This is a genomic window from Curtobacterium sp. ZW137, assembly GCF_003762905.1.
Taxonomy (GTDB): domain Bacteria; phylum Actinomycetota; class Actinomycetes; order Actinomycetales; family Microbacteriaceae; genus Curtobacterium.
Genome location: NZ_RJKS01000004.1, coordinates 506,426 through 608,594, shown reverse-complemented (window position 1 = coordinate 608,594; position 102,169 = coordinate 506,426). Strand labels below are relative to the sequence as shown.

The window sequence follows — 102,169 nt, the reverse complement described above, 5'->3', positions numbered from 1 at the left end:
CGGACCGGCCTCGCCGTGACGGGGATCGTCCGTCGTACAACTCCGACCGGCCCCGCCGTGACGGCGACCGTCCGTCGTACAACTCCGACCGGCCCCGCCGCGACGGCGACCGTCCGTCGTACAACTCCGACCGGCCTCGCCGTGACGGGGATCGTCCGTCGTACAACTCCGACCGGCCCCGCCGTGACGGCGACCGTCCGTCGTACAACTCCGACCGGCCCCGCCGTGACGGCGACCGTCCGTCGTACAACTCCGACCGGCCCCGCCGTGACGGGGATCGTCCGTCGTACAACTCCGACCGGCCCCGCCGTGATGGTGACCGTCCGTCGTACAACTCGGACCGGCCTCGCCGTGATGGTGACCGTCCCTTCCGCGGGGGCAACGACCGCCCGCGGCGTGACGGAGATCGTCCGTCGTACAACTCCGACCGGCCTCGCCGCGACGGGGACCGTCCCGAGCGTGGCTCGTTCAGCACCCGCGGCGGCGGCGACGAGCGTCGGCGCTTCGGCGACGGCAACCGCGGCCCGGGCGCCCGCTTCGGCGAGGCAGCACGTGACGACTTCGAGGACCGCGACCCCTACGGCACCAAGTCGATCCGCCCGCGTCACGAGGACCCGGAGATCCCCGAGGAGGTGCAGGCCCGCGACCTGCACCCGCAGGCCCGCGCCGAGCTCAAGACCCTCAGCAAGGACAACGCGGACTGGGTGGCGAAGCACCTCGTCACCGCCGCGCTGCTGGTGGACGAGGACCCCGAGCTCGCGAACCAGCACGCGCTGAGCGCAGCCCGCCGCGCCGGTCGCGTCGCGGTGGTCCGGGAGACCGCGGCGATCACGGCCTACCGGCTCGGCGACTTCAGCACCGCGCTCCGTGAACTCCGCACCTACCGGCGGATCTCGGGCCGCAACGACCAGCTGCCGATGATGGTGGACTGCGAGCGCGGGCTCGGCCGGCCGGAGCGTGCCCTGGAGCTCGGCCGCTCGGTGGACCGTGCAGCGCTCGAGCCCGGCGTCCAGGTGGAACTCGCGATCGCGATGTCCGGTGCCCGCCTCGACCTCGGGAACCCCACAGCTGCCCTCGGCGAGCTGGAGATTCCACAGCTCGACCCGTCGACGGCCTACAGCTGGTCCCCGGCGCTCTACAGTGCTTACGCGGCCACGCTCGAGGAGCTCGGCCGCCAGGACGAGGCCGACGAGTGGTGGGCCCGTGTCGACCGTGCTGCAGAGGCCCTCGCCGAAGCAGCTGACGAGGACTCTTGGGAGACGATTGATGTGGTCGAGGAAGCGTTCGAAGTCGAAGGACTCGACGACGAACCAGCAGACGACGAGCTCGACGAGCCCGCAGGCGACGAGCTCGACGAGCGCGCAGACGACGAGCTCGACGAGCCCGCAGCCGACGAGTCCGGCGAACCCGACCAGCTCGAGCCCCTCGGCGACGTCGACGAGCCCGGCGACGACGACCTCGGCGAGATCGACGAAGACAACCCCCGGGACGTCGACGGCTCCGCAGCCGACTGACACCCCGCGTCCACCGACGGACGGCGTCGACGTGGTCCTCACCGACCTCGACGGCGTCGTCTACCGCGGCCGCAACGCGATCCCGCACGCGGTCGAAGCGCTGACCCGCGCCTCGCTCACCGCCCGTGTCGGCTACATCACGAACAACGCGTCGCGGCGCCCGTCCGACGTGGCTGAGCACCTCGAGCGCTACGGCCTCGAAGTGAGCCCGGACGACGTCGTGACGAGCTCCCAGGCGGGCGTGCGGCTCCTCGCGACGCTCGTGCCGGCGGGCTCCACGATCCTGGTGATCGGCGGCATCGGCCTGACGAGCATCGTCGAGCAGGCCGGCTTCACGGTGACGTCGAGCGCGGAAGACGCTCCGGCAGCGGTGATCCAGGGCTTCTCCCCGGACCTCGGGTGGCAGCAGCTCGCCGAGGCGTCCTTCGCCCTCGCCGATCCCGCGGTGCCGTGGGTCGCGACGAACATGGACTGGTCGATCCCGGTCGAGCGCGGGATCGCCCCGGGCAACGGCACGCTGGTCGCCGCCGTGCACCAGGCCGTCGGCCGGATGCCGGTCGTCGCCGGGAAGCCCGAGCGCCCGATCTTCGACGCGGCCCTCGCCCGCTTCGGCGGCGAGCGTCCGCTGTTCATCGGCGACCGGCTCGACACCGACATCAAGGGCGCGAACGACGCCGGGATCCCGAGCGTCCTCGTGCTCACAGGCATCGACAAGGCCAAGCAGGTCCTCGCGGCCGACGAGCGCTCGCGTCCCACGTTCGTGCTGGAAGACCTCCGCGGTCTGTCCGAGCCCTACCCGGTGACCCATCGGCACGACGGCGACGACGGCACCCGCTTCGTGACCGTCGGCGACGCCACGGTCCGCATGCGTGCCCACGTGATCCGGGTGGAGCGTGCCGGCGACGACCCGATGAACCTGCTCCGTGCTGGCGCGACCGCCATCTGGGACTCCGGCCTGGCCATCTACGGTCTCGACGTCGACCCCCAGCTCTACGGCGGCGAGTAGCGTGACGGACGTGCCGACCGACCCCCAGCAGCAGCAGCCCGCGGCGCCGCATGACGTCGACGGCAGTGACGTCGCCCGGCGCGCACACGACGCCGAAGCGCTCCCGCTGACGGATCGTGCCGATGTGTTCTCGGGTCTGCACGACGAACTCCGCACCCGACTCGAGAGCGGCGGCACGGCGAGTGCCTGACGACCTCCAGACCGGGACGACACCGGTCGAGGTCGCCCCGGCGCGCCTCGACGCCGCCGTCGCGTCCCGCGGACTCGCGAAGTCCCGCACCGCTGCCGCGAAGCTGATCGCCGCCGGCCGTGTCAGCGTGGACGGTGCACCGGTCACCAAGTCCTCGACGCCGGTGGGCCCGGACGCCGAGATCGTGGTGGACGCCGGTGACGAGTGGGTCTCCCGCGCCGCGCTGAAGCTCGTCGGCGCGCTCGACTCCTTCGACATCGACCCGAGCGGCCTCGTCGCGCTGGACGTGGGCGCCAGCACGGGCGGGTTCACGCAGGTGCTCCTCGCGCGCGGCGCTCGTCGCGTGGTCGCGCTCGACGTCGGGCACGGCCAGCTCGACCCGGTCGTGGCACTCGACGAGCGTGTCGCCGTTGTGGAGGGGGTGAACGCCCGGAACCTGACGGCCGCGGACTACCTGGCGCTCGACCCCGCCGCCGCGGACACCGCACTCGTGGTGGGGGACCTGTCGTTCATCAGCCTCCGGATCGTCCTGCCCGCCCTGGTCGAGGCCGTTCCGGCGGATGACTTCGTGCTGCTCGTGAAGCCGCAGTTCGAAGTCGGCCGGGGTGGTGTGCGCGAGGGCATCGTCCGTGACGCCGGACTGCGGAACGACGCCCTCATGAACGTGCTCTGGGCGGCATGGGACCTCGGCCTCGGGACCGCCGGCCTCGTGGCCTCCCCGATCATCGGGACCCACGGCAACCACGAGTACCTCGCGCGTCTCCAGCGGGGCGCAGGGTCCAATCCGACAGAATGGATCGGACGCGCGACCGAACTGGCGGAAGGGGCTCCATGAGCGACGAACGGCACATCCTGCTCGTCTCGCACACGGGCCGACGGGACTCGATCGACGCTGCGGTCGAGGTCTGCGACATCCTGCACGCGGCCGGCCTGACGCCCGTGATGCCCTTCGACGAGTACGCGGACATCCGACGTGCCGAAGCGACCGTCGGTCAGGTCGACATCCTCGGCGTCGACGTGCAGCGCGACGACCTCGAGATCGTCATCGTCCTCGGGGGCGACGGCACCATCCTCCGTGCGGCGGAGCTCGTCCGCGGCACCCGCGCGCCCATCGTCGGCGTGAACCTCGGGCACGTGGGCTTCCTCGCCGAGAGCGAGCGCGACGGCCTGTCCGAGACCGTCGAGCGCGCGCTCTCCGGTGACTACCACGTCGAGGAACGCGTGGCGCTGCAGGTCGACGTCGTCGTCGGCCAGGAGATCGTCTACTCGTCCTGGGCGCTGAACGAGGCGACCATCGAGAAGGCCTCCCGTGAACGCATGCTCGAGGTCGTGACCGAGGTCGACGGGCGTCCGCTCTCGTCGTTCGGCTGCGACGGCGTCGTGATCTCGACACCGACCGGCTCGACGGCGTACTCGTTCTCCGGCGGCGGCCCCATCGTCTGGCCGGACGTCGATGCACTCATCATGGTGCCCCTCAGCGCCCATGCGCTCTTCTCGAAGCCGATCGTGGTCGGGCCCGACTGCGTCCTCGCCGTCGAGGTGCTCCGGCGGACGAGCGGCGTCGGCGTCCTCTGGTGCGACGGCCGCCGGACCCACGACCTGCCGCCGGGGGCGCGCATCGAGGTCAGCCGCTCACCGGAACCCGTCCGGGTTGCCCGACTCAAGGACGCCCCGTTCACCGACCGGCTCGTGGCGAAGTTCCAGCTGCCCGTCGCGGGATGGCGCGGCCCGCAGCACGACGACGACCACGGGAGCAGCCTGTGATCGAGGAGATCTCGATCTCGGACCTCGGCGTGATCGGCGACGCTACCCTCGAGCTCGGGCCGGGCTTCACGGTCGTCACCGGTGAGACCGGGGCCGGCAAGACGATGATCGTCACCGCGCTCGGGCTCCTGCTCGGTGCGCGCGCCGATGCCGGTTCGGTCCGCCGCGGTGCCTCGAGCGCCGTGGTCGAAGGACGCTGGGTCGTCCCGGACCACGCGGCGGTCGCCGAACGCGTCGAGGATGCCGGCGGCACCGTCGAGGACGGCGAACTCATCCTCACCCGCACGGTCTCCGCCGAGGGCCGCAGTCGTGCCACGGTCGGCGGCCGGAGCGCTCCGGTCGCGGTGCTCGGCGAACTCGCGGACCAGCTCGTCACGGTGCACGGACAGTCGGACCAGATCCGCCTGACCTCGTCGACCGCCCAGCGCGCCGCGCTCGACGGATTCGGTGCCGCGGCGGTCGAGAAGGCCCTGAGCCGCTACGTCGCGGCGTACGACACGTGGCAGGCACACGCGGGTGAACTCGAGACGCTGACCCGGGACCGCGACGACCGTCTGGCCGAAGCCGAACGACTCCGCGCCGCATCGGACGAGATCGAAGCCGCAGCACCCCAGCCCGGCGAGGACGCCGAGCTCCAGGAACGCGCGGACCGGCTCGGGAACCTCGAGGAACTCCGCCTCTCCGCCAGCCTCGCGCACGAGGCGATCTCCTCCGAGTCCCTCGACGGCACCGACGTCATCGGCCTGGTCGAAGCAGCACGCCGGGCGATCGAGCGCGTCGCCGCGGCGGACAGCACGCTGCAGCCCGTGCTGGAGCAGCTGACCGAGCTCGGGATCCAGGCGAGCGAGGCCTCGGCGAGCCTGTCGAGCTACCTCGGCTCGCTCGAACCCGAAGCCGGCCACGACCTCGAACTCATCAACGAGCGCCGTGCGGTGCTCTCCGGTCTGGCACGGAAGTACGGCGAGACCGTCGACGACGTCATCGCCTTCGGGCAGCGGGCGAGCGACCGGCTGCTGGAACTCGACGGCGACGACGACCGCATCGTGGCGCTGCAGGACGCCGTCGCGCAGGACGAGGTCGCGCTCGAGCAGGCGGCGACCGCGCTGACCGCGGCACGCACGAAGGCCGCCGGCGACCTCGCGAAGCGTGTCACGACGGAACTGAAGACCCTGGCGATGGCCGGCGCGACCCTCGTGGTCGAGGTCACCGACGCCGGCGAGTACCGCCGGCACGGCCGTGACCAGGTCGCGATCCTGCTGCAGCCGCACTCCGGCACCGACCCGCGTCCGATCGGCAAGGGGGCGTCCGGCGGTGAGCTCTCCCGCGTGATGCTCGCGATCGAGGTCGTGATGGCCGGATCGACCACCGTCCCCACGTTCGTGTTCGACGAGGTGGACGCCGGTGTCGGCGGCGCGGCGGCGATCGAGATCGGCCGACGCCTCGCGAAGCTCGCCGAGCGCACCCAGGTCATCGTCGTGACGCACCTGGCGCAGGTCGCAGCGTTCGCGACGAACCACCTCAACGTCGTGAAGGACGCCAGCGGTGCCGTCACCTCGTCGAGCGTCCGTCGCCTCGAAGGGGACGACCGCCTCCAGGAGATGGCGCGCCTGCTCTCCGGCCTCGGCGACAGCGCCAGTGGCATGGAGCACGCTCGCGAGCTGCTCGAGGTCGCAGCCCAGTCCGCCTGACCGGCCACGGGCCGGGCGGACACGCGCACGGCGAACGCGGGTCGCGCCTCCCGGCAGTTCTGACGTACGATGGAATCCCGTGGCGGACACTCTCAGCAGCGGTACCCAGGCAAGCAACCCGACCCCGAAGGTGACGAAGCAGATCTTCGTGACCGGCGGGGTCGTCTCGTCTCTCGGCAAGGGCCTGACGGCAGCCAGCCTCGGCAACCTCCTCACGGCTCGCGGCCTCAAGGTCGTCATGCAGAAGCTCGACCCGTACCTCAACGTGGACCCGGGCACCATGAACCCGTTCCAGCACGGCGAGGTCTTCGTGACCGACGACGGTGCGGAGACGGACCTCGACATCGGGCACTACGAGCGCTTCCTCGACATCAACCTGTCGCAGTCGGCGAACGTGACGACCGGGCAGGTGTACTCGACGGTCATCGCCAAGGAACGTCGCGGCGAGTACCTCGGCGACACCGTGCAGGTCATCCCGCACATCACCGACGAGATCAAGCGCCGGATGCGCGAGCAGGCGGAGAACGACCCGCAGCCCGACGTCATCATCACCGAGGTCGGCGGCACGGTCGGCGACATCGAGTCCCAGCCGTTCATCGAGTCGGCCCGCCAGGTGCGTCACGAGCTCGGCCGCAACAACGTGTTCTTCGTGCACGTGTCGCTCGTGCCGTTCATGAACGCCTCCGGCGAGCAGAAGACGAAGCCGACGCAGCACTCCGTCGCAGCGCTCCGCTCGATCGGCATCCAGCCGGACGCGCTCGTGCTCCGCAGTGACCGCCCGGTGTCCGACGCGAACAAGCGCAAGATCGCGCTGATGTGCGACGTGGACGAGGACGCCGTGGTGAACGCCGTGGACGTCCCCTCGATCTACGACCTGCCGACGCTCCTCAACACGCAGGGGCTCGACCGCGTGATCGTCGACGCGCTGCACCTCGAGGCGAACGAGGTCGACTGGACCTCGTGGAACCCGGTGCTCCGCGCCGTGCACGAGCCGAAGAAGGACGTCACGATCGCCCTGGTCGGCAAGTACATCGACCTGCCGGACGCGTACCTGTCCGTCACGGAGGCGCTCCGGGCCGGCGGCTTCGCCCACAACGCGAAGGTCACGCTGAAGTGGGTCGTCTCCGACGACTGCACCACGCCCGAGGGAGCGGCCAAGCAGCTCGGCGACGTCGACGGCATCTGCATCCCCGGTGGCTTCGGCGTCCGCGGGATCGAGGGCAAGCTCGGCGCGCTGAAGTTCGCCCGCGAGAACCACATCCCGACGCTCGGCCTGTGCCTCGGCCTGCAGTGCATGGTCATCGAGTACGCCCGCCACGAAGCCGGCCTGGCCGACGCGTCCAGCTCCGAGTTCGACCCGGAGACCCCGACCCCGGTCATCGCCACGATGGCGGAGCAGGTGGACATCATCGCCGGTGGCGACCTCGGCGGCACGATGCGCCTCGGCCTCTACCCGGCGCACTTCACCGAGGGCTCGCTCGCAGCGGACCTGTACGGCGCGCCCGAGGCCTCGGAGCGTCACCGTCACCGCTACGAGGTGAACAACAAGTACCGCCAGCAGATCGCGGACGCCGGCCTGGTGTTCTCGGGCACCTCGCCCGACGGCACCCTGGTCGAGTACGTCGAGCTGGACCGTGCGGAGCACCCGTTCTACATCGGCACGCAGGCGCACCCGGAGCTGCGCTCGCGTCCGAACAACGCGCACCCGCTGTTCGCGGGCCTCGTCGAGGCCGCGATCGCGCGCAACGAGGCGACGCGCCTGTTCGACCCGGAGTCGGAGACGGAGTCGGTCGACGTCGCGTAGTCGCGTCCCGGCCACGTCCTGACGGGAGGCCCGGTGCTGTTCCGGCACCGGGCCTCCCGTCGTTCGGTGGTGGCCTCCACGGCGGGCGCTGGTTGGATGGGGTGGTGACTGACGAACCCATCGCTGATGTGACCGCTTCCTACGACGTGACGTCGTCCGACCTCGTGTACGAGGGCGCCGTCTGGAACATCCGCCGCGACACCGTCGCGTACGGCGACGGCAGCATGGTGCGGGAGTACGTCGACCACACCGGTGCGGTGGCGGTCTACGCCGAGGACGACGAGGGCCGCGTGCTCGTCATCCAGCAGTACCGCCACCCCGTGCACCTGCGCGACTGGGAGCTGCCCGCCGGGCTCCTCGACATCGACGGCGAGGACGAGGTCGTCGCCGCGAAGCGCGAGCTCGCGGAAGAGGCGGACGTCGAAGCCGAGCAGTGGGAGCCGCTCGTGCGGTACAACACCTCGTCGGGTGGCAGCGACGAGTTCATCCAGATCTACCGTGCCCATGGTGTCCGGGCGACCGACTCGGCGTTCGAGCGGTCGGATGAAGAGGCCGACATCGTGAAGCGCTGGGTGCCCCGGTCGGAGATCGTCGCCGGGATCCTCGAGGGGCGGCTGCACAACTCCGCGCTCCTGGTCGCGGCGCTCGCCGTGGAGGCGCTCGAGCGGCGCTAGCCTCGTCGGGTGATCCCCCTCGACCGTGCCGCCGAGACGTACCTGCGGCACATCGCGATCGAGCGCGGGCTGTCCGACCACACGCTGGCGGCGTACCGGCGGGACCTCGCGACGTTCACCACGTGGATCGCCACGCAGCCGACGGTCGACTCGTCCGGCGCGGACCGGGCCGGCGGCGCAGCCGTCGTGGGCGACGTCGGGCGTCTCGCCCGTGCCGACCTCGCCGGGTTCGTGGAGCACCTCGCGACGCGGGACGCACCGCTCGCCCCGCGCTCGATCGCGCGGATGCTCAGCTCCGTGCGATCCTTCACCACGTTCGCCGCGGGGGAGGGCTGGCTGCCGCTCGACCCCGGCGCGTCCGTCCGACCGCCGAAGGCGCCGATGCGGCTGCCGAAGGCGATCTCCGTCGAGGACATGGAGCGGCTGCTGCAGGCCGTGGACGGCGACGACCCGGTGCAGCTCCGGGACCGGGCGCTCCTCGAACTGCTCTACGCCACCGGTGCCCGGATCTCCGAGGCCGTCGGGCTCTCCGTGGACGACGTGACGACGCTCGCCGCCGTGGACGAGGACTCCGACGAGGACACCGACGTCTCCGTGGTGCGGGTCACCGGCAAGGGCAACAAGCAGCGGATCGTGCCGCTCGGCAGCTACGCGCGGGCCGCCGTGGACGCGTACCTGGTGCGGGCGCGGCCGCTGTTCGCAGCGCGGGGGCACGCGACGCCGGCGCTCTTCCTCGGGGCGCGGGGCGCTCGGCTCTCCCGGCAGAGCGCGTGGCTCGTGATCCAGGCGGCCGCAGCTGCCGCGGACCTGACCGAGCACGTGTCGCCGCACACCTTCCGGCACTCCTTCGCGACGCACCTGCTCGAGGGCGGGGCGGACGTGCGGGTCGTGCAGGAGCTGCTCGGGCACGCGAGCGTCGCGACGACGCAGATCTACACGCTGGTGACGGCGGACATGCTGCGGGACGTGTACCAGACGTCGCACCCGCGGGCGCGGCGCTGACGCGGGCTCCGTCAGGCAGGGCGCGTCAGTCGCCGTCAACGCCGCCGAGACCTCCGCCTGCGGCGCACGAGCGCCTGTCCCGCGAACAGACCGAGCAGGATCCCGAGCATCGCGAGCCCGAGCGCCCTCATGCCTGAATCGGTCGTGCCCGCTGCGGCGACGACCGCGAGCGCGACGAACCACGCGAGGAACGGCGTGCTCGCGAGCAGTGTGCCGACCCCCCGGCTGGCCCTGGCGGAGGCGACTCCGAACACGATGCCGGCGGCCGCGCTCAGGACGAGGACCACACCCACCGTCCTAGCACTTCGGGAACGTCGGCCACCACGTCCCGACGAACGGTGGCAAACCGGCCACGTGGATCTTGATGCACTTGCCGCCAGCCAGCTGCGCCGCGCTGAACGCTGCGAGCGCACCGCAGGCGATGGTGAGCGCGCGCAGTGCGGGAACCGGGGACTTGGAGAAGACGGCGGCACAACTGCCGACCGTCCCCACCGCCGCGGCGCTCTCGCTCCGGTTGAGCGTGGCCGTCCAGTAGCCGGGGAAGACCGTGAAGGTGGGATCCGCGATCACCGGGAACGCTGTGCTCGAATCGACTTCGACGTGTTGTGTCAACACGTTCCCCGACGCCGAGTAGCTCGTCGGCAACCGACGGCCGTTCGCGTCGACCGCCCAGGGGCGCGCGAGGCCGGCCAGGAGGTCCCCGTCCGCCTCCGCGACACTGACCCGTCCGTCCGGAAGCACGGAGAGCTCGGTACCTTCTTCGAAGGTCCAGGCGGGCGCGGCCGTCTGCGCCGATGTCATCACCGCGGACAGCCGGGTCGTCGTGTCGTCCAGCTGATCGCTCGCGTACAGCGGCGCGGTCCCTGCCGGTGCGGTGCCGACCTCGCCCATGGTCACGCTCGATCCGTTCACCGACACCTTCTCGCCGTCGCGGACGACGCTGCCCCCGTCTGCGACAACGTCATCGACCAGTCCGAGCGCGTCTTCGGCGGCTGCAACGGCTCGCAGGGCCTCCGCATCCGAGAGCTCCCCGCGAGCCTGCGCTGGCGTCGCCACGAGCATCGATGCGAACAGACCAAGGGTCGCAGCGGCCACCAAGGGCAGGCGAGCGGTGTGGACATGTGCCTTCATCAGAGTTCCTCCCCGTCAGCACCGTTGCTGATCGAGCCCACCTTGACGGACTCTTCCCTTCGCTGCAACATCAGATGTTGCATATCCACCCTGGGGTCAGACGAGGTGGAGGTACTCGTTCAGGGCGACCAGGCCCGTCGCCAGGGCGACGACGAACGCCGAAGCGGCGAGACTCCGAGCGAGCACGCGCCAGCGGCCCGTCGCCCCCGGGCGCACCATGCCGATCGCGCCCATCACGATCGCCAGCACGCTGAAGACACCGAACGGGTCCAGCACGAGGGACGCCCCCGCGAGCAGGACCGCGGACACCGCGAACGCACAGAGCCGCCGGGAGGTGCTCGCCCCGTACGCCCACGTCCGGCTCTCGACCGACTGGGTCCGCACCGAGAAGGAGGGCCCGGTCGGGGTCACCACGATGGGCATCACCGGCTCGGTCGGGCGTGTGGGGAGCACCCGCGTCGCATCGCCCCAGGCGCGTCCGTCCCACCAGCGGAGACGACCGGCGTCCCGGGGGTCCGGGAACCAACCGGCGGCCGGCAGCGTCACGGGAACTCCTGAGAACGGGGGATGGTGCCCTCCGACGGTACGGGGAGGACACCATCTGCCCCAGTCCCAGGCCGGGTGTCAGCAGGAAGGGGGACCGGGCACCTAGGCGCGTGCGGGCGCGGCGTCCACCTCGTGCATCACGTCGGCGACGGCCGCGAGGAGCCGGGCGTTGAAGTCGACCCCGAGCTGGTTCGGCACGGTGACGAGCACGGTGTCGGCAGCGCGGACCGCGGCGTCGGCGGCGAGCTCGGTGACGAGGTCCTCGGGCGAGCCGATGTACGAGCGGCCGAAGCGCGCCAGTCCGCCGTCGAGGTAGCCGACCTGGTCGTTGCCCTCGACCTGCGCCCGGACCCCGAAGTAGTGCCGGGACTCGTCGTCGATGATCGGGATGATGCTCCGGGACACGGACACCCGCGGTTCACGATCCCAGCCCGACTCGGCCCAGGTCGTCCGGAAGCGCTCGATCTGCTCCGCCTGGAGCTCGTCGAACGGCACGCCGGTGTCCTCGGTGAGGAGCGTCGACGACATCAGGTTCATGCCCTGCTCCGCGGTCCACTCGGCGGTGGCCCGGGTGCCGGCACCCCACCAGATGCGGTCGGAGAGACCGTCGGACAGCGGGAAGACCGGCAGCGATCCGACGGCGCCGGTCATCTGCGGGTTCGCGTTCGCCATCGGCTCGCCCGCGATCGCACGGCGGAACACGCTGGTGTGCGCACGGGCGAGGTCGGCGCCGTTCGGGTCCGACGCGTCCGGGACGTACCCGAACTGCTGGTAACCAGCCTGGGCGGTCTCGGGTGACCCACGCGAGACACCGAGCTGCAGTCGGCCGCCGGAGATGAGGTCCGTGGCCGCGGCCTCCTCGGCCATGTACAGCGGGTTCTCGTAGCGCATGTCGATCACGCCGGTGCCGATCTCGATGCGGCTGGTCCGGGCGGCGATCGCCGAGAGCAGCGGGAACGGTGCGGCCTGCTGCGGGGCGAAGTGGTGCACGCGGAAGTAGGCGCCGTCGACGCCGGCTTCCTCCGCCGCGACGGCGAGGTCGATCGCCTGGACGAGGGCCTCGCGGCCGCTGCGCACCTTCGATCCGGGGACGTCACGCCAGTGCCCGAAGGACAGGAACCCGATCTTGGTCATGTCCATGCGAACGCATCCGAGGTGGTGTCCATTCCGCCGGACTACGGTCGGCGGCATGGAGGATCCCCGCGACGCACTCACGACCGAGCGCGCGCGTGCCGAGAAGCTCCTCGCGGACGTCGAGCGCAGCATGCGGGACGTCAGCGATGCCCGGGACGGCGCGAACACCGACGACGAGCACGACCCCGAGGGCGCGACCCTCGCGTGGGAGCGCGGGTCGCTGGGTGCGGTGCGTGACGACGCACGCCGACGGATCGACCAGGTCGACGCCGCGCTCGCGCGGCTCGACTCCGGCACCTACGGGATCTGCACCGTTGGCGGCGAACCGATCCCCGATGCCCGACTGGCCGTGGTCCCGTGGGCCGCGACGTGCGTCGTCCACGCATGACGAGCCTCCCGTCCGCCGTGTGGTGACCCGCTGCTGACGGGAGGCCCGGTGCCGGTCCGCGGGGAAGCGACACCGAGCGGGCGGTTGCGCTGCGCATCCGTGGGGGCGGTGTCGCGAACGTCGCGGCACCCACCGCGTCAGCGGCTTCTGCGCCGCTGATTCCCAGCCGCGCGCCCTAGCGTTCCGGGCATGGAGCGAGAGCCGAACGACCGCACCGCGATCACCGCGGACGGCGAGCGGCGCGTCCGGTTCCGGTGGTTCCACGACATGCGCTCCTGGATCCACGCCCGACCGCACGTGCACCTGTTCTGGAAGGTGCTGGTCGGCATCGTCGGCGGGCTCGTCGTGATCATCGGGCTGATCCTCGTGCCGCTGCCCGGGCCCGGGTGGCTCGTGGTGTTCATCGGGCTGACGATCCTGGCGAGCGAGTTCCACTTCTTCCACCGGATCATCACGTGGCTCAGGGCCCAGCTGCACCGCTTCTGGGACTGGGCGAAGGCGCACGGGCCGCAGTGGCTCCGGAACGCGGCCGACCGGGGCAAGGCCGACGTCGACGCGGCACACGCCGATGCCCGTCGGAGCATGCGGCGCCCGGCCCGTCCCGGCCACTAGCGCGGGCGGGGCTCGCGCGGCGCAGCGCGGCGCGGCTAGTCCGCGGCGGCGGCGCTCGTGCGGATCGAGCCGGTGGCGGTGCGCTCGAGGACCTCGGACGCCTGCTCCTCGACCGCGGCGGCGTCCCGCGACACGAGCTGCAGCACGAGGGCGACGACCGCGGCGACGACGATGAAGGCGCCGTACCCGGCGAGTACCGGCACGAGGCCGACCGTCGGTTCGAGCAGCCCGCCGATCACTGCCGGCACGCCGAAGGCCAGGTAGGACACGACGTAGATCGTGGAGAGCAGCCCCGCACGGTGCGTGGGCGCGGCGGTGGCGAGCAGCATCCGGAGCGGCGCCTGGAAGCCCGCGCCGAACCCGACTCCCGCGATCGCACTGCCGACGACGAGCCCCGGCAGCGAGTGCGCGAACACGAACGACACCGTGACGATCGGTCCGAGGATGAGCGCGACGAGGCCGATGAGGACCCCGATCCGGGCGTCGAGCCGCTGGATGGCGAGCCCCGTCAGCGCGCCGACCCCGGTGACCACGGCGATGAGCGCCCCGGCCGCGAAGTGGTTCGTGATGCCGAAGACAGCGCCGAGTGCCGAGGGGACCAGCGACAGGAACAGTCCACCGAGCGCCCAGCTGGCGATGAGGGAGCCGGCGACACCGCGGAACAGACGACGGGACGAGCGCGGGACGGAGATCGTCGGGCGGAGGGAGCGGAGGGCGCCCGGACGGCGGGTGACCTGCTCGGGCACGACGACGAGCGCGATCACCATGAGGACCAGCAGCGACCCGAAGAGGACGTACACCAGCTGCTCCGGTGCCGGGCCCCACTCGACGAGTGCGCCGCTCGACAGTGCACCGGTGGCGAGGGCGATCGGCGGGATGACGCCGTTCAGCACGCCGGCGAGCGACGGGTACCGCACGAGCGAGTTGTCGATGAGCGCGGCACCGAGTGCGCCGATGAGCAGGCCGACGGACATGCCCTGCACGATGCGGTCGACGATGAGCGCGCCGAGGCCGTCCGCGATCGAGAACAGCCCGAGGGACAGCGCGACGCCGAGGCCGCCGACCACGAGCACGGGCTTCCGGCCGACGTGGTCGGACAGGCGCCCGGCGACGAGCAGGCTGAGGAGGAGTCCGGCGACGTAGATCGCGAAGACCCCGGTGAGCATGAGCGGGGTGAGGTGCCACTCCGCGGCGTACACGGGGTAGATCGGCGACGGGACGGCCGACGACGCGACCGAGACGAGCAGCATCGTCGCGAGGATCCAGAACCCGGCGACCGAGCGAGCTGACTGCATGAGCGTCCCTTCCGTTGCGGCCGAGGGGCCGTCGCGGCCGACGCAGGCCGCTGTACGAGTGAAGTCGTACGGCATTGGTACCGCACCTCGCTGTACGACGCAAGTCGTACTGTGAGGCGAACGGTGGTAGCGTCCCGTCCATGCCCGAGCGCGTGGATGCCCCCGAACGGCTGCCTCAGCCGACGGTGGCCGAGATGGACCTCCCCGTCGTCATGGACGCCCTGTCGGACCCGATCCGCCTCGCGATCATGCACCGGTACCTCGTCGACGCCGCCGGCGGGGTGCGTTCGTGCGGCTGGGTCGGCGTCGACCGGCCGAAGTCCACACTGACGCACCACTTCCGCGTCCTCCGCGAGGCCGGGCTGCTCGAACAGCACCGCGAGGGCCTGACGCGGAGCAGCCGTGCACGGATCGACGACGTGCAGGAGCGGTTCCCGGGCCTGCTGGACCTGGTGTTCGCGTGGCAGGTCCCCGCCGCACTGATGCGGTCGGACATCGACCTGTGAGCGCGAGCACCCACGTGCTGCCCAGGATCACCGCCGACCCCGCGGTCACCGACGCGCTCGCCGCGGACCTGACCGCCGCCGGGTTCACCGTCGAGGGCGTCGACGCGCTCTGGGGTGCTGACGCGGCCGCGGCGCTGCACCGGGGCAACCGGATGGCGGCCGTCCGTGCCGCGCGGGGCCGCGTGACCGAAGCGCTGCTCCCGCGGTACACGCTCGCCGGGATGTTCGTCCTGGGGTTCCGCATGCCACTGAGCGATGCCGAGCGGGCGCTGCCGACCGTCGGGGTCGATGCACTCGTCCGCGCCGGGATCGTCCGGCTCGAGGACGCGGACGTCGACCCCCGTGCGCTCGTCGACCAGAGCGACCCGGAGCGCATCGCCCACCTGACCGAGCCGAACGTCGTCCCGACGGTCGACCTGCGCCCGTACGCGTTCGTCGACGACGCCGGAGCCGGCAGCTGGTGGATCGTCTCGGACCTCGGGGAGCTCGCCCTCGGCGCCGCGCTCGACGAGGAGCACGTCCTCGGCATCGGCGGTGCGACGACGACCCTCAGCGGCCTGCAGGTCCCCGTGCCCGTCCACCGGGTGCTCGACCTCGGTACCGGCTGCGGGATCCAGGCCATGCACGCCCGGCGCTTCGCGGACGAGGTCGTCGCCACCGACATCTCCCGACGAGCCCTGGACATCGCCCGGTTCAACGCGCAGCTGAACGGCATCGACGGCATCGACTTCCGCTTCGGCTCGCTGTTCGAGCCCGTCGCGGGTGAGCGCTTCGACCGGATCGTGTCGAACCCGCCCTTCGTCATCACGCCCCGGACCGAGGGCGTCCCGTCCTACGAGTACCGCGACGGCGGCATGGTCGGCGACGCCCTGGTCGAGACCGTGCTGACCGGGCTCGAGGAGCACCTGGAACCCGGCGGGACCGCGCAGCTCCTCGGCAACTGGGAGTACCACTGGGGCGTCGACGGCCTCGATCGCGTGCGCTCCTGGTTCGAACGGACGGACCTGGACGCGTGGGTCATCGAGCGGGAGCGGCAGGACCCGGCCGCCTACGCCGAGACGTGGATCCGGGACGGCGGCACCAAGCCCGGCACCGCTGCCTTCGACCAGCTGGTCGGCGCGTGGCTCGACGACTTCCAGGCGCGGAAGGTCACCGGGGTCGGTTTCGGCTACGTCGTGGTCCGGAAGGGCCGGACGGGAGGCCCGGCGCACCTCCGCCGGTTCGAACGCGTCCCCGAGACGCTCGGCTCCAACCCCGCAGGCCTCGGCGCGACGGTCGCTCGCGTCCTCGACGCCGCAGAGTGGCTGGCCGCGCACGACGACGAGGCGCTCGCGGCCGCACACCTGCGGACCGCCGGCGACGTCACCGAGGAGCGGTACTACTGGCCCGGCAACGACGACCCGACCGTGATGACGCTCGTGCAGGGTGGTGGCTTCGGTCGACGGGTCGACGCGGACACGGCGCTCGCCGCGTTCGTCGGTGCCTGCGACGGCGACCTGTCCGTCGCGGCGATCATCGGCGCGCTGGCGCAGATCACGGGCGTCGATGAACAGGCGCTCGCGGCGGACCTGCTCCCGGCCGCCCGTGACCTGGTGCTCGACGGGCTCCTCACCCCCGCGTGAGCGGACGGGGCCGGCAGTGACCGGCCCCGCCGTCGCCGTCGCCGTCGCCGTCGCTCAGGAGCGGTGGTCGCGCCAGGAGTGCTGCGGGTCGTACCCGAGGAGCTCGCGGGCCTTCTCCGACGACAGCAGTGAACTGACGCCGTCGATGTCCGAGCGGCGCTCGATGTCCGGCACGTACCGCTCGACGAGCTCGATCGTCGGGGTGTCCATCACCGTGTCGGGGCTCGCGATGACGAACGCCTCGAAGCCGGTGAGGTCGGCCTCGAGGGCCTTCCGGACCGCCTGCGCACCGTCGCGGGAGTCGATGTAGGACCACAGGTTGAAGGTCTTCGCCTCCGGGGTGGCGTCCCACGGGTACGACGGGTAGTCGGTCTCGTCCATCACGTTCGAGAACCGCAGCCCGATCATCTTCAGCGTCGGGTCCCAGCGCGTGAAGTGGCGGGCCATCTCCTCCTCCACGGCCTTGCCGAGGGAGTACGAGGACTGCGGACGCACCGGGAACTCCTCGTCGACGGGCAGGTACGGCGGGTGGTGCTCGCCCATCGGGATGCCGAGCAGGGTCTCGCTCGACGCCCACACGACGTTCGTGATCTTCGCCGCGCGTGCGGCGTGGAAGACGTTGATGGACGCGGTCACGTTGTTCGTGATGAGCGCGACGTCCGGGACCTGCCCGGGTGCCGGGACCGCGGCGAGGTGCACGACGGCGTCCACGGAGTCGTAGCGATCGTCGATGCCGAGCAGGGCGTTCAGCACCTGCCCGTAGTCGGTCAGGTCGATGCGCACGAACTGCACGTCCTCGGGCTTGTCCGGAGAGGGCACACGGTCCAGGAGCACCACGTCGTACCCGTGCTCGTCGAGGTCGCGCACCACCGCTCGTCCGAGCTTGCCGCTGCCGCCGGTCACCACTACGCGCGTCATCGCGCCTCCGCTCGTCGTCGAGTCTGTCGGACCGTCGGGTGAGGGTCCTACGCCTTCATCCTGCCCGATGCGACCTGGGCGAGCGCGAGCCTGGCGACGAGTTCGACGTGCGCCACCATGTCGCGCGACGGGTCGAAGAGCCACTGGATCTGCATGCCGTCCGACACCGCGAGCAGCACGCTCGTCAGCTCCTCGGCGTCGACGTCGGTGCGGAGCCGGCCGTCCTCCTGCATGGCGCGGAAGTCGGCGGCCATGTCCCGGCGGGAGTTCTCGTAGCGCTGGCGGAAGTACTCGTGCGCCGGGTGCTCCGGGTCGGTCGCGGCCGCGGCGGAGAGGTTGACGAACATCTGCACGAGCCCGGGGACCTCTGCGTTGTGCCGGACGATCGCGGCGAGGAGCTCGGCCGGGTCGGCGGCGTTCCACTCGGTGGCGTTGTCGAGCTCGTCGCGGCGCCGGAGGATCTCCACCCAGAGCTCGTCCTTCGAGTCGAAGTAGTGCAGCAGCCCGGCCTGCGTGAGGCCGACCGCGTCCGCGATGTCCTTGATGCTGGTGCGCCGAAAGCCCTGCTGGGCGACGAGTTCGAGCGCCACCGTGAGGATCTCGTCGCGCTTCGCGATGCCCTTCGCGTATGAACCCCGTCGTGCCATGGCAGGACTGTACCGCCTGGCTCGTTCCGGTAAAACCTAGTAGCGCTTGGTTTTGGTGGTACCGTGGCAGGAGCCGCCGACGAAGGCGTGCGAGTCGCCGACGCCGGCGGCGCACCCGATGGAGGTTGCAGTGGCCAACGACGCCCTGACCGTTTCCGACGCCCCGACCGCAGTCGCACCCACGCGCGGCCGAGGCAGCTCGCTCATGTACACGCTCGGCATGCCGATCGCGATGCTCGGCCTGTACATCGCCCTGCTCCCGCCGGTGCTCGTCGCGATGGCACTCAAGGTCGCCGAGATCGCGCCGGACGACCAGGCGGGCGTGCTCGGCCTGGCGCTCGGCGTCGGCGCCTTCGCCGCGATGGTCGCCAACCCGCTGGCCGGTCGATTCAGTGACCGGACCGCCGGGAGGTTCGGCATGCGTCGTCCGTGGATCATCGGTGGCACCGTGGTCGGCTTCGCGGGCCTCGTGGTCGTCGCGACGACGTCCTCCACCCTGGTCCTGGTGCTCGCGTGGGGCGTCACGCAGATCGCGTTCAACGCCACGATCGCGGCGCTCACCGCCGTCATGCCGGACCACGTCACGCGGTCCCAGCGCGGCCGGGTCGCGGCGCTCCTCGGCCTCGCGCAGAACCTCGCGCTCGTCGGTGGCACGTTCCTGGTGCAGCTGTTCACGACGTCGGCGACGCAGATGATCGTCCCCGGGGCGATCGGGTCCGCCGTGGTGGTGCTCTACGCGCTGTTGTTCCGCGACCGGGTGCTCGTCGAGCGCCCCACCTCGCGCCTCGGCGTCGGGCAGCTGTTCGGCTCGTTCGTGTTCAACCCCGTGAAGCACCCGGACCTCGGCTGGGCCTGGCTCACGCGCTTCATGATGGTCGCCGCGCAGTACACCGCCGTCAGCTACCTCACCTACTTCCTGCGCGACGACATCGGCATCGCGGACGCGCACGTCGCGAACGCCGTCTTCCAGGGCACGCTCTGGAACGTCGTCGGCATCGTCCTCACCTCGCTGATCGCCGGGTGGCTGTCCGACAAGCTCGGCCGCCGCAAGCTCTTCGTCGCCATCGCCGGGATCGTCGGCGTGGTCGGTCTGGTGCTCATCGCCATGGCGCCGTCCCTCGGCATGGTGCTCGTCGGCGAGTTCGTGATGGGCGCCGGCATGGGCGTCTTCTACGCCGTCGACCTCGCCCTGATCACGGACGTGCTGCCCTCGGACGAGGACAATGCGAAGGACCTCGGCGTCGTCAACATCGCGCAGGCCCTGCCGCAGTCGATCGTCCCCGCGTCCGCCCCCGGCGTGATCGCCCTCACCGGCGGGTACAGCGGCTTCTTCATCACCGGCGCCGTCGTCGGACTGCTCGGGATCGTCTCGGTCTCGCGCATCCGCGGCGTGCGCTGACGACCCGACCCCGGCTCTGAACGAAAGGACACACCACCGTGACCACCGCGAACGACGTGACCACAGCCTCCAGTCCGTCCCCGCTGGACGAGCGCATCGGCGCGCTCGTCGACCAGCTGACCATCGAGGAGAAGGTGCAGCTGCTCACCGGGCGTGACTTCTGGACCACCTGGCCGATCGAGAAGATCGGGCTGCGCCGGATGCTCATGTCCGACGGCCCGTCGGGGGTCCGTGGCGAGGTGTGGGACGAACGCGACCCGTCGCTGAACCTGCCGTCCGCCACCGCGCTGAGCGCTTCGTGGGACCGCGCGATCGCCAAGCGCTACGGCGCCGCCGCCGCCGTCGAGGCCCGGCGCAAGGGCGTCGACGTCGTCCTCGGCCCGACCATCAACCTGCACCGGTCGCCCCTCGGCGGCCGCCACTTCGAGGCGTTCAGCGAGGACCCGGTGCTGACCGGGGACCTCGCCGCGTCCTACGTCGCGGGCGTGCAGGAGAACGGCGTCGCCGCGACGCCGAAGCACTACATCGCGAACGACTACGAGACCGACCGCTTCACCGCTTCGACCGAGGTGTCCGACCGGGCACTCCGTGAGCTGTACCTGCTCGCGTTCGAGAAGGCCGTCACCGAGGCGCACACCTGGGCGATCATGTCCTCGTACAACGCGATCAACGGCGTCACCGCGTCCGAGAACGACCTGCTCGAGACGCCGCTGAACTCCGAGTGGGGCTTCGACGGCATCGTCGTCTCCGACTGGACCGGCGTCCGCTCCGTGGACTCGGCGAAGGCGTCCCAGGACGTCGCCATGCCCGGGCCGAACCCGTGGTGGAGCGAGGGACCGCTGCTTGCCGCGGTGCAGGACGGCTCCGTCCCCGTCGAGGCGATCGACCGCAAGGTCCGTCGGATCCTGACGCTCGCCGCCCGCGTCGGGGCACTGACGGGGTTCGATGCCGTCGCGTCCTCGCCCGTGCACGTCGAGGACGGCGTCGCGTTCGTGCGCGAGGCCGAGGCGGAGGGCACCGTGCTCGTCCGCAACACCGGCGTGCTGCCGCTGTCCGCGCCGGCCGTGTCCCGCATCGCGGTGATCGGCCACAACGCCGACCAGGCGCGCACGCAGGGCGGTGGCTCGGCGACGGTCGTGCCGTCGCAGGTCGTGTCGCCGCTCGACGGGATCAGCGCAGCGTTCCCAGGCGCCACCGTCGACTACGCCATCGGCGCCGTCGTGCAGGAGGGCATCGCGGAGTTCCCGCTGGCGACGATCACCAACCCCGTGACCGGCGAGCCCGGTGCGCGCGTGGCGTTCGTGCAGGACGGGTCCGAGGTCTTCGTCGAGGACCGGCAGGCCACGGCGCTGTTCTGGTTCGGCGGCGACGCCCCGACCCGGACCGCCGACCGGCTCGACATCACCACGACGTACACGGCGCAGACCCCGGGCACGATCCGGATCGGCGTCGGCGCGTCCGGTCGCTCGCGGATGTGGGTCGACGGCTCGCTCGTGCTCGACGAGGACGTCGCCGTCGAGGGCGACCAGCTCGGCGCGGCCTTCCTCAACCCGCCGGCACGATCCGTCCCGGTCACCGTCACCGCTGGCCAGGAGCTCGCGATCCGGATCGAGCACGACATCGTGCAGGACGAGGCGCTCGGCGGGGTGCTCGCCTACCAGTTCGGCACCGAACCCTCGGACGAGGACCCGTCCGTCCTGATCGACGCGGCCGTCGCGACCGCTCGTGACGCCGACGTCGCCGTGGTCGTGGTCGGCACGAACTCCAAGGTCGAGTCCGAGGGGTACGACCGTTCGTCGCTCGCGCTGCCGGGCCACCAGGACGCGCTCGTCGCCGCGGTCGCCGCTGCGAACCCGAACACGATCGTGGTCGTCAACGCCGGGTCGCCGGTGGAGATGCCGTGGCGGGACGACGTCGCCGCGGTGCTGCTCACCTGGTTCGGCGGACAGGAGTACGGCAACGCGCTCGCGGACGTGCTCACCGGCGCTCGTGAGCCGGGCGGCCGGCTCCCGACCACGTGGCCCGCCGCGATGGCGGACGTGCCCGTGCTCGACGTCACCCCGGTCGACGGCGTCGTCCGGTACGACGAGGGTGTGCACATCGGCTACCGCGCGTGGCTCCGCGCCGGCACCGAACCCGCCTACCCGTTCGGGTACGGCCTCGGCTACACGACGTGGACGATCGACGGCGTCTCGGGCTCGCCCGAGGTGCGCGAGGGTGACGCGGCCATCGTGACCGCCACGGTGCGGAACACCGGCTCGCGCGCCGGGAAGCACGTCGTGCAGGTCTACGCGTCGCGCGCGGGGTCCGCGGTGGACCGGCCCGTCCGGTGGCTCGTCGGCTTCGCGCCCGTCCGGCTCGAGGCGGGAGAGAGCACCGAGGTGTCGATCGAGGTGCCGGCACGGGCCTTCGCGTACTGGGACGGCGCGTGGTCGTACGAGCCGGGCACGTTCGCGCTGCACGTCGGGAGTTCGGTCGTCGATGCGGCCGGAACGGTGCAGATCGAACTCGTCTGAGGCCGTTTGATCCGGTTTCCGCGCGCCCCGGGGATACATTCAGTAACATTGATCATGCGTCAGGCGGCTGGTTACCGTCGACGCGCGCACCGACGAGGATCACCGTGAGCGCGACACGGCCTCCTGATCCGGCCGATGGAGCCCCGGTGATCCTGGTGCGTCACGATGCGCCCCCGCGTTCTCGCGGGGGCGCATCCCTTTTGCCCGTCCGTCCCGTCCCGTCCCGTCCGGTCCGCGCCCCGTCCCCGGGGCATATTTCTTCTACGGAATATCTGCTGACGAATTGTCACGGTTTCCTGAATGCACGGGCGTCGAGTTGTGACAAACAACGCGGCAGGTGGAACGATGGGTGCACCATCCCGTACGGATCAGGGACGAGATGGTCATCCGGCGAGGAGCCCCGGGACTCACCACACCGCGGGTCCCGCCGGATGCCCCGGTCACTCGTTCGCTAGTCGTTCAGGTGCGGGGCGATCTGCTCGGCGATGACCGTCAGGATGCGCTCGTGGGACGCGGCGTCGCCGTTGGCGGGCAGGGTGATGACGAGCTCGTCGGTCGCCGCGACGGCGGGGTCCGCCCGGAGCGCGTCCACGATCGCGGCCGGCTCCCCGGACACGACCTTGCTGAAGCGGAACGGCGGGGTGCCGGAGAGCGGACGACCCTCGTCGTCCATGCCCGAGGCGTAGCCGGTGAGGAACTCCTGGTGGACGGCCCGGTCGTGGTCGTCGAGCAGCGGGACGACGATGCGGCCGACGGCGACCTTCGGGGTGCGGCCGTCCGCACCGTGCAGTTCCGCGAAGCGTGCACGGTAGGCGTCGATCTGCGCAGCCTGGGCCACCGCGAAGGGCTCACCGGTGTCCTCCGTGTTCAGCGTCGAGCAGTGCAGCAGCAGCCCCTTCTCGGCCGTGCGGAGGGCGGTGCCCATGCTGCCGCCGCCCCACCAGACGCGGTTGCGGAGGGCGGGGCTGAGCGGCTGCAACGTCAGGTCGGCGCCGGCGGGGATGCTCTCGTACCCCTTGCCGGCCGTGCCGAGGGGCTCGCCGTCGAGCACTTCGAGCAGCCGGGCGGCGCGGGCTTCGGCCTCGTCCCGGAAGCTCCGCTCGACGCTGCCGAACACCGGGTCGAGGATCGGGCCGTAGCCGGCGATGCCCGTGCTGATGCCGAGCTGCACCCGGCCGCCGCTCAGGAGGTCGACCGTGCTGGCGTCCTCGGCGAGCCGGACCGGGTCCTCGTAGCGCATCCCGAGCACCGCGGTGCCGAACCCGATCGTGCTGGTGCGCTGCGCGGCGGCTGCGAAGAACGTCATCGGGCTGGTGAGGAACGGCTCGAAGTGCCGACCACGCACCCAACCCGTGCCGTAGCCGAGGCGCTCGGCCGTCTCGAAGAGGCGGAGGCCGTCCTCGAGCGCTGCGGCCGCGCCGGCGGGACCGCCGTGGTTCGGGACGAAGGAGAGGAAGCCGAGTTCGCGCACGGGGTGAGTCTATGCGCCTGTATGCAACGGGGCCATGGTTCCCGTCTGTGGAACGTTCGCCACTCCTCCACAGGTGCCGAGCCTCCCGAGCGTCGCTGGTCACCATGCTGGGAGGATGGGTCCATGACCGACGTCACCACCCAGCCACCACTCGTCGCCGCGCTGCCGGCGGCCCCCGGCGGTGTCGTCGACCCCGATGCCGTCTACCAGGCCTTCGCCGACTGGGCCGAAGCCGGCGGCCGACCACTCTACCCGGCGCAGGACGAAGCGCTCATCGAGCTCGTGTCCGGGGCGAACGTCGTGCTCAGCACCCCCACCGGTACCGGCAAGTCCCTCGTCGCGGCCGGTGCGCACTTCGCGGCGCTCGCCGAGGGCAAGCGGAGCTGGTACACGGCACCGATCAAGGCGCTCGTCTCGGAGAAGTTCTTCCAGCTCGTCGACCTCTTCGGTGCGCAGAACGTCGGGATGGTCACGGGGGACTCGAGCGTCAACGCCGATGCCCCGATCGTCTGCTGCACCGCCGAGATCCTGGCGAACCTGGCGCTCCGCCAGGGCCCGGACGCCGACGTCGACGTGGTCGTCATGGACGAGTTCCACTTCTACGGCGACGCCGACCGCGGCTGGGCCTGGCAGGTGCCGCTGCTCGTGCTGGAGCGGGCCCAGTTCCTGCTGATGTCGGCCACCCTCGGGGACGTCACGACCATCGCCGACGACCTCTCCCGGCGCACCGGCCGACCGACCGCCCGGGTCACCGGCGTCTCACGACCCGTGCCGCTCGAGTACGAGTACGTGATGACGCCCGTGCAGGAGACGGTCGAGCGGCTCCTCGACGACGGCAAGGCACCGATCTACATCGTGCACTTCGCCCAGGCCGCAGCGCTGGAACGCGCGCAGGCGCTCATGTCGGCGAAGGTCGCCACACGCGAACGGCGCGACCAGATCGCGGAGGCGATCGCTGGGTTCCGGTTCAGCGCCGGGTTCGGGCAGACGCTCTCGCGGCTCATCCGCGCCGGCATCGGGGTGCACCACGCGGGCATGCTGCCGAAGTACCGGCGCCTCGTCGAGCAGCTCGCGCAGCGCGGCCTGCTGCCGGTGATCTGCGGGACCGACACCCTCGGCGTCGGGATCAACGTGCCCATCCGGTCCGTGCTGCTCACCGGGCTCACGAAGTTCGACGGCACCCGGATGCGGCAGCTCTCCGCGCGCGAGTTCCACCAGATCGCCGGACGTGCCGGTCGTGCCGGGTACGACACCGAGGGCGATGTCGTCGCCGAAGCGCCCGAGCACGACATCGAGAACGCGCGCGCCGTGGCCAAGGCGGGCGACGACCCGAAGAAGAAGAGCAAGATCAAGCGCAAGAAGGCGCCAGACGGGTTCGTCTCGTGGGGACAGGCGTCGTTCGAGCGCCTGATCCAGGCCGAGCCCGAGCCGATGGTGTCGCGGATGCGGATCACGCACGCGATGGTCCTCGCCGTCGTCGGGCGCGGGGGAGACGCGTTCGCCGCGGTGCGGTCGCTCGTCTTCGAGAACCACGAGCCCCGTTCGCGGCAGCTCGCCATGGCGCGGCGCGCACTCACGATCGCGCGCACGCTCATCAACGCGCAGGTCATCGAGCGGGTCCCAGGGCCGCCCGTCACCTACCGCCTGACCGTCGACCTGCAGGCGAACTTCGCGCTCAACCAGCCGCTCTCACCGTTCGCGCTCGCCGCGTTCGAACTGCTCGACCCCGAGTCGCCGACCTACGCGCTCGACATGGTCTCGATCGTCGAAGCCACCCTCGACGACCCGCGGGCGATCCTCTCGCAGCAGCAGTTCAAGGAGCGCGGTGAAGCCGTCGCCCGGATGAAGCAGGAAGGCATCGAGTACGAGGAACGCATGGAGCTCCTCGAAGAGGTCACCTGGCCCAAGCCGCTGGACGAACTGCTGACCGCCGCGTACGACGCGTACGCGGCCGAGCAGCCCTGGGTGCTCGACTTCACGCTCTCGCCCAAGTCCGTCGTCCGCGACATGTACGAGCGCGCGATGACCTTCGGCGACTTCGTGCGGTTCTACCAGCTCACCCGCTCCGAGGGGCTCGTGCTGCGGTACCTCTCGGACGCGTACCGGACCATGCGGCAGACGATCACCGAAGACCAGCGCACGCCCGAGCTCGACGACCTCATCGAGTGGCTCGGCGAGCTCGTCCGGCAGGTCGACTCGTCCCTGGTCGACGAGTGGGAAGCCCTGGTCAACGGGGACGTGTCGCTCGCCGCCGCCGAGCACGAGGAGATCGCCCCGCCGCAGCCGTCACGACTCACCGGCAACGTCCGTGCCTTCCGGGTGCTCGTGCGGAACGCGCTGTTCCAGCGGGTGCTGCTCGCCGCGCGCGACGACATCGACGGTCTGGCGGAACTCGACAGTGCCGCCGGGTTCGACGCGGACGCGTGGGACGCCGTGCTCGAGGAGTACTACGAGTCACACGACGACGTCGGGACGGACGCTGAAGCGCGGTCGATGCAGTACCTGGTGCTGTCCGAGCAGGGCCGGACGTGGCGTGCTCGACAGATCTTCGCCGACCCGTCCGGGGACAAGGACTTCGGGTTCTCGGCGACGATCGACCTCGACGCCTCGGACGAAGCCGGAGAGGCCGTCGTGCGGGTCACCGAGATCGGGCGGTTCGACGGGTGGGCCGAGGTCGACGTCGACTGACGCCGGGAACACACGGTGCCCCGTCCGGGTACGTTCGGCGTGACCCCACGGAAGGAACCACCATGCGCATCGGATCGAGCATCGCCCTGATCGTCATCGGCGCCATCGTCGCCTTCGCTCTGGACTTCCAGCTCGCGGGCGTCGACCTGCGGCTGATCGGGTACATCCTGATGGCGGCCGGCGTCGTGCTGCTCATCATCAGCCTGGCCGTCGCGTTCGGTGGTCGTCGGTCGACCACCACCACCCGGTCGGGCGTCGATCCCGCATCGGGCGAGCAGATCACCCGGCAGGACCGACGCGACGGGTCGTACTGACGCCCGTCGTCGTGGGCGCTCGGTCCTAGCCGACCAACCCGCGCGCGACCATGCTCTCCGCGGCGGCGGTGATCGCGTCCTTCGGGTCCCGCGGCGTCCAGCTGAGGACCGTCCGGGCGCGCTCGTTCGAGGTGCGCTTGGCGTAGCCGAGGTCGGGGACGAACGCCCGGAACTGCGGACGGAGCTTCGCCGCTGCACGCACCGCGGCGTTCGGCATCGAGTGCTTCGGCACCTTGGTCGCAGCCTCGCCGAGGTGCTCGCGGAGCGTCCCAGCGATCTCGGCCATCTCGAGCGCCGGCCCGTTCGAGAGCAGGAACCGCTTGCCGGCAGCGTCCGGGACATCGATCGCTGCGACGTGTGCGGCTGCGACGTCCCGGACGTCGACGATCGGGATGAACAGGTGCGGGGTCGCCGGCATCGACCCGTTCAGCATCGACTGCAGGATGTGGTTGGCGCCGGAGACGCTGCTGCCCATCGCGGGACCCATCACGGCGACGGGGAGCATGGTGACGAGTTCGGGCGTCCCGGCAGCGTCGGCCCCGGCCACGAAGTCCCACGCCGCGCGCTCGGCAAGCGTCTTGCTCTTGCCGTACGCGTCCACGCCGGGGCCGTCCAGCACGGTCCAGTCGTCCTCGGTGAACACGTGGTCGGTGTGCGGGTGGCCCCAGCTCACCGCGTGGAACGCCGAGGTCAGGACGACACGACGCACGCCGGCATCACGGGCGGCGCGGAGCACACGGACCGTGCCCTCGACCGCGGGTTCGATGACCGTCGCCTCGTCCTCGACGTGTCCGGGCATCACCGGGGACGCCACGTGCAGGACGACGTCGACGTCGGCGGTCGCAGCGGCCCAGCCGTCGTCCGCGGTGAGGTCGGCGGCGACGAACTCGAGCCGATCGCCGGCCGTCATGCCGGAGTCGGTCAGGACTGCACGCACCGCCGCCTCCTTGTCGAGCGAGCGGATCGTGGCGCGGACGTCGTGGCCGGCGTCGAGGAGCTGCAGGATGCAGTGGCCGGCGATGAAGCCGGAGCCCCCGGTGACGAGGATGCGGGTGGTGTCGGACATGTGGACCTCCTGGTGTCTGGTTCCACCCTCCAGCGGTGTCGGCGGCCGTTCCAGACCGCTCCGCTCCTGGTAGCGCGGCGACCAGGCAGCGGCCCACGGATCTGCCTACCGTGGGGAGCATGACCGACGAGACGAACCCCCTGGGCGAGTTCCTCCGTGCCCGGCGCGAGCTGGTCACCCCGGAACGCGCGGGCATCCCGGTGTCGGGGGTCCGGCGGGTCCCCGGGTTGCGGCGGGAAGAGGTCGCGATGCTCGCCGGGATCAGCAGCGAGTACTACCTCCGGTTGGAGCAGGGGCGGTACCGGAACCCGTCGGCGCAGGTCCTCGAGTCCGTCGCGCGGGTGCTGCAGCTCGACGAGGACACGACGGCGTACCTGCTCGGGCTCGTGGTCGAGCAGCCTCGGGCACACCGGCAGCGCCGACCCGTGCGCGAGGTCGTGCCCGCCGGACTCCGTGCGTTCGTCGACAGGCTGGGCACCCCCGCCTTCGTCGAGGGCCGCTACCTGGACGTCCTCACCGCGAACCCGATGGCGGCCGCGCTCTCACCCCGGCTGGTCGTCGGCGCGAACCGGCTCCGTGACGTGTTCCTCGACCCGGAGGAGCGCGCGCTGTTCGTCGACTGGGAGCTGGCGACCGAGGGGCTCGTGGCGTCGTTCCGGCAGTCCGTCGGGACCTCGATCGACGACCCGCGGTGCGTGGAGCTCGTCGGGCAGCTCTCCATCGCGAGCCCCCGGTTCCAGCGGCTCTGGGGACGGCACGACATCGGCGGGCGTCGGGGCGCGGTGATGCGGTTCGACCACCCCGTGGTCGGAGCGCTGCAGCTGCACCGGGAGAAGCTCATCGTCGCCGAGGCGCAGGACCTCACCGTGGCGATCTACCACGCCGACCCCGGCACGGCGGACGCGGAGAAGCTGGCGTTGCTGGCGTCGACCGTCGCGGTCTGACGCTGCTCGCTCAGGGATGCTCGGGCAGGTACTCGTGCCGGAAACCCTGGACACTCGTCGCGATGTGCTCGTAGTCGCGGTCGGCGCTCAGCACCGTCGCCCCGTTGCAGATCGCGTACGCCGCGATGTGGACGTCGATCGGCCCGGCTCCTCGTGCGAACCCGTTGCTCCACAGAGCACTCTGGATCGCCGTGACATCGTCGACGTCGGGGTGCACTGATGCTTCGAGGAAGGCTTCCATGTCCCCGCAGTGTTCGTCGTGATCCGAGCTCGAGCGGGCCGAGTGGCAGTACTCGAGGACCTGGGGTGGGCAGGTGAGGATGAGGTCCTGTGTGGCGATGGCACGCAGACGCTCCGCGATCCCAGGAGCCCGGCCCGCCTTCCACCACACCGAGTTGTCGACGATGTAGGTCGCCATCAGGGGTGCAGTTCGTCCGCCGCCGCGGGCTCGTCAGCGAAGTTCCTCGCGATGATCCGCTCGACTGCCGCCGGTTGACGCCGTACTGCGATGAGCGTCTCGAGAGCGCGCTGCACGACTTCGCGGTTCGAACGCGCCCCCGTCAGTTGCTTCGCATCGTCGAGGACGCGCTGATCGAGGTCGATCGTCGTGACTGCCATACCGACTCCCATCGTTTGTATAAGCGAGTATATAGACGGGGCCAGCGCCTGTGCCAGGTGAGCACGAGGCTGGCGAGCGCGACCGCGGCGGGGGTCTCCCACGGGATCGAGGAGCTCGGGTGACGGCTCAACGCTCAGCGACGGACGAGGGCGTCGACGGACTCCTGGTAGACCGCGAGCACCTCGCGCATGACGTCGTTCGTGGCCGACGTCCCGAGCTCGACGAGGCCGTCGTCACGGTTCTCGGGGCGGAACCAGTCGAGGTCGCCCGCGCGGATCAGCTTCTGCCCGATCCCGGTGCGGGGCACGCCGAACTCGAACTCCGTCCAACGGCCCTGCTGCCACGCCCGGTCGACACTCCAGCTCGCGGGCTCGGGGGCGGGAGGGATGGACGAGGCCGCGGCGATCCGGGCCTCGACGGCGTCGCGAGGGTAGGCACTCGGATCGTCGCCGTGTTCGAACGTCCAGGTCGGACCGATCCCCATCCACGAGATGAGGAGGCCGAGCGCGAACGACTCGGTCGTCAGGGCGAGCGTCACCCGCTGATCGGTCGGGAGCTCCGTCGAGAGCAACTGCGGTCCAGCCGCGATGACGGCGCCGTCGCGGGACAGCCAGCACGACCACTTGCTCGTGACCCCGCCGCTCCGTGCTTCCGCGCCGAGGGCGATCACCGTGTCCGCGCGGACGTCGAGGTACTCCTGCGCGGCGGGGCTGGGGGCTCCGGCGTCCGTGATCATCCCGGCGGCGCGCAACTCCTCGAATGTTGGCGTCGAGGGTCGTACGCGGAAGAAGCGTCCTCTCCGTGCCTTCCACAGCGCTTCCCAGCTGTCCTGGGAGAGGCGGACGCCGCCAGCGGGGTACGGCTGCGCCACGGCGACCCGTGCGAGCGACTCGCGCGGGAGCCCCTGGCGCGCGGTGGCTGCCTGGTCGATCGCGACGTCGGTCATGCTGCGTCCTTCACTTCCATGCCGCCGGCGATGATGTCGAACTGGTCCTCGACGAGGAACCGATCGCGGATCGAGGCGCTCATCGTCAGGTCGATCGCGTGACGCCCTGTCGCGATCACGTACCGCGTGACCGACACGCACATCCCGTCGGTCTCGTACAGCGACTCGACGACGCGCCCTTCGCCGCCCTCGCGGAACCAGGGCGGGTCGGCGACGACGTGCGACCAGACGGGGTGGGCGCGCGCCTCGCTGATCGCGCGGGCGCCGAGGACGTGGATCGGCTCGGTGCTCGGTCGGACCGAGAGGACCCCGTTGGGGCGGAAGGTCCAGGCGCCGTCGTCCGGCGCCGCGACCGCCAGCACCTGCCCGTGCGCGTCGACCTCCTGCCATCCGTCGGGGATGACGAGGTCGACGAGCGGTGTGCGCACGCTCCGCCACCCAGGCGCCGTCATGCCGAAGCGTTCTCTACGTCAGAACAGGGTCGCGGGCGGCGTCGCCTCGGGCAGCGGCGCGGGCTCGGTCACCTCGACGCCGGGCCAGCCCGGGCCGTGGGGGACCTCGGTGCGGTTCTGGTACGCGGTCGCAGCACCACGGGCGCGGACGTCGGCGGCCTCGTTCATCTCGTGGCCGACGTGACCCCGGACCCACTCGAAGGTGACCTTGCGGCCCTGGAGCTCGGCGTCGAGCTCCTTGATGATCTCGACGTTCATGACCGGCTTGCCGTCGGCCTTCCGCCATCCCTTCCGCTTCCACCCCGCCAGCCACTCGGTGCACGCCTTGATGGCGTACTGGCTGTCGCAGAGGATGTGCAGCGGTTCGCCGGAGTCCTTCGTGGCGCGGAGCAGCTGCAGCACGGCGGTGAGCTCGCCCTGGTTGTTCGTTGCGTTCGGCCAGCCGCCGGCTGCCCAGCGGTCGTCGTCGACGTACCAGGCCCAGCCGGCCGGGCCGGGGTTGCCGAGGGCGGAGCCGTCAGCTGCTGCGACGATCGTCACGGGGGACCTCCTGAGGTGGGGCGAGTGCCCGACAACGGTAGCGGACGGGCGCGGGGCTCCGCGTGCTCGCACGCTGCGATCAGAGCGGGGCGGAGCGGCGCGGCGCGGCGGCGCGGCACCGCGTGCTCGCACGGTGCGAGGGCGCGCAGGTGCGGCGGCCTACCGTCACGCGCATGAGCAACGACATCGCGGGACCCGAGCACGCGGACGACCGGGACCGGAACGACGCACTGCGCGCCGCCGCGCACAGCGACGACGTGGCGGGCGCGAGCGAGCGTCAGCAGCGTGCCGCGGACACCTCCTACAGCCCGTCGAGCGAGCGGGAGAGCGTCTCGTCGCAGACCGAGCAGCGCGACGATGACGACCTGCGCGAGGACGGCATCGACCCGTCGAAGATCACCGCGGCCCCGGGCACGGGCGGCGCCGACGACGCGGGCGACGTGGAGCCCGCGCCGGAGGACCTCCACCTGCCGTGGCAGTCCGAGGACGACCGCCGCGGCTAGCGGACGCTAGGACACCGAATCGGGGTGCGACCCCGTGCGCTGGCCGGACTCGAGCGCAGCGATCGCCGTGAGCTCGTCGTCCGTCAGCGCGAAGCCGTCGACGTCGATGTTCGACCGGATCCGCGACGGTGTGACCGACTTCGGCAGCACCACGACCCCCTGCTGCACGTTCCACCGCACGAGGACCTGCGCCACGCTCACCCCGTGGGCATCCGCAATCCCGACGAGCACCGGGTCCTCGATGAGCCGCCCGCGCCCGAGCGGTGACCACGCTTCCGTCACGATGCCGTGCCGCCGGTGGAAGTCGATGAGTTCGCGCTGGGGGAGCCAGGGGTGCCGCTCGACCTGGTTCACGGCGGGGACCTGGCCCGTCTCGGCGATGATCCGCTCGAGGTGCGGCACCTGGAAGTTCGAGACGCCCACGCTGCGCGCACGACCGGACTCCCGCAATTCCACCAGCGCGCGCCAGGTGTCGACGTAGCGGTCGTTCGCAGCGGCCGGCCAGTGGATCAGGTAGAGGTCGACCGCGTCGAGCCCGAGTCGGCCGAGACTGGCGTCGAACGCCCGCAGGGTCTCGTCGCGTCCCTGGTTGGTGTTCCACACCTTCGTGGTCACGAAGACGTCGTCACGATCCAGTCCGGAGGCTCGGATCGCCTTCCCGACACCGGTCTCGTTGCCGTACATCTCGGCTGTGTCCACGTGGCGGTACCCGGCGTCGAGCGCGGTTCCGACCGCGACCGCTGCTTCCGCGTCGTCGACCTTGTACACGCCGAAGCCGATGGCGGGGACGGACCGACCGTCGCGGAGGGGGATGGAGGTGACCATGCAGACCATCCTGCCGGTCCTGGCGGAGTCGAGTCGGGCCTCCCGTCCGATCTGTGCAGAACCGGGCGCGCGCTCCGAGTTGTGGAGGAGGCCCGTTCTCACCCATCGCGCCCGCACTGGAAAGTCGAATCGCGCGTCGGGGGTCGGAAGAATCGACCACCGACGCGCGATTCGACCTCCTACGCGCGGGACGACCCGGCGGAGGCGGGGTGGGGGACGGGCCAGCGAGGACGACCCGGCGAGGGGCGACCCGGCGGAGGCAGGGCGGGGGACGGGCCAGCGAGGACGACCCGGCGGGGGGCGACCCAGCGGGGCCCCGCGACCCGCGACCCGGCGCCTAGGTGGGGATGTTCACCGGCTCGGTGTCGGGGATGGGGCTCGCGTCGCGGCCGCGCAGGTCGGGGAGCCAGCGCTTCGCGACCAGCGGCAGCAGCACGCCGACGAAGGCGGCGGCTGCGCCGACGACCATGCCGCCCGTCGCACCGTGCATGTCGATGAGGAAGCCGGCGACCGCGGAACCGAGCGCGGCGCCGATGAGCTGGCCGGTGCCCATCCAGCCGTAGGCCTCTGCCGTGTCGGAGAACTTCACGGTGGCGGAGACCGACCCGAACATCACGGCGAGGGCCGGCGCGATCCCGCCGCCCGCGATGAGCAGCGCGAACGCGAGCCACCAGAAGCCGGTGCCGAACGTGGCGAGCCCCAGGCCGATGAAGACGATGAGCATCCGCGTCCACAGGGTGTTCGGCGAGATCGGACGGTGGCCGAAGGCCAGGCCACCGACCAGCGAACCGACCGCGAAGATCGCCAGGACGATGCCGGCGTTCGGGCTGCCCTCGCCGAAGGCGCTGGTGACCCCGGCCTCCACCGCGGCGCACGCACCGATGAGGAGCATGCCGGTGAGGGTCGCGACGACCACGGACGGGCGCTGCAGCACGACGCCGAACGCGCGCTTGGAGCGGGGGATGCGGACGCGGCCGAGCTCGGGGGAGGCGATGAACCACACGCCGCCGATGACGAGGAACGCCATCGCGAGGACGATCGCCTCGACGGTGCCGATCTGCGTCGCGACGAACGTCGTGATGACGGGGCCGGCGACCCAGATCAGTTCCTGCGCGCTGGCGTCGAGGGAGAAGAGGGGTGTCAGCTGCGTCGAGGTGACCATCTTCGGGTAGATGGTGCGCACGGCGGGCTGGACGGGCGGGACCGCAAGGCCGCCGAGGAACCCGACGACCACGTACGCCCACAGGGGCATGGTGGCGAACGCGATCACGCCCATGCTCACGAGCGCGATCAGGCTGGTCAGGATGAGGACGGGGCGCATGCCCCAGCTGCCCATCCAGCGGCTGGTGAGCGGGCCGGCGATGGCCTGGCCGACGCTGGTGGTGGCGAGCACGAGCCCGGCGGATCCGTACGAGTGGAAGACGTGCTCGACGTGCAGCAGGTACGCCAGCGAGAGCATCCCGAAGGGGAACCTCGCGGTGAGCTGCGCGGCGATCACACGACCCACGCCGGGGGTCTTCAGGAGGTTGCCGTACGCGCTCACGCTCCGAGTGTACGGACCGGACGGGGCACGGCGCGGGCCGTGTGACCACTCCGGGGGAGGGGGTCCGGAACGCGGTTCTCAGACACGCCGATGCAGGGGTACGAACGTCCGGTTTCCACACCTCTGGAGAACCGCCTCCACAGCCTGTTGGGAGTGTCGGTGGCCGGTGCGAGACTGGCGGAAATCCGGGGCTGTGGGGAATCCACAGACTGTGGAGGGCGTTGTGGAGAACTACAGGGGTGTAACACTTCCTCTTGTGGTCACTACCGCGATCGAGCACTACATGTAGTAGCGTCGTGCTCAGCACAGCACACGAACTTCGGACCTGGAATCAGGCCCAGAACCAGGGGTAAACATGGCCGTCACCGTCTACACCAAGCCGTCCTGCGTCCAGTGCACCGCGACGTACCGGGCCCTCGACAACAAGGGCATCCAGTACGAGGTGCACGACGTCTCCACGGACGAAGCCGCGCTCGAGCACGTCAAGAGCCTCGGCTACCTCCAGGCCCCCGTCGTCGTGACCGACGACGACCACTGGTCGGGCTTCCGCCCCGACAAGATCGCGACGCTCAGCGCCGAACTGGCGTAAGGCGTCTCCCGTCCGGTGGGCGGTGACTCGAACTCGATCAGGAGGCTCGACTCACCGCCCACGGACACCCCTCCGGTCCGTCAGTCCGCACCTTCTGTCGAGGAGCGCAGCATGAGCCGACTCGTCTACTTCTCCAGCGTGTCCGGGTACACCGCACGCTTCGTGGAGAAGCTCGGCCGCGACGCGGACCGGATCCCGCTCTACCCGAGCGAACCGTTCCTGCACGTGGACGAACCGTACGTCCTCGTCCTGCCCACCTACGGTGGCGGGAACGGCGAGGGAGCGGTCCCCAAGCAGGTCATCAAGTTCCTGAACGACGAACACAACCGGTCACTGATCCGGGGCGTCATCGTCGGCGGGAACACGAACTTCGGTGAGGCCTACGGCCTCGCGGGCGACGTGGTCTCACAGAAGTGCCACGTGCCCGTGCTCTACCGCTTCGAACTCTTCGGCACGCCGGACGACGTGTCCGCGGTCAACTCAGGATTGGATGCATTTTGGACGCAGCAGTTGCAGACGTCGATCTGACGTCGCCGACGACGGGGATGGACTACCACTCCCTCAACGCGATGCTCAACCTCTACGACGCGGACGGCAACATCCAGTTCGACAAGGACCGCGAAGCCGCCAAGCAGTTCTTCCTGCAGCACGTCAACCAGAACACCGTCTTCTTCCACAACCTGAAGGAGCGGCTCGACTACCTGGTGGAGAACGAGTACTACGAGCAGGCGACGATCGACCTGTACTCGCTCGACTTCATCCAGCGTCTGAACGACCTGGCGTACTCGAAGAAGTTCCGGTTCCAGACGTTCCTCGGTGCGTTCAAGTACTACACGAGCTACACGCTCAAGACGTTCGACGGCAAGCGGTACCTCGAGCGCTTCGAGGACCGCGTCGTGATGACCGCCCTCGGTCTCGCGCAGGGCAACGAGCAGCTCGCGATCGACCTCGTCGAGGAGATCGTCGCCGGGCGCTTCCAGCCCGCGACCCCGACGTTCCTCAACACCGCGAAGGCACAGCGCGGCGAGCTCGTCTCCTGCTTCCTCCTCCGCATCGAGGACAACATGGAGTCGATCTCGCGCGGGATCAACTCCTCGCTGCAGCTCTCGAAGCGCGGCGGTGGCGTGGCCCTGCTGCTCTCCAACATCCGTGAAGCCGGCGCCCCGATCAAGCAGATCGAGAACCAGTCCTCGGGCATCATCCCCGTGATGAAGCTGCTGGAAGACTCCTTCTCGTACGCCAACCAGCTCGGTGCCCGCCAGGGTGCCGGTGCCGTGTACCTGTCGGCGCACCACCCGGACATCATGAAGTTCCTCGACACCAAGCGTGAGAACGCCGACGAGAAGATCCGCATCAAGACGCTGTCGCTCGGTGTCGTCGTGCCGGACATCACGTTCGAGCTCGCGAAGAACAACGAGGACATGTACCTCTTCTCGCCGTACGACGTCGAGAAGGTCTACGGCGTCCCCTTCGGTGACGTCCCGATCTCCGAGAACTACCGCGCCATGGTCGACGACTCGCGCATCAAGAAGACGAAGATCAAGGCCCGCGAGTTCTTCCAGACCATCGCGGAGATCCAGTTCGAGTCGGGTTACCCGTACATCGTGTTCGAGGACACGGTGAACAAGGCCAACCCGATCAAGGGCCGGATCAACATGTCCAACCTGTGCTCGGAGATCCTGCAGGTCAACACCCCGACCACCTTCAACGAGGACCTCTCGTACAAGGAGATCGGCAAGGACATTTCCTGCAACCTCGGCTCGCTGAACATCGCGCTCACCATGGACTCGCCGAACTTCGGCAAGACCATCGAGACGGCGATCCGCGGCCTGACCTCGGTCTCGCAGATGTCGCACATCAACTCGGTGCGTTCCGTCGAGGACGGCAACGACAAGTCGCACGCCATCGGCCTCGGCCAGATGAACCTGCACGGCTACCTCGCTCGTGAGCACGTGTACTACGGCTCCGAAGAGGGCATCGACTTCACGAACATCTACTTCTACACGGTGCTGTTCCACGCCTTGCGCGCCTCGAACAACATCGCCATCGAGACCGGGGAGACCTTCGACGGCTTCCGCGACTCGAAGTACGCGTCCGGCGAGTTCTTCGACAAGTACACCGACGCTGCGTGGACGCCCGCGACGGCTCGTGTTGCTTCGCTCTTCGACAACGCGAACATCACCATCCCGACGCAGGACGACTGGAAGGCGCTGAAGGCGTCCATCCAGGAGCACGGCATCTACAACCAGAACCTCCAGGCCGTCCCGCCGACCGGTTCGATCTCGTACATCAACCACTCCACCTCGTCGATCCACCCGATCGCGTCGAAGATCGAGATCCGCAAGGAAGGCAAGCTCGGTCGCGTCTACTACCCGGCGCCGTTCATGACGAACGAGAACCTGGACTACTACCAGGACGCGTACGAGATCGGCCCGGAGAAGATCATCGACACGTACGCCGCGGCGACGCAGCACGTGGACCAGGGCCTGTCCCTGACGCTGTTCTTCAAGGACACCGCCACCACGCGCGACATCAACAAGGCGCAGATCTACGCATGGCGCAAGGGCATCAAGACGATCTACTACATCCGTCTCCGCCAGCTCGCGCTCGAAGGCACCGAGGTCGAGGGCTGCGTTTCCTGCATGCTCTGATCGCTGACGCGATCACCTTTCGGACTGGAGGCTCGTGGTGAGCCCGCCACGAGCCTCCGGTCCGACACCTGTTCCGATCCACGAATTCCGGAAGAACGCAATGACTCTCACCGACCCGGTCCACGCCACCGGCAAAGCCGTCCCGCTGATCCGTTCGGTCAGCGCGATCAACTGGAACCGCATCCAGGACGAGAAGGACGTCGAGGTCTGGAACCGCCTCGTCAACAACTTCTGGCTGCCCGAGAAGGTGCCGCTGTCGAACGACGTGCAGTCCTGGAACACGCTCACGCCGGCCGAGCAGACGCTGACCATGCGCGTCTTCACCGGTCTGACGCTCCTCGACACGATCCAGGGCACCGTCGGCGCGATCAGCCTGATCCCCGACGCCGTCACCCCGCACGAGGAAGCCGTCTACACGAACATCGCGTTCATGGAGTCGGTACACGCGAAGAGCTACTCGTCCATCTTCTCGACGCTCGCGTCGACGCCGGAGATCGACGACGCCTTCCGCTGGTCGGTCGAGAACCCGAACCTGCAGAAGAAGGCACAGATCGTCCTCGACTACTACACCGGTGACGACCCCCTGAAGCGCAAGGTCGCCTCGACGCTGCTCGAGTCGTTCCTGTTCTACTCCGGCTTCTACCTGCCGATGTACTGGTCCTCGCGCGCCAAGCTCACAAACACCGCTGACCTGATCCGCCTGATCATCCGCGACGAAGCCGTCCACGGGTACTACATCGGGTACAAGTTCCAGAAGGGCCTCGAAGGCCTTTCCGACGAGCGCAAGCAGGAGATCAAGGACTACACGTTCAATCTCCTGTTCGAGCTCTACGAGAACGAGGTCCAGTACACGCAGGACCTCTACGACCAGGTCGGGCTGACCGAGGACGTCAAGAAGTTCCTGCACTACAACGCCAACAAGGCGCTGATGAACCTGGGCTACGAGCCGATGTTCCCCAAGGAGACGACGGACGTGAACCCGGCGATCCTGTCGGCGCTGTCGCCCAATGCGGACGAGAACCACGACTTCTTCTCGGGGTCTGGGTCGTCGTACGTCATCGGCAAGGCCGAGAGCACCGAGGACGAGGACTGGGACTTCTGATCCTGCTCGGACTTACGAGAACGCCCCGCTGGCTTTGACCGGCGGGGCGTTCTCGTCGTTGTCGAGGGCGTCCGGATAGGGGACCCCGGATTCAGAAGGCTGCGGACCACCTATCTGAGACCGGACGGCCCGACGCTGCTCGGCACGGAGCGAGTCGTCCGGAGGACGACCGGCTACCGGGCGCCCCGGTACGAGGGCGAGCTCGTTGCGGGACAACGTCCGCGGCGCCGATTGGTCATGGAACATTTTCTCACCAGGGCGTCAGCGTGCGGAGCTGCGGCGCTTGAGTTGCAGGAGCACGAGGCCGCCTCCGAGGAGCAGCAGGAATCCGGCGGCGAAGATTGCCCCGGTGATGTTCGCTCCGGTGAACGCGAGGGGGCCCTCGTCGCCGTCACCCGGATTGGCGATCGGGACGACGGTCCCGTCGGACGGGTCGCCCGTCGGCGTCGGTACCGGTGATCCGGTGCCCGACGGAGACGGCGTCGCTGTCGGTGTGGGTTCGGGTTGCGCCGCGGCGGTGATGGTCGTGTACACGTCCACGACGACGGCACGTCCGGCGCCGAGCGCGACGACGTCGCGTGTGAGCTCGAGTGGCGTCGCTGTTCCGCCGTCGACGGTGACTGTCGCGCGTTCCGCAACCGTCGTACCGCTGGCGGCTCCGGTCTCGGCATGCGTCAGCGAGCATTCCGCGCCGCCGAAGACGACGTACGGACCGGACGTGCCGTTGGCGTTGCCGGCGTCCGTGGTGACCGGGATGTCGGTGCCCTCGTTGCAGGTGACCTCGATGACGTCGCTGTCGGGGCGGAGCGTCTGGTCGGCGGTGGTGTGCACGTTCACTTGGAAGCGTCCGGTGCGCTCGTACGTGTTCTCGAGCGCGCAGGACGCGTCGGGGTTCGCGGTGTTCAAGGTGACGATGAACGCGTTCGCGCCGGCGCGTTCGACAACGTTGGCGCCGCAGTCCAGGTTCGTGAATCGCCAGAAGCCGAGGAGGTCACCGGTGGGTGCTTGCTCGCGGACGAGGAACCGGGTCGTCGGCGCGACGACGAGCGCGTCTGCTGCTGGGCCGACCGGTGTCGCGGCCGTGCGCGTGCCCGGCGTGGTGGTAGTCGCGGTCGCGCGGTAGTCCTGGGCGGGGTCTGGGTCGTCGGCTGCGTCGAGGGCGGTGATGTCGTAGTTGAACGTGCCTGCGGCGCCGAGAGTGGTCTTCTGCAGCGTGATGGACCCTGCTGGGGTGAACCGGTTGGTGAAGATGCAGTGGCTCGACGATGGTGTGATCGTCGTCAACGTGAAGGTGCGGGTCTGCCCGGTGGCGGTGATGTCGTACGTGTCGACGGTGCCGAACCGGTCGACGCAGGTTGCGCTTTCCGCTTCCCAGCGTCCCGCTGCGGTCGGGGCGGGGAGGACTTCCGACATGACGTACGAGCCGAGGCTGAGGGACGACCCGGACCATGGGGTGACCGGTGCTCCGACCGCGGTCGTCGTTGCGGTGCCGGTGAAGTTCTCCGCAGGAGCTGCGGTCGGACCGGTGACCGTGACGGGGAAGGAGGCGGTGCCGCCGAGGGATTCGACGGCGAGGGACGTGTCGCCGATGGTGGTGCGGTTGTTCGTCACGACGCAGGTGACGGTGTCACCGCCCGCGAGTCGGATACTCGCCCGGTGCGTTGCCGGGTCGACCGTGATGGTGCTGTCGTCGGTCTGGCTGGTGCACACGGGGTCGGCGGGTGGGTCCCAACCGGGTGTCGATGCTTCTTGGAAGCTCCACGCCGGGTCGCTGCCGCGCACCTCGCCGCGGATGAAGGTGGTCGTTGCCGGGTTACCGGGGCTGGCGGTGGCGGAGAAGTCGTTGGTGCCGTCGTTGTTCTCGTCGGCGTAGGAGAGGTTGCCGTCGAAGCGGAACGTGCCGGTGCCGTTGCTGTCCGAGGCGAGCTGTTTGCGGACCACGATGGTGCCGGACTGTGGCGGCGGGGTGACGGCGTAATAGAAGCAGAACACGTGTCGCTGCCCAGACGGGAAGTACACCGCTTCGACGTTGTCGCCGTTGACGGCGTCCTGCCCGCAGCGCAGCGCCGCGAACCCGTATTGGTCTTGCTGCCCGTTCAACGGCGCAATGGGGGTGCCGCCTTGGATCCAGAGCCGTGAGCCGGAGTTCGCGGCCGCGAGTTGCGCGGCGGTGAGGTTCATCGTCACGGCGCCGGCGAGGGTGTCGCCGGTCGGGTCCCCGTTGGTGTCCAGCAGCGGGGTCGAGGCGCCGGTACGGATCGTGGTGTCGAACGGGCTGGTGACGGTGCTGAGGTTCTGTGTTGCTGGGGTCTTCCCGTTGAACCAGGTGCCCGTGGTCATCTGCCAGTTCGGCAGGGGCCGGCAGTTCGCGTTGCCGGTCTCTTCCTTCTCGGCCGAGACGATGCCCCACGCGTCGTAGTTCGTGTCCGTGCCGAGGTCCTTCAGGGACTCCATCAGGTTGTTCCGCGCTTTGTTCGCGAGCACGTCCGTGTAGGAGTCGCACACACGTGCGGCGAACGTGATCGAGTACGTGTCCTCATCCGCACCGACCGTCGCCGCGGTCGCCGGCACCGCGGCAACTGAGACGCCGACGATGGCGGTCAACGCGATGACGGGCACCAGTAGGCGGGCGAACACGCTGAGGTGACGTGGTAGTTCACCGTGTTGCGCCTGCGGACCCATGCGTCCCCCTGATGAACGGCGTGGTGGTGGCGTTGCTGAGCGTGCGCTCACAGGTGACGATGACACACCCGCCGTTTCCTTGTCGAGAGTGCGCTTCCGGATGTTCCAGAAGCGCACTCTCCACCGGTACGCGGCTGCGGCCCGGTCAGCGTCCGACGGACATCGGTCTACGCTGCCGTCCTGATGCGGGTGATCTCCTGGCGGGTGAAGGCGATGTGGTCCGGGTCATCGGTCTGTGGGAGCGCTTCTGCGAGGTCGTGGATCGCCGTCAGCAGGACACGGCGGCGGCGGCGTGCAGGACGGGCGCCGGCCGATGCGATGTACCGGCGGCGTGCTCTCCGGGTTCCGACGACCGCGTTGACCTCGTCGGAGGTGAGGAGCCCTGCAGCGAGCTCGGGTGCGAGGACGATGCGAAGGTCATCCCGTTCCGGACGAACGGCGAACCGGAAGACGCGGAAGACCACGACCAGGACAACCACTGTCAGAACCGCGATGAAGACGAGGTTCCAGTTCTGCAGCGGACCGGTGAGCGCGCTGAGGTCGTCCCACACGCCGTGGAGCACGACCGCGGTGAGCATGAGGAGGATCCCCGGGCCCACTCGTCGCCGCTGGGCGGGGCTGCCCGCGAGGAGGAACAGCCCGGTCGCGAAGATCGCGGAGTAGGCGATATGGCCGGCGACGCCGGTGGTCACACGCAGGATCAGGGTCTCGAATCCGGCGAGGAACGGCTGTGCGCCGAAGTTCGCCCCAGCGGTCTGCGCGACGTAGAGGACGTCCTCGACGATCTGGAAGCCGAGACCGAGGAACGCACCGAGGATGAAGGCGTCGAACGTGGTCCGCACGATCCGGGGTGCCAGGGTGATCAGCAGCACCAGACCGATGCCCTTGGACACTTCTTCGGTGATGGGGGCGGTGAGACCGGCACCCCAGTCCGCAGCCCAGGACTGCCCGAACGTCTTGCCGTAGAGGCTGAGCACGGCGTCGTTGGCGTAGATCGCCATGAAGAACGTCGCGGCGGTGGCGCCCCAGATGAACGCGTGCACGACCAGGCTCACCGGGAGGGTGGAGTACCGGTCCATCGTTCTGGTGATCCACCAGAACAGAGCTGCGTACAGCACCAGGACGAAGCTGTTGACCTCGACCGCGGACGCGAACGGCGCCGCCGTCGAACGGATGATGCCGACAGCGTTCCACCCTCCGGTGATCACCAGGCCCCAGAACACCCAGAACGCGGCGTTCCGCGGCTGGAACCACTCCATCCGCAGTCCCCAGCCGGAGCGTTCGAAGACCGCTGCGCGGGCCTGTTCGAGGTTCGAGTAGTCGGACAGCTGCGTGTGTGTTCCGGTCGGGCGGTCGCGGGCTCGGCGGAGCCGGTTCCAGATCATGCTCCGGCTCCTTCGATGCGCAGTGACGAGAGGACCTGTCCGATGACCGTGGCTCGGTCGGTCGGTGTGGTGTTCGGGGTGTTGATGATGACTTCCACGCCGACACCGTCCGAGACGAACGCGGCGATCGCGCCGTCGTTGCGGGCGTCACGGAACTCGCTGATCACGCCCCGAACACCCGATGCGGTGGTGATCGGGGTTGATGTCGACGTCAGCGTCCGGACTCTGGCGGTCGCGTCGGTCGTCTTGAGTTTCCGCAGCAGCGCGGCCGAAGTGCCGTCGAAGGTGCCGCTGCGGACGGTGATGGAGGTCGCTCCGTCGAACACGGTCGCGGACTTCGGGTAGCTGCCACCGGCTTCGGGGTCGCCGGTGCGGACACCGTCGCTGATGCCCCACCCGGCAGGTGGTGTGAAGACGACATCATCGTCGAGCGTCATCGTCTGTCCAGCGGTGACGGTCTCGCGGAACGGGACCCGCTCGTTCACCCACGGCACCGCCCAGTGCATGATCGCTGCGGTGACGAGCACGATCGCTGCGGGCACGATCGTCCGCCGGTCCAGCCCCCACCACCGACGGTCGGCTGGTACCCACCGGTGGCGGCGATGCATCTTCGTGGTTTCGCTGGTCATGACGTCGCCGTGGTTTCTTGCGTGCGGGCGCCCTCGGCGCGGGCGCTGACTCGGCCCTTGATGAGCAACAGCGCCAGCAGGCCGAGGACCGGGTACGCGAAGTTGAAGATCCCGGCTACGCCGAGCAGGCCCGCGCTGCCCGATGTTGCGCTCTCCCCGTCGATGCCGCCGGTGGCGAGGATCGTGGTCGGGTCCGTCGCCGCGTGCAGGAGCATCGCCGGGATGATGCTGCCGGTGACCCGCATCGACAGGTACAGCATGATGCCGATCCCGAAGGTGTAGATGACGGTGAGTCCGACGGTGATCGGGTTCGCGCCGGAGATGGCGTTCGATGCGTGCATCAACCCGAACAGCAGCGCCGACAGCAACGCCACGACCCGTTCTGAGTAGTGGCCGCGACGGAGGAGGTTCACGGCGATGCCTCGAGCGATGAGTTCCTCGGTGAACCCGATGCACAAGCCGAGGAACAGCACCGCGAGGATCACGGTGACGGAGTACGCCGACCAGTTCGTCGCGGCCATCCGCAGTCCGATGGGGACGAGGAGCAAGGCGACGGCGATCCACATCCACTTCCGTCCGGGCACTGGTTGCCGGCCGAAGACCTCTCGGCGCCACCCCAGCGTGAGCACGAAGACGAAGGTCAGCACACCGATGACGAGGATCGGCACGGTCAGGCCCGCGAACACGGAGCCGGGTGAGGAGAAGAGATTGCTGGTGTCGATGCCGCGGCCGAGGGTTCGGGCGTTGACCCAGCCGATTCCTTCGTAGATGGCGAGGTAGATGACGACCGCGAGGACCGCACGCCACCAGCCGCCGCGGTTCCAGAACCGTTGCCACCCGTTGCCGGCGTGGTCAGTGGTGTCGAGGTGTTCGTGGGCGGTGGCCATGAGGGTGTCCTCTCGTTCCCGGTTCGCGGGGGTGCTGCGCGGGGTCAGGGCGTTGCAGTGGCGTTGTGTCGGACGTGGGTGCGGTTGCGGTGGTCTTCGCGTGCGGCGCTGATCACACCGAGGACCGCGGCGACGATGAGGAGGGTCTGCCCGACCGCGAGGATCGGGTTCGGGGCAGCATCCGCGGGTTGCGTCAACGCATCCGTCGGCCGGGACGGACCGGCAGCAAGGTAAAGGACACAGTCCGTGAGGGCATGAACGGCCATCGCCACCCAGAGTCGTCCGCTGACTCGTCGGACCCAGTAGTACAAGGTCCCGTTCATGAACAGCACCGCCACCTGGAACAGGATCGCCGCGAACGGCACACCCGCCCAGATGCTGCCGACGATGTGCGCCAACGCGAACACCACGGCCGTGACCAGCATGGTGACCAGTTCCCCGTGGCGGGCGCGGACGGCGTCGAGGAGGATCCCGCGGAGCACCAGTTCCTCACCGAACCCGACCATCGCGGTGCCGAGGATCACCAGCAGCACCGTTCCCAGGGGCCGGGCGCCCCACGGCACGTCGACCAGCTGCACCAACGGCAGCAGGACCATCAGCACGGGGATGCTGACCAGCCACCATCGGCGTGGCTGCAGTGTCGGTGTCGGCCGTTCCGCCCAGACGGATCGTCCCCATCCGGCCCAGCGGAGGAACAGCACCGCGGTGATGATCGCGATCGGCAGCGGGATGTAGTGCGACAGGACGAACTCAGCAGTGTCATCGTCGCCGGCGAGGTCGCCGAACACGTTCCCGAGCACCGCCGCGAAGAACAGGTACACCACGACCGCGGCGAGGCCCACCCAGATGGTCCGGGGCACTCGAGTGTCGGTGCGAGTATCGACGGTCATCTGATGGCCTTCCGGTTGGCATCTCGTGTGTTGGCGGGTCCGCGGGTGAGGACGACGGCCGCGGTGACGACGGCGAGTGCGCCGATGAACGGTTGCAGTCCGACGAGCGCGGAGGTACTGGAGAACGTGGCGAAGTCCCACAGCCCGTGCAGCAGCATCGCCCACAGCAGTGACCCGGTGTGGCGGCGGAGTAGGTACGCGGCGCTGCCGAACCCGAACGCGAACAACGCCTGCACGACGGCTCCGGGGCCGACGCCGAAGAACCCGTTCGGGAGGTGCAGCGCGGCGAACAGTGCCGAGCTCAGCAGCCACACGCCGAGTTCCCCGAACCGGCTCCGAAGGGCGACGACGAGAACTCCGCGAGTCACGATCTCCTCGTTGAACCCGACCAGGACACTGCCCGCGACCAGCAGCAGCCACATCAGCGGTGTCACATCCGACCGCGCCGACGTCGCGACCGCGACGACCGCAACGACCGCGAGCAGCACCGCGGGGAGGACCGCAGGCCACCGGAGGAGGCGTTTCGCGTCGAACAGGACCGGGCGCCACCACCGGAAGATGGTGATGATCACGGCGATGGTGACCGTTCCCGCGGCGAGTGGGGCCACGTACCAGCGGGTCAGGGTTCCGGCGTCATCGGCGATGTGGTCGTACTGGATGCCGGTGCTGATCCACACCCCGAGGAACACCACGAGGTAGGCAACGTACGCGAGCACACCCCAACGGACGCGGGGCACGACTCGGGGTGTCCCGATCGGGGCGGAAACGCCGTCGGTGCCCACGGAGGACCCGCTCACCGTGGGATCCCCAAGATCTTCGCCAGCTCCGTCAACGCAGCGTCCTCGTACTCGTTCAACGCATTCCCGCTGATGCCCAGTACGCCGTCTCGGGAGGCCAGTGCTGCTGCAGTGCCGATGCGCAGCAGCTCACGCTTGTACCCGTCAGCGTCGGCGCCACCCTTCGCATCGAGCAGGTCCGCGACCCGGGTGAGCGTTGCACGAAGACGGGCGATGTTCTCCGGAGTGTGCGCCGTTGAACCCGGGTCCCCGTTCGGTCCGGTGCCATCCGCTCGAGCGTCAGTGATCAACATGTTCGACGTGTCGGACTGGAACATGAACGCCTTCGCCGCGGTGAGCATGTTCCGCACCGTTGCCACCGCGCGGTGCGGTCCCGACGCCACGATGAACGCCGGCGCGGTAAAAGGTGCCCCACCCACGTCCCGCCACTCATCTGCGGTGAATCCGGACCTGCCGACCATCGCGTCTCATTCCCTCAGGGACGTCGAAGTCTCAGCATGGCAGTTTCTCAGCCTCGAAGACAAGACGGTCTACACGCCGAGACGGAAGGCGTTCCGTTGGCGGCGTCGCGAGTTCCCGGTCTGGGCGATGACCGACGCAGCTCACTGCTCGCGGGTGGAGCGTTCGGGTCCGACGACAGTTCATGGTGATGGGTTACTGGCCTATGCCCTGGTGCACGCGAAGGTTCGTTTAGCGATCGGCTACCGGACCGTTCCGGCCCCGCGCGGGCCGAGCGCGGCACGCGGACAGGGCTGCTGGGGTGAGGCGCGGAACGCGTCGATGGTCAGCGTGGCGAAGCGCTGCGCGAGCGCGACGCGATCCGCGGCGTCCGCGGTGGCGACTGCTCGGCCGGCGAGCAACACGAGGACGAAGTCGTCGATGACGAAGTCCTGACGGAGCCGACCCTGTGTCTGTGCACGCCGAGCGATTCGGGTGATCTCCGAGAGGAGGCTCCGGCGGTGAGCGGCGATCACGGCGTTTTGTCGCTCGACGGCCATGAACGCGTCGATGAAGCCACGGTTCTCTGCGTTGAGGACGGTCAGTCGCTGCAGGATCGCCACGAAGCCGTTCCAGGGGTCCGCATCGGCTGCACCGTCCTCGACGATCTGACGGCACGTCCGAAGCTGGACGGCGAAGGCCTCGTCGATGAGTGCCTGTCGTGTCGGGAACCGGCGGTAGAGGGTGGCGGGTCCGACCTCGGCCCGGCGGGCGACTTCCCGCATCCCGACGTCGAGGCCACGCTCGGCGAACAGCTCCCGAGCTGCAGTGAGAATCCGGTCGCGGTTCTCCTGCGCGTCAATCCGGAGTTTCCGAGACAGATCCGTGCTCATGGTCCTCACTTCGCCGAAGTGGACGCCCCCGTCCACTAGCGTCCCGATCGTACCTCGACCAGACGACGAGCAGGAGAAGACGTGCGTGCAGTGACGATCCAACAGTTCGGCGACCCGAGTGGGATGGAGCTCCGAGAGGTCCCCGATCCGGACCCTGCAGCCGGTGAGGTGCTGATCCGGGTGGAGGCCGCCGGCGTCGGTGGAGTCGACGCGATGATCCGGCGGGGGACTCTCGGTTCGCACCACCCGATCGGGATGGTCCCGGGCAGCGAGGTCGCGGGGACTGTCATCGTCGTGGGCCCGGGAACCGACCCTGAACTCGTCGGGCGTCGCGTCTGGGCGTTCACGGGTATCGACGGCGGGTACGCCGAGCTGGCCCTGGCCCAGGTCGGCGACGTCCTCGTGCTCCCGGACGCGCTGTCGTCGGTCGATGCGGTGACGCTGGGGAGCGCGGCGACCGTGGCGCACTTCGCGCTCGCCCACGCCCACACGCGAGCCGGGGACTCCGTGCTGGTCCGCGGAGCAGCCGGAAGCATCGGGATCGCAGCGGTGGAACTCGCAGCACAGCTCGGCGCCCGCGTCGCCGTCACGACGTCGTCGGAGGATCGCGGTGAACGGCTCCGGGCCCTCGGTGCCGTCGACGTCCTCGACCGTGCCGGGACCGGGCCCGAGGGAAGTGCGGTCACGTTCGACGTGGTGATCGACATCGTGGGAGGGGCCGACGTCCCGACGTTCATTGATCGGCTCGCACCGAACGGCCGATTGGTCCTCGTCGGCGCGGTCGCGGGGTTCCCACCGATCGATTTCGGCATGGCCCTGATGCAGTCGTTCCAGGCGTCGCGCTCCGTCGGGACGTTCAGCCTCAACTCGGTCCCTCCGGTCGACCGGGACCGGGTCCGCGCCGCACAGTTCGCATCGGCCGCCCGGGGCGAACTGCACCCGGTCGTGCATGAGGTCATGCAACTCGAGGACGCAGCGAACGCACATCGGCAGATGGACACGGGGGCTGTGTTCGGACGGATTGTCCTAGTTCCGTAACGGCTTCGCCTGACGAGTCTCTGGGGCGAAGTCCGCGACGGCCGCTTCGACACGTCCCGATGGCCGATCGGCTGTCGAACGGTGTCGATCGCTTCCAGACGGCTGTGGAGGGTTTGAACGGTCCTGCTTGTCCGGCCGGCGCTAACCCGTTCGCGGGTTGCGGGGAACACGACACGGTCGGCCTTGCCAGCATGCAGTGAGGATCAATCGGCTTAGACTCGGGCCATGAAGTCCGGGTACGGGGTAGTGCACAAGATTCAGGCGTTGGACAAGCAGGACCACACCGACGACCTGATCCGCCGAATGCGGACCGTCTCCCACGGGGACACGGTGGACATCGACTTCTCCAGAGCGGGGAAAATGTATCCGAACGGCGTGGTGCCGTTCGCCGCGGCAGTGGACTTCTACCGTTCGGCGGGGTACTCGTTCTCGACGTCGAACATGCCGCCGAACGTCGAACGAACGCATGTGATGCACCCGATGCAGGTTGCTGATTACGTCAAGCATCAGACCCGGCTGACGCACAATGTATGGCAGTACCGCGACGAGTCGGAGGCGCAGACCCTCGCGGACTTGTATATCGAGGCGCTGGTCGACCAGATCCGCTGCGAGGCGGGTGTCGTCGACTCGCTGAACTGGTGCCTATACGAGGTAATGGATAACGTCTTTCAGCACTCCAGGGCACAGTGCGGGTACGTGATGATGCAGGTGCACAAGCATCAGCGGCTGTGCGCCATCACCGTCGCTGACACCGGCATAGGCATTCAGAAGTCCCTGTTGCTGAGCAGTCCCGACGGGAAGGTCGACAAGAGTCGCCTGCGACAGGCGCACACCGCCATCGACGAGGCCATAAAGCAGGGAGTGACCAGCAAGGGCAACCTCAATCAAGGCAATGGGCTGTTCGGGTTGCAGCGGGCGGTCGAGATCAACGGTGGCGAGCTACGGATTACCTCGGGCCGGGGCCGGTGGACCAACGGGCCGGACGCTTCGACCACCGAGCTCAGCAGACCGGTCCTGGACCCGGACATGCATCAGGCGACGACCGTCGACTGGCAGCTGGACTGCTCGACGCCGGTGCGCATTGAGGACGCCCTCGGCCGATACCGCATCGGTAGCGACTTCCTCGAGTCGATCGAGACCCCGGAAGGGCATCACCGCGTCGCCGTCGTCGACCTCGAGGATTCTCTTGGGTCACGGGTCAAGGGGGAGGAGGTTCGCACACGGTTGCTGAACTACATCGGCGCGGGCGCACAATACCTTGTCCTCGACTTCTCCGGCGTAGGGGTGGTGTCCTCCAGCTTCGCCGACGAAGTCCTCGGAAAGTTGGCCGTCGAGCTCGGCGAGCTCGAGTTCCGGAGGCGGGTGTTCGTCGACGCGGCCTCGCCAACGAATCGGAGCCTGATCGAGCGGGCAATCGCACTGCGGTTGGTAACCGGTCTCTGACGCATTCTGTCCCGTTGAGCGTGCCTGCTTAGTACCCGCAATCCACCGTCGGCACCCGACCGGCCGCTCAAGAAATCGACTGTGCCTCGTCCCGCAGTGCCGAGCAATACCCAAGCGTGCAGTACGTCGGAACGTTTCGGTAGCCGATCGGCTACCGGGACGGTTTGCGCTGGCTCGATTCTCACGAGAGGGACGACGGACAGTCGCCGCGCTTGACACGCTGCCCGCCTACTGTCGCTTGCGCTGTCACGGTGGTGGTCAGGTGCCGTGCCGAGGGGGGTGGGGCTTCTAAAGGCGAGCTTCGCCCCCGCCTTCTGCGTTGGCCGGCGACCCAAGGAGAGTGGTGATCTGCACCGCGCTCCCTGTGACCAGCGGCGCGGCCGCCGCACGGAAGACCACCTGTTTTGGGTGGCGACCTCGGCGGGCTGGGCGGATGGACTCAGCTGCATGGCCGAATCGAATGATCCCCTGACAGGCGAGATCGATGTGCAGCTCGTCACGAACGCGTACATCTACGGGTTCCCATTGGTGTTCAACCTGCTCCAGGTGCTGCGGTTCACGACGGACGGCATCGGCGCGGTACCGGCCGTTGCGTTCAACACCTTCAGTCACGGACGGACCCTTGCCGGCCCCGATGACACCTTCGTGACGATCAACAACGACACGCTCTACTCGATGGCTCAAGTCGACCTCAGCAGCGGGCCGGTGGCGTTGCACGTGCCCGACACGGCGGGGCGGTACTACGTGCTGCAGTTCGTCGATGCCTGGACGAACAATTTCGCCTACGTCGGACACCGCGCCACCGGCACCGCCGCAGGCGACTACCTGCTCGTGCCACCGGACTGGGACGGCGAACCTGACGATGACGACACGGTCATCAGGTTCCCGACCGCGGTTGCCTCCATCGTCGGACGGTGGGCAGTCGACGGCGACACCGACCTCCCGACGGTGCACGCGCTCCAAGACGCGACGACGTTGACTCCCCGCACGCCTGATGCTGCACCGCACGGGCTGGCCGTTCCCGACCCGGAGGTGTCGGACGCGCTGGCGTTCCTCGAGCGCTTCCGCGTCTGGTCGCAGCAGTTCCCGCCGGCGCCGCGTGACGCCGCAGTGCAACGGTCCTTCGCAGGGCTCGGCGTGAATTCGCCGGCGTCGCCGTACGTTGGTTTGCCCGACGACGCCGTGGCGGCCCTGACGTCCGCACTCGAGGGGGCCTCGGCCCGACTGCGGCAGATCCTCGAGTCCGGCTCCAGCCCGCAGGTGAACGGCTGGAAGATGACGCTGCACGTGTTCGACTACAACCTCGACTTCTTCGAGGTCGGCGCACTCGACGACGAGCGGTTCCGCATCGAGGATCCGACCCTTCGCTACGCCGAGCGTGCCGGTGCGGCGCTCGGCGGGTTGTGGGGTAACCACGCCTACGAAGCGGCCTACGTGATGACGTTCGTCGACGATCACGGCGACCAGCTCGACGGCACGCACGAGTACACCTTCCGCCTCGCACCACCACCACCGGTGGGCGCGTTCTGGTCACTCACGATGTACGGAGTGCCGGACTTCTTCCTCGTCGCGAACCCCATCAACCGCTACTCGATCGGCGACCGCACGCCGGACGTCACCCAAGACGCCGACGGTGCACTCACGATCACCATCGCGCACCAGCAGCCCGAGTCGCCCGATGCGAACTGGTTGCCGAGCCCCGCGGGACGATTCCGTCCGGTCCTGCGCATGTACGAGCCAGGTGACGAGGTCCTCGACGGGCGCTGGACCCCGCCCGCGATCGTGCGCACCGAACGGTAAGTCCCGTCCGCGTCCCCGTCTTGCGTAAATCGCACCAGATTGCAGTTGCCAGCGCATCCACATCTCCAATCCCCGCTGGACACCACAGTTAGCGGCGCCGACGGGACGCCGCCGCATGATCACGCATCGTGTGCGTGGCTATCACGGCGCTCAGCATCAAGATCCCCGTCAACGGGCACCTGACCGCCGGGAACCTTGATGGCGGAGCACTTAGGCCCTTGCGCGTGCTCAAGGGTGCCCGGTGACCCATCCGCTACCGGGACTGCCCGCAGGGTGAGGGCTGCGACGATGGTCCGGTGATGGAAGCCCTTGAACCCTCGCTCGTTCCCGAGCTACTCGTGGCCGACTTGGATCGGAGCGTCGAGTTCTGGTGCAACTTGTGCGGCTTCGATGTCGCCTACTCGCGCCCTGAGGAACGCTTCGCGTACATCACCCTCGGTTCTGCGCACCTGATGCTCGAACAAGCAGGCGTGGGTCGCAATTGGATCACGGGACCTCTTGAGCGTCCGCTGGGCCGCGGGGTGAATCTTCAGATCACGGTGTCGGACTCTGAGGCGCTGGCGCAGGCGCTCGGACGCGCTGGCGTTGAGCTCTTCATGCGACCCGAGACGAAGTGGTACGGCGTCGGAGACGAAGAGGCCGGCGTACATCAGTTCCTCGTTCAAGACCCTGACGGATACCTCGTGCGGTTCCAGTCGTCACTGGGGCGACGACCAACCGCTCTAGGGACCACACTCTGAGCGATAGCGTCTGCTGATGCGGAACGTCGAGGGCGAGTGTGCCTGGCGGAGTGATGAGGACGGGTGGGGTGCGCTCCGTTCGGACGACGTCGCGTCGGAGGTGTTCGCGCACTTCGCGAACCTGAGCATGGCTGGGTTCCACAGGCTCCGGCCCGGGGATCGCGTTCGGTTCGACGTCGAGCCGTACCCACCGGGGCAGGACGGCTACTTCTTCCGCGCTCACGACGTCACGCCGTTCTAGGCCGAGCAGGGACTCCGTCCGATTGCGGATGGCTCATAGAGTCCGAGACCGCGGCTGTTCAGTCGTGGCTTGCGAAGCGGCGAGGTCGCAGGCCCTACGTGCGGGTGAAAGTCTTGAGGAGGACGACGCCGGCCGCGGTCAGCAGGAGTGCGCCGCCGAGGCCGGCGAGCGGGTACCAGACGCCGCTGGCCCGGTAGCGGCGGCGGATGCCGAACGCGCCCCCGGTGATGACGGCAGCGAAGCCGCCGAAGAAGGTGAGGCCCATGCTGCTATACCAGCCAGCATCACCGCAGGTCACGGTGCGGGCACCGCACGTGCTGTACGAGATAAGGCTCTCGTTGAGCATGTACCCGGCGCAGCCGATCGCCGTGAGCAGTCCGACGACGACGACCACCCAGATGAGGGCGAGGTTCCACAGCGCGCCGCGGTCGCTTAGTGGTGCGCGCCGGGTGCGGGACGCCATCAGGGCTCCTCAACTGGTTCGTTCGTCGGATGTCAACAGGGTGCCATGCGGCGGTCAGATTCGAGTGCAGCGTCGACCAGCGGCGGCCGTTCTTCGGCCGAGGTAGAACTTTTCGTGACTCCTGCCGATCGCGCGGCCCGATTAGGGATCCTCAACCGGGCGCGGTAGCGAGAGATGGTGGCGCCGAGTCCGGGCAGGACAGAACAAGAGCGGAACGCCCCCCAGGGTCGCTCCGCTCTTGCCTATGTCAGTGGCTGGTGTGGCGCTCCTGCTCCTCCTGCCTCAGCCACTCGGTGATGTCGATGGGTTGCGTCGGCGGCAGCGCGATCGCTTCAGGCCGGATTTGGTGTTCCATGAGCGTCCCCATTCGCGAAGGGTTTCGGGTGCAAGGTGAGTGCGGCAGTTGCCAGTGCAATCCAGGTCGCGGCCATCACCAGGTTGATGACGATCGAGGACGCACCGACTGCGTGGATGAGCATCGAGTTCGTCACAGTTGCAGCAACCCACGGCATCACCGACACGACGAGCGCCGCGGCGCTCGCGCGATGGCCTCTCCAACGGCTCACAACGGCCGTCGCCAGGAGGGCGCTGACAAGGATCCAAACGACACCGGTTGTGAGCAGGCCACCGCTCCAGAGGTACCGGTTGAAGAAGTCGTACCAGCTGGGCAGCCCCGCGGCGAGCGGGATTGAGGTCATATCGCGACCGTGCATGTGCAGCAGACCTGCCGTAAGTGCCAAGCCCCAACCGCCGGCGGTGAGAAGAGTCGTCCAGTGCCGACGAGGCGTTCCGACCGCAGCAATGAGACCGAGCCCGACAAGAAGCACGAAGGTGACTCGATCCGGGCTCGGGTAGACCACGGTGTAGTCCCCGGACGATGAAGCCTGGACGGCGAGCAATACGATGGCGACCACCGACGACGCCAACGCTGACAGGCGTGCCGGGAGGTGACTGCCGAACAACACGAAGACACCGGCCAGGACCCACAGTGCTGTGACGATGACGCCGGGGCTGTTGAAGGGCCCCATCGGATTCAGCGCGTAGTTGTGCGCCTTGGGGTTCCAAGGCATCCAGTCCTGCACGACGAAGTACACCAAGGACCACGCCAGCCCAGTCCCCAGCGCGAAGCTCGCGGCCCGGTCCCGTGCAGCTGCCGAAAGGACTGCGGCGACTCGGGTGCTGATCCCGTTGGCAGCGAGGTCAAAGACTTCCGACCGTCGCGGCCGATTCCGCCCTTCGCTTTCCGCAACGTCCAGCAAGGTCCCGATCAGAGCGTCCTCGTTCTGATGACGCCAACGCCCTGGGTACCAACGGACGAGCCGTCGATAGCTCTGCTCGAGGGTTCCCTGTTCGACGTGCATCGTGCTCATCAGATCCCCCCGAACTGCATCTGCCCGGCGATACCTCGCGGACGCCACTCGGCAATCCGCGACCGCGCCGCAGCAGCATTGGCTTCGAGCCTGCTTGCTGTGGCCTGCAGTGCGTCGATCCCGTCACCAGTGATCTCGAAGTACCGGCGATTGCGGCCGTCCACGACCTCGTCGCCGGCGACGGTCACGAGTCCCTGCTCCACCAGACGATCTAGTGCCGCATAGAGCGTTCCCGCCTTCAGTTGCACGCGACCGTCCGACAGCTCGGCCGCGTCCGCGATCAGCGCGTATCCGTGCTTACGGCCCCCCGCAAGCGAAGTGAGCACCAACATCGTGGGCTCACGCATCTCAACTTCACTCATGGCAGCACTATATACAGATGGCTTGAGTATGCAAGTGTTCGAGTGGTCTTGTCGGCGCGGCGACTGATCGGGGCTCCAGGAAGCCGGGCGGACTCCTTCCCACTTCAGGCACAACGCCCGGTAGAGGATCCGCGACAGGCGGGTCAGGGCGTGGTGCGTACCAGCACGCGGCCGACGCGGCCCGTGTCAACGTCGTCGTGCGCCCGCGCGACCTGGTCGAGGGGAAGGACCTCCCCGACAGAGAGGAGTAACGCACCCTCGTGCACGGCCGCGACGAGGTCGTCCATCGCGGCGCGCTTTGCAGCGGGCGGGAAGTCGTCGCTGCCGAGAAATCGGACGGTCACATTGGCGAAGAGCAGTGGCGGGAATGGCAGCGAGACCCGGTCGCCGTGCGCGAAGTACGTGGCGATCACCCCGTCGTTCGCCATCACGGCCGCGTCAAGATCCGCGTTGGCATCGAGTGCCACTTCCACGATCCGGTCGACGCCGCCTGGTGCGATGCGTCGGACAGCGGCCGCGGGCTCGTCATCGAGGGCGACGATGTGGTCGAGGGCGGGAAGGCCACCCGCGTCGAGGTCAGTCGATCGGCGGACCGTGCCGATGACGGTCGCGCCTCCCCATTTCGCGAGTTGTGCAGCGATACCGCTGACACCGCCGCGGACACCGTGGACGAGGACGACCTTCCCGGTGACCGGGCCGTCTCCGAAGACTGCCCGGTGGGCGGTCACGCCTGGTATCCCAAGCAACGCCGCGATCTCGTCGCGGACCGTATCGGGAAGCGGAGTGATGAGGTTCGTGGGGACGACGGTGTACTCCGCGGCGGTGCCGAACTGGCGGTAGGACTGCGCACCGTGCACGGCGACACGGCGCCCGATCAGCTCCTTGTCAACGCCGGCGCCGACTTGGTCCACGACGCCGGCGCCGTCACTGTGCGGTATGACCTCGGGGTAGGGCATAGCTGATCCCAGCCACCCCTCGCGCTTTTTTGTGTCGCCCGGGTTGACGCCCGAAAACGTCACCCGAACACGTACCTCGCCCTCGCCGGGGACGGGGGCGGGTCGTTCCCCAACTTGCAGCACCTCACCCGCGATACCTTGCTCGTTGTACCAAGCCGCCTTCATGACACCGCATCCCTTCCTCAGATGAAACGTACCTGAAGGCACTGGGGCGTCCGATGGCCGATCGGCTACCGGACGCCGAGGTGGTCACTATCGTGGCGGCATGAGACTCGGGGGAAGTCGACTGTTGGCATGGCTGGTCGACTGGGCCTGCGTCCTCGGATGGGTTGCCCTGACTGCCGCTGTGGGAGTGCCGCTCTACCTCGCGCACGTCATCCGGCCGGCGAATGCTGTCGTTCTGAACGTCGTCGGCGCCCTGGTGATCGTGATGCCGGTCGTTCTCGCTCTGGCATGGTGCGAGTCACGCCCCGAAGCGGCGACGGTCGGTAAGCGAGTGATGAAGCTGGTCGTCCGCGCGAATGGGCGTTCACCGCGTCTGAATGTCGCGATTGTACGGAACATCCTCAAGGTCGGGGTTCCGTGGCTGATTGGTCACGCGGCCGTGTTCGCCATTGTGAGCGCCAGCGGTGACGGTGGCGTCCCGTTCGGCGTTTGGGCGCTGACCGTTTGCGCGTACGTGCTCCCGCTCGCCTTGATCTTCTCTCTTTTCGTCGGTCGGGGGCGGGCGCCGTACGACTGGGCCTGTGGAACAGAGGTCACGCGACGTTCGGCAGGCTAATCCGCATGAGGATCGGCCACCGAACCCGACCGACGCGACCCCGCTGACTCACTCGACGCGCGTACCGTCCACGGTATGACGCAACGTGGTGACCCCGGGTGGACCTTTCAGATGGGATCACGAACGGTAATAGCTGCTGTCGTTGTTGTCGGTGGATTCTGCATCCTCGTCTCGAACCCGTCGGCGGCCTGGATCGGAGGGGTGCTTCTCGCCCTGGGCGTCGGCATGCTCGCGCTTCTGTATGTCGCTTACCGTCGGGGCAAGTACTGACCCGCCCAAAGCGTCCGATGGTGGATCGTCTATCGGACGCGATGATCTACGCGAAGGCGAGTGGTCGCACCGATCAGTGAGCCGCGGCAGCAAGTCTTCACGTGACGGAGTGCCGTCGCGAAGGCTCTTGACGCTCCTAGTGAGTATCGGGACCTTCGTGTATGCGCCGCTGTTCCTGCCGCCGACGGTAGTAGGCCGTACCGAGCTGGACGGCGGCAAGGACCGTCCACGCGATCGCCAGGAAGGTGTGGAGACCGGACGGTTCGGCGAACGCGAGGGAGATCCAGATAGCGGCCAAGACAACCCAGGCCCAAACAAGCCACGGTAGTGGCCGTCCGACGAGTCGTTCGAGAAGGCTGCGCCGCGTTGTCTCGATCATGCGCTTGATATTAGACCGCCCCGTGTCAGACGCTAGCTGTGTCCGTGAATAAAGGACTGTTCCTTACGGGCGCCACCAGCCTCGTCTGCCCAGATCACAGTCACGACGAGCGCTGTAGTTGGGGTGGCCTTCGGTGCGCTGAATCGAATCGGACCATCTGGAACATCTGTGAGGTCAGCACCGGGGAGTGTGACGGAGAACTCGCGAGTACCTCCGTCGGCCAGGGGACGCTGCCGACCCGATGAACGATGCAGCAGCTGACGGTCCGGAGAATCAGTAGTCGAGAACGCGATGTCGACGTCGTACGCCAGGCCGGTCCGGCGAATCAACGTGCAGGATGTGATCGACAATTTGTCCGAAGTCGGTTGATCGCTCCAGAGAACTTCCCAAGCAGCCACGACGGCACCTTACGCCTCTGGTCGATCTTGCCTCGGTCGGTCTCGGTGGAGGATGGCGGTCCGGACGGTAGACAGGGGCATGCCCTCCTCGGACGACGTCCCACACCTCCTGCAGACCGTCATCGACACCCCTGCACCACGCGAGCTGGCCGAGTTCTACCGGTCACTGCTGGGACTCCGGTACCGCGATGGGGACGCGCCCGCCGCCGATGAGTCGGAGCAGCCCGAGTGGTTGGTGCTCACCGCCGACGACGGAACTCGCCGCCTGGCCTTCCAACTCGCTCCTGACCTGCCACGACCACAGTGGCCGACAGGCTCACCCCCGCAGATGCTCCACCTCGACCTGACCGTGGACTCAACAACAGCCCTCGAACAGCAGCGGACTCGTGCCCTACGCCTCGGAGCGGTAGTCCTGACGGACCGGTCCGCCGACACCGCCGAACCCCTCATCGTCTTCGCTGACCCCTCCGGGCATCCGTTCTGCATCTTCGTCACACCGCGCACCCCGTCTCGACCCTTCTATGGGTGAGGTCAACCCTCAGCGGGGCTGTGCCCCTGCCGGCGGGGACACAGGGAGTAGCGTCTGGCTGGTGCCGGATCGATGGATGGATGGAGTGCCTGACGCGCCGGGCGGTCTCGTGGGCGCGTGGATCAATGTCTTCGTGGGCGCGGCCTTCGTGGTCGGTTTGCCGATCATCGTTTTCAATCAGGCGCAAGCCCCGGCCAACGTGCTCTTCGCGATCGCTGCGCTGGCCCTGGCCGGTTTCCTCGAAGCAACCTTCATCTACAAGCTCCGCCAGCAGCTCGCGCGTAGGCGATACCGCCAAGGCGGAGAAGATGTCGAGCGCGCTCACAGCGACGCGCCCGTGGGGCTTCGTCCACGCGACAAGGAGTGACGATGTGGGTACCGGGTCTCATTCTCGGCCCGGCAGCGATCGCGGTTGGGGTTCTTTTGTTCATTCGGCCAGGCGTCCTTGCGGACCTGCTGAATGCTGTCAGTCGTAGCCGTGACGAGGACGGCCGTTTCCAAGCGGATCTCCTCAAAGGGCCTGCAATCGGCCTGATCTGGATCGGTATCGCCGTGTTGCTGATCTCAGTGTTCCTGCGACCGAGCTGAAACCTCGCCGGTGTGCGTCAGGCGGTCATGGTGGCGGTGAGGTGGCGGTAGATCTGTCGGGCGATGTAGCGCTTGAGCATGCGCTTGATTTCTCTCGTGGTCTTCCCTTCGGCGAGGCGGCGTTGCTTGTAGGCGCGAGTGTTCGGGTCGTAGGAGAGCCGGACACGGGCGACCGTCTCGAGCGCGGAGTTGAGCCGTCGGTCGCCGTGCCGATTCAGTCGGTTCCTGTTGGTGTTGCCGCTCGAAGCGGGGATCGGGGCCGCGCCTGCGAGGGACGCGAACGCAGCCTCGCTGCGGACTCGGCCGACATGTGAGTACGCGGTGAGGAATACAGCCGCTGAGACCGGCCCGACTCCAGCGATGTCCATCACCGTAGGCGCGAGTGCGGAGACGTATTGCTCGAGTGCGTTGTAATTCGCGTTGAGCTTGCCGGTCAGGTCAATGACGTCGCGGGCTAGGCGAACCGCTTCGCCGCGAGCGATGACCTTGTCGATGTCGTCGCTGGGGTGCTGCCGCCATGCTGCGATCACGGTGATCTGCGTGTCCGTCAGCGGACGCCGAGCGTCGATGCCGAGGTCGATGGTGCGGAGCAGCGCGGTGAGCGCGTTGCGGCTCGCGGTGCGTTGACCGTCCATCGATCTCCGGGCAGCCAGCAACACGCGCAGCGCCGACCGGATCTTGCCGGTCCTGGGCCAGGACAGCAGTGCGGTGTCAGTGCGCAGCACGGCACGAGCTGCAGCTTCGGCGTCGATGGTGTCGGACTTCCCGCGAGATCCACGGTCGGCTCGTCGTGGTGGTTGCGCTTCGACTACGGGGATAGCGGCTTGCCGCAGCGCTTCGGTCAGGGATGCTCCGTAGGAGCTGGTCCCTTCGACGGCCGCGAGCCGCCCGGCGGATGTTCGACGATCGAGCCAGGCCAGGGCGCGAGCAAGGCCAGCCGGATTTGTCGGGAACGTCGCGGTGTCGTTGATGCCGCCGGTGCGGGTGTCGAGGATGACGTAGGTGTGTGTTTTGGCGTGCGTGTCGACGCCGATGACGTGCGTGTACTCGTCTGCGACGATGGGCATTGCGGGACTCCTTCCAAGACGGGAACCGTGTTGGTGCCTGGCCCGGGGAGAGTCGTTGCGGGGCGGATCTCTAACGAGTCACAACCAGGTGACTGGTTGGACGACCTTCTATCAAGCCATCGCAGCGGACGGGCCGGCACCAGCCCCGTCTCCCGCAGCGGACGAGTCGAGACAATGCCACGTCATAACGACGGGCAGATAGCCGAAGAGTCACACCACGAGCCGGGACCGGTGCCAGCCTGTCAGCCGACCCCAGGCCGACCAAGAACCATTAGAGATAGCCGATCGTTCAGCGGTCATCTCTTGGAACACTTGCTGACCGCGGCGCCGTGAGGATGGTGCAAACCGAGGGCAGCTTCAACCGTCTCGCCATCACCGGGATGGCACCGAATGCCAGTCGCGGTCCCATAGTCGGTACACCTCGCCAACAGCGGCGACGAATTCAGGTGGTGCACCGGGCTCTCCGATGGGTTGGCCGGAACGCACTCTGGCCGCTTCGCCAGACCGAACGAGCCCCTCCCGCTGCTCGACAGTGAGCTGCACGCATGAGGATTGTCCTTCCCGACTCGGGCCAGAGGGGCAGAGACGACCGGTGGTCATCCAGCCTGCACCGGATCGATACATGAGTATGTCAAACAACACGCGGTGCTTCGAGGGTGGGGTTCTGGCCCGTTCGCAGAGGGAGGGGCGCAGTGCGGAGTCCGCTTGATAGCTCCGGGCTCTGGCGCGCAGGTTTTCGTACGGCCCACGGCTGGCGAACTGTCCGCGAGCCCCGCGGGCCGTACGCCACCGCTTCGATGCTCGAGTGGGGGAGCATCATGAAGGGACTCGTGGGGACGACGGCCTGGCTCACAGTCGAGATCGAGCGGCCGGTCGCGCACTACCTCCCCAGCGTCCCCGATGCCGAGATGACTGTTGGTGATCTCATCCACCACACCTCGGGATTGCCTCGGCTTCCGGCAATGATGCGCAACCGCCTGTTCGCCGACCCGTGCCGATCTTTGCCGCTACGCCGACTGGGCGCTCGAGCCCGGCGCTGGGCACTCCCGCACGGTGAGCTGGCAGCGGGAAGGGGCATCGGTCTGGATCAACGGCGAGGTGAGGACAGCAGGCGCAGTCATCGCCAACGCGGCAGGAGTCACCACCGCGGTCCACGCGCGCGCGAAGGCGTCGCACGCGACAGACAAGATCGCCACGGCGCTCATCCAGCAGGACGTGCGGCACGAGCGGGGCGGTGGGAGGTGACACCAGTACCAACGCGACCTGTCGGCCGGACAGAAGCCGCGCCTCCAGGCCGGATCGAGAGCCGCGCACGGGGCGGACGCAACGCGAACGGCGGCTCTACTCCTTCCGGAAGAGAGCCGCCGTGGTGTCTCGCAGTGGTCAGTGTGCCGACGGGACTGCGGCGCCGACGAGCTCTGCCCGCACGATGTCCGCCCCGGCGGACAGCGCGCCGAGCTTGTCCAGCGCAGCACCCCGCGCCAGCGGAGCCATGCCGCAGTTGGAGCTGGGGATGAGCTTGTCCGCGTCGACGAACTCGAGGGCCCGACGCAGCACCTCGGCGACCTCCTCGGGCGTCTCCACGGTCTCGGTCGCGACGTCGATCGCCCCGAGCATGACCTTCTTCCCGCGGATGAGCTCGACGAGCTCGAGCGGCACGTGGGAGTGGATGCACTCGAGCGAGACGATGTCGATCGATGACTGCTGCAGCAGCGGGAACGACTGCTCGTACTGGCGCCACTCCGCCCCGAGCGTCGCCTTCCAGTTGTTGTTCGCCTCGATGCCGTAGCCGTAACAGATGTGCACGGCGGTCTGCGCACGGAGGCCCTCCGCCGCGCGCTCGAGCGCGGCCACGCCCCAGTCCTGCACCTCGTCGTGGAAGACGGTGAACGCGGGCTCGTCGAACTGGATGATGTCGACGCCGGCGGCTTCGAGTTCGCGCGCCTCCTGGTTCAGGATCGTGGCGAACTCCCACGCCAGCTTCTCCCGGCTCTTGTAGTGCTGGTCGGAGAGGGTGTCGATCATCGTCATCGGGCCGGGGAGCGCCCACTTGATCGGACGGTCGGTCTGGGCTCGCAGGAACGCAGCGTCCTCGACGAACACCGGCGCCCGGCGGCTCACGGCACCGACGACGGTGGGGACGGCCGCGTCGTACCGGTCACGGATCCGGACGGTCTCCTTGCGCTCGAGGTCGACGCCGTCCAGGTGCTCGATGAACGTCGTGACGAAGTGCTGGCGGGTCTGCTCGCCGTCGCTGACGATGTCGATGCCGTGCCGCTCCTGCTCGTGGACGGCCGCCCGGAGTGCGTCCTGCTTGCCCTCGGTGAGCGCTGCGCCCTCCAGCTGCCAGGGGGACCAGAGCTTCTCGGGCTCGGCGAGCCAGGACGGTTTCGGCAGGCTGCCGACGATCGAAGTGGGCAGGAGAGTGCTCATGCGGATGGGATTCCTGTCGAGTGGGGTGTCGGTCAGAGCGAAGGGACGGCGGCGCCGGCGGCGGCCCACCGCTCGAGGAGTGCCCGGTGCGGCTTCACGAGGTGCTCCTCGGTGTACCGGCCCTGCGTGACGGCGAGGCGGCTCCGTTCCTCGCGGTCGTAGGAGACATCGGGCGTGGAGTAGTCCGTGTGCGCAAGGCTCGGGCGATAGGTGCTCGGCGCGGCCGTGTTCGCGTTGTAGATCTCCGGCCGGTAGATCCGCTGGAACGTCTCCATGGTGCTGATCGTGCCGATGAGCGCCAGGTCCGAGTAGTCGCTGACCAGGTCGCCGCGCGTGTAGAACGCCAGCGGCGCCTTCCCGCCGGCAGGCATGAAGTAGCGCACCTGCATCCCCATCCGACCGAAGTAGTCGTCGGTGAGCGAGGAGTGCTCGTGCAGGTACTCGGCGCCGAGGACCGGGTGGACGTACTCGGACTGCCGGTAGGTCTGGCTCGTCGAGACGCTGATGCAGACGACGGGCTCCAGGTCGAAGTTCGAGCGGAAGGCGTCCGACTCCAGGAAGCGCTGGAAGAGCTGCCCGTGCAGGTGCCCGAAGTCGGAAGGGAGGCCGGCGCTCTTGTCGAGCGACGGCAGCAGGACCGCGAAGTCGTAGTCGCGCAGGTACGACGAGAAGTTGTTGCCCAGGATGCCCTGGTGGCGTTCCCCGGTGTGTTGGTCGAGGATCGCGACGTCGAGCATCTCGAGCAGGGGGAACTCCCCGTCCTCGCTTCCGTCGACGAAGTGCGCCGTGACCGAGACGATGTCGAGCTCGGTGCGGTACCGGTCCCCGGAAGGGTCGCCGACCGCCAGGTCGTTGCAGCGACGGTCGATCATGGCGAGCGCGCTGCGGAGGTTCTGCTGACGGTGCTCGCCGCGCGCCAGGTTGGCGAAGTTCGTGGTCAGCCGGGAGCTGTCCGCGGGCGAGTAGTCCTCGTCGAAGCGGGTCCTGGTGATGCTGAAGGTGAGGTCGTTCGCCATGGTCGGCAATCCGTACGTCGAGCGCCCGTGAGCACTGGGGAAGGGGGTACCTCGATGATGCCGGGAATCAGGGGCCATCGGGTAATCCCCAGACGCTATGCGTTGGTATAGCCTCCGCCTATGGCCCGTGTCTCGAACGACATCACCCTGCAGCAGCTCCGCTACTTCATCGAGGTCGCGACGGAGGGCTCGATCAGCGCGGCAGCCGATCTCCTCTACGTCGCGCAGCCGACGCTGTCCGCGGCGATGAAGGACCTGGAGGCTCGGATCGGCCGGGCGCTCTTCGTGCGTTCGGCGCGGGGTGTCGTCCTCACCGTCGACGGTGTCGAGTTCCTCGGGTACGCCCGACAGGTGGTCGAGCAGGTCTCCCTCCTCGAGCAGCGGTACGTCGGAGGGCAGCCGTCGCGTCGTCTGCTCGGGGTGTCCGCGCAGCACTACTCGTTCGCGGTGGAGGCATTCGTCCGGATGGTCGAAGGAGCGGCGGCGGACGAGTACGAGTTCTCGCTCCGTGAGACGCGCACGTGGGACATCATCGAGGACGTGCGCACGCTGCGGAGCGAGGTCGGCATCCTCTACCGCAACGACTTCAACCGGCAGGTCCTCGGGAAGCTGCTGCGGGACGCCGGGGTCGTGTTCACACCGCTGTTCGTCGCGGAGCCGCACATCTTCGTGGCCCGGCGGAACCCGCTCGCGTCACGGAAGCGGGCGACCCTCGCCGACCTCGCGGACCTGCCTCGGCTGACCTTCGACCAGGGCGCGAACAACTCCTTCTACCTTTCCGAGGAGATCCTGTCGACGATGTCCAGCAAGCGGGAGATCCGCGTCTCGGACCGGGCGACGATCTTCAACCTCATGATCGGCCTCGGCGGGTACACGATCTCGACCGGGCTCATCAGCGACGACCTCGACCCTGAGATCGTCGCCATCCCCCTCGACGTCGACGAGCGCATCGAGATCGGGTGGATCGCCCACGCTTCGGTCCCGCTCACCGTGCAGGCGCAGACGTACCTCGAAGAGCTGCGGGCAGTGGTCAGCGGGTACGGCGTCGAGCCGCTCGGGTGAGGACATCGCTGCTTCGGCGCGACCGCGTCTCGCTCGCGACCGCTGCTCACCACGAGCTGGGCTTGTAGTCCTTCATGAAGACGCCGAACAGGTCGTCGCCCGCTTCGCCCCGCACGATCGGGTCGTAGACCCGGGCGGCCCCGTCGACGAGGTCGAGCGGCGCGTGGAAGCCCTCCTCCGCCAGGCGGACCTTCGTCGGGTGGGGTCGCTCGTCGGTGATCCACCCGGTGTCGACGCTCGTCATCAGGATGCGGTCGGTCTCGAACATCTCCTGCGCACTCGTGCGCGTGAGCATGTTGACCGCCGCCTTCGCCATGTTCGTGTGGGGGTGCCCCGGCCCCTTGTAGGCGCGGCCGAAGACCCCCTCCATGGCGCTCACGTTCACGACGTAGGTGCGGGGCGCGGCGCTCGCCGCCATCGCGGGGCGGAGCTTCGAGATCAGGATGAACGGTGCCGTGGTGTTGGCCAGCTGGACCTCGAGCATCTCGAGGGGGTCGACCTCGTTGACGTGCTGCGTCCAGGAGTTCACGTCGTGCAGGTCGGGCACGAGACCACCGGCGTCGATCGCGGTGCCCATCGCGAGCCGTTCGAGTGAGCTCGAACCCGGGGCCATGGCCTGCTCGGTGAGTTCGTCGGCGCGTGCGGCGGCGGCGGCGAGGATGGGGTGCGCCGTGACCGAGCGGGCGAGTGCCTGCGGGTGCTGGTCGTTCGTGTGTCCGAAGGTCACGAGCTCGGGGAGCGACCCGTCGGGGAGCGGCGCGAGTTCGGCGTCGACGAGGGGCTGGTACGCGCCGGGGGACCGGCGCACGGTCTGGGTGGCGTTGTTGATCAGGATGTCGAGGGGGCCGGCTGCGGCGACGTCCTCGGCGAGGCCGATGACCTGTGCGGGGTCGCGCAGGTCGATGCCGACCACCTTGAGACGCGAGATCCAGTCCGCGGAGTCGGGCAGGCTCGTGAACCGGCGCACCGCGTCCCGGGGAAAGCGCGTCGTGATGGTGGTGTGGGCGCCGTCGCGCAGCAGTCGGAGCGCGATGTACATGCCGATCTTCGCGCGACCGCCGGTGAGCAGCGCCCGCTTGCCCGTCAGGTCGGTCCGGGCGTCACGCTTGGCGTGGCTCATCGCAGCGCACGAGGGGCAGAGCTGGTGGTAGAACGCGTCGACGACCGTGTAGTGCTGTTTGCACATGTAGCACGGGCGTGACTTCAGCAGGGTGCCGGCGGTGGAGGCAGCTGTGGAGCTGCTGATCGGGACGCCGCGGGTCTCGTCGTCGATGCGATCCGCCGCGCCGGTCGCGGTGGCGGCGATCACCAGGCGGTCGGCCTCGGCGATGACCGCTCGCTTCTCGAGCCGGTGTGCACGCTTCACGGCCTTGAACATCTTCGCCGTCGCCTGGCGAACGCGCACGAAGTCGGGGTGCGTCTCCTCGATCTCGGTCATCTGCTCGAGGACGCGGAGCGTGACGATGAGGTCCTCGGCGGCGATGCCACTGGGTACGGGGTGCTCGGAGATCACACGAGATCATACGTTGGGTCAGGCCGGGACGAGCTCCCGCGCCAACGCCGCCACGAATGCGTCGATGTCCTGCTCCGACGTGTCGAACGAGCACATCCACCGCACCTCGTTCCGCGATGCGTCCCAGTCGTAGAACCGGAAGTGCTCCCGCAGCCGATCGGCCACCCCGGCGGGCAGCGTCGCGAACACCCCGTTCGCCTGGGTCTCCTGGCTGAACGCGACGCCCTGGATGCTGCCGTCGGCGATCCCGGCCTCGAGCGCGCCGCGGAGCCGCTGCGCCATGGCGTTCGCGTGCGAAGCGGAGCGGAGGTAGAGGTCGTCGGTCAGCAGCGCGATGAGCTGCGCCGACACGAACCGCATCTTCGACGAGAGCTGCATGTTCATCTTGCGGAGGTAGTGCAGGCCCTCCGACGCGGCGGGGTTCAGCACGACGATCGCTTCGCCGTAGAGCATGCCGTTCTTCGTCCCGCCGAAGCTCAGGACGTCGACGCCGGCGTCGGTGGTGAAGTCGCGGAGCGGGAGACCGAGCGTCGCGGCGGCGTTCGAGATGCGGGCGCCGTCCATGTGCAGCGTCATGCCGAGCGGGTGGATGTGGTCCGCGATCGCCCGGATCTCCTCCACGGTGTAGGCCGTGCCGAGCTCGGTGGTCTGGGTGATCGACACGACGAGCGGCTGGGCGCGGTGCTCGTCGCCCCAACCCCACGCCTCCTTGTCGATCAGGTCGGGCGTGAGCTTGCCGTCCGGCGCGTCGACGGTGAGCAGCTTCAGGCCGCCGACACGCTCGGGGGCTCCGGCCTCGTCGGTGTGGATGTGCGCGGTCGAGGTGCACACGACGGCGCCCCATCGCGGCACCATCGACTGCAGCCCGACGACGTTCGCGCCGGTGCCGTTGAACACCGGGAACGCCTGGGCCTGGCTCCCGAAGTGTTCGTGGATGACCTCGTTGAGTCGCGCCGTGTAGACGTCCTCGCCGTATGCGATCTGGTGGCCCTGGTTGGCCGCGGCGATCGCGTCGAGGATCTCGGGGTGGACGCCGGCGTAGTTGTCGGAGGCGAAGCCCCGCAGGTCCAGGTCGTGGAGTTGGAGGGTCACTGGTTCATCCTAGGGAGCGGGTCGACAGGGGGCCGGTCGACGGGGAGAGGGGGATGCGGGCGCCGTTCACATCGGCTGGCGCGGCCGACCAGAGCCGGACCACCGCGTCGCCGAGCTGGTCCTCCAGGCCGGCGAGCGCGCGGACGACGAAGATCGCGGCAGCAGCGGTCTCCGGCGCGTCCTTCCGGAAGCCCTGGGCCACGGCACGGACCCAGGCGTCGGCTGCGGCCTTCGCGGCGGCGTAGTTCGCACCGCCGGCGGTCGGGGAGTCGACCGCGGTGGACGAGACGATCGCGAGCCGCCCGGCCGGGGATGCGACGAGGTCGTCGTGGAAGACCCTGGTCGTGTTCCGGAGGGTGCGGAAGCCGCGGTCGAAGAAGTCCCAGTCCTCGTCGGACTGGCCGGCGATGCCACCGCCGCCGCGCCAGCCGCCGACCAGGTGGATCAGTCCGTCGAGGCGGCCCTGCGTGTGGACGGCGGACGCCAGCGCGGTGACCGCGCCGAGGTCCGAGAGGTCGCACGTGTGGGTGGTGACGCCCGGGACGGAGGCGTGCAGGGCCTCCAGTGCGTCGGATCTGGTGCCGACCGCGACGACGGCCGCACCGGCGGCGGTGAGTGCCCGCGCGACCGCCGCGCCGCTGGCACTGGTCGCTCCCGCGATCAGCACCAGGCGGCCGGCCACACCGTCGGTCACGCGGCGGCTTCCTCTGCGGGAGCAGAATCGTCCGGCGACGAGATGCCGGTGATGCCGGCCGTCGACGCGATGACCGCAGCCATCTTCTTGTTGAGCGCCTCGTAGAACATCGAGAGCGGGAACTCGTCGTCCAGCACCGCGTCGGTGTATCCCTTCGGCATTCCGGCGAGCGTTTCCTCCGGGAGGCCACGGGCCCATCTCGAAGCCGGGTGCGGGGTGAGCGTGCGGGTCAGCATCTCGTACGCGGCGAGCCAGTGCGCCGATTTCGGCCGGTCGATCGAGCGTCGGTACAGCTCGTTGATCTGGTCGCTGAGTGCGATGATCACGTCCGGCACCTCCGCCCAGTCGATGGTGAGTTGCGTGTCCGTCCAGTGCAGGACGTCGTGCTGGTGCATCCACGCGAAGAGCAGCTGACCGCCGAGCCCGTCGTAGTTCCGGACGCGGCTGCCGGTGATGGCGAAGCGGAAGATGCGGTCGAAGACGACGGCGTACTGCACCAGGCGGGCGTGGTCCCGAATTGCCCGATCCGCGTCCGACAGTTCCTCGTCCGGTCTCGCCGACAGTTCGCGGTCCAGGCGCACCGACTCGCGGAATGCGGTGAGGTCACAGCGCAGCTCTTCCAGCGAGTAGAGGAAGAACGGCATCCGCTGCTTGATCATGAACGGGTCGAACGGCAGATCGCCGCGCATGTGGGAGCGGTCGTGGATGATGTCCCACATCACGAAGACCCGCTCCGTGAGTTCTTGATCGTCGAGCATCGCCGCGGCTTCGTCGGGGAGTTCGAGCTTGGTGATCTCGGCTGCGGCGCGGACCACCCGGCGGTACCGAGCGGCTTCGCGGTCCTGGAAGATCGCACCCCATGTGAATGCCGGGATCTCCCGCATCGCGACGGTCTCGGGGAACAGCACCGCGGAGTTCGTGTCGTAGCCCGGGGTGAAATCGACGAAGCGCAGTGCGACGAACAGCGTGTTGCCGTAGTCGCCGGCTTCGAGTTCCGCGATGAACTCCGGCCAGATGACCTCGACCAGGACGGCCTCGACCAGGCGCGAGGAACTGCCGTTCTGCGTGACCATCGGGAACACCACGAGGTGGCCGAGTCCGTCGACACGGTGCTGTTGCGGCTGGAAGGCGTTCAGCGAATCGAGGAAGTCGGGAACACCGAATCCCTGCGCTTCCCACTGCGTGAAATCGCGATGCAACGCAGCGAGGTACGCCGCATCGTGCGGAAAGTGCGGTGCCAGTTCGGCAACGGCCGGGAGGATCGTGGCCAGGTGTCGGGACGCGGCCGGGTGGGCCGATCGGTCCGGTATCGAGCCGTTCTCCGTCTGCAACGCACGGAACGACTCGACGGCGTCCTTCAGACGCCGCCACGCGGGGAGTTCGGCGACATCGCGCACGTCCAGGCGGTCCTCGACGACCTCGGGCTCTCCGACGATGGCGTCCTGCGTGAACCTCTGGACGAACTGCGACATGTCGAACCTCCCGTCATCGGGTCGGCCGCTGCGGTGCGGCGGGGATCGTGCTCGTCACGAGCCTAGGGAAAAGCGACGGACGGAATGTTGCCCATCCCCGGTGGATTCGTGCGCATTCGGTATCGTCGCGCGGCTTGTCGAATGGCTTGCGCAACGATTCGCCGATTGCGGGTCGGTTGGCGCGATCCGTACGACGCGTGTCCGTGCGCATGCTGGTCCTGATGCGGCCGATCGGCGACGCTGGTGTCGTGAACACGGAATCAGCGGACCAGCCCAGCGTCGTCGCGGTGAGCAAGGACGGCACCCACCGGTTCAGCAAGCCGGTGGTCGACCACGTCGTCCTCATCGCGGGGTGGGGCATCGACGGCGACGCGCACGCCGGGACGACCGTGCAGCACCGGTCCCGAGTCGCGCGTGACCCGTCGCAACCGAACCTGCGGCAGGTGCACCTGCTGCACGCCGAGCTGTTCGACGAGGTGGCCGCCGCCGGGTTCGAGGTCGCGCCGGGGCAGATGGGCGAGAACGTCACGACGCGCGGCATCGACCTGCTCGGCCTGCCGACCGGGGCCTTGCTGCACATCGGAGCCGAAGCGTGCGTGCGTGTCACGGGGCTGCGGAACCCGTGCCAGCAGATCAACGGGTTCGAGCCCGGGCTGCTGCGCGCGGTCCTCGGCCGCGCGGAGGACGGGGCGGTCGAGCGCAAGGGCGGGGTGATGGCGGTCGTGGTCGCCGGCGGCACGGTGTGCGCGGGCGACACCGTGCGGGTCGAGCTGCCGGTCGGCGAGCGGACGCCGTTGGCCCCGGTCTAGCCCCCGCCGGCGTTCGCGCCGGCGTTCGCGCTGGCGCGGCGCCTCGCGCCAGGGTCAGGCGCCGGGGACCGCCACCCGCACGGCGCTGATGCGCCCGGCTCGGGTCTGTGCCGTCGTTCCCGGGTCGTAGCTGTCCGCCGTCGCCAGGTAGAGCGTCCGGCCGTCCGGGCCGCCGAGCGCGCAGTCGATCGCGCACCGCCCCGGAGCGTCGATGCGGTCCGTGGCCTTCCCGCCCTCGACGACGCGGAGGAACTCGCCGGTGTCGACGGAGCAGACCCAGATCGCGCCCGCGCTGTCGACGGTGCTGCCGTCGGGCGTCACGCCGTCCGGCAGCGCCGCCCACTCCCGCCGCCCGGACAGCGACCCATCGGCTGCGATGTCGAACGCGGTCAGGCGGCCACCCCGGGTCTCGCTGACGACCAGGGTCCGTGTGCCGGGGAGCACGTTCGCGCTGTTCGGGAACACCAGGCCCTCGGCGGCGAGGCGGGAGGAGCCGTCCTGGTCGATGACGTAGAGCGGTCCGGGGCGGAGCTCCTCGCCGCCGTACAGGTCGTAGCCGAAGGCGCCGATGTAGGTCCGTCCGGTCACGGTGTCGACGACCAGGTCGTTGAGGAGCGACGACTCGACCCCGGACAGGTCGGCGAACACCGACGTGGCTCCGTCAGCTGCGACCGCCACGACGGTGCGCGACTCCATCGAGCTGACGATCAGGCGACCGTCGGCGAGCCACCCGAGCCCCGAGGACTGCCCGTCGACCGTGGTCTCGAGACGCGGGCCGGCGTCCGATGCCGGATCGATCGAGAAGACCTCGCCGGTGTGCATGTCCGAGTACCAGAGCCGACCGTCGTGCCAGCGGTTCCCCTCGGGGAAGCGGATGTCGGTGACGACGTCGGTCGTGGAGTCCAGAGTGGTGTGCACCGGACCAGCCTGCCAGGCGCGACCCGAGCCTCCTGTCCGGATGCGGTGCCGGGCCGCGTTCAGGACCGCCGCTCGGCCACCCGACCCTTGGCGAGGAGCCGGAACCGGCCGTGGCGGTCGGGGTCGACGAAGTCGACCGTGCCGCTGAGCGCGCCGTCGGCGCCGATGATCCCGAAGGTGTCCCGCTCGATCGGGCGGAGCTCGTTCCTCGTGGCAGTCGGCGATGCTCCGGCCGTGCGGTACATGGCAGCGCCCTCGCGCACCGGTTCCTCGGCGAGCCAGAGCCGTCCGTCTGCATCGTGGGTGACCTCGGACTCGGTCTGCCTGGTGGCGTAGCGACCGGTGTACGGCGTCGCGTCGGCGACGCGGAGTGCGGGGCTCGGCACGGGCGCTGTCGTTGCCGGAGCGATGTCGGCGAACTCGGCGAACAACGGGTCCAGCAGGTCACGCGCGAGCCGCCCGCCGACGTCCGCGTTGGTGACGACGGCGGCGGCCACCGACCGGTCGGGTGCGATGGCCAACTGGGTGGCCACACCGGGGGCTCCGCCGCCGTGCTCGGCGATGCCCGGCCGGAGCAGGGCCCAGCCCAGCGACTGGTACGACGGCACGGAGCCGACACCCCGGAGCGGCACCTCGGGACGGAGCATCATCGCTGCCGAGGTCTCCGAGAGCAGCTGCTGACCGGTCGGGGCCACCCCGTGGGACAGGAAGAGCTGCCCCAGGGCGAGGAGACCCCGCGCGGACATGGCGAGCTGGTTGCCGGCGGCCGGGTTCGACGGCGGCATGAGGGCCCACTCCCGGGACGGGCCGAGCTCGTCGGCGTGCGAGACCGTGTCCGGGCCGGTGTCCGAGACGGCGTCCGAGACGGTGTCCGGACCGGTGTCCGTCCGGTGGACGTGGCCGATCGCGGTGCTGTACGCCAGGGCCTGGCTCGCGGAGAACGCCACCTCCTCGATGCCCAGCGGCTCGAGCAGGTACCGCCGGAGTGCCTGCTCGTACGGCAGCCCGCGCGTGGTCTCGACCAGCCGTCCGAGGGTGCCGTAGCCCGCGTTGCAGTACGACCACCGCTCGCCCGGCGCGCTGTGCTGCGCGGCCTGGCTCACGAGGTCGCGGACGAACCGGTCGAGCGCGTCGGGGCCCGAGGTGGTGGGCTGCCAGAGGTCTCCCTCGAAGCCCCCGGTGTGGGTCAGGAGGTGCCGGACGGTGATCTTCGCGCTGGCTGCCTCGTCGGCGGTCCGGAACTCCGGCAGGAACGAGCGGACGGGTTCGTCGAGCTCGACGAGCCCGTCGTCGACGAGCTGCATGACGAGCGTCGCCGTGAACACCTTCGTGATCGACTGGATCTGGAAGAGCGAGTCAGGGGTGACCGCGGTGCCCGTCCGGGTGTTGAGGACCCCGTGGGTCGCCTCGACCACGTCGGTCCCCAGCGAGAACGCCACCGCCGCGCCGGGGACGCCGTGCTGCTCACCGAGGCGGGTCAGGTCGTCCTGGATGCGCGCTCGCAGTTCCGTCGTGGTCGTCATGCCGTCCAGCATGCCCTGCCGGGCGAGCGGACCCGTAGGCTCCACGCCATGGCCACGAACCAGCGTCTCGAGCCGCTGCTCGAACAGTACGACTTCGCGACGGAGCGACTCCTCACGCGCCTGGCGGGGCCGTCGAGCGACTCGGGTGACGGCCGCGAGGTCGAGGTGCCGCCGCTGACGGACGACGAGTACCGCTGGGAGCCGGTGGAAGCGTGCTGGTCGGTACGCAGGCGCACCGACGGTCCCGGTCCGGGTGCGGTGAAGCTCATCGGCGCCGGGGAGTGGGGACGCGACGGTGCCCCCGAGAGCCCGTGGCCGCCGCCGATCACGACGATCGCCTGGCGGCTCGACCACCTCTCCGAGACCCTGGCCGGCCGTGCGAGCCACCTCGGGGGCGACCGGACGTTCGACCGCACGCGCTGGGAGTCACGAGGGGACGCTGCCGGAGCCATCGAGCAGTTCCGCGAGGCCGCAGCCGCCTGGCGTCGGGCGCTGCTGTCGGTCGACGAGTCCGACCACGACCGGACCGGTCTGAGCAGCTACCCGTACGGCAGCGACGCCGAGGAGACGCTCCCGTCCATGGTGTGGTGGGAGAACCAGGAGATCCTGCACCACGGCGCCGAGATCGCGCTGCTCCGGGACCTCTACGCACACCGCGCGCGCTGACCAGCACGGGGATCTGACCTCCTAGGCTCGCGTCCATGGACCTGGGCACGACACTCCTGCGGTACCGCTACCCGGACGGACGGCTGCAAGCGGCCTTCCCGATCCGACTCGTCGAGTCCACGCCCGAACGGCTGGTGGGGTGGTTGCCGGTCGGGTCGGAGATCGCCTACTGGGCGACGTCCGACGGTGCCGACCCCCGGACGGTCCCGCTGGAGGCCCGGTTCCGGCAAGCGCTCGGGACGGGCCGTCGGACGTGGAGCGGCGGCAGCGTGCTCCGGGTGATCCCGTACCGCGAGCGTTGGCAGGTCCTGCACTTCTGGGATGCCGACGGGGTGTTCACCGGCTGGTACGTGAACCTCGAATCCGAGAAGCGGGTGGACCAGCACGGTGTCGTCGCGGTCGACTGGCACCTCGACCTGCTGATCGCACCGGACTTCGAGGTCACCTGGAAGGACGAGGACGAGGCCGCAGCGGCTGTCGGGACCGAGTACCTCCGCGAGCAGGACCTCGCGGCGGCCCGCCGGACGGGGGAGCGGATCGCCGCTGACCCGCGGCGGTTCATCGACTCCGTCGGCCACTGGGAAGACCGCAGGCCGTCGTCCGAGGCCGGCCGAGCGCTGACGTTGCCGACGGGATGGGACACCCCGGACCCTTGAGTGGGTGCACGGTGGGCACATGACGGACGGGAGGCCCGGTGCCAGCTGACACCGGGCCTCCCGTCAGCGGCGCACGCGCCCACGGCGGTCCGGGACGACGAGGACCGCTCCGGTCAGCGGGTCGGCGACGACGACGACCGGGTGTGCGTAGACCGCTGAGACCCGGTCCGCGGTCAGGACCTCGTCGGGCTCGCCGACGGCGACGAGTTGCCCGTCGGCGAGCAGTGCGATCCGGTCCGCGTAGGCGGCCGCGAGCGTCAGGTCGTGCAGCACGACGACGACGGTCCATCCGTCGTCGGCGAGGCGCCGTGACTCGGTGAGCACGTCCTCCTGGTGTCCGATGTCGAGTGATGCCGTCGGCTCGTCGAGCAGGAGCGTGCCGGTGCGCTGCGCGAGTGCCCGCGCGAACGTGACCCGCGCCCGTTCGCCGCCGGACAGGGACGGCATCGGGCGGTCGGCGAGGTGCGTCACCCCCGCTGCGGCGAGTGCTGCGGTGACGGCGTCGTCGTCCTCGTCCTCGTGCGGGGTGCGCGCCCACGGTGCCCTGGCCATCCTGACGACGTCCGCCGCCGGGAAGGGGAACGCGATCGTGTGGTCCTGGGGCATCACGGCACGGAGCCTGGCGAGGTCGCGAGGACGGCTCGACGCGACGTCCAGGCCGCCGAGCCGGACGGATCCGGCCTGCAGGGGGACGTCCCCGGACAGTGCCGCGAGCAGGGTCGACTTGCCCGCGCCGTTCGGTCCGATCACCGCGACGAGCTCACCGGGCTCGACCCGCAGCGACACCCCGCCGAGGACGATTCGTCCGCCGAGCTGGACGGTGACCGCGTCGACTTCGATCGTCGATCCGGCCGGGGTCATGCCCAGCCCCCGGACCGGCGGCGGGTCCGCCTGAGCAGCCAGAAGAAGAACGGCCCGCCGACGAGCGAGGTGAGCAGGCCGAGCGGCAGGTCCGCGTTCGGGACGAGCGAGCGCGCGACGGTGTCGGCCACGAGCACGAGTGCGCCGCCGCCGAGGGTGCTCGTCAGCAGCAGGGGACCGTGCGCCGGACCGATCAGCATCCGCATGAGGTGCGGCACGACCAGCCCGACGAAGGCGACGATGCCCGTGAACGCCACGCCGATGCCGACGAGCAGCGCGACGAGCACGATGGCGACGACCCGCAGCCGCTCGACGTCGACGCCGAGGTGTCGCGCCGGGCGCTCGCCGAGTGCGAGGAGGTCGAGCGAGCGGGTGAGCGTGACGGACCCGGCGAGACCGATCGCGATCACGGGCAGGGCGACGAGCACCTCGGACCAGAGCGCGCCGTTGACACTGCCGAGCTGCCAGAAGACGATCTGCTCGCGGGCCTGCTGGTCGGCGAGGAAGGTCATGAGCGCGATCCCCGCTCCCGCGAACGCGTTCACCGCGATGCCGGTCAGGACGAGCGTGACGACCTCGGTCCGGCCGCCGGAGCGGGAGAGCAGGTACACCGCGAGCGTCGTGGCGAGACCGGTGCAGAACGCCAGCGCCGGGGTGGTCCAGGTACCGACGGTCGCGACGCCGGAGACGACACCGAACGAGGCACCGAGCGCGGCGCCGGAGGACACACCGACGACGGAGGGGTCGGCGAGGGGGTTCGCGAACACCGCCTGCATGAGCGTGCCAGCGGCCGCGAGTGCGGCGCCGACCAGGACGGCGAGCGCCACCCGGGGGAGACGGACGCCGGTGAGGACGCGATCGGCGAGCAGGTGCGCGGGGTCAGCCGGTGCGAGGTGCAGGGTGCGCAGGATCCCCGGTACGACCTCGCCGGCGGGGATCGGGTACTGCCCGACGGCTGCTGCCAGGACGGCCGAGACAGCGAGCAGGGCGACGAGCACGAGGGTCGCGAGCGTGATCCGACCGGGTCGGACGCGTGTGCGTGGGACGGAGGCGGTTCGCTGCAGCATCGGTTCGCAGTGTAGCGCCAACTAAGGCTAGCCTTACCTCACATGAGGAGAAGTCCGTTCGTCGTCGCACTCCCGATCGTCCTCGTCGCCGCCCTGGTCGGGTGCTCTGGTGGTGGGGAGGTCACTTCGGTGGCCTCGGGCTCCGCCGCGGCCGAGCAGCCGATCTCCGCGCTCCGGCCGGGGACCGACGCCGTCGACCTGATCGGACCGAGCACCGCACGGCTCGAGCGCGACGACGTCGAACCACTCGTCGAACCCGGGGGCGCGCAGCTGCCGGCGACCGTGACGTCGCACGACCTCGGCGGCGACTCGGAGCAGACCGTGACGCACACCGACCGAGTGCTCGCGCTCGACGTGTCCGGGTCGCTCGCCGCCACGGTCGTGGGGCTCGGCCTCGGCGACCACCTGGTCGGGCGTGACGTGTCGAGCACCTTCTCGAGTGTCCGGGAGCTCCCCGTCGTCACGCAGGACGGGCACTCGATCAACGCCGAGGCCGTGCTGTCGCTCGAACCGGACGTCGTGCTGACGGACGGCACCATCGGCCCGACCGACGTCGTCGAGCAGCTCCGGCAGTCCGGCGTCACCGTGGTCTACGTCGAGAACGAGCCGAGCCCCGACGGTGCCGCGGAGCTCGCACGACAGGCCGCTGCCGCCCTCGGGGTGCCCGCGGCGGGTGCGTCACTGGCCACGGAGCTGGCGGAGCGGATCGCCGCGACGGGGCACGACGTCGCGGCACTCGCCGATCGGGCATCGAGCCGGCCGCTCCGGATCGCCTTCCTGTACCTGCGCGGGACGAGCGGCGTCTACTACCTGCTCGGCGAGGGCACCGGCGCGGACGCGCTCGCGACGGCCCTCGGCGGCGTCGACGTCGCGGCGGAGATCGGCTGGGACGGTGCCCGCCCGATGACGGACGAGGCCCTCGTCGCCGCAGACGCGGACGTGTACCTCGTGATGACCGGCGGGCTGGAGTCCGTCGGGGGTGTGGACGGGCTGCTCGAGGCGAAGCCCGCGGTCGGGCTCACCCCGGCCGGGGAGCACCGACGGTTCGTCGACATGGCCGACGGGCAGATCCTGAGCTTCGGTCCGCGCACGCCGGCGGTGCTCGACGCGCTGGCCCGTGCGGTGTACGCCCCGTGACGCGGTTCCCGCTCTCGAATCCTGGCGTCCGCCCCGCCGGACTAAGGTAAGGCTTGCCTTGGTTAGGTGAACCTAATACTGTCAGCTCCGACAGGTCCGGCTCTGCCGGGCCGCCCCGGCTGCACCGCCGGCGGCAAGCAGCCGGCAGTGCCGGCGGACGAACCAGGAGCAACGACCCCGTGATCACGACGCGCACCCGAACGCGGTCCGTCGTCGCCATGGCACTCGCAGCGCTCGTCGCAGGAGGTGCTGCGCTGACCGGCGCAGCGCCCGCGACGGCAGCGGAGTCGCCCGCGACGGCAGGATCGCTCAGCTGGGGCATCGACACCTCGTACAGCACGATCTTCGCGAACTACCGGAACGCCACCGCTCCGGCGGCGTTCGACGGGGCGACGGCCAGCTGGCCGCTGGCCGCCGGTGACGGCAGCGGCTACGACGACGCGACCGGGACGGGCACCCTGCGGTTCTCCGGTGCGGTGCGCATCGGGTACATGACCGGCGCACAGCAGGTCGGCGTGAGCGCGGGCAACTACGTGTACATCGAGTCCCCGACGGTCAGCATCGACGGCGACACCGCGACGCTCTCCGCCGTCACCGCGGGATCGTCGCACGACCTCGACCCCGCGTTGCCGACCACGGCGAAGGCGGAGCGGACGTTCGCCACCATCGACCTCGGCGCGGCACAGCGGTCCTCGACGGACGACACCGTGACCTGGACGGCGGCCCCGGCGGCGATCACCGACCAGGGCGCGCAGGTCTTCGCACGGTTCGCATCCGCGAGCGACACCGTTCCGAAGCAGCGGGCGGTCGGCAGCGCGCTCGACCCCGTGACGATCACCGTCGACCGCGAACTCGTGACGGAGGAGCCGGGCGACGGCGACGACACGCCCGGCGACGGCGGCAGCACGCCGACTCCGGGCGCCGAGACCAGCACCACCACCGTGACCGCGGGGCCGGCAGCGCCGGTCACCGCCGGCACGCCGACCACCGTGACCGCGACCGTGACGGGAGGCACGGCTTCCCCGACGGGATCCGTCACCTTCACCGACACCCCGGCCGGCAGCGCCTCGCCCACCACCCTGGGCACCGTCCCGCTGGGCACCGACGGCACGGCCGCCTGGACCGGCGCGCTCGGCGCCGGTGGACACTCGCTCTCCGCCGCGTACGCGGGCGACACCACGTACGCCGCGTCCTCGGGCGTCCTGTCCGGCCGTGGCGGAGCCGCGGCGAGCTACGGCGTCGTCGACGTCTCCGAGCCGACCACCTGCACGACGGGCTCCGGCGCCACGACGGTCGACGGCGTCTCCGCCACGTGGGACTGGTCGGCGTACAGCAGCGAGTGGACCAAGACCGCGACCGGCGACGACGTCGCGGTGGACGGTCAGGACTTCGTGCTCTCGAACGGTGTGGCGTCGGTCGACACCTCGTGCGCCACGGTCGCGTTCACCGGCGCGATCCGTGTCGCCGCCTACACCGCGTACTTCCCCACCGCGGGGCAGTGGGTCGAGCTCGTCGACCCGACCCTGTCGATCGCCGCCGACGGGACCGGTGCGTGGAGCGCCGGCGTCCGGAGCGGCACGTCGACCGACAACGACGACGCCCCGGTCCGGACGGTCGTCGCGCGGGTCGCCGGTGCATCGCTGCCCGACCTCACCGCGGACGGCACGCTGTCGGCTCCGCTCGCCTTCGACGGCACGACCGCAGCGGGCACGTGGGACACGACCCGTACCGACGCCTGGTCCAACGCGTTCGTGATGCGCGTCCCGAGCGCCGTCCGTGCCTTCTACCACGGCACCGCGACCGCGACGAAGAACGCGGAGAAGGCGCCGTCGCCCGTCGAGGTCAGCTGGACCGGCGCGTCCTCCGAGCCCGGTACCGACCCCGAGCAGCCCGGCACCGACCCCGAGCAGCCCGGCACCGACCCTGGCCTCCCTGGTGCCGGCGACGGCGACGCGTCGCTCTCCGGCAACCTCGCCTGGGGGTTCAAGAGCTCGTGGCGCTCCTACCTCGCCACCATCGCGCACGGCACCACCACGGTGTCCGATGGCGCGACGATCTCCGGTGACCGCTTCGTGTTCCCGCAGGCCGAGGGCGGCGACTTCGACCCGGCCACGGGAATCGGGACGATCCGCTACTCCGGGGCTGTCGACTTCGTCAGCGCGGCGCACGGCTTCGACATCGCCCTGCGTGACCCGTGGATCGTGACCGACGCCTCCGGTGCCTCCACACTGACCGCCGCGGTCTCCACCTCGGACACCGCCGGGCTCGGCGACACGGCGCGGGTCACCGTCGCGGACCTCGGGACGGGCACGACCACCAGGACGTCCGCGCAGCTGCTCCGGGTGGCCGCGGCACAGAACACCTGGACGGACGTCGCCGGGAACTTCTCCGACACGCTCGGACCCGACGGCTGGGTGCAGTACCGCGGTCAGGCGATCGACCCCGTCTCCTTCGGGTACGACGCGGCCGTTGCCGACCCCGGCACGACCGACCCGACCACGCCGGTCGTCGAGGTCCCCGCTGCCGGCGACACCGAGGCCGGCACGGGTGCAGCGGGCTCGAACGTCGCGGCCGGCGCGACGTGCACCGCGAACACGGTGTCTGGTGCCTCCCTCACCTGGGGCTTCAAGGAGAGCTTCCGGAACTACACGACCGGCTCGATCGCCAAGGGGGCCATCGCCCTGCACGGGGTCAGCGCGACCGGCGGCGGCTGGACCTGGTCCGGCGGCACCGGTGCGCTCAACACCGCGGCGACCACCGGGCGCGTGGGCTGGACGGGCGGTGTCGAGTTCACCGGGCACAACGGCCTGATGGACGTCACCCTCAGCAACCCGACGGTGCGGCTCTCCGGCCCGGGCACCGCGACCCTCGTCGCGGACGTCACGAGCACGGCGCTCGACGGCGGAGCGGACGTGCGTCTGGCGCAGGCCGCGATCGCGACGCTCGACCTCGACGGCGGCACGCGGAGCGGCACGAGCTGGCAGGGGGTCCCCGCCACGCTGACCGCCACCGGAGCGAGTGCGTTCTCCGGCTTCTACTCCGCCGGCACCGCGCTCGACCCCGTGTCGTTCAGCCTGCCGACCGGCGGTGCGACGGCCTGCGACGGCACCACCGACCCGAAGTTGGCGTTCACCGGCACCGACGTCTCCGGTCCGGCCGGCGTCGCCGCTGTGCTCCTCGCCCTCGGCATCGCGATGCTGGTCGCGCGTCGGCGCCGTCACCTCCGCGACACGGCGGCGGTTGCCGGTGCGTGATGCCCTGACGCTCGGGCTGGCCGGGACGGTCGTGGCGCTCGCCGCGGCCGTCCCGGCCCTCGGGGTGTCCTCGGCGTCCGCAGCGACGACGACTCCAGGCTGCACGGTCGCCGAAGCCACCCTGACCTGGGGCTTCAAGGAGTCGTTCCGGTCGTACATCAGCGGATCCATCGCGAAGGGGAGCTGGACGACGGCCGACGGCGCCACCTACACGACGCCGTCGTTCGGGTGGTCCGGCGGCTCGGGCACCACCGACGTCTCCGGTGCGGGCACCGTCGGGTGGACGGGGTCCGTGCGCTTCACGGGGCACGGCGGGATCCTCGACACGATGATCGCCGACCCCACGATCGAGGTCACCGGACCGACCTCGGCGATGCTGCACCTCGACGTCCGCGGTACCACCCAGGACGGTGCTGCGATCGACGAACTCGACGTGCCGTTCGCGACGCTCGACCTCACCGCACACCCCGTCGACCCGGCCGCGGGGACCGTCGTGCTCGACGCGGCTGCCGCCACCCTCACGCAGGAGGGGGCGACGGCGTTCGGCACCTACCCCGCGGGCACCGCGCTCGACCCGGTGTCCGCATCGATCCCGGTCAGCTGCGCCGATCCCACCCCGACGCCGTCCGCGACACCCGTGCCCGCCGTCGTGGCTCCCACGTCGACGGTGAGCCCGGCGGCCGCCTCGACAGATCACGGACCGGGGGGAGCCGGGACCGCGCTCGGTATCGGGATCGGAGCGGCGGCAAGCGCGGCGGCGGCCGGTGCGACCGCGTTCGTCGTCGTGCGCCGGCGGCGAGCGGCCGATCCGTCACCCTGACCGGATCGGCCGCCCGCGGGCACGTCGTCGGCACAGCGAGTGCGCGGGGCCGGGGCCCTTCGAGTGCCCGTCGTCAGAAATACTTGACCGCCGACAGGACGATGCCCGCGATCGCCACGACCCAGACGTACGGCAGCACCCGGACCATCACGGCCTGCGGCGAGACCCCCGCGTACTGGGACGCCCACACGGTCTGGGTGCTCGTGGGGTCGGCGACGCCGAAGACCTGGTTGTACGAGGTCATCAGCCCGAGGACGGCCATCGGCGAGTAGAAGCCGATCGCGGTCATCGCACCGGCGATCCCCGCCCCGAGCCCGAAGATGTTGAGCGGCCCGCGGTACAGGCACAGGGGGACGAGCACCGAGAACACGATGACGTAGAGCCAGATGTTCGTCGGGGCGACGGCCTCGACGATCGGCCGGAGCGCGGCCACGGATCCCGGCAGCCCCACGGCGGCGAGGAGCATGCCGATCGCGATGAACAGCGTGATCGGCGGGGCGGCGACCTTGAACCCGTCGTAGAGCGACCGCAGCATCGTGGTTCCCCAGAGCCCCGGTCGGGTCGTCGTGACGACGGCGAACAGCACGCCTGCGAGCAGCGACGGGATGATCGGCACCTGCAGGACGAGTGCCAGGACGATCGGGACGAGCGGGGTCAGCAGCGCGAACCACGGCGCGTCGCCCAGGCGTCGACGGCGGCTCGTGACGACACGGGTGCCGTCGGCAGGGGCCGCGAGCGACCAGGCGTGCACGGTGCCGCGGCGACGGGTCTCGATGATCACGTAGGCGACCGCGGCTGCGGCGGCGAACGGGAACAGCAGGATCATGAACGACCGCACCTGCGGGATGGGGAGGTGCAGGGCGGTTGAGAAGAACTGCCAGACCGGCAGCTCGAACGGCACGCCGGCGCCGATGCCCATCAGGATGGTCCCGGCCGCGGTGACCTTCGGGACACCGACCGCGATCATCGCGGGGATCCCGATGACCCCGGCGAGCAGGGCGGCGGGGGCGGAACCGGTGACCGCGCCGCAGAGCGCGGAGATGACGAGCACTCCGAGGGCGATCACGACGGGACGGTCGCCGCCGAACTCGACCGTCTTGCGGACCAGGGTCGACGCGATCGCGGTGTCCCGCATCAGCGAGCCGAGCCAGGAGCCGAGCAGGATGGCCACCATCGTGGACGCCAGGGTGATCGCGCCGTTCTGGATCACCGTGGTCAGCACGCTGTTCTCTGCGCCGACGAACGAGGCGCCGCCGGCGAGGGCGATCGCCACCGCGAGCAGCACGAGGGCGAACGCGGTGGGGAGTTTGCCGGTGAGGATCAGGGCGACCCCGATCGCCATGATGACGATGATTGCGATGCCCATTGGTCAGTTCTCCTTGGGGTTCGAAGCGGATCGCGCGTCGTTGCGCGTCCGGATCGCGGCCGTTGCCGCTGCGGTGAGGAGGAGCGGGGACCGGGTGAGTCCGAGGCTCCTGGTGGCGAACGCGTGGGCGGCCACCTCGTCCGCGCCGGCGATGTACGCCAGGCGCCGGAACCGGCCGAGGCGGAACACCTCGTGGTCGAGCGCCGCACGCAGGTCACGGGACCGGTCGGCTGTGACGAGGTGGTGCGCACGCTCGTGCTCGACGGCGGCGGCACGGACGGTGCCGACGGGGAAGAGGTGTCGCCATCCGAGGTCGTCGACGAGCTGCTCGCAGAACGCGATGGTGTCGGTGAACAGGTCGATCCGGTGGTGGCGGGCGTCGTACTGGGCGAGCAGCGCAGCCTCGAGGCCGCCCTCGTGCTCGACGATCTCCGGCGAGGGCGAACCGGCCGACGAGGCCGAACCGGCCGACGAGGCCGAACCGCCCGGCGCCGGGCCCGCCAGCTCGGCGCCGAACGCGGTCGCCCGTGTCGCGTGCCGCAGCAGCTCCTCGTCGCTGCGGGACTCGTTCGTCGGTACGCCACGGAGCAGCCGTGCGCCGAGCTCGGCGTCGTCCACGTCCTCGAGCGCGCGCAACGCCGCGGCCTCCGCCACGACGTCCACGACGGTCACGACCGGACCTCGAGCACGGCCACGAGCGACTCGGCCCGGTCGTGCCCCTCGACCTCGGTGCGCGCGAGCGACACGAGCTGCGACTCGTCGAGCACCCCGGACAGGTCGGCGATCCGCGGCCCGACGAGCAGCTGAAGCGCTGGTGCACGGGATCCCCCGTCGCCGTAGGAGGTGTGCTCGCTGATGAGCCGGGGAATGGCCTCGGCACCGGCACCCGCCGTGGTCTGGTCCACCCGGGCGTCGCTCGACGCGAAGCGGATCACTCCGTCGCGGTCGAGCACCCGCACGGGGTGCTTCGGCTTCCGGAGGAAGCGGCGCTCCTCGGGTGCGCCGAACACGACGTGGCTGTCGGTCGATGCGAGGACCGTCAGAGCCCGTGCGTCGACGCCGAGGCTGCCGGCGGCGACTGCGCGGAGGTCGTCCTCGGTGAGCCGGGCCGTGCGGTCCTGCGTGCGGAGCTCGGTGGCTCCCGTGGCGACGGCGCGGACGGTGTTCGACTGCGGGTCGACGGTGACGTCGACCGACACCTCCGCCGGAGCGGCACCCTGCTTGATCACCGCCTGCTCGGCCTCGCGGCGGACGGCGAGGATCTGCTCGTCGGTCGCGCCGGGGATCACCCGCTCGACCTGCTCGCGGATGAGTGCGAGCGCGACGCCGATGGGGCTGATCACCTCGCTGTGGTCCGCGATCCGCCAGGCGTTGCCCGAGCGCTCGCCGGTGTGTGGCGTGACCGAGGCCGCACCGCCGCCACCGCCGACGAGCTGCACGGTCTCCTCGGGGATCCGGTAGTCCTCGACCATGCGTTCGACGACCGCGCGGACCGGGGCGACCCCGGCGTCGAGGACGGCGCGTGCGGCACCGTCGACGTCCGTGCCGAGCGCGTTCGCGAGCGGCGCCAGGGCGGCACGTGCGACCGCCCGGTCGGCGTGCGCGTAGTCGGACTCCGGCACCAGGCCGATGGCGTTGGCCGCGCACGTCATCGTGATCGCGAAGCGGCCACCGGCGGCGTCGACGACGACGTGGTCGGCCGGGTCCCCGTCGACCGGCGCGACCGTGGACAGCGTGGCGCCGTCCAGGTCGGCGAGCGTCGCGAAGCACGCGTAGGGGAGCCCCGCGATGTGCGCGCTGCGCGGGCCGACGTGCGTGACCTGCGCCGAGCCTCCCGTCCGGATGCGGACCATGGATCCGCCGCCGACGCCGACGGTGCGGACGTCGAGCGCCGACAGGTACGTCGAGCTGCCACCGAACTCGGTGTACTGCACCGCGACCTTGCCGCGGCGGATGACCGAGATGTCGGTGGAGGTCCCGCCGGTCTCGAGGAAGACGCCGTCGGAGAGCTTCTCCTGCATGAGTGCCCCGGCGACGCCTGCCGCCGGGCCGGACAGCACGGTGAGCAGCGGGCGGCGGCGCATCTCGTCGAGCGACATCACGCCGCCGTCGCACCGCATCACCATCAGCGGTGCGGTGATCCCGGCCGCGTCGATGCTCGACTGCACCAGGTCCGCCGTCGCGAACATCCGCGGCAGGATGACTGCGTTGAGCACGGCGGTCCGCGTCCGCTTGCTGAGCCCGTAGAGCGAGCTGATGTCGTGGGTCGCGGTCACGAGGAACCCGCGGTCGCGCGCCCGTTCGGTGATGCGTTCCTCACCGACGGGGTCGTCGACGGAGAACGGTTCGGTGACGACGACCGAGCGGATGCCCGCCTGCTCGAAGCGGTCGAGGACCCCGTCGACGTGCCGGTCGTCGTCGGCGCGGGGCACGTGCTCGTACGCGACGGGGAGCTTCTTGCCGTCCGCGATCTCGATCTTCGCGAGCCGCCGGAGCCGCTTCGCGAAGAACCCGGCCGGCCCGGTCCCGACGCCGATGAGGCCGACCGGGTCGACGTCGCCCTCGAGCAGGGCGTTCGTCGCCTGGGTGGTGCCGTGCGCCAGGAACACGACGTCCTCGGCGGAGCGGCCGATCCGTTCGAGGAGCTGGTGCAGCGCCTCGACGATGCCGTGGGCGACGCCGTCGGGGTGGTCGTGGCTGGTCGGGACCTTGGCCTGGCCGATGAGCTGCAGGGTGGCGGCGTCGATGGCGACCGCGTCGGTGAACGTGCCACCGACGTCGATGCCGATGCGCAGTGCGTTGGGTTTCACGTCGTTGTGACCTTTCGGGTGAGGAGGGAGTGTCAGTAGCCCTGGACCGCGGGCCAGCGCCGTTCGACCCCGTCGCGGTCGAGATCTGCGGCGAAGGTGGCGAACCGGGAGTCGTCGGCCTGGACGGCCTGCGGGGTGGAGCCGGTTGCGATGCAGTGCGCGGCGAGTGCGCCGGCGACCTCGCCGACGTTCCACTCGACCGGGTGCAGTCGGTAGCAGCCGTTGGTGATGTGGGTGGTGCCGATGTCCTTGCCCGCCGGCAGCAGGTTCGTGACGCGCTGGGGGACGAGGGCGCCGAGGGGGATCTCGAACGGGACGCTCGCGATGTCGACGTAGTTGTCGCCACCGGTCGACGGGTGCAGGTCCAGGCGGTAGCTGCCGACGCCGACCGAGTCGCGGTAGCGCGTCCGGCCGGTCACCCCCACGACCTCGGCGGAGACGTCCTGCTCGACGATGGTCGTCACCGCGCGGATCCGCCGGGACTCGCGGATGTAGGCGGCCTTGGCCAGGCCGTCCTCGCTGCCGGTGACGTCGCCGCGCAGTCGGAGCCCGGGGAAGCCCGCGCCGCCGTCCGGCCGGGGTGCTTCGGTCTGCAGCCAGTACAGGACCGAGAGCGAGAGCTGTCGTGCCTCGTGCAGCGCCTGCCTCGTGGTCTCGGCGTCGGCATCGGCGTCGCCCGAGGTGCCGATCACCGGCTTCAGCCAGTAGTCGTTGAGTGGCCAGTTCACGAGGCAGATGTCCGACTCGAACGCCCCCTCGGTGAAGAGCTTCCGTGCGACGATCCGCCGGAATCCCCAGAGTTCCTTGTCGCCCGCGTCGGCGCTCTGGTCGGCGCTGACGGCGAGGGGGTCGGTGTCCGGGTTCGGCTCGAAGGTCCGCGGGTGCGCCTCGAGCGTGCGGGGATCGGGCGCGAGGAACCCGATGAGCGGCGCCGGCCAGAAGTCCGGCTGGTACGCGCGCCAGAAGTCGTACATCTCGGGGCGCTCGATCGTGTGGTCCTCGCCCTCGTGGTGCGACACGGCGAAGCAGAACGTGATGCCTTGCTGGTTCGCCGGGTCCGCGACCTCCGGCGCGTGCGGCTCGCCGTGCTCGTCGCGCGACTCGGCGCCGACGACGTGCTCGACCCCGGCGAGCGGCAGGACCTCACCCGTCTCGGTGGCGTCGAGCACGAACGTGCCGCGCAGCTCGGTCCGGCGGCCGTCCGCACGCTCGACCGTGACGCCCGTGACGCGGTCCCCGTCCGTCGTCGCGGTGACCGGACGGTGGTCGAGCAGGACCGTCAGGAGTCCGGCGGTGCGGTACGGCTGGAGCATCTCCTCGATCACCGCGAGGGCGACGCGCGGCTCGTGGCAGAGCTTGCTCACGCGGCCGGCGCCGGGGTTCAGGTCGGGGAGCGCGGCCGCCTCGGCGCGGAGCGGGTAGACGCGGCGGTAGTGGTCGCGGATGCCGTCCCGCAGTGCCCGGTAGCTCCGGGTGACGCCGAACTGCTCGACCCACGGGTGCTCGTCCGGCGGCACGGCCTGGCTGGTCAGCTGTCCGCCGAGCCAGTCCGTCTCCTCGGTGAGGACGGCGCGGCGGCCGGCGCGGCACACGGCGATCGCGGCGGCGACACCGCCGAGGCCGCCGCCGACGATGACGACGTCCGTGCTGATGAGGTCGACGGCGGTGTCGCCGGTCGTGGTTGGGGTGGTTCCGGGCATGGTGGAGCGACTCCTGACGGATGGGGACGTGGGGACGTGGGGGGCGGTTGGGGAGCGTGCGGGGGTGCGGTCGGTCGGGTCAGCGCGGTGGCGGTCCGAGCGTGGTCCCGGCGACGAGCGTGCACGCGAGCAGCTCCTGCACCGGAGGCGGCGCGTCGCCGCGTTGCGCGGCGGCGATGCGCTCGGTGAGCGCGGCGACGGCGCGTGCGCCGAGTTCGGTGCGCGGTGCGCTGAGCCGCGTGGCGTCGGTCCCTCGGTCACGGTGGCGGGTGTGCTCGCCGAGCACGATCACGGAGAGGTCGGCGGGGACGTCGTGGCCGGTGGCGGCGAGCAGGTCGAGCAGTTCCTCGCCGTCGTCCGGGTCCTCGACGAGGACGACGGTCGGACTGGAGGCCCGGATCGCCTCCCACGCATCGGCGACCGTCCGGTGGTCGGTCACCGTGGTCTCGACCAGCGCGTCCGCCGTGTCGAGCCCAGCTCCGGTGAGCGCGTCGACGATGCCGGTGTGCCGGTCGCGGGACGACTCGGCGCCGAGAGCCAGGCGCAGCAGACCGAACCGCGTGTGGCCGAGGTCGAGCGCGCGCTGGACGAGCGCCCGTGTGGCGGCGGCGTAGTCCACGCCGATGTAGGGCACCCGTCCGCCGGCCGCATCGCGACGGCCGATCGCCACGAACGGGTAGTCCGTGTCCAGCAGCCGTTCGAGCTCGTCGGCGTCCATCTCGCGGCCGAGCAGGATGCAGCCGTCCGCGAGCCGGAGGCGGTTGGACTCGTGGAAGAGCCGCCGCCTGCCGTTCACGACGGGGGTGCTCGTGAACACGAGCAGGTCCGCTGTGACCTGCTCCGCGGCGCTCTCGATGCCGGTGAGCAGCGGCGTGTAGAAGTCCGACGAGCGGTTCGGGAACGCCGGCTCGTACGTGAAGACGCCGATCAGGTCGTTGGTCGCACCGACCAGGCTCCGGGCCACCGGGTTCGCGACGTAGGTGGTCTCGCGGATGACGTCGAGCACGCGGTCCCGGGTCGCTGCCGGGATCCGCCGGGTCTCGTCCGCCTTGCCGTTGAGCACCAGCGACACGGTCGACTGACTCACGCCGGCGATGTCGGCGATCATGCGCTGGGTGACGCGTGCGTGGGGTGCTGGCATGGGGGCTGCTCCGGGGCTGTGGACCTCGTCAGTGAGGTAATACGGATGACCGTACGCGATTCTCGTCATTCATACGTATGAGCAGGAGAACTTTCCGAAAAGGCATCATCGGCTGCACCGCACCCCGGTCGGCGCGCCAGAGCGCAAGGGGAACGGGCGGACGATGCGCGATGCCGCCGAAGTTGCGCGGAAGACCGCAAGGCGTCCTGAACGGACACGCAGGCACGGGCGACGGTCGTAGGTTTCAGCCGTCGACGGGGCTCTGCCGAGCCGGACGTGACAGGGCCGCCGCACAGGCGCGGTGCCCGGTCCCGTACCTCAGCCCGACCCGTGCCCGACCCTGTCGTTCCGATGCGGAACCCGACAGAAGGAACTCTCCATGAAGAAAGTGCTGCTCTGCAGCGCGATCGCCGCGGCCGCCCTGGCGTCCGTCGCGATCGCCGCGCCAGCCCAGGCAGGGGGCCGCCACGGCGACGCTCCCGCCCTCGGCTTCAGTGCCCCGACCACGCTCGCGAGCGGTCTCGTCACGCCCCTCAGCCTCGACATCGACCGGCAGGGCAACGCCGTCGTGTCGCAGAACTTCGCGGGCCAGCTCAACCGGGTCAGCCCCGGCGGGACCAGCACGACGCTCGCCTCCGCGACGCCCGGCCTCGAGATCGGTGCCGTGTCCTCGCGCCGCGACACCGTCTACTACGCCGAGAACGACCAGCCGAACGGCGTCGCGAAGTTGATGGCGCTCCGAGCCGGCAGCGCCGCCGTCCAGCTGGCCGACCTGCACGCGTACGAGGCGTCGCGGAACCCCGACCGTGTCAACCGCTACGGCTTCCGTGGCCTGCCGGCGGCGTGCGCCGCACAGGTCGACCCGGCCGGGCAGGCCGGTCCGGCCACCTACCGGGGGATCGTCGACTCGCACCCGTACGCCTCGCTCGCGCTCCGTGACGGTGTCTACGTCGCGGACGCCGGCGGGAACGACATCGTCCGCGTGGGCTACGACGGCCGGGTGTCGACCGTCGCGGTGCTGCCGGCGCAGCCTCCGGTCACGGTGACCGCGGCGCTCGCCGCGGAGGCCGGTCTGCCCGCCTGCTCGGTCGGGTACCCGTACTCGTTCGAGCCGGTCCCGACCGACGTGGAGAGCGGACCGGACGGCGCGCTCTACGTGTCGACCCTGCCCGGTGGGCCGGAGGACGCCAGCCTCGGCGCCCGCGGCAGCGTGTACCGGGTCACCCCGTCGAACGGCGCGGTGCAGCGGGTCGCGACGGGCTTCGTCGGTGCGACGGACCTCGCCGTCGACCAGCGGTCCGGGACCGTCCTCGTCGCCGAGCTGTTCGGCGGAGCGGCCGGGACCGGTCAGGTCTCGGTGGTCTCGCCGTGGAGCGGCCGGGTGACGCAACGGATCGCCGTCACGTCGCCGGGTGCGATCGAGTTGCGGAACGGCGTCCTCTACGGGACGACCTCCGTGTTCGTCCCGGATGCGGACGGAGCGCCGCAGGCGATCGGTCAGCTGGTGCGGTGGAGCGTGACGGATCGGGCGCACCACCAGCGCTGGGGTGACGACGGCGAGCGCGGCCGGCAGTAGTCGGCTGGCCCACTGCGGGACGGGAGGCCCGGTGCCGGCGGGCACCGGGCCTCCCGTCCGGAACGTGGTCGCGTGACGTCCCTGCTCACCCGGACACGCTCCGTGCCGTTCCCCACAACAGAGAACAGCCCGAACCACGGACTTGCGTGGTTCGGGCTGCTGTCGGTTGTGCAGCGGCGCCGTGACCCGGGTCAGCGCTCGACGCCCGGAACGATGAGCACCCGGTAGTCGGCGGCGGCGTGCCGGTGCGGCAGCGCGGCCTGGTACGCCGGGCTGTGGTACCAGTCGAGGGCGTCCTGCACGGTCGGGAACTCGTTGACGAGGATGCCGTCGACGGGAGCTCCTTCCAGCGTGGTGACCTCGCCGTACCCGATCACCGGCGTGATCGGGTGCCCGGCGCGGGCAGCTCGAGCGGCGGTCGTGTACGTGGCGAACTCGTCCTGGTCGCGGAGCGACTCCCGGATCATCACGACGTAGGCGCTCATGCGGTCAGCGCCCCGAGCTTCGCGAGCAGCGCGTCCGCGGCGGACGCGGACGACGCCGGGTTCTGGCCGGTGATGAGCAGGCCGTCCTCGACCACGTAGGACTGCCAGTCGCCGATCTTGCTGTAGTCGCCGCCGAGACGGACGAGCTCGTCCTCCACCAGGAAGGGCACGATGTCGGTCAGGCCGACGCCCTCCTCCTCCGAGTTGGTGAACCCGGTGACACGGCGGCCCTGCACGAGCGGGGTGCCGTCCTCGTTCGTGACGTGACGGAGGACGCCGGGTGCGTGGCAGACCAGCGCGATCGGCTTGCCCGCACGGAGGGTGTCCTGGATCAGGGTCACGGAGTCCTGGTCCTCGGCGAGGTCCCAGAGCGGTCCGTGCCCGCCCGGGTAGAAGACCGTGTCGAAGTCGGCCAGGTCCACGCTGTCCAGACGGACGGTGTGTGCGAGCGCTCGGGTCGCGACGGCGTCCTGCTCGAAGCGGCGAGTGTGGTCGGTCTGGTTGGCCGGCGCATTGCTCACCGGGTCCAGTGGGGGCTGGCCACCCTTCGGGGAGGCGAGGACGATCTCGGCGCCTGCCTCGACGAAGCGGTAGTAGGGCGCGGCGAGTTCCTCGAGCCAGAAGCCGGTCTTGCGGCCGGTGGTGCCGAGTTCGTCGTGCGAGGTGAGGACCATCAGGATCTTCATGGGAGTCGTCCTTCGTTAGTAGACCGGTCAGTTATCTGGAGGTGGAGCTGGACCCCGGTGAACCGGGGGAGTCAGTTGGTCAGTGCAGGATCTGCGTGGTGATGCCGTACGCGTTGTCCATCGCGGCAGTGTCGCGGTGGATCTTCGCCATCACGCTCGCGCCCAGCCAGAGGTCGTAGAGCGTCTGCGCGGTGCTCTCGGCATCGATGTCCGCGGCGAGTGAGCCGTCCGCCTGTCCCGCGGTGATCATCCGGGTGATGCGTTCGATGATCGCGGTCGTGCCGTCCTTGAGGGCGATGCGCATCGGTTCGGAGAGGTCGGACACCTCGGCGCCGAGCTTGACCGCGAGGCACTTGCCCTGGCAATCGTCGAGGCTCTGCGTCTCCCGCCACTGCTGCCAGTACCGCAGCAGTCGATCGGCCGCGGGGAGGTCCCGCCGCTCGAAGATCTCGTCCATGTCGGCGAGGTACTCGCGGAAGTACTCCTGCATCATCGCTTCACCGAAGACGTCCTTGGACTTGAAGTAGTAGTAGAAGGACCCCCGCGGAACGCCGGCTTCGGTGAGGAGCTCGTTCAGGCCGACCGCCGCCCAGCCCTTGTGGGCGATGGTGCGCTGTCCGGCGTCCAGGATGGCCTGGCGGGAGTCGGTCTCGGTGGGCATGGCATGACCGTAGCACACTAGTAGACCGATTGGTTATCGCTGCTCCGTCGAGGCGAGGACAGCGGTGGCGGCGCCCACGAACCGGCGCTTGACCGGGTCGCGGTCACCCGGGACGAACGCGATCGACACCGAGCTCGGCGGAGCATCCGCGAACGGCACGAACCGGATCGCAGGGTGGATGGTGCGCTGCGCCGCGATGGCCGCCACCGCGCTCACACCCCGGCCCGCGGCGATCGACTCCAGCCACTCGTCGTAGTTGGCCGTCTCCACGAACGTGGTCGGACCGTCGCCGTCGGCCCATGACCACGGCCCGACCGTCCCGGTGACGGCGTTGAACACGAACGGGTGGTGCCGGAGATCGCCCCACGGGATGGGGCGGTCGACCGAGATGCCGGACCCTGCCGAGCAGATCAGCACCCGCTCCTCGTGGAAGAGCGGGACCACGCGGACCTGCTCCGGGACGGCACGAGGTTCCCGGAGGACCGCGACGTCGACGTCCCCACGGAGGAGCGCGTCGACGGGTTCATCGGTCCGGATGAGCGACACCGACCCCTCGCCCATCCGCTCGTACTCCGCGATGGCGTCCTGCGCCCATGGTGTCGGCAGCAGCCAGGTGAAGGCCAGGCGCAGCGGGGTCGGCGCCACCACCGACGACACGGCCCGGTCGACGGCCGCGACCGCCGACTGCGCCTGCTCGAAGAACCGCGCGCCCGCTTCCGTCAGCCCCACACGCCGGGTGTCCCGGTCGAGGAGCCGTGTCTCGAGGAGGTCCTCGAGCTGCTTGATCGTCCGGGTCAGGGCCGGTTGCGTCACGAACAGCTGCTCCGCCGCACGGGTGAAGGACAGGTGCCGGCCGACCATCAGGAACGCCCGCAGGTGGCGCAGTTCGACGTCCATGACCGCCAAGCATAAGTCCGCCGTCTCCGGCAATTCCGCTCCCGCTCGGCCGCTCGTAGCGTCACTGCTGCAGCCGGGAACGCTGCGAGACCGGACCACCGACCGACGGGAACACCATGGCCATCACCGCCACCCACACCATCGCCCTCCCGTCGCTGCGCGTCGGCTCGCCCGGGGTGATCGCCCTCCAGGGGGCTGCTGCCCTGGCAGCGAGCACCGGCATCGCCCGGTTCGTCTTCACGCCGATCCTGCCGCTCATGCAGACCCAGGCCGGGCTGTCCGTCAGCGACGGCGCAGGCCTCGCCACGGTCAACTACGTCGGGTACCTGCTCGGAGCGCTGCTCGGGATCGGCATCCCGGTCCTCGTCCGGTCCCAGCGGGTGATGCGGGTCGCGATGCTCCTCACCGTGGCGACGCTCGCACTCATGCCCGCGGTGTCGGACGTGGCGTGGTGGTCGGTGCTCCGGTTCGTCGCCGGACTCACCAGCGCGTTGGTGTTCATCGCCGCCACCTCGGCGATGATCTCCCGCCTGCGAGCGGTCGGACCGCACTTCGTCGGCTGGGGGTTCGGCGGCATCGGCACCGGCATCGCGCTCTCCGGCATCGTCGTCCTGGTCGTGCGGGCGACGTCCACCTGGCAGACGGCGTGGTTCATCGCAGCGGGGCTCGCGGCGCTCCTCACCGTCGTCGCGTGGGGTTTGCCACCCGCGGTGGCCACAGCCGAGGGACGGACGTCCGACGGTGACGCGCTGCCGCCGACGGGGCACCGGTTCGCCGCGCTCGTGATCAGCTACGGCTTCGAGGGCATCGGCTACATCATCGCCGGGACGTTCCTCGTCGCGGCGATCGGGCAGAGCGGCCCCGCGTGGACCGGGGACGGAGCATGGGTCGTCGTCGGCCTGGCGGCGATGCCCGGGGCCGCGCTCTGGACCGCGCTCGGCCGCCGGTGGAGCCGACCGACGCTCCTCACCGTCGCACTCGGTGTGCAGGCCGTCGGCGTGGCCCTGACCGGCGTGCTGCCCGGGAGCGCCAGTGCCCTGGTCTCGGCCGCGCTCTTCGGTGGCACCTTCGTCGGCATCAGCTCGCTCGCACTCGCCCTCGGCGCCCACTTCCAGGTCCCGCGGGCCGTGGCGCTCCTGACCACCGGGTACGCCGTCGGGCAGATCCTCGGCCCGGTGCTGTCCCGACCGCTGCTGGTCGGCGGCTACGCCGGTCCGCTGCTGCTCGGTGGTGCGATCATCGCTGCCGCTGCGCTCGCCGGACTCGCCGTGCGGTTCCACTTCCCGCACCGCGTCGGCACCGCGGTCGAGCCGTCGCGCTCGGCTCGCTGAGCTCGGCAGCGTCCGCGCTGCACTCGTGGTCAGCCACGGGTCTCGTCCAAGCTCCGGCGCCTGTACCCCGACCGGACAGGCGCCGAGCCTAGCGTGACAGCGTCATGGCAGCCGAACACCGCAAACCCGCCGAGCCCGACGCCGACCCCGCCGTCGAGCACCACTCTGCACACCACGCGGCACGTACCGACGCGCCGTCCGAGCCGGACCGCCAAGCGGAGGACGCCGGCAACCAGCCGGACCGCTCCCCGGTGGACGCCGGCGACCAACCGGACCCGAACCGCTGGAAGGCCCTCGTCGTCTGCCTGCTCGGCGGCGGCATCGTGCTCCTCGACGTGTCGATCGTCAACGTCGCGCTCCAGTCGATCTCGAGCGGACTCCCCGGCGCCTCGCCCGAGGCCGTGCAGTGGATCCTCTCCGGCTACGCGCTGTCCTTCGGCCTGCTGCTCGTCCCCGGCGGGCGGCTCGGCGACGCCTCCGGCCGCCGACGCATGTTCGTCATCGGCGTCGGGCTCTTCACCCTCGCGAGCGCGCTCTGCGGATTCGCGCCGAACGGTCTCGTGCTGGTGATCGCGCGGCTCGTGCAGGGTCTCGCCGGCGGGCTGCTCACCCCGCAGGTCACCGCGCTCATCCAGCAGCTCTTCCGCGGCAAGGAGCGTGGCACCGCGTTCGGGCTGTTCGGGGCGACCGTGGGGATCGCGACCGCGATCGGTCCGCTCGTCGGCGGACTGCTCATCACCGCGTTCGGGACCGAGAACGGGTGGCGGTTCGTCTTCTTCGTGAACCTGCCCGTGGGACTCGTCACGATCCTCCTGGCCTTCCGCTTCCTGCCGGCCGCAGCCCGGACCGAACGCGGCCGGAAGCACGACTTCGACCCGGTGGGCATCGCCCTGCTCGGAGCTGCCGTGGTGGCCCTGCTCCTGCCGTTCGTGCAGTCGCAGGAGTGGAAAGGCGGCGCGAAGTGGTGGCTCGTCGTCGTCGCCGTCGTGTTCGGTGCGTGCTTCGTGCTGTGGGAGCGGCGGTACCAGCGGACGAAGGAGCCGGTCATCGACCTCGGGTTGTTCCGGCGCCGGTCGTTCTCACTCGGCGTCGGTCTCGCGACCCTGTACTTCGCCGGGTTCACCCCGCTGTTCTTCGTCCTGACGCTGGCGTTGCAGTCGGGGCTGCACTACTCCGCACTGCTGGCGGGACTGGCCTCCGTCCCGTTCGCGATCGGGTCCGGGATCGCGTCGACCGTCGGCGGGCGGGTCGTGCACCGCTTCGGACGGCAGCTCATCGTCGTGGGGACCGTCCTCGTGCTCATCGGACTGGGCGGCGTCATCTGGGTCGTCGCGAACCACTTCCGGTCCGACCTCGGGTGGTGGCTCGTGGCGCCGCTGCTCGTGGCGGGCATCGGCTCCGGGCTGACCATCTCGCCGAACCAGACCCTCACCCTGTCCGAGGTGCCGGTCGAGCAGGGCGGCTCGGCGGGCGGGCTCATCCAGGTCGGCGCGCGAGTCGGGTCGGCGATCGGCATCGCGGCGGTCGGCAGCGTGTTCTACTCGGCGCTGGCGACGTCGCGTGGGGACTACTCCGACGGGCTGCCGCTCGGGCTCGGTGTCTCGCTCGGCTTCGTCGCCGCGGCGCTGCTGGCGGGCATCGTCGACGTGGTGGTCGGGAAGGTGCGGGGGACCGAGGCGTCGATCTGAGCGGTGGACCCGGTTGGCGCGATCTGTACGACCGCCGTCCTGGCTGCTGCTGGTGAGCTGCGCGTGGGGGCAGTTGGGTTGGCTGCATGGAACGAGAACCCCCACCGGGCCGCCTGCTCTGGCCCGCCGCCGCGTGGTTCTGGGCGCTCCAGTTCGCGGTCCTGAACCCGCTGCTCGCCGTCCTCCTCGTGACGCTCGCCGGCGCGACGCCGACCGAGGTCGGCTGGGTGCTCGGCTGCTACAACGTCGGCGGGTTCGTCGCGTCGCTGGTGATCCCCGCGACGGCGGACCGGACCCGCGACTACCTCCGCCCGCTGCTGTTCTGCGCGCTCGCCGGAGCAGGCTTCGTCGCCGCACTCGCCCTCACGACCTCGCTCCCCGTCCTGGTGATCGCGCTCGTGGTGCTCGGCGGCCCGCCCGGCGTCGGATCGACCCTGTTGTTCGCGCAGCTCCGGCACGAGGGTGCACCGCCGGCCCGGGTCATCCGCACGCGCGCCATCGTGTCGTTCGCCTGGGTGGTCGGCCCGCCGCTCGCGACGCTCAGCACGGGCCTCGCCGGGACCCCTGCCGCGCTGCTGCTGCTCGCCGGCATCAGCATCGTCAACGTCGTCACCGCCCTGCTCCTGCTGCGCCGCCGCGGGCCCGTGCCCGAGCAGGACCAGGCGGTCCGTCCGAGCCTGCTCGCGCAGTTGCGGGGATGGTCACGGTGGTCGGTCGTGTCCGCCTTCACGCTGTTGCAGGCCACGAACATCGCCACGGTCACCGTCGCGACCCTGTTCGTCGCCCGGGACCTCGGCGCGCCGATCGTGTGGGCGGGGATCGTGCTCGGCGCCGCCGCCCTGGTCGAGATCCCCGCGCTGCTGGTCATGGGGCGGCTCCACGAGCGTGTCCCCGCCCGGACGTTGCTCGCCGTCGGGTGCGCGTGCGGTGCCGTCTACTACGGACTCGCGACGCTGGTCCACGAGCCGTGGCAGCTGCTGGCCCTGCAGCCGCTGAACGCCTGGTTCTTCGCCTCGGTCGCCGGTGTCGGGCTGACCGTCTTCCAGGACGTCTTCCCGAGCCCTGGGCTCGCGTCCGGGCTCTTCACGAACACCCGTCGCGTCGGCGCGGTCCTGGCGGGGCTGCTCATCGCCGGGCTCGGGGGCTTCCCGGACCCGTACCGCGCCGTGTACGCGGCAGCGGCCGGCGTCGTCCTGGTCGTCCTGGTGGTGGCGACCGCCGTCGCGTCGCGGTCCCGGCCGGTGCTCGATGCGCGCTAGGTTCGCCACCGTGAACTCCGTCCGCGACCACCGCGTGGCCGTGCTCGTGCTGGACGGCGCGAAGGCGCTCGACGTCGGGATCGCCGCGCACGTCTTCGCGAAGCGGCCGAGCATGCCGTACGAGGTCCGGGTCTGCGGGGAACAGGCCGGCACCGTCGACGGGTGGAACGGGCTCGCCTACGCCGTGGGCCACGACCTCGAGACCCTCGCGTGGGCGGACACCGTGCTCGTCCCCGGGTTCCGGAACCCCGCTGACACCACCACGCCGCCCGCGGTGATCGCCGCGCTGCGTACGGCCCACGAGCGTGGTGCCCGGATCGCCGCCATCTCGACGGGCGCCTTCACGCTCGCCGCCGCCGGACTGCTCGACGGCCGTCGTGCGACGACGCACTGGCACTACACGCACGTGCTCCGTGAGCGGTACCCGGCGGTCGACGTCGACGAGAACGTGCTCTTCGTCGACGCTGGCGACGTCCTCACGAGCGCCGGAGCCGCGAGCGGCCTCGACCTCTGCCTCCACCTCATCCGCCGTGACCACGGCGTCGGGCTCGCGAACCACGTGGCACGACGACTCGTCAGCGCCCCGTACCGGAGCGGCGGTCAGGCGCAGTACGTCCCCCGCAGCATCCCGGAACCCCTCGGCGACGTCTTCGCGGCCACCCGCGCCTGGGCGCTCGACCACCTGCAGGACGACCTGACGCTCACGACGCTCGCGCGCCGCGCGAACGTCTCACCCCGGACGTTCTCGCGGCGCTTCACCGCGGACACCGGCATCACCCCGATGCAGTGGGTGCTCCGTGCCCGCATCGACCACGCGCGCGAGCTCCTCGAGCGCACCGACCTCAGCGTCACCCGGATCGCCGAGGCCACCGGGTTGCGCTCGGACACGAACCTCCGCCGGCACTTCGGCGCGATCATCGGGACCTCACCGACCGCCTACCGCGCGACGTTCCAGGAGTGACCGAACGGTCGTCAGAGCGTCGTCCGCAGCAGCAGCGACGCCCCGTGCACGGCGTCCTCCTCCCGCTCGCCGGTGTCGACGAAGCCCAGCTTCTCGAGTACCCGGAGCGACGCGGTGTTCCACTCCCGCACGGTGGAGGCGAGGTGCCCGTACCCGATCCGCCGCGCCTGGGCGACGACCGCGCCGGCGGCTTCGGTCGCGTACCCGTGGTGCCAGGAGCGCTGGAGGAACTCGTACGCCAGCTCGGGCTCCTCGGGTCGGCCGACGCTGTTCGGGACGAGTCCGCAGTACCCGATGGCCTCGTCGGTGTCCGTGCGCTCCACCACGAGCAAGCCGGGTGTCGGCAGGTGCTCGTCGCGGCGGACCCAGTCCTCGAGCTCGGTGACGGTCGGGTGCCCGTCGGGTGTCAGACGTCGGTGCGCGGGGACGCGCGGATCCCGTTCGGCCCAGAGCCGACGGTGGAACGGGGCGTCCTCGACCCGCCAGGGCCGCAGCCGCAGCCGCTCGATCTCGAGGGTCTCCACCGTCAGAACCGGCTCGTCCCGCGGAGGCCGCGCGGGCGCCCGTCCGGGTCCGCGACCAACGCCGCCGCGGGGCGCGCCCACAGCCGCTGGAAGGCGGACACGGGCTCGGGCTCGTGGTGGCGGATGCGTCCCGGCGGTCGGGGTCCTGGCTGCCCGTCCTCCTGCCAGTCGTCGAGTGCGCGCGCCGTCGACCGCCACAGCGCGAGGAGCTCCACGCCCGACCCGTCGAAGCGTTCGTCGTCGGGCGTGGTCGCCAGGTGCTCGGCCCACAGCTGGCGCCGGAGGTCCCGAGCCATCGACCCGTCACCGGGCGAGGTGTCGACGACTGCGCACGTCAGTTCACTGTCGGACGTCCACGACCGGCGGTTGAAGTTGTCCGACCCGATGGTGGACCACTGGTCGTCGACGACGCACACCTTCGCGTGGATGTAGATCGGCCGCCCGGACTCGTGCTCCAGGTCGAAGACGCCGACACGGTCCGCTGCCGTCCGGCGGAGCGTGCGCATCGCCTCGATCTGGCCGAACCGCGCCGGTGGGCCGCCGAGCACCCCGTCGGAGTTCGGGTACCGCGGGACGAGCACGATCACGCGGAGGTCGCGGTTCTGTTCGAGGGCCTCGGCGATGCCGGTCGCGATCTCCTTCGACCAGAGGTACTGGTCCTCGATGTAGATCAGCGACTCCGCGGCCTTGAACGCCTTGCCGTACGCTCGCGCGATGCTCCGCTCGCCATCCGGCGCGAACGGGAACGGCGGTCGCTTCACCCCGTAGGTCCGGAGCAGCTGCACGGCGTGGTCCCCGGCGGGCGGCGGCGGGGGAGTCCGCTCCGGCAGGGGTTCCGGGCGACGCGGCATCCGGGTGAGGCGCTGCAGGAGCATCCGGTACGGCAGGCTCCGGTCGAGCGGGGTCGGGTCGTCCCAGCGTTCGGCGAAGACCGCCAGGACGTCGGCGACCACCGGCCCACGCAGCTCCATCGACGCGTCGTGCCATGCCGGCCGCTTGCCGTACCGGGCGTCGATCGACACGGGTTGCGGATCGCCCTGGTGCGCTGCGTCGTCGCGACGGCTGTGGCACAGGTCGATCCCGCCGACGAACGCCACGTCGCGCGAGGGGTCGTCGCGGTGCTGGATGACGAAGAACTTCTGGTGGTGCGACCCGAACACGCGGACGCGCTGGTCGAGCAGCACCTCGCCGCCGGCGTCGTTGATCTTCCGGCCGAGCAGCTCGTTCGCGCGGGCGCTGAGCGACGCGGACACGCGTTCGCCGTGGGAGCGCCAGATCAGGCCGCGGACCTCCACGCCCGCTCGCGCGCGGTCGGCGAGCAGGTCGCCGATCGTGGGGCCGTCGGGCAGCAGCCGTTCGTCGGCGTCGCCCCGCCAGTCGGTGAACCAGACACGGTCACCGGGCGCGAGCGCCGCGAGCTCCGCGTGGATGCGTTCGAAGTACGGGGCCCCGTGGACCAGTGGCCGGACGAGGTTGCCCTCGGACCAGGGCAGCGCGTCGGCCCCGCCGGCATGGACGTCCGTGGCGAGGTTGCCGCGTTCGTCGCGGGCGAGGAACCAGTGACGTGGTTCGGTGCGCACGTTCGAACACTAGGCCCTGAACCGCGGACGGGGCGGACGGGAGGCCCGGTGCCGGCTGACACCGGGCCTCCCGTCCGGTCCTGGTCGCGACCAGAGCGCCCACCGTGACCGGCGGGTCGATACCGTTGTCCCCATGGCCAGCTTCACGCCCCCCGCTGCCGACGCCATGCGTGCGAAGCTCCTGCTCGCCGCGCGTGACGAGTTCGCAGCGGTCGGGCTCACCGGTGCCCGGATCGAACGCATCGCCGCGGCGTCGTCGAGCAACAAGGCGCAGATCTTCCACTACTTCGGCAGCAAGGAGGGACTGTTCGACGCGCTCATCACACAGACGGTCACCGAGACGCTCACCGAGGTGCCGATCGACACCGACGACCTCCCCGCGTACGCCGGGCGGCTCTTCGACTCGTACGCCCGTCGACCGTGGGTGCCGCGGCTCGCGACCTGGTACCGGCTCGAACGTGCCGCCGATGCGCCGCTCGAGGCGATCGTCAGCAGCAACGCCGAAGCCGTCGCCGCCGTCGAGCACGCGCAGCGCGCAGGCGTGCTCCCGCGGTCCTACCGCCCGGCCGTGCTGCTCGGACTGGTGGTCCACGTCGCCGGGTTCTGGGACGCGACGACCCCCGAGTTCGACACCCTGGTCACGGCAGTCGTGCCCGCGCGGCGTCGGCAGATCGTGGTGGACGCGGTCGGGTCGCTCCTCCGCGGCTGAGTCCGGCCCGCGCGGAGGGCGTGCGCACTGACCGCTGACGGTGCACTGTTCGATGCACGTGGCGGGGCACCGGGCCCTCCCGGATCGGGGACCTGTGATGAAGCGACTCGCCACTGCGGGCGGCCTGGTGGCCGGTGTGCTCGCGCTCGGGCTGCTGGCGCCGACGGCTGCGGTCGCCGCGCCGGCCACCGTCGGCTCTGTCGCCGTGCAGCTCACGACGGCCGACGGAACTCCGCGCAACGTGGCCGGCGTGGAGGTCGCGGCTCTCGGGATCGAGGGCATCGACGCCGACGGGCTCACCGATGCCAACGGACGGGTCGTGCTCGGAGGGATCCCGAGTCCGCAGACCGTGACGGTCACCACGAGGGTGATCCCGGGGCAGGGAGCCGCGACGCTGGCTCCCGCTCGTCGGACCGGTGTCGCCGTCGTCGCCGGTGGGACGACCAGCACCACGCTCGCGCTGAGCGTCGGCGCCACGGCGAGCGGCTCGATCGTGGGCCCGGCGGGAGCGCTCGCGGGGAAGACGGTGACGGCCGCGAACCAGACCGACACGTGGCAGAACTTCCAGACGACGTCAGACGCGGCTGGACGCTACGAGTTCGTCGGGCTCGGCTCCGGCCAGTACACGATCTCGGCGTACGACTCGCGGGACGCGGAGCCGGCGCACTGGAAGACCCTCGTGCAGCAGCAGGGTGCGTCGACGGCGTCGCGTGTGACCCTGTCGACGCACTACGTGCACCGCACCTACGACCTCGAGGTCTTCGCGAACTCCGCCGATCGTGCGCCGGACCCGCGCTTGAGCGGCGCGACCGTGAACGTCGTCGACACGGCGACGGGCGTCACCGCGTCGTCACGGTTCTCGACGCTGCTCGACTCCGAGCAGTCGGCCCAGTTCATCGTGCCGACGGGGCAGTACGTGATCGAGCTCGTCACGGTGGCGACGCCGACGAGTGCCGCGCTCCACCTGTGGCTCTCGCGGTCGGTCGACGGCAGGACCGCGTACGTGGTTGACCGGGCGTCGGCGCTCCCGGTGCGGGTCGCGTACGGGTCCTGGTCCGGATGGGGCGCGGCGGTGCCCGTGGCGAACGGCTAGTTCACCCCGCTGCCGCTGCCGCTGCCGCTGCTGCGGCCAGCGGCTCGCGAGGCGCTCCCACGCTCGACGGTGCCCTGACGAGGAGGACCGCGGCCGCCGCGGCGATCACCGCCGCACGAGCGTCATCGGCGCGCGACGGCAGCCGCAGCTTCGCTGATGGTGGACCCGGAATGCTGCAAGCGATAGCGCCGAACCTCGTCAACGCTGATTCCCGCGTTGACCGGCACCTGCGTGTTGCCGATGATCGGTTTCGTGAAGGCAGCGCAGAAGACGGTTGCCATGAAGACCATTCCGGCAAGGGCGGGCTCGGCGAAGAGACAGGCGGCCGTCGTGGCAGCCGCGCCACCGAGGAGGACGATCGCAGACTTCCAGCGGTTCATGAGAAGCACTTCTGTCTGACGGCGGTGACGCCGATGAGCTCAGCGCCGAGCGCTGCTGCCGCGCCACCCAGGGCCCGGATCTTCTCCCAGCTGAACGATGCGCCCCAAAAGATCGGCCTCGCTGGGTGACGCCGCCGTGGCCGGAGTCGGGCCGAGCAGTGAGGCGCACATTCCTGCGGTCAGCACGGCCACCACTGCGGTCGTGCACTTCTCGTTCCTGGTCGGTGACTTCATCGTTGCCTCCCCGATTCGGCGTCCGTCGCCGTAATGGTCCGATCCTGCCGCTGAAGTGTGAAATGTGCAACACGCAGTCCTGGAACAGTCGTCCTGCATCCTTCGATGCAACCCCGGCAGGTGCGTCCTTCCGTCGGTCGTCCCGCCGTTCGGCGCTCCCTAGCGTCGACGGCATGACGAACACCACCGAAGTCCGGCCCACTGTCGGCACCGCACCCCGACCGGCGGGAGGCGCACGCGGCCTCGTCGCCCGCCGCCCGCTCACGTCGTTCTTCACCCTCGCGCTGGGGCTGAGCTGGCTCGCCTGGATCCCCTACATCCTGTCCCCGCACGGGCTCGGGGTGTGGGACATCCACTTCCCGGAGCTGCTCGGCACCGCCCAGTTCTCCGGGATCCTGCCCGGAGCACTCCTCGGCCCGCTCGGCAGCGCGTTCCTGGTGACGGCGATCGCCGACGGCCG

At 70.0% G+C, this 102,169-nt stretch carries 97 protein-coding genes and 1 pseudogene (1 of these 98 only partly in view); 47 read left to right on the top strand and 51 right to left on the bottom strand.

Features of this window, described 5'->3' with window-relative positions:
* Positions 1–632: 632 nt before the first annotated feature.
* The 9 genes from EDF55_RS16225 (at position 633) to EDF55_RS16190 (ending at position 9,642) form a co-directional block, all read left to right on the top strand.
* Positions 633–1,514: a hypothetical protein gene (locus EDF55_RS16225; protein WP_260236087.1), complete on the top strand. Its 882-nt coding sequence runs from the start codon at positions 633–635 to the stop codon at positions 1,512–1,514.
* Between the two features lie 31 nt (positions 1,515–1,545).
* On the top strand, positions 1,546–2,520 hold the full coding sequence (locus EDF55_RS16220; protein ID WP_123655972.1) for an HAD-IIA family hydrolase: 975 nt from the start codon (positions 1,546–1,548) through the stop codon (positions 2,518–2,520).
* A 10-nt stretch (positions 2,521–2,530) separates the two neighbouring features.
* Positions 2,531–2,710 carry a hypothetical protein gene (locus EDF55_RS18920; RefSeq protein ID WP_148070811.1) on the top strand — a complete coding sequence of 60 codons (180 nt, stop codon included), beginning with the start codon at positions 2,531–2,533 and terminating at the stop codon, positions 2,708–2,710.
* Positions 2,703–3,545 carry a TlyA family RNA methyltransferase gene (locus tag EDF55_RS16215; RefSeq protein WP_260233366.1) on the top strand — a complete coding sequence of 281 codons (843 nt, stop codon included), beginning with the start codon at positions 2,703–2,705 and terminating at the stop codon, positions 3,543–3,545. The genes EDF55_RS18920 and EDF55_RS16215 overlap by 8 nt, the downstream gene beginning before the upstream one ends.
* Positions 3,542–4,474 (top strand): NAD kinase, encoded by a 933-nt coding sequence (locus EDF55_RS16210; protein ID WP_123655970.1) that lies wholly within the window; start codon positions 3,542–3,544, stop codon positions 4,472–4,474. Before EDF55_RS16215 ends, EDF55_RS16210 begins: the two co-directional genes overlap by 4 nt.
* Positions 4,471–6,162, top strand: coding sequence for a DNA repair protein RecN (gene recN / locus EDF55_RS16205; RefSeq protein WP_123655969.1), 1,692 nt, complete (start codon positions 4,471–4,473; stop codon positions 6,160–6,162). Before EDF55_RS16210 ends, recN begins: the two co-directional genes overlap by 4 nt.
* Before the next feature lie 79 nt (positions 6,163–6,241).
* Positions 6,242–7,966, top strand: a complete 1,725-nt coding sequence (locus tag EDF55_RS16200; protein ID WP_311316792.1) for a CTP synthase — start codon at positions 6,242–6,244, stop codon at positions 7,964–7,966.
* Positions 7,967–8,070: 104 nt separating this feature from the next.
* Positions 8,071–8,640 (top strand): NUDIX hydrolase, encoded by a 570-nt coding sequence (locus tag EDF55_RS16195; protein ID WP_123655968.1) that lies wholly within the window; start codon positions 8,071–8,073, stop codon positions 8,638–8,640.
* 12 nt (positions 8,641–8,652) lie between these two features.
* On the top strand, positions 8,653–9,642 hold the full coding sequence (locus EDF55_RS16190) for a site-specific tyrosine recombinase XerD (RefSeq protein ID WP_123656030.1): 990 nt from the start codon (positions 8,653–8,655) through the stop codon (positions 9,640–9,642).
* A 35-nt stretch (positions 9,643–9,677) separates the two neighbouring features.
* Here EDF55_RS16190 and EDF55_RS16185 read toward each other — a convergent pair whose 3' ends face one another.
* The 4 genes from EDF55_RS16185 to EDF55_RS16170 form a co-directional block, all read right to left on the bottom strand.
* Positions 9,678–9,929 (bottom strand): hypothetical protein, encoded by a 252-nt coding sequence (locus tag EDF55_RS16185; RefSeq protein ID WP_123655967.1) that lies wholly within the window; start codon positions 9,927–9,929, stop codon positions 9,678–9,680.
* A gap of 10 nt (positions 9,930–9,939) precedes the next feature.
* Positions 9,940–10,773 carry a hypothetical protein gene (locus EDF55_RS16180; protein ID WP_123655966.1) on the bottom strand — a complete coding sequence of 278 codons (834 nt, stop codon included), beginning with the start codon at positions 10,771–10,773 and terminating at the stop codon, positions 9,940–9,942.
* A gap of 96 nt (positions 10,774–10,869) precedes the next feature.
* The gene (locus EDF55_RS16175) at positions 10,870–11,319 is read right to left on the bottom strand and encodes a DUF2510 domain-containing protein (RefSeq protein ID WP_123655965.1); all 450 of its coding nucleotides are present in this window, start codon (positions 11,317–11,319) and stop codon (positions 10,870–10,872) included.
* Positions 11,320–11,421: 102 nt separating this feature from the next.
* Entirely contained in the window at positions 11,422–12,459 is a 1,038-nt protein-coding gene (locus EDF55_RS16170; protein WP_123655964.1) for an LLM class flavin-dependent oxidoreductase, read from the bottom strand.
* Between the two features lie 49 nt (positions 12,460–12,508).
* Between EDF55_RS16170 and EDF55_RS16165 the strand changes: the two genes are divergently transcribed.
* Together EDF55_RS16165 and EDF55_RS16160 are read left to right on the top strand one after the other, a co-directional pair.
* A complete protein-coding gene (locus tag EDF55_RS16165) occupies positions 12,509–12,841 on the top strand; it encodes a TraR/DksA C4-type zinc finger protein (protein WP_123655963.1) in 333 nt (110 codons plus the stop codon).
* Positions 12,842–13,030: 189 nt separating this feature from the next.
* Positions 13,031–13,453 carry a TIGR02611 family protein gene (locus tag EDF55_RS16160; RefSeq protein WP_260236086.1) on the top strand — a complete coding sequence of 141 codons (423 nt, stop codon included), beginning with the start codon at positions 13,031–13,033 and terminating at the stop codon, positions 13,451–13,453.
* Between the two features lie 35 nt (positions 13,454–13,488).
* Here EDF55_RS16160 and EDF55_RS16155 read toward each other — a convergent pair whose 3' ends face one another.
* Complete coding sequence (locus EDF55_RS16155) at positions 13,489–14,748, bottom strand: MFS transporter (RefSeq protein WP_123655962.1); 1,260 nt, start codon at positions 14,746–14,748, stop codon at positions 13,489–13,491.
* A 140-nt stretch (positions 14,749–14,888) separates the two neighbouring features.
* Between EDF55_RS16155 and EDF55_RS16150 the strand changes: the two genes are divergently transcribed.
* Together EDF55_RS16150 and EDF55_RS16145 are read left to right on the top strand one after the other, a co-directional pair.
* On the top strand, positions 14,889–15,254 hold the full coding sequence (locus tag EDF55_RS16150; RefSeq protein WP_123655961.1) for a helix-turn-helix transcriptional regulator: 366 nt from the start codon (positions 14,889–14,891) through the stop codon (positions 15,252–15,254).
* On the top strand, positions 15,251–16,876 hold the full coding sequence (locus EDF55_RS16145; RefSeq protein ID WP_260236085.1) for a methyltransferase: 1,626 nt from the start codon (positions 15,251–15,253) through the stop codon (positions 16,874–16,876). Before EDF55_RS16150 ends, EDF55_RS16145 begins: the two co-directional genes overlap by 4 nt.
* Before the next feature lie 54 nt (positions 16,877–16,930).
* On the opposite strand, the gene EDF55_RS16140 is transcribed toward EDF55_RS16145, so the two are convergent.
* Both EDF55_RS16140 and EDF55_RS16135 read right to left on the bottom strand, forming a co-directional pair.
* The gene (locus EDF55_RS16140) at positions 16,931–17,794 is read right to left on the bottom strand and encodes an NAD(P)-dependent oxidoreductase (protein ID WP_165931422.1); all 864 of its coding nucleotides are present in this window, start codon (positions 17,792–17,794) and stop codon (positions 16,931–16,933) included.
* Positions 17,795–17,841: 47 nt separating this feature from the next.
* Complete coding sequence (locus EDF55_RS16135) at positions 17,842–18,441, bottom strand: TetR/AcrR family transcriptional regulator (RefSeq protein ID WP_123655960.1); 600 nt, start codon at positions 18,439–18,441, stop codon at positions 17,842–17,844.
* Positions 18,442–18,571: 130 nt separating this feature from the next.
* Between EDF55_RS16135 and EDF55_RS16130 the strand changes: the two genes are divergently transcribed.
* The gene (locus EDF55_RS16130; protein WP_243698272.1) at positions 18,572–19,840 is read left to right on the top strand and encodes an MFS transporter; all 1,269 of its coding nucleotides are present in this window, start codon (positions 18,572–18,574) and stop codon (positions 19,838–19,840) included.
* A gap of 38 nt (positions 19,841–19,878) precedes the next feature.
* Positions 19,879–22,356: a glycoside hydrolase family 3 protein gene (locus EDF55_RS16125; protein WP_123655958.1), complete on the top strand. Its 2,478-nt coding sequence runs from the start codon at positions 19,879–19,881 to the stop codon at positions 22,354–22,356.
* A 451-nt stretch (positions 22,357–22,807) separates the two neighbouring features.
* On the opposite strand, the gene EDF55_RS16120 is transcribed toward EDF55_RS16125, so the two are convergent.
* Positions 22,808–23,827 carry an LLM class flavin-dependent oxidoreductase gene (locus tag EDF55_RS16120; protein ID WP_123655957.1) on the bottom strand — a complete coding sequence of 340 codons (1,020 nt, stop codon included), beginning with the start codon at positions 23,825–23,827 and terminating at the stop codon, positions 22,808–22,810.
* A gap of 123 nt (positions 23,828–23,950) precedes the next feature.
* Between EDF55_RS16120 and EDF55_RS16115 the strand changes: the two genes are divergently transcribed.
* Positions 23,951–26,515: an RNA helicase gene (locus tag EDF55_RS16115; protein WP_123655956.1), complete on the top strand. Its 2,565-nt coding sequence runs from the start codon at positions 23,951–23,953 to the stop codon at positions 26,513–26,515.
* Positions 26,516–26,577: 62 nt separating this feature from the next.
* Positions 26,578–26,829 (top strand): DUF6458 family protein, encoded by a 252-nt coding sequence (locus tag EDF55_RS16110; RefSeq protein ID WP_123655955.1) that lies wholly within the window; start codon positions 26,578–26,580, stop codon positions 26,827–26,829.
* A 25-nt stretch (positions 26,830–26,854) separates the two neighbouring features.
* Here the strand turns inward: EDF55_RS16110 and EDF55_RS16105 are convergent, their stop codons facing one another.
* Positions 26,855–27,895 (bottom strand): aldehyde reductase, encoded by a 1,041-nt coding sequence (locus tag EDF55_RS16105; protein ID WP_123655954.1) that lies wholly within the window; start codon positions 27,893–27,895, stop codon positions 26,855–26,857.
* Positions 27,896–28,014: 119 nt separating this feature from the next.
* Between EDF55_RS16105 and EDF55_RS16100 the strand changes: the two genes are divergently transcribed.
* Positions 28,015–28,839, top strand: a complete 825-nt coding sequence (locus tag EDF55_RS16100; RefSeq protein ID WP_123655953.1) for a helix-turn-helix domain-containing protein — start codon at positions 28,015–28,017, stop codon at positions 28,837–28,839.
* A 10-nt stretch (positions 28,840–28,849) separates the two neighbouring features.
* Here the strand turns inward: EDF55_RS16100 and EDF55_RS16095 are convergent, their stop codons facing one another.
* From EDF55_RS16095 to EDF55_RS16075, 5 genes are all read right to left on the bottom strand, one after another.
* Entirely contained in the window at positions 28,850–29,257 is a 408-nt protein-coding gene (locus tag EDF55_RS16095) for a PIN domain-containing protein (protein WP_123655952.1), read from the bottom strand.
* Positions 29,257–29,457, bottom strand: a complete 201-nt coding sequence (locus EDF55_RS16090; RefSeq protein WP_165931421.1) for a type II toxin-antitoxin system VapB family antitoxin — start codon at positions 29,455–29,457, stop codon at positions 29,257–29,259. Before EDF55_RS16090 ends, EDF55_RS16095 begins: the two co-directional genes overlap by 1 nt.
* 134 nt (positions 29,458–29,591) lie before the next feature.
* Positions 29,592–30,404, bottom strand: a complete 813-nt coding sequence (locus EDF55_RS16085) for a hypothetical protein (protein WP_123655950.1) — start codon at positions 30,402–30,404, stop codon at positions 29,592–29,594.
* Entirely contained in the window at positions 30,401–30,856 is a 456-nt protein-coding gene (locus tag EDF55_RS16080; protein ID WP_123655949.1) for a hypothetical protein, read from the bottom strand. The genes EDF55_RS16085 and EDF55_RS16080 overlap by 4 nt, the downstream gene beginning before the upstream one ends.
* Positions 30,857–30,874: 18 nt before the next feature.
* On the bottom strand, positions 30,875–31,396 hold the full coding sequence (locus tag EDF55_RS16075; protein ID WP_123655948.1) for a ribonuclease H: 522 nt from the start codon (positions 31,394–31,396) through the stop codon (positions 30,875–30,877).
* A 173-nt stretch (positions 31,397–31,569) separates the two neighbouring features.
* Between EDF55_RS16075 and EDF55_RS16070 the strand changes: the two genes are divergently transcribed.
* On the top strand, positions 31,570–31,899 hold the full coding sequence (locus tag EDF55_RS16070; protein ID WP_123655947.1) for a hypothetical protein: 330 nt from the start codon (positions 31,570–31,572) through the stop codon (positions 31,897–31,899).
* 6 nt (positions 31,900–31,905) lie between these two features.
* Here EDF55_RS16070 and EDF55_RS16065 read toward each other — a convergent pair whose 3' ends face one another.
* Both EDF55_RS16065 and EDF55_RS16060 read right to left on the bottom strand, forming a co-directional pair.
* Positions 31,906–32,724, bottom strand: coding sequence for an aldo/keto reductase (locus EDF55_RS16065; protein ID WP_123655946.1), 819 nt, complete (start codon positions 32,722–32,724; stop codon positions 31,906–31,908).
* A 337-nt stretch (positions 32,725–33,061) separates the two neighbouring features.
* On the bottom strand, positions 33,062–34,267 hold the full coding sequence (locus tag EDF55_RS16060) for an MFS transporter (protein ID WP_123655945.1): 1,206 nt from the start codon (positions 34,265–34,267) through the stop codon (positions 33,062–33,064).
* Between the two features lie 355 nt (positions 34,268–34,622).
* On the opposite strand from EDF55_RS16060, the gene nrdH reads away from it, so the two are divergent.
* The 4 genes from nrdH (at position 34,623) to nrdF (ending at position 38,609) form a co-directional block, all read left to right on the top strand.
* Positions 34,623–34,856 carry a glutaredoxin-like protein NrdH gene (gene nrdH / locus EDF55_RS16055; RefSeq protein WP_022904483.1) on the top strand — a complete coding sequence of 78 codons (234 nt, stop codon included), beginning with the start codon at positions 34,623–34,625 and terminating at the stop codon, positions 34,854–34,856.
* A gap of 111 nt (positions 34,857–34,967) precedes the next feature.
* The gene (nrdI, locus tag EDF55_RS16050) at positions 34,968–35,384 is read left to right on the top strand and encodes a class Ib ribonucleoside-diphosphate reductase assembly flavoprotein NrdI (RefSeq protein WP_123655944.1); all 417 of its coding nucleotides are present in this window, start codon (positions 34,968–34,970) and stop codon (positions 35,382–35,384) included.
* A gap of 17 nt (positions 35,385–35,401) precedes the next feature.
* On the top strand, positions 35,402–37,507 hold the full coding sequence (gene nrdE / locus EDF55_RS16045) for a class 1b ribonucleoside-diphosphate reductase subunit alpha (RefSeq protein ID WP_123655943.1): 2,106 nt from the start codon (positions 35,402–35,404) through the stop codon (positions 37,505–37,507).
* Positions 37,508–37,607: 100 nt separating this feature from the next.
* Positions 37,608–38,609, top strand: coding sequence for a class 1b ribonucleoside-diphosphate reductase subunit beta (gene nrdF / locus EDF55_RS16040; RefSeq protein ID WP_260236084.1), 1,002 nt, complete (start codon positions 37,608–37,610; stop codon positions 38,607–38,609).
* A gap of 261 nt (positions 38,610–38,870) precedes the next feature.
* Here the strand turns inward: nrdF and EDF55_RS16035 are convergent, their stop codons facing one another.
* The 8 genes from EDF55_RS16035 to EDF55_RS16000 all read right to left on the bottom strand — a co-directional run bounded on the left by EDF55_RS16035 (position 38,871) and on the right by EDF55_RS16000 (position 47,210).
* On the bottom strand, positions 38,871–41,213 hold the full coding sequence (locus EDF55_RS16035; RefSeq protein WP_123655942.1) for a hypothetical protein: 2,343 nt from the start codon (positions 41,211–41,213) through the stop codon (positions 38,871–38,873).
* A 245-nt stretch (positions 41,214–41,458) separates the two neighbouring features.
* Positions 41,459–42,676, bottom strand: coding sequence for a PrsW family intramembrane metalloprotease (locus EDF55_RS16030; RefSeq protein WP_123655941.1), 1,218 nt, complete (start codon positions 42,674–42,676; stop codon positions 41,459–41,461).
* Positions 42,673–43,305: a hypothetical protein gene (locus EDF55_RS16025; protein ID WP_123655940.1), complete on the bottom strand. Its 633-nt coding sequence runs from the start codon at positions 43,303–43,305 to the stop codon at positions 42,673–42,675. Before EDF55_RS16025 ends, EDF55_RS16030 begins: the two co-directional genes overlap by 4 nt.
* Positions 43,302–44,192 carry a CPBP family intramembrane glutamic endopeptidase gene (locus EDF55_RS16020; protein ID WP_123655939.1) on the bottom strand — a complete coding sequence of 297 codons (891 nt, stop codon included), beginning with the start codon at positions 44,190–44,192 and terminating at the stop codon, positions 43,302–43,304. The genes EDF55_RS16025 and EDF55_RS16020 overlap by 4 nt, the downstream gene beginning before the upstream one ends.
* A gap of 44 nt (positions 44,193–44,236) precedes the next feature.
* Positions 44,237–45,052: a CPBP family intramembrane glutamic endopeptidase gene (locus EDF55_RS16015; protein ID WP_185017466.1), complete on the bottom strand. Its 816-nt coding sequence runs from the start codon at positions 45,050–45,052 to the stop codon at positions 44,237–44,239.
* A 26-nt stretch (positions 45,053–45,078) separates the two neighbouring features.
* Entirely contained in the window at positions 45,079–45,819 is a 741-nt protein-coding gene (locus EDF55_RS16010) for a CPBP family intramembrane glutamic endopeptidase (RefSeq protein ID WP_123655937.1), read from the bottom strand.
* Between the two features lie 56 nt (positions 45,820–45,875).
* Entirely contained in the window at positions 45,876–46,340 is a 465-nt protein-coding gene (locus EDF55_RS16005) for a hypothetical protein (RefSeq protein WP_185017464.1), read from the bottom strand.
* Between the two features lie 240 nt (positions 46,341–46,580).
* Positions 46,581–47,210, bottom strand: a complete 630-nt coding sequence (locus tag EDF55_RS16000) for a TetR/AcrR family transcriptional regulator (RefSeq protein WP_185017462.1) — start codon at positions 47,208–47,210, stop codon at positions 46,581–46,583.
* Positions 47,211–47,300: 90 nt separating this feature from the next.
* On the opposite strand from EDF55_RS16000, the gene EDF55_RS15995 reads away from it, so the two are divergent.
* The 5 genes from EDF55_RS15995 to EDF55_RS15975 all read left to right on the top strand — a co-directional run bounded on the left by EDF55_RS15995 (position 47,301) and on the right by EDF55_RS15975 (position 52,472).
* Positions 47,301–48,248, top strand: a complete 948-nt coding sequence (locus EDF55_RS15995; RefSeq protein ID WP_260236083.1) for a zinc-dependent alcohol dehydrogenase family protein — start codon at positions 47,301–47,303, stop codon at positions 48,246–48,248.
* A 225-nt stretch (positions 48,249–48,473) separates the two neighbouring features.
* Complete coding sequence (locus tag EDF55_RS15990) at positions 48,474–49,691, top strand: STAS-like domain-containing protein (protein WP_123655934.1); 1,218 nt, start codon at positions 48,474–48,476, stop codon at positions 49,689–49,691.
* Positions 49,692–50,138: 447 nt separating this feature from the next.
* The gene (locus tag EDF55_RS15985) at positions 50,139–51,491 is read left to right on the top strand and encodes a DUF1254 domain-containing protein (RefSeq protein ID WP_123655933.1); all 1,353 of its coding nucleotides are present in this window, start codon (positions 50,139–50,141) and stop codon (positions 51,489–51,491) included.
* Positions 51,492–51,790: 299 nt separating this feature from the next.
* On the top strand, positions 51,791–52,231 hold the full coding sequence (locus EDF55_RS15980) for a VOC family protein (protein ID WP_123655932.1): 441 nt from the start codon (positions 51,791–51,793) through the stop codon (positions 52,229–52,231).
* Positions 52,232–52,247: 16 nt separating this feature from the next.
* Positions 52,248–52,472 (top strand): cold-shock protein, encoded by a 225-nt coding sequence (locus EDF55_RS15975; RefSeq protein WP_123655931.1) that lies wholly within the window; start codon positions 52,248–52,250, stop codon positions 52,470–52,472.
* A gap of 94 nt (positions 52,473–52,566) precedes the next feature.
* On the opposite strand, the gene EDF55_RS15970 is transcribed toward EDF55_RS15975, so the two are convergent.
* The 4 genes from EDF55_RS15970 to EDF55_RS15955 form a co-directional block, all read right to left on the bottom strand.
* Complete coding sequence (locus EDF55_RS15970; RefSeq protein WP_123655930.1) at positions 52,567–52,935, bottom strand: hypothetical protein; 369 nt, start codon at positions 52,933–52,935, stop codon at positions 52,567–52,569.
* Between the two features lie 332 nt (positions 52,936–53,267).
* On the bottom strand, positions 53,268–54,305 hold the full coding sequence (locus EDF55_RS15965) for a hypothetical protein (RefSeq protein WP_123655929.1): 1,038 nt from the start codon (positions 54,303–54,305) through the stop codon (positions 53,268–53,270).
* Positions 54,305–54,667, bottom strand: a complete 363-nt coding sequence (locus EDF55_RS15960) for a PadR family transcriptional regulator (RefSeq protein ID WP_123655928.1) — start codon at positions 54,665–54,667, stop codon at positions 54,305–54,307. The genes EDF55_RS15965 and EDF55_RS15960 overlap by 1 nt, the downstream gene beginning before the upstream one ends.
* 143 nt (positions 54,668–54,810) lie before the next feature.
* Positions 54,811–55,788 (bottom strand): NADPH:quinone reductase, encoded by a 978-nt coding sequence (locus EDF55_RS15955; protein WP_123655927.1) that lies wholly within the window; start codon positions 55,786–55,788, stop codon positions 54,811–54,813.
* A gap of 100 nt (positions 55,789–55,888) precedes the next feature.
* Between EDF55_RS15955 and EDF55_RS15950 the strand changes: the two genes are divergently transcribed.
* The 3 genes from EDF55_RS15950 (at position 55,889) to EDF55_RS15940 (ending at position 58,347) form a co-directional block, all read left to right on the top strand.
* Complete coding sequence (locus EDF55_RS15950; RefSeq protein WP_123655926.1) at positions 55,889–56,404, top strand: RDD family protein; 516 nt, start codon at positions 55,889–55,891, stop codon at positions 56,402–56,404.
* A gap of 1,126 nt (positions 56,405–57,530) precedes the next feature.
* A complete protein-coding gene (locus tag EDF55_RS15945) occupies positions 57,531–57,980 on the top strand; it encodes a VOC family protein (protein WP_123655925.1) in 450 nt (149 codons plus the stop codon).
* 61 nt (positions 57,981–58,041) lie between these two features.
* Positions 58,042–58,347, top strand: a complete 306-nt coding sequence (locus EDF55_RS15940) for a hypothetical protein (RefSeq protein ID WP_123655924.1) — start codon at positions 58,042–58,044, stop codon at positions 58,345–58,347.
* A gap of 238 nt (positions 58,348–58,585) precedes the next feature.
* Here EDF55_RS15940 and EDF55_RS15930 read toward each other — a convergent pair whose 3' ends face one another.
* The gene (locus tag EDF55_RS15930; RefSeq protein WP_123655922.1) at positions 58,586–59,635 is read right to left on the bottom strand and encodes an IS110 family transposase; all 1,050 of its coding nucleotides are present in this window, start codon (positions 59,633–59,635) and stop codon (positions 58,586–58,588) included.
* A 656-nt stretch (positions 59,636–60,291) separates the two neighbouring features.
* Between EDF55_RS15930 and EDF55_RS19250 the strand changes: the two are divergent.
* Positions 60,292–60,588 (top strand): annotated as a pseudogene (locus EDF55_RS19250) (serine hydrolase); the annotation flags it as partial.
* Positions 60,589–61,018: 430 nt separating this feature from the next.
* On the opposite strand, the gene EDF55_RS15920 reads toward EDF55_RS19250, so the two are convergent.
* Together EDF55_RS15920 and EDF55_RS15915 are read right to left on the bottom strand one after the other, a co-directional pair.
* Positions 61,019–62,068 (bottom strand): methionine synthase, encoded by a 1,050-nt coding sequence (locus tag EDF55_RS15920; protein ID WP_123655920.1) that lies wholly within the window; start codon positions 62,066–62,068, stop codon positions 61,019–61,021.
* Positions 62,069–62,100: 32 nt separating this feature from the next.
* Entirely contained in the window at positions 62,101–63,084 is a 984-nt protein-coding gene (locus EDF55_RS15915) for a putative oxygenase MesX (RefSeq protein ID WP_123655919.1), read from the bottom strand.
* A gap of 120 nt (positions 63,085–63,204) precedes the next feature.
* Between EDF55_RS15915 and EDF55_RS15910 the strand changes: the two genes are divergently transcribed.
* Positions 63,205–64,146 carry a LysR family transcriptional regulator gene (locus EDF55_RS15910; RefSeq protein WP_123655918.1) on the top strand — a complete coding sequence of 314 codons (942 nt, stop codon included), beginning with the start codon at positions 63,205–63,207 and terminating at the stop codon, positions 64,144–64,146.
* Between the two features lie 46 nt (positions 64,147–64,192).
* Here EDF55_RS15910 and EDF55_RS15905 read toward each other — a convergent pair whose 3' ends face one another.
* Genes EDF55_RS15905 through EDF55_RS15890 form a run of 4 tightly spaced genes read right to left on the bottom strand, consistent with a single transcriptional unit; the run spans position 64,193 to position 68,917 of the window.
* Positions 64,193–65,659 (bottom strand): SDR family NAD(P)-dependent oxidoreductase, encoded by a 1,467-nt coding sequence (locus tag EDF55_RS15905; protein ID WP_123655917.1) that lies wholly within the window; start codon positions 65,657–65,659, stop codon positions 64,193–64,195.
* An 18-nt stretch (positions 65,660–65,677) separates the two neighbouring features.
* Entirely contained in the window at positions 65,678–66,751 is a 1,074-nt protein-coding gene (locus tag EDF55_RS15900; protein ID WP_123655916.1) for a low specificity L-threonine aldolase, read from the bottom strand.
* 4 nt (positions 66,752–66,755) lie between these two features.
* Entirely contained in the window at positions 66,756–67,445 is a 690-nt protein-coding gene (locus EDF55_RS15895; RefSeq protein WP_123655915.1) for an SDR family NAD(P)-dependent oxidoreductase, read from the bottom strand.
* Entirely contained in the window at positions 67,442–68,917 is a 1,476-nt protein-coding gene (locus tag EDF55_RS15890; protein ID WP_123655914.1) for a DUF6421 family protein, read from the bottom strand. The genes EDF55_RS15895 and EDF55_RS15890 overlap by 4 nt, the downstream gene beginning before the upstream one ends.
* A 221-nt stretch (positions 68,918–69,138) precedes the next feature.
* Here EDF55_RS15890 and EDF55_RS15885 point away from each other — a divergent pair, with 221 nt between their 5' ends.
* Complete coding sequence (locus EDF55_RS15885) at positions 69,139–69,726, top strand: MOSC domain-containing protein (RefSeq protein WP_123656024.1); 588 nt, start codon at positions 69,139–69,141, stop codon at positions 69,724–69,726.
* 54 nt (positions 69,727–69,780) lie between these two features.
* On the opposite strand, the gene EDF55_RS15880 is transcribed toward EDF55_RS15885, so the two are convergent.
* Both EDF55_RS15880 and EDF55_RS15875 read right to left on the bottom strand, forming a co-directional pair.
* Complete coding sequence (locus EDF55_RS15880; RefSeq protein WP_185017460.1) at positions 69,781–70,644, bottom strand: SMP-30/gluconolactonase/LRE family protein; 864 nt, start codon at positions 70,642–70,644, stop codon at positions 69,781–69,783.
* A 59-nt stretch (positions 70,645–70,703) separates the two neighbouring features.
* The gene (locus EDF55_RS15875; RefSeq protein ID WP_185017458.1) at positions 70,704–72,167 is read right to left on the bottom strand and encodes a serine hydrolase; all 1,464 of its coding nucleotides are present in this window, start codon (positions 72,165–72,167) and stop codon (positions 70,704–70,706) included.
* Between the two features lie 48 nt (positions 72,168–72,215).
* On the opposite strand from EDF55_RS15875, the gene EDF55_RS15870 reads away from it, so the two are divergent.
* A complete protein-coding gene (locus EDF55_RS15870) occupies positions 72,216–72,833 on the top strand; it encodes a DinB family protein (RefSeq protein ID WP_123655911.1) in 618 nt (205 codons plus the stop codon).
* 35 nt (positions 72,834–72,868) lie between these two features.
* Positions 72,869–73,489 carry a DUF402 domain-containing protein gene (locus EDF55_RS15865; protein WP_123655910.1) on the top strand — a complete coding sequence of 207 codons (621 nt, stop codon included), beginning with the start codon at positions 72,869–72,871 and terminating at the stop codon, positions 73,487–73,489.
* A gap of 63 nt (positions 73,490–73,552) precedes the next feature.
* Here the strand turns inward: EDF55_RS15865 and EDF55_RS15860 are convergent, their stop codons facing one another.
* On the bottom strand, positions 73,553–74,350 hold the full coding sequence (locus EDF55_RS15860) for a heme ABC transporter ATP-binding protein (RefSeq protein WP_123655909.1): 798 nt from the start codon (positions 74,348–74,350) through the stop codon (positions 73,553–73,555).
* Positions 74,347–75,417, bottom strand: coding sequence for an iron ABC transporter permease (locus EDF55_RS15855; RefSeq protein WP_123655908.1), 1,071 nt, complete (start codon positions 75,415–75,417; stop codon positions 74,347–74,349). The genes EDF55_RS15860 and EDF55_RS15855 overlap by 4 nt, the downstream gene beginning before the upstream one ends.
* 42 nt (positions 75,418–75,459) lie before the next feature.
* Here EDF55_RS15855 and EDF55_RS15850 point away from each other — a divergent pair, with 42 nt between their 5' ends.
* From EDF55_RS15850 to EDF55_RS15840, 3 genes are all read left to right on the top strand, one after another.
* Positions 75,460–76,554, top strand: a complete 1,095-nt coding sequence (locus EDF55_RS15850) for a hemin ABC transporter substrate-binding protein (protein ID WP_123655907.1) — start codon at positions 75,460–75,462, stop codon at positions 76,552–76,554.
* A gap of 179 nt (positions 76,555–76,733) precedes the next feature.
* Positions 76,734–79,808, top strand: coding sequence for an HtaA domain-containing protein (locus tag EDF55_RS19185; protein ID WP_123655906.1), 3,075 nt, complete (start codon positions 76,734–76,736; stop codon positions 79,806–79,808).
* Entirely contained in the window at positions 79,801–80,628 is an 828-nt protein-coding gene (locus EDF55_RS15840) for an HtaA domain-containing protein (RefSeq protein ID WP_185017456.1), read from the top strand. Before EDF55_RS19185 ends, EDF55_RS15840 begins: the two co-directional genes overlap by 8 nt.
* 73 nt (positions 80,629–80,701) lie before the next feature.
* Here EDF55_RS15840 and EDF55_RS15835 read toward each other — a convergent pair whose 3' ends face one another.
* The 5 genes from EDF55_RS15835 to EDF55_RS15815 all read right to left on the bottom strand — a co-directional run bounded on the left by EDF55_RS15835 (position 80,702) and on the right by EDF55_RS15815 (position 87,645).
* Complete coding sequence (locus EDF55_RS15835; RefSeq protein WP_123655904.1) at positions 80,702–81,994, bottom strand: transporter; 1,293 nt, start codon at positions 81,992–81,994, stop codon at positions 80,702–80,704.
* Between the two features lie 3 nt (positions 81,995–81,997).
* Positions 81,998–82,666 (bottom strand): hypothetical protein, encoded by a 669-nt coding sequence (locus EDF55_RS15830; protein ID WP_123655903.1) that lies wholly within the window; start codon positions 82,664–82,666, stop codon positions 81,998–82,000.
* Complete coding sequence (locus EDF55_RS15825; RefSeq protein ID WP_123655902.1) at positions 82,663–84,804, bottom strand: hydantoinase/oxoprolinase family protein; 2,142 nt, start codon at positions 84,802–84,804, stop codon at positions 82,663–82,665. Before EDF55_RS15825 ends, EDF55_RS15830 begins: the two co-directional genes overlap by 4 nt.
* A gap of 32 nt (positions 84,805–84,836) precedes the next feature.
* Positions 84,837–86,504 (bottom strand): FAD-dependent oxidoreductase, encoded by a 1,668-nt coding sequence (locus EDF55_RS15820; RefSeq protein ID WP_123655901.1) that lies wholly within the window; start codon positions 86,502–86,504, stop codon positions 84,837–84,839.
* A gap of 79 nt (positions 86,505–86,583) precedes the next feature.
* Positions 86,584–87,645, bottom strand: a complete 1,062-nt coding sequence (locus EDF55_RS15815; protein WP_123655900.1) for a LacI family DNA-binding transcriptional regulator — start codon at positions 87,643–87,645, stop codon at positions 86,584–86,586.
* Positions 87,646–88,024: 379 nt separating this feature from the next.
* Here EDF55_RS15815 and EDF55_RS15810 point away from each other — a divergent pair, with 379 nt between their 5' ends.
* Complete coding sequence (locus tag EDF55_RS15810) at positions 88,025–89,221, top strand: ScyD/ScyE family protein (protein ID WP_123655899.1); 1,197 nt, start codon at positions 88,025–88,027, stop codon at positions 89,219–89,221.
* Positions 89,222–89,412: 191 nt separating this feature from the next.
* Here EDF55_RS15810 and EDF55_RS15805 read toward each other — a convergent pair whose 3' ends face one another.
* The 4 genes from EDF55_RS15805 to EDF55_RS15790 form a co-directional block, all read right to left on the bottom strand.
* On the bottom strand, positions 89,413–89,706 hold the full coding sequence (locus EDF55_RS15805) for a DUF1330 domain-containing protein (protein ID WP_123655898.1): 294 nt from the start codon (positions 89,704–89,706) through the stop codon (positions 89,413–89,415).
* Positions 89,703–90,392, bottom strand: coding sequence for a type 1 glutamine amidotransferase domain-containing protein (locus EDF55_RS15800; RefSeq protein WP_123655897.1), 690 nt, complete (start codon positions 90,390–90,392; stop codon positions 89,703–89,705). The genes EDF55_RS15805 and EDF55_RS15800 overlap by 4 nt, the downstream gene beginning before the upstream one ends.
* Before the next feature lie 79 nt (positions 90,393–90,471).
* Entirely contained in the window at positions 90,472–91,053 is a 582-nt protein-coding gene (locus EDF55_RS15795) for a TetR/AcrR family transcriptional regulator (RefSeq protein WP_123655896.1), read from the bottom strand.
* Between the two features lie 33 nt (positions 91,054–91,086).
* Positions 91,087–91,950 (bottom strand): LysR family transcriptional regulator, encoded by an 864-nt coding sequence (locus EDF55_RS15790; protein ID WP_221180768.1) that lies wholly within the window; start codon positions 91,948–91,950, stop codon positions 91,087–91,089.
* A gap of 116 nt (positions 91,951–92,066) precedes the next feature.
* On the opposite strand from EDF55_RS15790, the gene EDF55_RS15785 reads away from it, so the two are divergent.
* The 4 genes from EDF55_RS15785 (at position 92,067) to EDF55_RS15770 (ending at position 97,189) form a co-directional block, all read left to right on the top strand.
* The gene (locus tag EDF55_RS15785; RefSeq protein WP_123655894.1) at positions 92,067–93,281 is read left to right on the top strand and encodes a YbfB/YjiJ family MFS transporter; all 1,215 of its coding nucleotides are present in this window, start codon (positions 92,067–92,069) and stop codon (positions 93,279–93,281) included.
* 104 nt (positions 93,282–93,385) lie between these two features.
* Entirely contained in the window at positions 93,386–94,969 is a 1,584-nt protein-coding gene (locus EDF55_RS15780) for an MFS transporter (protein WP_123655893.1), read from the top strand.
* 86 nt (positions 94,970–95,055) lie between these two features.
* The gene (locus tag EDF55_RS15775; RefSeq protein ID WP_123655892.1) at positions 95,056–96,228 is read left to right on the top strand and encodes an MFS transporter; all 1,173 of its coding nucleotides are present in this window, start codon (positions 95,056–95,058) and stop codon (positions 96,226–96,228) included.
* On the top strand, positions 96,218–97,189 hold the full coding sequence (locus tag EDF55_RS15770; RefSeq protein WP_123655891.1) for a GlxA family transcriptional regulator: 972 nt from the start codon (positions 96,218–96,220) through the stop codon (positions 97,187–97,189). Before EDF55_RS15775 ends, EDF55_RS15770 begins: the two co-directional genes overlap by 11 nt.
* A gap of 11 nt (positions 97,190–97,200) precedes the next feature.
* On the opposite strand, the gene EDF55_RS15765 is transcribed toward EDF55_RS15770, so the two are convergent.
* The gene (locus EDF55_RS15765; RefSeq protein WP_123655890.1) at positions 97,201–97,713 is read right to left on the bottom strand and encodes a GNAT family N-acetyltransferase; all 513 of its coding nucleotides are present in this window, start codon (positions 97,711–97,713) and stop codon (positions 97,201–97,203) included.
* 2 nt (positions 97,714–97,715) lie between these two features.
* Complete coding sequence (locus tag EDF55_RS15760; RefSeq protein WP_123655889.1) at positions 97,716–99,293, bottom strand: phospholipase D-like domain-containing protein; 1,578 nt, start codon at positions 99,291–99,293, stop codon at positions 97,716–97,718.
* A gap of 133 nt (positions 99,294–99,426) precedes the next feature.
* Between EDF55_RS15760 and EDF55_RS15755 the strand changes: the two genes are divergently transcribed.
* Positions 99,427–100,002 (top strand): TetR family transcriptional regulator, encoded by a 576-nt coding sequence (locus EDF55_RS15755; protein ID WP_123655888.1) that lies wholly within the window; start codon positions 99,427–99,429, stop codon positions 100,000–100,002.
* 97 nt (positions 100,003–100,099) lie between these two features.
* Entirely contained in the window at positions 100,100–101,095 is a 996-nt protein-coding gene (locus EDF55_RS15750) for a carboxypeptidase-like regulatory domain-containing protein (protein WP_123655887.1), read from the top strand.
* Positions 101,096–101,217: 122 nt separating this feature from the next.
* Here EDF55_RS15750 and EDF55_RS15745 read toward each other — a convergent pair whose 3' ends face one another.
* On the bottom strand, positions 101,218–101,475 hold the full coding sequence (locus tag EDF55_RS15745; protein ID WP_123655886.1) for a hypothetical protein: 258 nt from the start codon (positions 101,473–101,475) through the stop codon (positions 101,218–101,220).
* Positions 101,476–101,882: 407 nt separating this feature from the next.
* Between EDF55_RS15745 and EDF55_RS15740 the strand changes: the two genes are divergently transcribed.
* A protein-coding gene (locus EDF55_RS15740; RefSeq protein ID WP_123655885.1) for a type II CAAX endopeptidase family protein crosses the window boundary here: on the top strand, positions 101,883–102,169 show its 5' portion. The gene runs 664 nt beyond the window's last position; the window shows 287 of its 951 coding nt (coding positions 1–287); it begins with the start codon at positions 101,883–101,885; its stop codon lies off the right edge, out of view.

What these genes read in the sequence shown, in the direction of transcription:
- EDF55_RS16210 (WP_123655970.1), top strand. Translation starts at nt 3,542, where the DNA reads ATGAGCGACGAACGGCACATCCTGCTCGTCTCGCACACGGGCCGACGG.
- EDF55_RS16180 (WP_123655966.1), bottom strand. Translation starts at nt 10,773, where the DNA reads ATGAAGGCACATGTCCACACCGCTCGCCTGCCCTTGGTGGCCGCTGCG.
- EDF55_RS16170 (WP_123655964.1), bottom strand. Translation starts at nt 12,459, where the DNA reads ATGGACATGACCAAGATCGGGTTCCTGTCCTTCGGGCACTGGCGTGAC.
- EDF55_RS16165 (WP_123655963.1), top strand. Translation starts at nt 12,509, where the DNA reads ATGGAGGATCCCCGCGACGCACTCACGACCGAGCGCGCGCGTGCCGAG.
- EDF55_RS16160 (WP_260236086.1), top strand. Translation starts at nt 13,031, where the DNA reads ATGGAGCGAGAGCCGAACGACCGCACCGCGATCACCGCGGACGGCGAG.
- EDF55_RS16155 (WP_123655962.1), bottom strand. Translation starts at nt 14,748, where the DNA reads ATGCAGTCAGCTCGCTCGGTCGCCGGGTTCTGGATCCTCGCGACGATG.
- EDF55_RS16150 (WP_123655961.1), top strand. Translation starts at nt 14,889, where the DNA reads ATGCCCGAGCGCGTGGATGCCCCCGAACGGCTGCCTCAGCCGACGGTG.
- EDF55_RS16140 (WP_165931422.1), bottom strand. Translation starts at nt 17,794, where the DNA reads ATGACGCGCGTAGTGGTGACCGGCGGCAGCGGCAAGCTCGGACGAGCG.
- EDF55_RS16135 (WP_123655960.1), bottom strand. Translation starts at nt 18,441, where the DNA reads ATGGCACGACGGGGTTCATACGCGAAGGGCATCGCGAAGCGCGACGAG.
- EDF55_RS16115 (WP_123655956.1), top strand. Translation starts at nt 23,951, where the DNA reads ATGACCGACGTCACCACCCAGCCACCACTCGTCGCCGCGCTGCCGGCG.
- EDF55_RS16110 (WP_123655955.1), top strand. Translation starts at nt 26,578, where the DNA reads ATGCGCATCGGATCGAGCATCGCCCTGATCGTCATCGGCGCCATCGTC.
- EDF55_RS16105 (WP_123655954.1), bottom strand. Translation starts at nt 27,895, where the DNA reads ATGTCCGACACCACCCGCATCCTCGTCACCGGGGGCTCCGGCTTCATC.
- EDF55_RS16100 (WP_123655953.1), top strand. Translation starts at nt 28,015, where the DNA reads ATGACCGACGAGACGAACCCCCTGGGCGAGTTCCTCCGTGCCCGGCGC.
- EDF55_RS16095 (WP_123655952.1), bottom strand. Translation starts at nt 29,257, where the DNA reads ATGGCGACCTACATCGTCGACAACTCGGTGTGGTGGAAGGCGGGCCGG.
- EDF55_RS16090 (WP_165931421.1), bottom strand. Translation starts at nt 29,457, where the DNA reads ATGGCAGTCACGACGATCGACCTCGATCAGCGCGTCCTCGACGATGCG.
- EDF55_RS16085 (WP_123655950.1), bottom strand. Translation starts at nt 30,404, where the DNA reads ATGACCGACGTCGCGATCGACCAGGCAGCCACCGCGCGCCAGGGGCTC.
- EDF55_RS16080 (WP_123655949.1), bottom strand. Translation starts at nt 30,856, where the DNA reads ATGACGGCGCCTGGGTGGCGGAGCGTGCGCACACCGCTCGTCGACCTC.
- EDF55_RS16070 (WP_123655947.1), top strand. Translation starts at nt 31,570, where the DNA reads ATGAGCAACGACATCGCGGGACCCGAGCACGCGGACGACCGGGACCGG.
- EDF55_RS16065 (WP_123655946.1), bottom strand. Translation starts at nt 32,724, where the DNA reads ATGGTCACCTCCATCCCCCTCCGCGACGGTCGGTCCGTCCCCGCCATC.
- nrdH (WP_022904483.1), top strand. Translation starts at nt 34,623, where the DNA reads ATGGCCGTCACCGTCTACACCAAGCCGTCCTGCGTCCAGTGCACCGCG.
- nrdI (WP_123655944.1), top strand. Translation starts at nt 34,968, where the DNA reads ATGAGCCGACTCGTCTACTTCTCCAGCGTGTCCGGGTACACCGCACGC.
- nrdE (WP_123655943.1), top strand. Translation starts at nt 35,402, where the DNA reads ATGGACTACCACTCCCTCAACGCGATGCTCAACCTCTACGACGCGGAC.
- nrdF (WP_260236084.1), top strand. Translation starts at nt 37,608, where the DNA reads ATGACTCTCACCGACCCGGTCCACGCCACCGGCAAAGCCGTCCCGCTG.
- EDF55_RS16030 (WP_123655941.1), bottom strand. Translation starts at nt 42,676, where the DNA reads ATGATCTGGAACCGGCTCCGCCGAGCCCGCGACCGCCCGACCGGAACA.
- EDF55_RS16025 (WP_123655940.1), bottom strand. Translation starts at nt 43,305, where the DNA reads ATGACCAGCGAAACCACGAAGATGCATCGCCGCCACCGGTGGGTACCA.
- EDF55_RS16020 (WP_123655939.1), bottom strand. Translation starts at nt 44,192, where the DNA reads ATGGCCACCGCCCACGAACACCTCGACACCACTGACCACGCCGGCAAC.
- EDF55_RS16005 (WP_185017464.1), bottom strand. Translation starts at nt 46,340, where the DNA reads ATGGTCGGCAGGTCCGGATTCACCGCAGATGAGTGGCGGGACGTGGGT.
- EDF55_RS16000 (WP_185017462.1), bottom strand. Translation starts at nt 47,210, where the DNA reads ATGAGCACGGATCTGTCTCGGAAACTCCGGATTGACGCGCAGGAGAAC.
- EDF55_RS15990 (WP_123655934.1), top strand. Translation starts at nt 48,474, where the DNA reads ATGAAGTCCGGGTACGGGGTAGTGCACAAGATTCAGGCGTTGGACAAG.
- EDF55_RS15985 (WP_123655933.1), top strand. Translation starts at nt 50,139, where the DNA reads ATGGCCGAATCGAATGATCCCCTGACAGGCGAGATCGATGTGCAGCTC.
- EDF55_RS15980 (WP_123655932.1), top strand. Translation starts at nt 51,791, where the DNA reads ATGGAAGCCCTTGAACCCTCGCTCGTTCCCGAGCTACTCGTGGCCGAC.
- EDF55_RS15975 (WP_123655931.1), top strand. Translation starts at nt 52,248, where the DNA reads ATGCGGAACGTCGAGGGCGAGTGTGCCTGGCGGAGTGATGAGGACGGG.
- EDF55_RS15970 (WP_123655930.1), bottom strand. Translation starts at nt 52,935, where the DNA reads ATGGCGTCCCGCACCCGGCGCGCACCACTAAGCGACCGCGGCGCGCTG.
- EDF55_RS15965 (WP_123655929.1), bottom strand. Translation starts at nt 54,305, where the DNA reads ATGAGCACGATGCACGTCGAACAGGGAACCCTCGAGCAGAGCTATCGA.
- EDF55_RS15960 (WP_123655928.1), bottom strand. Translation starts at nt 54,667, where the DNA reads ATGAGTGAAGTTGAGATGCGTGAGCCCACGATGTTGGTGCTCACTTCG.
- EDF55_RS15955 (WP_123655927.1), bottom strand. Translation starts at nt 55,788, where the DNA reads ATGAAGGCGGCTTGGTACAACGAGCAAGGTATCGCGGGTGAGGTGCTG.
- EDF55_RS15950 (WP_123655926.1), top strand. Translation starts at nt 55,889, where the DNA reads ATGAGACTCGGGGGAAGTCGACTGTTGGCATGGCTGGTCGACTGGGCC.
- EDF55_RS15945 (WP_123655925.1), top strand. Translation starts at nt 57,531, where the DNA reads ATGCCCTCCTCGGACGACGTCCCACACCTCCTGCAGACCGTCATCGAC.
- EDF55_RS15930 (WP_123655922.1), bottom strand. Translation starts at nt 59,635, where the DNA reads ATGCCCATCGTCGCAGACGAGTACACGCACGTCATCGGCGTCGACACG.
- EDF55_RS15920 (WP_123655920.1), bottom strand. Translation starts at nt 62,068, where the DNA reads ATGAGCACTCTCCTGCCCACTTCGATCGTCGGCAGCCTGCCGAAACCG.
- EDF55_RS15915 (WP_123655919.1), bottom strand. Translation starts at nt 63,084, where the DNA reads ATGGCGAACGACCTCACCTTCAGCATCACCAGGACCCGCTTCGACGAG.
- EDF55_RS15910 (WP_123655918.1), top strand. Translation starts at nt 63,205, where the DNA reads ATGGCCCGTGTCTCGAACGACATCACCCTGCAGCAGCTCCGCTACTTC.
- EDF55_RS15890 (WP_123655914.1), bottom strand. Translation starts at nt 68,917, where the DNA reads ATGTCGCAGTTCGTCCAGAGGTTCACGCAGGACGCCATCGTCGGAGAG.
- EDF55_RS15885 (WP_123656024.1), top strand. Translation starts at nt 69,139, where the DNA reads ATGCGGCCGATCGGCGACGCTGGTGTCGTGAACACGGAATCAGCGGAC.
- EDF55_RS15875 (WP_185017458.1), bottom strand. Translation starts at nt 72,167, where the DNA reads ATGACGACCACGACGGAACTGCGAGCGCGCATCCAGGACGACCTGACC.
- EDF55_RS15870 (WP_123655911.1), top strand. Translation starts at nt 72,216, where the DNA reads ATGGCCACGAACCAGCGTCTCGAGCCGCTGCTCGAACAGTACGACTTC.
- EDF55_RS15865 (WP_123655910.1), top strand. Translation starts at nt 72,869, where the DNA reads ATGGACCTGGGCACGACACTCCTGCGGTACCGCTACCCGGACGGACGG.
- EDF55_RS15860 (WP_123655909.1), bottom strand. Translation starts at nt 74,350, where the DNA reads ATGACCCCGGCCGGATCGACGATCGAAGTCGACGCGGTCACCGTCCAG.
- EDF55_RS15855 (WP_123655908.1), bottom strand. Translation starts at nt 75,417, where the DNA reads ATGCTGCAGCGAACCGCCTCCGTCCCACGCACACGCGTCCGACCCGGT.
- EDF55_RS15850 (WP_123655907.1), top strand. Translation starts at nt 75,460, where the DNA reads ATGAGGAGAAGTCCGTTCGTCGTCGCACTCCCGATCGTCCTCGTCGCC.
- EDF55_RS15835 (WP_123655904.1), bottom strand. Translation starts at nt 81,994, where the DNA reads ATGGGCATCGCAATCATCGTCATCATGGCGATCGGGGTCGCCCTGATC.
- EDF55_RS15820 (WP_123655901.1), bottom strand. Translation starts at nt 86,504, where the DNA reads ATGCCCGGAACCACCCCAACCACGACCGGCGACACCGCCGTCGACCTC.
- EDF55_RS15815 (WP_123655900.1), bottom strand. Translation starts at nt 87,645, where the DNA reads ATGCCAGCACCCCACGCACGCGTCACCCAGCGCATGATCGCCGACATC.
- EDF55_RS15810 (WP_123655899.1), top strand. Translation starts at nt 88,025, where the DNA reads ATGAAGAAAGTGCTGCTCTGCAGCGCGATCGCCGCGGCCGCCCTGGCG.
- EDF55_RS15805 (WP_123655898.1), bottom strand. Translation starts at nt 89,706, where the DNA reads ATGAGCGCCTACGTCGTGATGATCCGGGAGTCGCTCCGCGACCAGGAC.
- EDF55_RS15800 (WP_123655897.1), bottom strand. Translation starts at nt 90,392, where the DNA reads ATGAAGATCCTGATGGTCCTCACCTCGCACGACGAACTCGGCACCACC.
- EDF55_RS15795 (WP_123655896.1), bottom strand. Translation starts at nt 91,053, where the DNA reads ATGCCCACCGAGACCGACTCCCGCCAGGCCATCCTGGACGCCGGACAG.
- EDF55_RS15790 (WP_221180768.1), bottom strand. Translation starts at nt 91,950, where the DNA reads ATGGACGTCGAACTGCGCCACCTGCGGGCGTTCCTGATGGTCGGCCGG.
- EDF55_RS15785 (WP_123655894.1), top strand. Translation starts at nt 92,067, where the DNA reads ATGGCCATCACCGCCACCCACACCATCGCCCTCCCGTCGCTGCGCGTC.
- EDF55_RS15780 (WP_123655893.1), top strand. Translation starts at nt 93,386, where the DNA reads ATGGCAGCCGAACACCGCAAACCCGCCGAGCCCGACGCCGACCCCGCC.
- EDF55_RS15775 (WP_123655892.1), top strand. Translation starts at nt 95,056, where the DNA reads ATGGAACGAGAACCCCCACCGGGCCGCCTGCTCTGGCCCGCCGCCGCG.
- EDF55_RS15770 (WP_123655891.1), top strand. Translation starts at nt 96,218, where the DNA reads ATGCGCGCTAGGTTCGCCACCGTGAACTCCGTCCGCGACCACCGCGTG.
- EDF55_RS15755 (WP_123655888.1), top strand. Translation starts at nt 99,427, where the DNA reads ATGGCCAGCTTCACGCCCCCCGCTGCCGACGCCATGCGTGCGAAGCTC.
- EDF55_RS15750 (WP_123655887.1), top strand. Translation starts at nt 100,100, where the DNA reads ATGAAGCGACTCGCCACTGCGGGCGGCCTGGTGGCCGGTGTGCTCGCG.
- EDF55_RS15745 (WP_123655886.1), bottom strand. Translation starts at nt 101,475, where the DNA reads ATGAACCGCTGGAAGTCTGCGATCGTCCTCCTCGGTGGCGCGGCTGCC.